Here is a 111,219-nt window from a genome sequence, read left to right on the forward strand (position 1 = left end):
AACTTGAGCGGATCGGGCGTGACGTCAGGCAGCGCGACGTCGTACCAGGTCTCATTGTCGAAAATCGACTTCAGACGCGCCACCGCATTCATGCGCATATGATAGTTCGAGCCGGGGATGACGAACTGGTTGGCCTCGACGTCCTTGTAGAACACGAGCTGTCCGGAATCCGGGCACTTGATCCACAGATTCTCCGGCGTCTCCCGCCGCAGCATGTTGCGGATCTTCGGCCGGACCACATTGGTAAGCCAGTTCATGGTTTGCTCCGATGTGCGATCCCGCCTGGGGACCACCTGAAGGGATATATGGCGGCCGGGACCCGGCCCGGCAAGCCGCCGTATCGTCCGCCTTGCTCGTCGGACTTGGCAGCGGAATTAAGGCCTATTCCGCCGCCTGTTGCGCGCCCTTGACGCCCTGGGCCAGTGCCGCCGTCAGCTCGGCGACGGCGTTGACGGTTTTGGCCGTCGCGCGCCCTTCCGCATCGAGGCTGTTCTTGAGCGCATCGACCAGCGCGGTGCCGACTACCGAGCCATTGGCCTTTTCGGCAATGGCGCGCGCCGCCTCCGGCGTGCGGATGCCGAAACCGACGCATATCGGGAGCTTGGTATGCCGCTTGATGCGCGCGACCGCGTCGCCAACGGCATTGGCGTCCGCCGCCGCTGCGCCGGTGATGCCGGCGATAGAGACATAGTAGACAAAGCCTGACGTGTTCGCGAGCACCGCGGGCAGGCGCTTGTCGTCGGTGGTCGGGGTCGCCAGGCGAATGAAGTTCAGGCCCGCCTTCAGCGCGGGAATGCAGAGCTCCTCGTCTTCCTCGGGTGGCAGATCGACGATGATCAGGCCGTCGACCCCGGCCGTCTTGGCATCAACCAAAAACTTGTCGACGCCGTAGATGTAGATCGGATTGTAATAGCCCATCAGCACCAGCGGCGTGACGTTGTCGTCCTTGCGGAAATCACGCACCAGTTCCAGCGTCTTCTTCAACGTCATGCCGTTCTTGAGCGCGCGCAGACCGGCAGCCTGAATCGAGGGACCATCCGCCATCGGATCGGTGAAGGGAATACCGAGTTCGATCACGTCGGCGCCTGCCTTGGGCAACGCCTTGACGATATTGAGCGACGTCGTGAGATCGGGATCGCCGGCCATCACATAAGTCACGAAGGCCGAGCGGCCGGCTTTCTTCAGCTCGGCGAAACGGGTGTCGATACGCGTGGTCACTTGCTCTTGCCCCTCAGGATGTCGCCGACCTGCGGGACGTCCTTGTCGCCGCGGCCGGAGAGGTTGACGACCATCAGGTGATCTTTGGTCCGCTTCGGCGCGAGCTCCATCACTTTGGCGATGGCATGTGCCGGCTCGAGCGCGGGGATGATGCCTTCCAGCTTTGACAGCAACTGGAACGCTGCGAGGGCCTCGTCGTCGGTCGCGGAGAGATAGTTCACGCGGCCGATCTCGTGCAGCCAGGAGTGCTCGGGGCCGATGCCGGGATAGTCGAGCCCGGCGGAGATCGAATGCGCGTCCTGGATCTGGCCGTCGGCGTCCATCAGGAGATAGGTGCGGTTGCCGTGCAGCACGCCGGGACGACCGCCCGCGATCGACGCCGCATGCAGTTGCGTCAGCCCGTGGCCCGCAGCTTCGACGCCGAAGATCTCGACGGTGGAATCGTCGAGGAACGGATGAAACAGGCCCATCGCGTTGGAGCCGCCGCCGATACAGGCGACCAGCGAATCCGGCAGGCGGCCTTCGATCTCCTGCATCTGCACCTTGGTCTCGTTGCCGATGATCGACTGGAAGTCGCGGACCAGCGTCGGATAGGGATGCGGACCCGCGACCGTGCCGATGCAGTAGAAGGTGTTGTGCACGTTGGTGACCCAGTCGCGCAGCGCCTCGTTCATGGCATCCTTCAGCGTGCGCGTGCCCGACTGCACTGGAATGACCGTTGCGCCCAACATCTCCATGCGGATGACGTTGGGCTGCTGCCGCTCGACGTCGACGGCGCCCATATAGACGATGCATTCCAGGCCGAAGCGCGCACACAGCGTCGCGGTGGCGACACCGTGCTGGCCGGCGCCGGTCTCGGCGATGATGCGCTTCTTGCCCATGCGTCGCGCCAGCATGATCTGGCCGAGCACGTTGTTCACCTTGTGCGAGCCGGTGTGGTTGAGCTCTTCGCGCTTGAGGTAGATCTTGGCGCCGCCCAGATGCTCGGTCAGACGCTCGGCGAAATAGAGCGGCGAGGGCCGGCCGACATAATTCTTGAGATAGCCGTTCATCTCGATCTGGAAGGCCGGGTCGACCTTGGCCTCGGTGTAGGCTTTCTCCAGATCGAGGATCAGCGGCATCAGGGTTTCGGCAACGAAGCGTCCGCCGAAAATGCCGAAATGGCCGCGCTCGTCGGGGCCGCTGCGATAGGAATTGGGTTTTGCAACATTCATCGGACGCTCAACTCTTGACTTGCATCTTGGCTTGCGCGCGCGGCGCGAATGAAGGCCTTGATCATCTCGGGGTCCTTCACGCCCGGGGCGCTCTCGACACCGGAGGAGACGTCGACGCCACCGGCCCGGGTGACGCGAACGGCTTCGGCGACGTTGTCGGCGCTGAGGCCGCCCGAGACCATATACGGCAACGCGAGCTCCAGGTTTCCGAGCAGATGCCAATCGAATGGTGCGCCGAGGCCGCCTGGCCGCGTTGCGTCCTTCGGTGCGCGCGCATCGAACAGGATGCGTTCGGCTATCTCGGCGTAACCGGGCAGCACGGCGAGATCCGCTGACGTTGCGACCGGCACGACCTTCATCACCGGACGACCGACCCGTTGCCTGATGTCGCGCAGCCGGGCCACGCTCTCCGTGCCATGAAGCTGGAAAATGTCCGGCGACAGCGCGTCCATGATGTTGTCGAGCGTGGCATCGTCGGCATCGACGGTGAGCGCGACCTTGAGCGCGCGCCGCTTCACCTGCCGGCCGAGCTCCCGGCCGGCTTCCAGCGACAAATGCCGCGGCGACGGCGGGAAGAACACAAAGCCCACCATGTCGGCACCCGCCTCGAGCGCCGTTTCGAGCGTCTCGGGCGTGGACAGGCCGCAGATTTTGACGAGCAAGGACATGTTCTCGACGGATATGGGCTCAAAGCAAATGGAGGGCCGCGGGTCCGCGGCCGGAAAACGGGCTTTTCGGTTGCGGCCGCTTCTACAACGTCGCGCGCTGCTTGTCTCGCCCGACGGGCCCGTAAAGCCCCACACCGGAGGGAACGGGGAGGCGCTGGGACTCAGGCCTTGCTGCGGCAGACTGGGCCCGCAGATCAGCCAGCTCGCCTCGCGCGGCCCGGGCATCCGCGTCATGCCGGCGCGCCGCACGCCGCCAGTGCCGCTGGCCGAACCAGACGGCACACCCGCCCACGAGGACCCCGAGCGCAGCCACCACGATCAGGAGCAGGAACAGCGGCAGCGTTGCCGAGAATGACGGGTCGTTGGAAACGAAGGGATCGAACGAGACCGTGACGAAATGCCGGTTGGCGACGGCAAAGACCATCAGGACCAGGCCCAGCGGAATCACGACCAGCGCGCTCAGGAATTTTCGCATCTCGGCTCGCTCGCCTTGAATCAAGGTTGCGGCCGCATCACTGGCGACCGCGGGAAACCCTGAGGTGGACCTCAGTCTGGCGCGCCTGGATCCGGATGGTCGCGATTCAGCCGTTCGCGCATTTCCTTGCCGGTCTTGAAGAACGGAACGCTCTTCTGATCGACAGGCACATGGGCGCCGGTGCGCGGATTGCGCCCTGCGCGCGCAGGGCGATGCTTGACCGAGAAGGCACCGAAGCCGCGCAACTCGACGCGATCACCGCGCGCGAGAGCCGCTACGATCTCTTCGAGAATCGCATTCACAATGTTCTCGACATCCCGCTGGTACAGATGCGGGTTGTGCTCGGCGATACGCTGAACAAGTTCGGATTTGATCATCGAGAGATAGGACCCGGGAGCGTGCGGACGACCATTTCCGTGAAAATACCGTGATCTGTCAAGACGCTAAATGAGGGTTGAGCGTCGTGAAAACACGTGACAAATGCCGAAAAAGCGGGCTGGACCTACACGCGCCGAACGGGAAAAACCTCTGTGGCTCGCCCGGTTCCGGTCAGTTCGACGCCGCCGGCTGCCACAAGGCGAGCATTCCATCCATTCCGAGCCGATCGACCGCCTGTGCGACGCCGGTTTGTCCGATTTGATGCGCAATCGAGCCTAAACCCAGTGCTTCCAGCGTTACTGCGGCCGCCGTCTTGAGGAACGGCAGATCGCTGAAGCGCGGCTGCAGCTTGTAATCGCGCACGGAGAGCCCCTTCTTGACGCCCTTCTGCTCGACCAGCCAGGTCACGGCGGTCTTCTCGTCGCCGATCTGATCGATCAGCTTGAGATCGATGGCCTGGCGTCCGGTGAAGACACGGCCATCAACCACTTTCTCGAGCTGCGTGTCATCCATGCCACGCCGTTCCTTCACCAATCCCTTGAACCAGGCATAGGAATCCTTCACCAACGCATCGAGCGCCGCCCGTGCCTCAGGGCTGGTTGGCTCGAAACCGTTGGGCGCGGCCTTCAGCGGCGTGGACTTTACCTCCTCGACCTTGACGCCGACGGTCTTCAACAGCTCCGAGACGTTCGGAAACTGGAACAGCACGCCGATCGAGCCGACCAGCGAGCTCTGCTGGGCGATGATGTGATCGCTGGCGATCGCGGTGATGTAGCCGCCGGAGGCGGCGAGGCCTTCGACGACGACAACGAGCGGCTTCTTTGCCTTCAACCGTACAAGCGAATCATAGAGCTGCTCGGAGCCGGCGGTGGTGCCGCCCGGCGAATTGATGTGAACGATGACGGCGGCGGCCTGCGAATTCTCCAGCCGCTCGAGCGCCTGGGTGCGATCGGAATCGCTGCGGATCAGGCCCTCGATCTGGACCCGCGCGATCGAGCCGGCGGACGCGAACGTGCCGCGCGCACCAGGCGTCGCGACCAGCGCGAAGCCTGCGATCGCCGCGATCGCGATCAGCGCGGCCAATACGCGCCAGAACGTCAGCTTGCGGCGGATCCTGCGGCGATCGACGATGATGTCCGAATCGAGTGACATCTCAATATCTCCAAATGAAAGGCCAGGCGCGTTGTGCCGTCGCAGCGTCGCCATTGGCTTATCTGGATACATCAATTGCGGCGCAATTAGAAGAAAACAAGGCCGGCTGCCGCGTAGCCCGGATGGAGCGCAAGCGTAATCCGGGGTTCTCGCCTCACGGAGAGGCTTTCCCGGATTTCACTTCGCCCCATCCGGGCGACGACCTCACTACAAAAAAGCCCCGGCTCGCGCCGGGGCTTTGATGCAGTGAAACCTGCGTTTCGCTTACTTGGTGTCGCGGTTCTTGAGCGCGGTGCCGAGGATGTCGCCGAGCGTTGCTCCCGAATCGGAAGAGCCGTACTGCGCGATGGCTTCCTTCTCTTCGGCGACTTCGAGCGCCTTGATCGACACCTGGACCTTGCGGGCCTTCTTGTCGAACTGGATCACGCGGGCATCGACCTTCTCGCCGACGGCGAAGCGTTCGGCGCGCTGATCGTTGCGGTCACGAGCGAGCTCCGAGCGCTTCACGAACGTGGTGAAGTCGGTACCGGTGATCTTCACCTCGATGCCGCTCTCCTTCACTTCGATCACTTCGCAGGTCACGACCGCGCCCTTCTTGACATCGCCCGGCTCGGCGAAGGGGTCGCCTTCAAGCTGTTTGATTCCAAGAGAAATGCGCTCCTTCTCGACGTCCACATCGAGCACCAGGGCCTTCACCATGTCGCCCTTCTTGTAGTTGTCGATCACCTGCTCGCCCGGCTGCTTCCAGTCGAGGTCGGAGAGATGGACCATGCCGTCGACGTCGCCCTCGAGGCCCAGGAACAAACCGAATTCGGTCTTGTTCTTGACCTCGCCCTCGACCGTCGAACCGGTCGGGTGACCTTCGACGAAGACCTCCCACGGGTTGCGCATGGTCTGCTTGAGGCCGAGCGAGATGCGGCGCTTGACGGAATCGACTTCCAGCACCTGCACTTCGACTTCCTGCGAGGTCGAAACGATCTTGCCGGGGTGCATGTTCTTCTTGGTCCACGACATCTCGGAGACGTGGATCAGGCCTTCGATGCCCGGCTCGAGCTCGACGAACGCGCCGTAGTCGGTGATGTTGGTGACGCGACCGGTGAAGCGGGCACCCAGCGGGTACTTGGCTTCGATGCCCTGCCACGGATCGTCCAACAGCTGCTTCATGCCCAGCGAGATGCGGTGCGTCTCGTGGTTGATCTTGATGATCTTGACCTTCACGGTCTGGCCGATCGAGAGCACCTCGGTCGGGTGGTTGACGCGGCGCCACGCGATGTCGGTGACGTGCAGCAGACCGTCGATGCCGCCGAGATCAACGAACGCACCGTAATCGGTGATGTTCTTGACCACGCCGTCGATGACCTGACCCTCTTCGAGGTTCTGCACCAGCTCCTGACGCTGCTCGGCGCGGGTCTCTTCGAGAACCGTGCGGCGGGACACGACGATGTTGCCGCGGCGGCGGTCCATCTTGAGGATCTGGAACGGCTGCGAGTTGTTCATCAGCGGCGCAACGTCGCGGATCGGACGGATGTCGACCTGCGAACGCGGCAGGAAGGCCACGGCACCGTCGAGGTCGACGGTGAAGCCGCCCTTGACCTGGTTGAAGATGACGCCGTTGACCTTCTCGTTGTTCTGGAAGGCCTTCTCGAGCTTGCCCCAGCTCTCTTCGCGGCGCGCCTTGTCACGCGACAGCACGGCTTCGCCGAGGGCGTTCTCGATCCGATCGAGGAACACTTCCACCTCGTCGCCGACCTTGAGCTCGCTGTCACGGCCGGGGCCGGAAAATTCGCGCAGGGCAACGCGGCCCTCCGTCTTCAGGCCGACGTCGATGACGGCCATGTCCTTTTCGATTGCAACAACCTTGCCCTTGATGACTGAGCTTTCCTGCAGGTTGCCGCCTGCGAAGGACTCGTCGAGCATCGCGGCGAAATCGTCGCGCGACGGGCTATAGGTATCAGCAGAAGTCGAAGCCATTTGTTCTCCAGTTGCGGATGTCATGCCGGCCGTTGGGTTCTTGGGCGCACCGTACGCGCAGTGTCGGAAGGTCCGCAGAACCTTCGAGCGACCGCTCGCTGCTCCGACCTGGAGGGCGGAACAGCGGAAGCGGGCCGGCTGAGGCCCGCGCGTTCGATACGTGGAAATCTTTTGTCCGGAACCTGGATCGCGTCGGCCCCGAGCAGGGACCGAGAGTATCGACCTCAAAGAGCGGGAGCGGGCGCTTCCTCCAATGACGGCAGCGGCTTAACCCCGCGACCGGCCCGCTCGGACGGCCTCGATAATGTCGATGGCGGCCCGGACGCCGCCTTCTATATCCAGTTGGGAGTTATCTAGCAAGTAAGCATCCGGAGCCGGCTTCAGGGGGGCGATCGCCCGGTTCTTGTCGCGCTCGTCGCGCTGGATGATATCGGCGAGCACGGCCGCCTCGTCCGCCTCCTCGCCCCGCGCCTTGGCCTCCATGGTCCGGCGGCGGGCACGGACCTTGGGGTCGGCGACGACGAAGATCTTCACGTCGGCATGGGGGCAGATCACGGTTCCAATATCGCGCCCATCGAGCACGGCGCCGGGCGGATCGGCGGCGAATTGCCGCTGAAAGTTGATGAGGGCCTCGCGCACCTTGGGGATCGCCGAGACGATCGAGGCGCCCTCGCCGGCCTTCTGGGTCTTCAGGGCGGGATTGCCGAACTTTTCGGGATCGAGTTCCAGCGCCGCAGCGACCGCCGCCGCCTCGTCCCGGAGATCATGACCGGACTGCATCAGGGAATAGGCCACCGCGCGATAGATTACGCCGGTATCAAGGTGACGGTAGCCGTAATGGTGGGCAAGGCGCTTGCCGAGGGTGCCCTTGCCCGACGCCGCGGGCCCGTCGATGGCAATGATCATGAAAAATCGGCCCCAAGCGAACGCATCATCGGGATGAAATCCGGAAAACTGGTGGCGATGAAGGCGGTGTCATCGACGGTTACCGGCTGATCGGAGGCGCAGCCCATCACCAGCGCGGACATCGCGATGCGATGATCCATGTGGGTGGCCGCCACGCCGCCGCCGGGAACGTGGCCGCGGCCTTCGACGATCAAATCGTCGCCGCAGACCTCGACCTTGACACCGTTGACGCGGAGCATGGCGGCGGTGGCCTCCAAACGGTCGGATTCCTTCACGCGCAGCTCCTGGAGGCCGCGCATGATGGTCGTGCCCTCGGCAAAGGCGGCCGCCACCGCCAGCACCAGATATTCGTCGATCATCGACGGTGCACGCTCCGGCGGCACCTCGACACCGCGCAATTTCGAGGCGCGTACCCGCAGCTTTGCCATCGGCTCGCCAGCGTCGCCACGAACTTCGCTTTCCTCGATCGAGGCACCCATTTCGCGCAGCGTGGTGAAAAGACCGGTGCGCAGCGGATTGGTCATGACGTCGGACAGGACGATTTCGGAGCCTTCGACGATCAGCGCAGCAACGATAGGGAACGCCGCCGACGAGGGATCGGCGGGCACGACGACATTGGCGCCATGCAGCTCCGGCTGCCCCACGAGCGTGATACGGCGGCCGTGCTGACCTTCTTGCACTGAGGTGATCTCGGCGCCGAAATGCTTGAGCATCAGTTCGGTGTGGTCGCGACTGGCCTCGGTCTCGATGACGGTCGTGGCGCCCGGCGCGGCCAGGCCCGCGAGCAGCACGGCGGATTTGATCTGGGCCGAGGCCACAGGCGTCTTGTAGGTGATCGGCAGCGGATCGCGCGCACCCTGGACGGTCAGCGGCAGACGGCCGCCCGCGCCGCCGGAGACGACCTTCGCGCCCATCTTTTCCAGGGGATCCAGGATCCGGCGCATGGGCCGGCTGCGCAGTGAGGCATCGCCGTCGAAAACCGCGGAGATCGGACAGCCGGCGACGGCGCCCATGACGAGCCGGCAGCCGGTGCCGGAGTTGCCGAAATCCAGCGGCGCTTTGGGCTCCGCGAAGCCTGCGACACCCACGCCGTTCACCTTCCAGGCGAAATCTCCGGTACGCTCGACCCCGGCGCCGAGCGCCTGCATGGATTTGGCGGTGTTAAGGACGTCCTCGCCCTCCAGGAGGCCCGAAATCCGCGTCTCTCCGACCGCGAGCGCGCCGAGGATGAGGGCACGGTGGGAGATCGACTTGTCTCCGGGCACCCTTACTTTCCCGGTCAGGGGACCGCTGGCGCGCGACTGGAGCGGCGTCGGCTTGTCGGAATCGGTCAAGTTTGTGTCCTTGGGTAGGCCCGAAACGTCCCTGTGGGACTCGCGGGGCAGGTACCACATGGTCTCCCCGCCGTCACGGGCATGTCGTTCTCCCGCAATGCGCTATTGACAGCGGGCCGCCAACTAGCCAAGTGAAGCACCGCTTTTCAGACATTTCCAGGATTCCTCTGCCGTGGCCAAGTCCGAACTCGGAACTAAACGTATTTGCCCGACCACGGGCAAAAAGTTCTATGACCTCAACAAGAATCCGGTGATCTCGCCCTATACCGGTGAAGTCGTGCCGATCGCGCCCATCGCGCCGGCTCGCGCACCCCGCGGTGCCGAAGCCCGTCACGCAGCCGCTGCCGCCGACGCCACGCCAGAGCCGGCGGAGGTCGAGGAGGTCTCGCTCGAGGAGGCCGATGCCGAGGAGAACACCGGCAAGGTCAAGGCCGTCGTGCCCGAATCCGAGGACGACATCGAAGTCGATGAAACTATCGAGGACGATGACGACGATGATTCGACCTTTATCGCCGACGACGAAGAAGGCGATGAGGACGTCACCGACATCATTGGTGATGTCGGCGGTGACGAAGAGACTTGAGATAATTCCAGAACTGTGGTTCTGGGTCTTTCCCGACGCGTCGCCCAAGGCGCGTCGGACGGTTAAGGGGCCATAGCTCAGCTGGGAGAGCGCTTGCATGGCATGCAAGAGGTCGGCGGTTCGATCCCGCCTGGCTCCACCACGCTTCGCCCTTCGGGCTACGCGTGGCGCAGCCGCGCGGAGCTCGAAGGGCGAAGCGTGGTGTCCGGCGAAGCCCGAAGGGCGAAGACGGACTGGTGAGACTCCCACGCAGCGGCTGCCCGGGCGATAATCGTCAATGTGGTACGTCTACATCCTCCGCAGCATCGAATTTCCCGAGCAGGAATACGTTGGGGCTACGGAAGATCTGAAGCGCCGGTTTCCAGAGCACAATGCTGGCAAATCCACCCACACTGCCAAGTTCAAGCCTTGGAAGCTGATCTGGTACTGCGCCTTCCCTGACAAGCACAAAGCGCTCGCTTTTGAAGCCTACCTGAAGTCTCACTCCGGCCGAGCCTTCACAAAGAAGCGGCTGTCCTAAGAGCGCACCTCTAACCCTACTCCCCGATCACCGCATTCAACCGATCGCGCAACGCCACAATCTCGTCCTTCATCGCGACAAGCTCCGAGACCGAGCAGTCCGATGCCGCCAGAATCGATTGCGGCACGGCCCGCGCCTTGTCCTTCAAGGCCTGGCCCTGCGGCGTCAACGCGATCAGCACCTGACGCTCGTCCTCGCTCGAGCGCGTGCGCTTGACGAGGTGGGCCGCCTCGAGCCGCTTGAGCAGCGGTGTCAGCGTGCCCGAATCCAGGTGCAGCTTTTCGCCGATGCTCTTGACCGGCACGTCGTCGCGCTCCCACAGCACCAGCATCACCAGATATTGCGGATAGGTCAGGCCGAGCCGGTCCAGCAGCGGCTTGTAGACGCGGTTGAACGCATGCGCGGCGGAATAGACCGCGAAGCAGATCTGGTTGTCGAGGCGCAGCGGCGCGTCCGCTGCCGAATGTTTCCGGGGCATCGAGAATCTCACAGGACTTGCTCCATTCTGGGGCCGGCCGTCGCTACATTCAATTGCGAACAATTAAATGTGAGACGCTATAATTTCAATTGCGCGCAATCTAATTGCCTGCGATAAAGATGGCGCCCCCACCCCGAAAACACAGGGAGACAAAAATGTCAGTGAACGTCCTCTACAAGACCAGCGCAAAGGCCACCGGCGGCCGCGACGGCCATGCCGCGACCCTCGACGGCGCGCTCGACGTCAAGCTCACCACGCCGAAGGAGCTCGGCGGCGGAGGCGGCGCCGGCAACAATCCCGAGCAGCTGTTTGCTGCGGGCTATGCCGCCTGCTTCATCGGCGCGATGAAGTTCGTGTCCTCGCAGGGCGGCCCCAAGGTTCCGGCCGACGCCTCCGTGACCTCGACCGTCGGCATCGGCCCGCGCGCGGCCGGCGGCTTCGGTCTCGACATCGACCTTGCCGTCTCGCTGCCGGGCCTCGCCCGCGCGGAAGCCGAGGCGCTGGTCGAGAAGGCGCACCAGGTGTGCCCGTATTCCAACGCGACGCGCGGCAATGTCGACGTCCGTCTGACGGTCGTCTGATCGGTTAGCTGAAGCGGCTGGCCCGAGATACCCCTCGGGCCGGCCGCCTCCCTTGATTTGCCATCCCGCGGGATTGCGGCGAGCGGCCTGCATGACGCCCTACGCGCGAAGCCATTGCCGGCTCGGACGAACCTCGTTAGGCCTGTGATCAATACCGACACAGGGGACGCGAAGGCATGACTGAAGCCGCCAGTTCTGGAGCTGCCATGGGTGCAATGAGCGGCCTGCGCGTCATCGATCTGACGCGCGTGCTCGGCGGCCCCTATTGCACCCAGATCCTCGCCGACCATGGCGCCGACGTGATCAAGGTCGAGCCGCCCGCAGGCGACGAGGTACGCGACTGGGGCCCTCCCTTCCACGAGGAAGACGCGGCCTATTTCATCGGCATCAACCGCAACAAGCGCTCGATCGGCCTCGACCTCGCCTCCGAGGGCGGCCGGACCGTGCTGCTCAAGATGCTGGAGAGCGCCGACGTCCTGATCGAGAACTTCAAGCCGGGCACGCTGGAGAAATGGGGCATCGGCAACGAGGTGTTACGCGAGAAATTTCCGCGCCTCGTGCATTGCCGGATCTGCGGCTTCGGCGCCGACGGCCCGCGCGGCGGCAATCCCGGCTATGACGCCATCATCCAGGCCATGACCGGCATGATCGCGGCGACCGGCTCGCCCGAGAGCGGACCGATGCGGATCGGCGTGCCGCTGGTCGACATCGGCACCGGCCTCTATGCGGCGATCGGCATCTTGATGGCGCTGTCGGAGCGGCAGCGCTCGGGCCAGGGCCAGTTCCTGGAGACCACGCTGTACGAGACCGGTCTCGCCATCATGCATCCGCACACCGCGAATTATTTCATGCATGGCAAGCCGCCGTCGCTCACCGGCAACGAGCATCCCAACCTCGTGCCCTATGCGATCTTCCCGACCAAGACCGACGACATCTTCATCGGCGTCGGCAATGACGGCACCTTCCGCAAGCTCGCCAAGGAGATCGGCAAGCCCGAGCTCGGCACCGATCCGCGCTTTGCGCGCAACAAGGATCGCATCGGCAATCGCGAGGCGCTGCGGGCCGAGCTTGCCGCCGTGTTCAGCCAGCACGAGGCCGAGCCGCTGTGCAATCGCCTGCTCGCCGCGGGCCTGCCCGCCGGCCCCGTGCAGAAGATCGACCAGGCATTGACCAACCCGCACACGATCGCGCGCGGCGATATTATCGAGAAGGATTGGTACAAGGGCGTGGCGTCGCCGATCCGGCTCGACCGCAGCAAGCCGAGCCTGCGGCGCCTGCCGCCGAAATTCAGCGAGCACGCCGCCGAGGTCCTGGGCGAATTCGGCTACTCCAGGTCCGAGATCGACGCGATGGTCGAGCAGGGCACTGTCTGCGGCCCCGAGCGCAAGCGCTAGCGCCCTCGCCTTCCACATCCCACGGCAATGCCGCAGTGCGGTGCGGGCGCTCTGTGCACCGCGAACGGAGGACGCTGCGCGCGCGGCATTCGCCTATTTGACGGCTTCCCTTTTCCAGCGCTTGCCGCTTTCGTTTCGGCCGCTTACACAGTCATGTGAACGTCATATGGCGCTGCTAGCGCAAGCGATCATTTTTGACGGCCCAAGGGAGGTTTACTTGATGGCTCTTCGACATTTTGGAGCGGCTGCCGCTATTGCACTCACGGTTGGACTATCGGCCTCGCCGGCCTTGGCCGTGACCGAAATCCAGTGGTGGCACGCGATGACCGGCGCCAACAACGACGTCATCGTCAAGCTCGCCACCGACTTCAACGCGTCGCAGAGCGACTACAAGGTGATCCCGACCTACAAGGGCAACTATCCCGATACGATGAACGCCGGCATCGCGGCGTTCCGCGCCGGCAACGCCCCGCACATCATGCAGGTGTTCGAAGTCGGCACCGCGACCATGATGGCCGCGACCGGCGCCGTGAAGCCCGTCTACAAGCTGATGGCCGACGCCGGCGAGAAGTTCGACCCCAAGATCTACCTGCCCGCCATCACCGGTTATTATTCGACGTCGAAGGGCGAGATGCTGTCCTTCCCTTTCAACTCGTCCTCGACCGTGATGTGGGTGAACCTCGACGAGCTGAAGAAGGCGAACGTAGAGATCCCGAAGACCTGGCCCGAAACGTTCGAGGCCGCCAAGAAGCTGAAGGCTGCCGGTCATGACACCTGCGGCTTCTCGGGCTCCTGGATCACCTGGGTCAATCTCGAGCAGCTCTCGGCGTGGCACAACGTGCCGCTCGCCAGCAAGGCCAACGGCCTCGACGGCTTCGACACCGTGCTCGAGTTCAACGGACCGCTTCAGGTCAAGCATCTCGAAACCCTGGTCGAGCTGCAGAAGACCAAGACCTATGACTACGCCGGCCGCACCAACACCGGCGAAGGCCGCTTCACTTCGGGCGAGTGCCCGATCTACCTGACCTCGTCGGCCTTCTTCGGCAACGTCAAGGCGCAGGCCAAGTTCAACTTCACCGCCGTGCCGATGCCGTATTATCCCGACGTCAAGGGCGCACCGCAGAACTCGATCATCGGCGGCGCTTCGCTGTGGGTGATGGGCGGCAAGTCGGCCGAGGAATACAAGGGCGTCGCGAAATTCCTGACCTTCCTCTCCGACACCGATCGCCAGGTCTACATCCACAAGGCCTCCGGCTACCTGCCGATCACCAAGGCGGCCTACGCCAAGGCGAAGGAAGAAGGCTTCTACAAGGATCAGCCCTATCTCGAGACCCCGCTGCTCGAGCTGACCAACAAGGAGCCGACCGAGAATTCGCGCGGTCTGCGCCTCGGCAACATGGTGCAGCTGCGTGACGTCTGGTCGGAAGAGATTGAGCAAGCGCTGGCCGGCAAGAAGACCGCCAAGCAGGCGCTCGATGCCGCCGTCGAGCGCGGCAACACGATGCTGCGGCAGTTCGAAAAGACCGCCGTCAAGTGAGGCAATGAGCGGCAGGCCGCGACCCGGCCTGCCGCTCTGCTGGCATCATGCAAAAGCAAGCCATCTTCCAGTCAAGACTGTTACCGTACGCGCTGGTTGCGCCGCAGCTCGCGATCGTCCTGATTTTCTTCTATTGGCCGGCCCTGCAGGCGGTGATCCAGTCCTTCCTGCTCCAGGATGCGTTCGGTCTGTCGACCACCTTTGTCTGGTTCGAGAATTACGTCGAGCTGTTCAAGGACGCAGCCTATTTCGAGGCGATCGTCCGGACCTTCTTGTTCTCGTTCGCCATCGCCGTCTCGTCGCTGTCCTTTGCGCTGCTGCTCGCCGTGATGGCGGACAAGCCGCTGCGTGGCTCGATGCTCTACCGCACGCTCCTGATCTGGCCCTATGCGGTGGCACCGCCCGTGGTCGGCGTGCTCTGGATCTTCATGCTGCATCCCTCGCTCGGCGTGCTCTCGCGCTATCTGCGCAATATGGGCGTCGACTGGAATCCGCTGCTCGACGGCGACCAGGCCGCGGCGCTGATCATCCTCGCCGCCGCGTGGAAGCAGATCTCCTATAATTTCCTGTTCTTCCTCGCCGGCCTGCAAGCGATCCCAAAGAGCGTGTTCGAGGCCGCCGCGATCGACGGCGCCCGTCCGATGCGGCGGTTCTGGACCGTGACCTTCCCGTTGCTGTCGCCGACCATCTTCTTCCTGCTGGTGGTCAACATCGTCTACGCCTTCTTCGACACGTTCGGCATCATCGACACGATGACCCGCGGCGGCCCCGGAACGTCGACGGTCACGCTGGTCTACAAGGTCTATTCCGACGGCCTGCTCGGCGGCAATCTCGGCAGCTCGGCGGCGCAGTCGGTGATCCTGATGGTCATGGTCATCGTGCTCACCGGAATCCAGTTCCGGTTCGTCGAACGCAAGGTGACCTACTGATGGTCGAGGAAGAGGGCTTCCGGCGCAACATCGCCCACATCATCCTCTGGATCGGGATCGCGGTCGTCGCCTTCCCCGTCTACATCGCGTTCGTCGCCTCGACCCAGGACAACGCGCTGATCGCCAACGGGCAAATGTCGCTGCTGCCGGGCGGCCATTTCTTCGAGGTCTACTACCAGACCATTTTCGTCGGCACGAGCGGATCGACCCGCGAGCCCGTCGGCAACATGATGCTGAACTCGCTGGTGATGGCGCTGCTGATCGCGGTCGGCAAGATCGCGATCTCGATCATCTCGGCCTACGCGATCGTCTATTTCCGCTTTCCCTTCCGGATGCCGATCTTCTGGATCATCTTCATCACGCTGATGCTGCCGGTCGAGGTGCGCATCTATCCGACCTACAAGATCGTCGCCGATCTGCACATGCTCGACAGCTATGCGGGCCTGTCACTGCCGCTGATCGCCTCCGCCACCGCGACGCTGCTGTTTCGCCAGTTCTTCATGACGGTGCCGGACGAGCTGCTGGAGGCCTCGCGCATCGACGGCGCCGGTCCCCTGCGCTTCTTCTGGGATACGCTGCTGCCGCTGTCGCGCACCAACATGGCGGCGCTGTTCGTGATCCTCTTCATCCTCGGCTGGAATCAATATCTCTGGCCGCTGCTGATCACCACCCGCGACGACATGCAGACCATCCAGGTCGGCATCCGCAAGATGATCACCACCACCGACGCGCTGACCGAATGGCCGATCGTGATGGCGACGGCCGTGCTCGCGATGCTGCCGCCGGTGTTCGTCGTCGTCGTGATGCAGAAACTGTTCGTGCGCGGACTCGTGGAGACGGAAAAGTAAATCCCATGGCTAACGTCACCCTGCGCAACGTCCGCAAAACCTATCCCGGCGGCTTCGAGGCCATCAAGGGCGTCAACGTCGATGTCGGCGACGGCCAGTTCTGCGTGCTGGTCGGGCCCTCCGGCTGCGGCAAGTCGACATTGCTGCGCATGGTCGCAGGCCTCGAAACCGTCACCGGCGGCGAGATCGACATCGGCGGCCGCATCGTCAACCAGATCGAGCCCGCCGACCGCGACATCGCGATGGTGTTCCAGAACTACGCGCTCTATCCGCATATGAGCGTGTTCAACAACATGGCTTACGGCCTGCGCAACCGCGGCATGAAGGAGGCCGAGGTCAAGACCCGCGTCGACGAAGCCGCCCGCGTGCTCGAGCTCACCTCGATGCTGGAGCGCAAGCCGCGCCAGCTCTCCGGCGGCCAGCGCCAGCGCGTCGCCATGGGCCGCGCCATCGTGCGCCAGCCGAAGGTGTTTCTGTTCGACGAGCCGCTCTCCAATCTTGACGCCAAACTCCGCATCGCGATGCGGGTCGAGATCCGCAAATTGCAGCGCCGGCTCAACACCACGTCGATCTACGTCACCCACGACCAGCTCGAGGCGATGACGCTCGCCGACATTCTCGTGGTGATGAATGGCGGCCAGGTCGAGCAGGTCGGCAATCCCTTGGCGATCTACGAGAAGCCGGCGACGACTTTCGTCGCCTCCTTCATCGGCGCGCCACCGATGAATCTGATGTCGATTCGCGCCGACGAGATCAAGTCGCAGCTCGGCAGCACCGACGCCGGCATCCTCGGCATTCGCCCGGAGGATTTCGTCATCACCGACCAGAGCCCGGCCGGCGGCGTCGCCCTTCCGCTCACCGTGGAAGCGATCGAGCGCGTCGGCGCCGAAACCTTCGTTTACGGCACGCGGGCCCAGGACGAGCAGCGCATCGCCGCCAACCCCGGCGAACTGCCGCCCGGCGAGGTCATCGTCCGCATTCCCGGCTCAGAGGCGCCTCCGATCGGCGAGAAGATCCGCGTCGCAGCAATGCGCCAAAAGCTGCATCTGTTCAGCGGCGATGGGCGGACGCGGATCGAGGCCTGATCGGGTTCCGCTGGGCCGTCGATTAAAAAACGCGAAAACAACCCCATGCACAGTAGAAGGGGGTTTGTTTTTGTTGAGAAAAATCACACCGCAATTTCGTCGGGCCGGCTTGTGGCAGGCGTTTCGCGCCATGGCGACAAGTCAGCTTTTGCGGGTGAGCTGCCAGTCCACAGCCCCGGCTACGTCCTTGAACCCACACGCGGATATGCCCATATTGCTGATCAAGGGGTGCCTGTACGGGCCCTGATGCACCAAAGTCGCTTCGAGAGGACTTTGTAAACTATGTCTCGTGTTCCCATGCTTTCCAGTCCCTTCCTTCTGGGCTTCGACGAGATCGAGCGCGTGCTCGATCGGGTCGTCAAAGGCGCCGACGGTTACCCTCCCTACAATATCGAGAGGTGCGACCGGTCGGAGGGCCAGCCCGAGCGTCTGCGGATCACGCTGGCGGTCGCCGGATTCACCCGCGACCAACTCGATGTAACCATTGAGGAAAACCAGCTCGTCATTCGCGGGCGGCAGCAGGACGACAAGACCCGGCAATACATCCATCGCGGCATCGCCGCGCGCCACTTCCAGCGCACTTTCGTGCTGGCGGAGGGGATGCTGGTGCTGGGTGCGGATCTGAAGAACGGATTGCTGGCGATCGATCTTGCCCGGCCGGAACCGGAGAGGATCGTTAAGACAATCGCTATCAATGAGCACGAATAATGGAACGAGTAGCGGACTCGACCGCTTAGTTTCGAGAGAGGAGTCGAGACCATGAGTGAAGGTCACGTTGCGTTCGAATACGAAGCCAAGAACGTCTCGCCGGAAACGCTGGCAACCCTCGGCGAAGGCCATATCGCCTATGTGAAGCAGATCCGCTCTGAGGATGTGCCGGGCCTGTTTCCCGAAGCGCCGAAGATCGCGCCGGGCCTCAAGCTCTTCGCGCTCCACGCCGCCGACGGCACGCCGATCATGCTGACCGACAGCCGCGAAGCCGCAATCGCCAACGCCTGGAGCAACGAGCTGCAAGCGGTGAGCGTGCACTGAGCACGCGCGCGTCGCACGAATAGGGTTTCAAGCGGGCATGCCTTCGCAGGAAGGCGTGCCCGTTTGCTTTGGGGGATCCAGAATCTTTCCGTGGCAAGATTTTGGATTGCTTCGCTCGCTCGCAATGAGGCAGTGTGCGGCGATGGCTCGCGTCCCGGATGCACCTCAACGCCCGGCCGGAAGCAGTGCCCGCAGGATGTCCGGCTTCCAGGCTTGACGCGCGCTGTCGAAGGCCGCGAAATCATGATCGAACTGCCAATAGGCCCAAGCCCAGCCAAGCCGCTCTGCGCTCCGCGCCACGAATGACAGATATCTGGTCCGTGCTTCGGCTGGAGCGGCCTCGTACACGCCGAACTCGCCGAGATAGATCGGGCGCTTTTCTCTTTGGGACCAGGACCGAATCTTCTCGAAATCGGCGCGGGCCTTCTGTTTATCCTCCGGGGTACCCCAGTCGAGCGGGCCGATTCGCGAGAATGTGGGCGACCACGGTGCGCCCTGATGGGTGAAACGGATCGGCGCGTAATAGTGAAACGTGACGATCAGATTCCGGTCATCCGACGGCAGGACCAGGTCCTCGACCGGCATCTCGTCGACGTTGAGAACCGAAGCGATGACCGTCCGCCGGGGATTGGTGGCGCGGATGATGCTGAGGCACTCGTTCAGAAGGCCGTTCCAGCCGGTGGACGACATCTGCCCGCCCGGCTCGTTGAGGACCTCGAAGACAAGTGCTGGATATTTCCCGGCGTAGCGCGCGGCGATTTGGGTCCAGAACGATTTCAGCTTGTCTGTGCACTCGGAGATGTCGCGCTGACAAACATGGGTATCGTGCTCGTCCAGGATGGGGATGAGATTTCGGGCGAGCACTTCCTCGATGACGCCATCGAGCCGCCTCAAGACGACTTCATCCATTACCTTCTCCGGATTCATGAATCTAAAGCCGAAGAAATTTATCCGAACGTGCGAGAACCCGGCGCGTCTGATCGCAGTGAGGTTGTCCAGACGAAATGGCGCGTTTCGGCCTCCCTCCCAGACGCCGTCGTAGCCGAGGATGTTGATGCCGCGCCCCAATTTTGGAGCAGGGGGCGTGTTGGCCTGTCCGGCTGCCTCGGTCCGGAAGCAGATCGGAAGCACGGATAGTGCCAAGACAAGACGAAAGGCTATCGTCCAGCGGACGCGGATGGCATTCATCCTGTTTGCCCCGTCATTGCTGCAGGCCCCTGCTGGGGCACCGGCCTGCACACTGCGAAGAAGAATGCGACGAGCAGCACCGACGTGAACATTGTCGAGCGAAGAAACATCGTCTCCGTGAAGTTCGATTGAAAGCTCAGGACGACGAAGCCGATGATCAGCGCGCAGTGATACCGATCGATCGACCGGGTGGCGATCAAATAGAGGACCTTTTCCGAGAACAGATAAACGCTCGTGACGAACAGCAAATATCCCAGAAATCCAGTTTCAATCGCGACCGCGATGTAACCGCTATGATAATTGTCGAGCACCCAGCCATGATTCTGGTTGAAATAGTCGTAGATCGCGGGGCGCGTCCAGAATCCGTTGATGCCGAAGCCCAGCAGCGGCGCATCGTTGAAATGGCCGATGGCGTACTGCCAAATGAAGGTCCGCTCGGTCAAATCGACGGTCGCCTCGCCGAGATGGATGGAATCGTACCCCGTCACGTAAAAATACAGCATCAGCAGAGCGGCCAGGATGCACATGATGAATGGCAACACCGCATAGATTTTCATGCAGCGGATCGACCACATGGAAGTCACGAGCAGCCCGCCCGCCGCGAATGCGACAGCGCCGGCACCACGCGACTCCGAGGCGATGACGCAGGTCGATGCCAGAACAAGCGACACGAGGAATGCAATCCATCCCTGCCCCGTGATCTTCTGATAACAGGCAAAGAACATCAGATATGCGCTGATAAAGCCGAGCGTCTGCTTCGATTCGTAGATTCCTTGCCACTGGCCGTTGTGCATCCAGCTCTGGTCGACGCCGATCTCGGGCACGAAGACGGCGCACAACGCCGAGGCGGCGACCAGAACGAACAGCCCAAGCGCCGTGGATCCGACGATCTCGTCGATGTCGATACGCGTGATGAGGCAATACGCACCGAAAGTCGTCACCACAAGTGCAACGCTCTTCATGATCGCTGCGATGGAAAGCGTGGTCCAGAGAACGGAAACGGCCGCGAGGGCATAAAATGTGACCAACGCGATGAGATCTGGATTGGGCTGGATCCGGACCCGCGGCCGTACGAAGACACTGGCATAGATCGAGACGATCCACATCAGCAGCGCGACCGCCTGCTGCACATAGCTCCACTCTGAAGGTAGTAATGCGGGGTGAAGAACACCCATTGATGCGACCACGTTGAGGGTGATCGAGCTGCGGATCACGTTTCTGGCCAGCCGTTCCACGCCGGCGCTTGGCGCTTTCCAGATCGCGCTTTCATATGCATCGGAGTCCGCTGCGGTATGCAGTCCGGCGCCAAGCTGACCACCCTGAAGCACGGCCGCGGGCCGCTCTTCCGCCCCGGCACCGATGTGCAGCGGCGCCCTTCCATTCCCAGTCACGTGCACTCAGTCCATAACGGCGAACGGCCCTTAACGATGTGAGGGCCGCTATGCCCTACGTCTCAAACGGGAAGATATTCGCGTCTTCTACCTTCGAGATCAAGATGAGCATGACGAGATTGCTGCGCGCCGCGCAATCCAGGTGCCAGAATCGATCGGGCCTTATCCTGCAAGAAGGAGGGGAGTTACGCCGCGGTCGCCGGCGGCAGCGCGAGCACCGAATAGATCGCCTGGGCATCGCGCGAGGCGCGGAGCTTCTTGGCGATGTCCTGGTCGCGGAGCAGGCGGGCGATGCGGGCCAGCGCCTTGAGGTGATCGGCACCGGCGCCTTCGGGGGCGAGCAGCAGGAAGACGAGATCGACCGGCTGGCCGTCCATCGATTCGAAATCGATCGGGCGATCGAGGCGGGCGAACATGCCGAAGATCTTTTCCAGCTTGGGCAGCTTGCCGTGGGGAATGGCGACGCCGTAGCCGACCGCAGTGGTGCCGAGCTTCTCGCGTTGCAGGAGTACCTCGAACACGGAACGCTCGTTCTGCCCGGTCAACTCGGCGGCCTTGGCCGCGAGTTCCTGAAGCGCCTGCTTCTTGCTGTTGACCTTCAATGCCGGGAGAATCGCCTCGGGCGCGACCAGATCGGTAATCGGCATGGAAGTTTTCCGAGGTGAATGAAAACGTCAGGTTCCGAATTGGCCAGCCTGGACAAAGAACCTGGGCGGGCCGACGTCAAGAAGATGAAGCAGGAGGCGGACTTAGCTCGCCCCCGATGTGGGGGGCTTCTACTCCAACGCAATCCCGGTGCCAACTCCCGCGTGCAGCTTTGCCCCGGTCATTGTTAAGGCGGAAAGGGGCCCCGGCGCGGGGCCCCCAGAGCGTCGCCCGACGGCCTCACGCCTTGCCACCCACCTTGCCGTCCGTCTTGACCCCCGGGGGGTCTATCCAGCCGACATTGCCGTCGGCCCGGCGGTAAATGATGTTCACCCGGCCGGAGGAGCCGTGCTGAAACACCAGGCAGGGCGCCCCGCTGAGGTCGAGTTCCATGACCGCTTCGCTCACGGACAGCGGCTTCAGCGAGGTGGTGGCCTCGGCGATGATGACGGGGCTGTAGCCGGTGATCTCGTCCTCATCCTCACCCTCGCCCGGTGCCTCCAGCACGTAGCTGGTGGCATCCATCGCGGCCAGCGCCGCGGAGGCGACATGGGCCTTGCGGGCGGAGCGATCCTTGAGCCGGCTCTTGTAGCGCTTGAGCCGCTTCTCGATCATCACCAGCGCCTGGTCGGCACTGGCATAGGCGTCCGGTGCGTTGGAATCGGCCTCGAGCGTGATTCCCGAATCAAGATGCAGCGCACAGTCGGTGCGGAAGCCGAAGCCGTCCTTGCTCAGCGTGATGTGACCAGAGTAATTGCCGTCGAAATATTTGCGCAGGACCTCTTCAGTCCGGTCGTTGACGCGGCCGCGCAGGGCCTCGCCGACGTTGACGCTCTTTCCCGAGATGCGGAGAGTCATGTGAACCTCACTTGGTTCGTGCCTGGCCTGGATTTGGGCCCGATAGCAGATCGAGAGTAGCGCGATTTCGCGCCGGCGCAATCAGGCCGGTTCGGGATTGCGGGAGCGATCGGCCATGGCGGTGGAGACGACGTTACCAAGAGCGCTCTGCTTGTCGCGACGGCGTTGCACCGAGGAAGGAATGCGCATGGCTTCGCGGTACTTCGCGACCGTGCGGCGGGCGATATCAATGCCCGAGCCGCGCAAGCGTTCCACGATGGTGTCGTCGGACAGGATCGAGGAGGGCGCCTCCGCATCGATCAGCTGCTTGATGTGGTGGCGCACGGCTTCGGCCGAATGAGCCTCGCCGCCATCGGCCGATGCAATCGAGGCCGTGAAGAAATATTTCAGCTCAAACGTGCCGCGATTGGTCGCCATGTATTTGTTGGCGGTGACGCGCGACACCGTGGATTCATGCATCTGAATGGCGTCGGCGACGCCCTTCAGATTCAGCGGTCGCAGATGCGCCACACCATGGATGAAGAAGCCGTCCTGCTGGCGCACGATTTCGGTTGCGACTTTCAGGATGGTGCGGGCGCGCTGGTCGAGCGCACGCACCAGCCAGGTCGCGTTCTGAAGCGCATCGGTGAAATACGATTTGTCGCCGTCCTTGCCGATCTTCTTCGAGAGCTGCGAATAGTAGGTCTGGTTGACCAGCACGCGCGGCAAGGTGTCGCTGTTGAGCTCGACATGCCAGCCGCCATCGGGTCCCGGGCGGACATAGACATCGGGCACCATGGTCTGGAGCCGGGCCGTGCCGAACTTCATGCCGGGCTTGGGATTGAGCCGGCGGATCTCGCCGATCATGTCGGCGATGTCCTCATCGTCGACGCCGCAAACCTTGCGCAAGGCTCCGATGTCGCGCTTGGCGAGGAGGTCGAGATGCTCGACCAGGGCCTGCATCGCGGGATCGTAACGGTCGAGCTCGCGGAGCTGGATCGCCAGGCATTCGCTCAAATTGCGCGCGCAGACGCCGGGCGGATCGAATTTCTGCAGTACGGCAAGAACGTTCTCGACGTCCTGTTGCGATGCGCCCAGCCGTTCGGCGGCCTGCCCGAGATCCGGCGGCAGGTAGCCGGCTTCGTCGACGAGGTCGATCAGATACTGGCCGATCATGCGCTGCGCGGCCCCGGTGAAGGCAACCGAGAGCTGCTCGGCGAGATGGTCGCCGAGCGTGGTCTCCGCGGCGACAAAGGCTTCGAGATTGTAGTCCTCGTCACCGGAGGCGCCGCCGCCCCATTCGGTGTAGGTGGTCGGCGCCGCATCCTGGGCGTTGCGCGCGGCCGCCTCGGCCGGTTCCTCGGAGAAGACGTTGTCCAGCCCGGTGTCCATGGTCTGCTCGATCTCGGCGCGGGTGCCGAGATCCTTGCTCATCCACTCTTCCTGGCCGGGCTCGAAGGCTTCGCCCGGGCCGCCGCCCGGCTCGTCGTTGTGGCCGCCGTCGCTGTCATTGAACTGGCCGGTCTCGGCCGGGCCCTCGCCCGCGGGCGGCTCGTCATTGGCCCGTTCCAGCAGGGGATTACGCTCGAGTTCCTCTTCGACGAACGTCGTGAGATCGAGATTGGACAATTGCAGCAGCTTGATCGCCTGCATCAACTGCGGCGTCATGACCAGCGACTGCGATTGCCGGAACTCTAATCTCTGCGAAAGCGCCATGAAGCAAGAACCGATCCCAAAAGTTGGTCCGATTTTTGCTTATCCTAGTCCAAGCCCGATGTACACGTCTTGACGAATTGGAAAAACGGGCTAGAGGCGGAATTCCTCGCCAAGGTAAAGGCGGCGCACGTCCGGATCGGCGACGATCTCATCCGGGCTCCCCTCGGTCAGGATCTCACCGGCATAGACGATGTAGGCGCGATCGGTGAGGCCGAGCGTCTCGCGCACATTGTGGTCGGTGATCAGCACGCCGATGCCGCGGTTGGTGAGATGGCGGACGAGGTCCTGGATGTCGCCGACCGCGATCGGATCGATGCCGGCAAAGGGCTCGTCGAGCAGCATGTAGTTCGGACGCGTCGCCAGTGCGCGCGCGATCTCGACGCGGCGCCGCTCACCGCCGGACAACGCAATCGACGGCGATTTCCTTAGGCGCGTGATGTTGAATTCGTCGAGCAGCGAGTCGAGCTGCTGCTCGCGCTTCTTGCGCGACGGCTCGACCACTTCGAGCACGGCGCGGATGTTCTGCTCGACGGTGAGACCGCGGAAGATCGAGGCCTCCTGCGGCAGATAGCCGATCCCGAGCCGCGCGCGCTGATACATCGGCAGCTTGGTGACGTCGTGGCCGTCGAGCTCGATCGCGCCGCGATCGGCCTTGATCAGGCCGGTGATCATGTAGAACACGGTGGTCTTGCCGGCGCCGTTGGGGCCGAGCAGGCCGACCGCTTCGCCACGGCGCACATAGATGCTGACGCCGCGCACGACCTGGCGGCTGCCAAAACTCTTTTCCACGCTATGCACAGCCAGGAAGCCCGGCCGCTTCAAGAGCTGAGGCCCGCCGGAACCGTTGGGCCTGCCGGCAGCCCTCACGGGATGAACCGCCTGGGCCCGGGGCTGCTCGGCTTGATAGTCCCCTTGGAACTGATCGGGTGCGTGCATCGGCTGGTTACGGGCGATCGGCGGCGCGTCCCTGACAGGGCTGGCCACGAGGCCGCCGACGCTGTCAGCGAGCGCGGTGATGTCCTGGCGCGCAAATCCTGGCCGGCCGCGTTTGGCGGGGCGCCGACGGAACATGCTGAAGAGATCGACCATCCCCGCCTTCTAGCCTTTCGCGACGATCCTGCGCGGTCTTCGCGCGATCTGCCACGCCGGCTTCAGGATTCGCCGACGCAGCATGAATGAAGGGATGTCTCATGCCCAGTGAAACACGCCCGAAAAGCGGCGAACCCCGCTTCGAAAGCCCTTCGCGCTAGATACAGTCTCGGCGCGCAAGCTTCAACCTCGGATCGGCGATGATCGACCCAAGCGTCTGAAATCATTCTTCAAATTTACTTTGACGGGCTTGGGTCTACGCTGACTTATTTGGGTTTAGTTGCGCCAGGCAATTGCAGAGGTCCCGCGCCGGGCTTGCCCGCGCCTCCGGATCCGCAATCATTGCCGCCGCCCTGCGGCAGCAGCGCCTGCACCCGGCCGCTATCGGATTCCACACGCGACACGCCCGTGGTCATGTCGACCGCCAGCCGGTCGCCGCGCAGCACGTTCTTGCACTGCGTCAAGACGACGCCCCCGAGCATGGTGATGAGGTTGGTGCGGGTGTCGAACACGGCGGTCTCGCCCGTGACCACCTGGTCCTTCTGGGTGACGACGACATTGCCGCGCGCCTCCAGTCGCTTGATCGAGGAGTTGCCGCCCGGTCCCGGCGTCGCCGACTGCATCGGCGCCCCCTTGGTCGCCTTTGCCGCAGGCTGTGGCGCGGCCGGCTTGTCGCCGCCCGAATCGTAAAACACCACCAGCGTCTTCGAGGTCATGGTGGTGTCGCCCTGAATGACCTTCACATTGCCGGAAAACGTCGCTTCCTTCTTCTTGTCGCGCATCTCGAGCGAGGCGGCCTCGATCTGGATCGGCTGATCGCGGTTCTGCGAGAAGCCCTGCATCGCGTTGGGCACGCCTTGCATCGTGCTCTGCGCGATCGCCGCACCCGTTGCGACCAGTGCGATGCCGACGGCGAGCGCGGCCGCACCCGGGATGACGCGCCGCTTGCCGTCGTTGCGCGGAAAAAACCTGATCATGAAAATCACTTTGAATTGGCGGACTTGTTCTGGGGCGTACGTGTCTTCGCAGCCGGCGCGGGTTCAGTCGGCGCGGGCTGAGTGGCGGCAGGATCGTCCAGCTTGTCGAGGTGCATCACCACATTCCCTTCGAAGCGGATGACGTCGCCGCCTTCCGTGATCCGCAGCCGATCGGCCGTCAGCGTTCCGTTGGTCAGCTTGACGTCGACATGCTCGTCCGAGGAGACCGTGCCCTTGCCCATGTCGACGAAGGCCGAGTTCAGCCGCGCCTCGTAGCCGGTCGAGGTGCGCAGGAAGATGTCCTTGTGCAGGTCGAGCTGCTGCTGCTTGTTGTCGAACCGTCCAGTGCGGGCATCGAGGAACAGGGTCGATTGGTCTTCCATCAGCACCTTCGCGCGCAAATCATGGAGATCGACATGATCGGGATCGGTGATGTCCTGGGTCGCGGTCTTGGCCCAGAGCTCGTAGGGCCGCTGGTCCGGCGTGAAGCCGGACATGTGCGGCGATTCCATCGTGATCTTCGTGCCAGTGACCACGAGATTTCCGGAGTCGAGCTTCACGGGGATCTGGAACGGGTTGAAAATGGTCGAGATGAGGACGAGCAGACCCATGGCCGCGGCCACTGTCGTCGGCACCGCGATGCGCAGAATCCGCACCAGGCGGCTGTGGCGCGCCGCGCTGGCGAACTTCGCCGCGAGCGCGGCGTCGTAGGTGACATTGTGGGCCGAATTCACCTGGGCTCCTGAGGTGTCGCTCGCCTTGTCCGGCTGGCGGGCGCCCCATTGTAGCCGGCAACGCCAAAATATGCAGCCCGCGACAGGCCGTTACGAAAGTGTCTGAAACGGGGCGACCGCCCAGCTTGGCCGCCGCGCTAAACTCTAGGAATGCGCGAAAATGTCCTCTTCGGCCCAGCCCTGGAGATCGAGCAAAGCGCGGGTCGGCAGGAAGTCGAAACAGGCTTTGGCCAGCGCCGTGCGGCCTTCCCGCGCCAGCATGGCATCGAGCCGCTCGCGCAAGCCGTGCAGATGCAGCACGTCGGAGGCGGCGTAGGCGAGCTGCGGCTCGGTCAGGCTGTCGGAACCCCAATCGCTCGATTGCTGCTGCTTGGAGAGGTCGACATTGAGCACCTCGCGCACGAGGTCCTTGAGGCCATGGCGGTCGGTATAGGTGCGGATCAGGCGGGAGGCGATCTTGGTGCAGTAGATCGGCCCGGTCATGACACCAAACGTCTGGTACAGCACCGCGACGTCGAACCGCGCAAAGTGGAAGATTTTCGTGTTCGCGGGATTGGCCAAAAGCGCCTTCAAGTTCGGCGCGTCGGTATGACCTTTGGGGATCTGCACCACGTCCGCGCTGCCGTCGCCGGGTGAGAGCTGCACCACGCAGAGCCGGTCGCGATGCGGGTTCAGGCCCATGGTCTCGGTGTCGATCGCCACCGCTCCGGTATAGCGGGACAGATCGGGCAGGTCGCCGCGGTGCAGGCGTACGGTCATGGCGTTTCAAACCTCAATCGAATCGGTGCGCTTTGCAGGCTAATCCCCGGCACAGACGCTGGCGAGGGCCGGCCGCGATGTATCCGCTGGCAGCCGCCGGCGCAAGCATCAGGCGCGGCTGGTCATACAGAGCCGCGGCGCTGGTCGTCATTGTCTTTTGGCTTCGCCGGCGAAACCGGATTGCGGCCTGACGTAAACGGTCTCGTAAGCGCCGGTGTATTGCTCGCGCCAGCCTCGCCGCTCCACCAGAAATCGCCGCAGCTGTTCGTGCGCCTTGACCCACAGCACGGCGTCGATCCGGTATTTGTCGAGCACCATGTCCCACGCGGCTTCGTCGATCTCCCAGCTCACCAGCTTGAAATAGTCGCGCAGCAAATCGTCCGGATAGGCGGTCGCGGCGCGACCGTCGACGAATGGGGGGACGGTGCCGTGCGTCGCGAAGATCAGGTAGCCGCCGACGTTCCAATTGTTCAGGACCCGCCGACCTGCGAGATGCTTTCGCAGATAGCCGGCATCTTCACTCGACAGCATCGGCGGAAGTGCGAGCGCCGGTGCAACGTTCAAATAGGCCATCGGCAGGGTGCCGAGACCGACGATGCCGGCGGCCAGCAACGCTCCCCTCACGTCCCGACCGGTGAGACGCTCAGGCAGCAAGCGGCTGAGGTGAAGCGCCATCGGCGCGGTCGAGAAAATGAAGAAGAAAGCGATGTACCTGAACTGATACAGTCCCAGAATCAGAAACAGCCAGGACATCAATCTCGGCTCGAGCGGGATCGGTCTGGAGTTTCTGTAGCGAAGCTCGAGCGCGACGAAGGCCAGCATGTACAGGATGCCGGGAATGCTGCCCGGCATTTCCATGTTGTGATAGTAGGACAGCCATTCGCCGATATTGCCCTGGACGAAGTGCCCCATCGTCGCGGCGGCACCGGCATAGATATTCCAGCCGAGCGGATTGATGGAGGTCGCGGCAAGGCACCCGATCCCCGCGAGAGCAAGGATCCGGAGCTCGGCCCAGGCCCCTCTGAGCACGGCGCCGCCGCAGAAGACGCCGATCACGAAAAAGCCGAGCAGAAAACCGCCATGCAGATTGGCCCAGAGCACCATCAACACGGGAAGCACGAACCATCGCGTTCGTCGCAGGCATTCGCGATAGAAGACGACGCAGAACAACATCGTGCATGTATTCGGCGAGACCGCGAGATACATGTTCGGCGAAGCTTCGTAAGCGGGATAGAGCAGGCAGGCCAAGAAGACCGAGACGCAGACCGCGATCGCCGACGCGCCGTAGCCGAGAGAGATCGCGGTCAGGATGCCGACGATCGCTGCGCCGCAGGCCACCGTCAGCAGGACGAGGCTGCCAAAGCCTGCGTATTGAAACGTCGCACTGGCAAGCGCGTCCCAGAGCCAGGACAGATTGAGCCATGGCTTGTCGCCGTGGGTGAACGACCAGGGGTCGTGGAGCGGGATGGCGTTGCGCTCCCGGATGATATCTCCGGCCGCCAGATGCCAGCCCAGATCGTAATGGCCGAGCAGAAGCGGCGCGTTCAAGACGTAGAACAGGCAGATGAACGAGATCAGGAACAGATAAATTCCCGATCTCAGGAGAAACGGGCTGATCGCGTTCGCAGCCTTGTCGAATGCCGGCTCGTGCCAGACCTGATGCTGATCCACCGCTTCCCCCACGATAAAGCGAGCCCGATGGCTCCGCGCTCGCCGACGGCCGGATGCGAGCCTGCCCGCTGACTAAGAGCTAGTTTGTCTAAAGCGGGGTAAATTCGGACGATGCAACCGAGGGGGGATTGGCGGAATGAAATTCCGCTCAACGGCGGGCTTCCGAGGTCTCCCAAGCAGCTGTTTACACTTGGAAATCTTCGAAGCGGACCTGCATCGTCTCATCCCCGAGCTGTTATTAATGGCATTGCTGGAAAATGCCCGAAATCGCTTCAGCTACCGGTTTCGGCAGCGGCGGCGGCGCAGTCACCGGCTTCGGGGGCGGAGGTGGTCTCACCGGCGGGAGCGATTCAACGACCTGGGTTGGGTGTGGTGCCCAGGAAAAGACTCGATCGTCACCTTCAGTTGTCCAAATGGAGGCCCGCGAGACCGCGACCGCGCAGCGTGGAGATCGCCAGTGCGTGCCTTAAGCGGTCCCGCCGTCATTATTCGTCAGCGTAGCTCCTGTTCCACATTCAGGTGAACCAACGCTGGGCCTTCGATGACCAAAGTTGCATGTATCACCTATTGGTCGAAAATCCCGTAAGTCAGGTCAAGGCACATCAAAGGCATTGATTGGAGAGGGCGTAGCCGAAGCCGCATACCCCCTCGTTTTCCCTTCGCACTCGCCGTCCGGCCCTTCCGCCACATCCGCCGGTCTACCGTCTCGCTGAGCTTCATGCGCTCGCAGTGGTGTTCTGTTCCATATTTTCGATGCGTCGAACGGAGATCTCCAATGAAGCTCAAACTTGCCGTCGCGATGCTCGCCGCAAGCCTCCCGATCGCATCGATGGCTTTCGCCCAAGGCATCGCGCCAGCCGAACTTGCGGTGATCGATGGCTGCCTGAAGACCGCGGAGAAAACCGGCGGTTTCGGCGGCGCGTGCGTTGGGCTCGTCGCCGACCCCTGCATCAAAGCGGCAGAGGGCGCGAATGACGATGTCGCCAAATGGAAAGCCTGCGCGGCGCGCGAACTCGCCATTTGGACGCAGAAAACCAATGAGGCGCTAAAGAAGGTTCAGGCCGGCGGGTTCGCCGACGCGATCAAGGCGGTCAATGACTCGCAGAAAACTTTCGCCGCGTCGCGTGATGGCTTCTGCGCGGTCTTCGACAAGGTCGATCCCGGCATGTACCGGGGCAGCGCGAGCTACTGCCGCCTGCGCGAGACCGCGAACCGCTCGCTGAGCCTGATCAAGCTCGGCGCCGCGGTCAACGAGCATTGAGACCTCTTAGGCGCTTGGGGTCATCAGCTTTGCCGACCTTTTCCCACATAGCGATGACGGCTTCGGCCGCGAGCGCGGTGGACGTCGGCGCGTAGCGCTTGCCTGAACGACTGAAGCCAGCCTCCAGATCGCCTGCGATCGCCGTGCCTCGGTTTTGAGTACCGGTCAGCAACTCAAATTCCCTGCAAAAGCGATTTCAATCGCTTGAGTAGGAGATGGTGCCCAGGAAAGGACTCGAACCTTCACGGCCGTTAAGCCACTGGCACCTGAAGCCAGCGCGTCTACCAATTCCACCACCTGGGCATGCCGGTTAGGCACGGAGGCGGTTACTACGGTTCGGTGACGCGGTTGTCAATTCATGCTTGAACCCCGCTTCGGGATGCGGATTGCGCATCGCAAACCGGCCCGATACAAGCCTGACGAGACGCACTCTTCCCGCAGGATATGGACCCCAGGAATGGATCCCATGGCATCGAATCTGGACACGCTCGTCACGGTTTTCGGCGGATCGGGGTTTTTGGGCCGGAATGTCGTCCGCGCGCTGTGCCGGCGCGACTACCGGGTCCGGGTCGCGGTGCGGCGGCCGGAGCTGGCCGGGTACCTCCAGCCCTCCGGCAAGGTCGGGCAGGTCCACACCGTGCAGGCGAATGTCCGTTATCCGGCCTCGATTGAGGCGGCACTGCGTGATTCGCAGATCGTGATCAATCTGGTCGGCATCCTCGCCGAGGGTGGCGCGCAGAGTTTTGACGCCGTCCAGGCCAAGGGCGCCGAGACCATCGCCAAGGCGGCCGCGGCCGCGGGGGCACAGCTGATCCATGTCTCGGCGATCGGCGCCGACGCGGAATCGCCCTCGCGCTATGCCAGGGCCAAGGCGGCCGGAGAAGCCGCGGTCCTGGCCGCGGTGCCGTCGGCGACGATCTTCCGCCCCTCCGTGATGTTCGGCCCCGAGGACCAATTCACCAACCGCTTCGCGGCGCTGGCGCGGATGTCGCCGGTGCTGCCGCTGATCGGCGGCGACACGAAGATGCAGCCGGTCTATGTCGGCGACGTCGCCACCGCGGTCGCGGATGCCGTCGACGGCAAGGCCAAGGCGGGCGCGACCTACGAGCTCGGCGGCCCGGAAGTCCTGACCATGCGCGAGATCATCGAGGCCATTCTCGCGATTGCCGATCGCAAGCCGATGCTGATGCCGCTGCCGTTTGGCCTCGCCCGCTTCAAGGCCAACTTCCTGCAATTCGCGCCGGGCGCGCTGAAGCTGACGCCGGACCAGGTCACGCTGCTCGCGCGCGACAATGTCGTGTCGGACGCGGCGAAGGCCGCTGGGCTAACGCTGGAAGGCCTCGGCATCGCGCCCGACTCGCTTGAAGCGATCGCCCCGCAATATCTCTGGCGTTTCCGCGCCGCCGGGCAATTCCAGCGCAAGAGCGCGTAACCATCCCCGCAGTCAATTGTTTGAAGTTCGGGGTTACCGCCCCAGTGCCAGCGCGATCAGGCCGAGGGTGCCGACGATCACGCGCCACCAGGCGAACACCACGAAGCCGTGGCGGGTGACGTATTCCAGGAACGTCTTCACCACGATGATGGCGGTGACGAACGACACCACGAAGCCGATCGCGACGATGCCCATGTGGTCCATCGTCATCTCGGAGCGGTTCTTGTAGAAATCGTAGGCGAACGCGCCGATCATGGTGGGAATGGCGAGGAAGAACGAGAACTCCGCCGCCGCGCGCTTATCGGCCCCGAGCAGCATGGCGGAGACAATGGTTGCACCGGAGCGCGACACGCCCGGGATCATCGCCAGACACTGCGCGATACCGATGTAAAGATACATCAGCAGCGGAAACCGGGTGGCGTCATGCTCGCGCGCCTTGAGATCGAGCTTGTCGACCCAGAGCAGGATGGCGCCGCCGACGATCAGCGAGAAGCACACCACCCAGGGATTGAACAGCAGACTCTTGATGTATTTGCCGCCGACGAGACCGACGATGACGGCGGGAAGGAACGCCACCAGCACGCCGATCACGAAGCGGCGTGCATAGACGTCACCCGTGAACATCCCGATCGCGACGTCCCACAATTTCTTGAAGTACAACACGACGATCGCGAGGATCGCGCCGAGCTGGATCAGGACCGTAAACGAATCCCAGAACGCGCCTTCGCCGAGATGGAAAAAGCGCTCAGCAAGCAGCAAATGGCCGGTCGAGGACACGGGAAGGAACTCGGTCACACCCTCGATGATGCCGAGGATCACTGCCCGTATTGCATCTGACATATTTACGGTCCATTTCGGCTGGAAAAGCGGGGCTCTTCTCGCCCATCCGCTCCCTTGCTGCAATCGCAAAATGCGGCGTCGCGCCCTTGCTTCGCGGTTTTGAATGACTAGTGTGGCGCCGCACAAAACATTGATGGATTCTTAAGCACCATCACATAGTCAAAGGCTTCATGTTTACGCTGTTTCATCATCCGTTCTGTCCGCATTCGCGGTTCATCCGCCTGATCGCGGGAGAATACGGGCTTGAGCTGAAGCTGATCGAAGAGCGCAGCTGGGAGCGGCGCGAAGCATTTCTGCTGCTCAATGCGGCGGGCACGACGCCCGTCCTGGTGGACGACGAGCAGCCGCCGATCCCGGGCGCGGCGATCGTCGCCGAATATGTCGACGAGGCCTATGGCTCTGAGATGGGACTTAAGCGCCTGATGCCGGACACGATCGGCGAGCGCGTCGAGGTCCGCCGGCTGATGGCCTGGTTCAACGAAAAGTTTTTCGAGGAAGTCTCCCACCCGCTCGTCACCGAGCGCATCTACAAGCGCTTCATGAGCGAGGACAACGGCGGGGGCCCGCCCTCGGCCGACGTGATGCGCGCCGCCAAGGCAAACGTGCGCTATCATCTGGCCTATATCGGCTGGCTGGCGCAGACGCGTAATTTCCTCGCCGGCGACCGGCTCACCTACGCGGATCTCGCCGCCGCGGCGCACCTCTCGGCGATCGACTATCTGGGCGACGTGCCATGGAGCGAGGACGACGCGGCAAAGGCCTGGTACGCACGGGTGAAATCCCGCCCGTCGTTCCGTCCGCTGTTGAGCGAATGGCTGGCGGGCGTGCCGGCGTCGCGGACCTACGTGGACCTGGACTTCTGAACTCCGATCCGACCGAACTGAAGACGGCGCTGGCAAACGAAGCACGTGCGCTCGGCTTCGACTGCATCGGCATTACGGAGCCCGGCACGATCGAAAGCGCCGGAAAACACTTTCTCGAATTCATCGCATCCGGCGGCCATGGCGACATGGACTGGCTCGCCGCGCAGCCGGAGCGCCGGGTCGATCCCCGCGGGCTGTGGCAGGACGTGCGCAGCGTCATCATGCTCGGCGTCAATTACGGCCCCGACCAGGATCCGCTCGCGATCCTGCAACAGCGCACGCGCGCGGCGATCTCGGTCTATGCGCAGGGCGACGACTATCACGACCTCATCAAGAAGCGCCTGAAGGCACTGGCGCGATGGCTGGTCGCGACCGCAACTTGTGAGGTGAAGCCTTGTGAAGTGAAAGTATTCGTCGACACTGCGGCCGTGATGGAGAAACCGCTGGCGCAAGCCGCGCATCTGGGCTGGCAGGGCAAGCATACCAATCTGGTCTCGCGCGAATTCGGCTCATGGCTGTTTCTCGGCGCGATCTACACCACGCTGGAACTGCCGCGCGACGACGCCGAGATCGATCATTGCGGCTCGTGCCGGGCGTGCCTCGACATCTGCCCGACCGCGGCCTTTCCCGCGCCCTACAGGCTCGATGCGCGGCGCTGCATCTCGTATCTCACCATCGAGAACAAGGGCCCGATCCCGCGCGAATTTCGTAAAAGCATCGGCAACCGCATCTATGGTTGCGACGATTGCCTCGCCGCCTGTCCCTGGAACAAGTTCGCGCAGGAGGGCCGTGAGGCCAAGCTCGCCGCACGTGACGCTTTGCGCGCGCCAGGTCTTGCCGAGCTCGCACGGCTCGACGACGCTGCGTTTCGCGCGCTGTTCACCAAATCGCCGGTGAAACGCATCGGCCGCGACCGCTTTTTGCGCAACGTGCTGATCGCGATCGGCAACTCCGGTGATGCGGCACTGGCGGACGAGGCGCGGCGATTGCTGGAGGATGAGAGCGCGCTGGTACGCGGGGCTGCGGTATGGGCGCTGGGGCAGTTGGTGCCGCGGGATGAGTTCGAAACGATGAGAGCAACCGCCATAGCGCGCGAGCGTGATGACGGCGTGCGCGAGGAGTGGGAGCTCGCTTCCTAATCCTCGGTGTCATGCCCCGGCTTGACCGGGGCATCCAGTACGCCGCGGCCTATCGATTCAATCACGAGCGCCGCGGAGTACTGGATCGCCCGGTCAAGCCGGACGATGACACCGTTGTTGTGGTAAGAGCGCTTCGCGCCTCCTCACCACGAGGATTGAGCATCTTGATTTCCCCGCACGTTCCTCCAAGCTCGCGCGTCATGACAAACATGCCTTTCTTCACCCGCGACGGCGACACATTCCACCCGACGGAAGTCGCCAATGGGCCGTGGGATCCGACATCGCTGCACGGACGCGTCATCGTCGGCCTGCTCGGCTTCGCCATCGAGGAGCGCCATTCCGGTCCTGAATTCGTGCCGGCGCGGCTGACCGTCGATATGTTTCGGCTGCCCACCATCGACAAGCCGATCGAGGTGACGACACGGCTGGTGCGCGACGGGATGCGCATCCGCGTCGTGGAAGCAGAGTTCTTTTCCGGCGGCATCGGCATGGCGCGCGCCTCGTGCCAGCTGTTACGGCGAACGCAGAATCCCGACGGCAATGTCTGGTCGCCGCCGAACTGGGACGTGCCGAAGCCGGCCGACATTCCCAAGCCGACCGATCCCAGGCTCGGCATGAACGGCAAATGGACCACGCGACCGATCGTCGGTCACATGGGCTCGCTCGGGCCACGAAAGCTCTGGATGAGCGAGGTGCGCGAGCTGGTCGCGGGCGTGCCGATGACGCCGTTCGTCCATGTCGCCATCGGCGCGGACTTCGCCAGTCCGTTCGCGAACGCCGGCGACAAGGGGCTCGGCTACATCAACAGCGACGTCACGATCTATCTGCACCGCCTGCCGGTGACGAACTGGATCGGCTTCGAGGTGGTGAACCACCAGGCCACCGACGGTGTGGCGATCGGCGAATGCTGGCTCTATGACGAGCAGGGCCCGATCGGCACCGCCACTGTCGCGGCGCTGGCGCAGCGCAAGCCGATGGTAAATCCGTCGAAGCGGTAGGTGCGCAAGAACGACGGCTAACCCAAATGTCGCTTCATCTCCGGCCGCGCCTTGAGCTCCGCGCCCTGTCTGGCGACGATCTTCGCAATCCGTTCCGGCGCAAACTTCAAATCGACAAACGCCGGCGCGGTGTTGGCGACCTCGTGATAGCTGACGATCCTTCCGTCCCGGAGCGTCATGATCGCCACGCCCTCGAACATCGCCCGCGCGCCATCAGCCTCCGGCAAGATCGAGCGATAGCTGAACGTGTAGCGCGCATAGAGCGTGGTGCCGTTCGACACCGGGTCGTGCATGTCCCAGCGAAAGTCGGTCGCCGTGCGATAGAACCAGTCGTCGATCATCGCGGCGATCTTCTCGCGGCCGGCGAAGGCGCCATAGAACACGTCGTGATAGACGCCGTCCTCGGTGAAGAGATCCGCAAAGGCTTTTCCGTTGCGTTGTTCGACGGCGTCGCAGAAGGCGCGCAGCATGGCGGTGGTGGTCATCGGCGATTCTCCCCTCCCATTCTCAGTCATGCCCCGACCGGGGCATCCAGTACGCCGCGGCTTCTCGGCTTGAGCACGAGCGCCTCTGGAATACTGCATCGCCCGATCAAGTCGGGCGATGACACCGAGTGCTAGGTGACGATTTCACCCGATCTCGGCCACGGCGGCAAGAATGCGGGCGATGTCCTGCGGGCGCGAGAGGCGGTGATCGCCGTCCTGGATCATGGTCAGCACGACGTCGTCGGCCGGCAGGCGATGGGTCAGGGCGAACGCGTGCTGCCAGGGCACGTCAGGATCCTGCGCACCTTGCAGGATGCGGACGGGACAGCCGAGATCGATGGCGCTGCCGAGCAGGAGGTGGTTGCGTCCCTCCTCGATTAGATTCCGCGTGATCGGATAGGGCAAGCCGTCGCCATAGTTCGACGGTCTCAGCCAGACGCCTTTGGTCTCGATTTCTTTCTTCACCGCGGCCGGAAAATTCTTCCACATCAGCTCCTCGGTGAAATCGGGCGCCGGCGCGATCAGCACCAGGCCCGCCAGCGAGGCTTTGGCTTGCAGTTTCTTTTGCCGCTTTTTGATCTCGCGCGCGAGCAGCAGCGCCATCCAGCCGCCCATGGACGAGCCGATCAGGATTTGCGGGCCGTCGCAGAACCGCTCGAATACCGCGACGCTTTCCTCGAGCCAGCGCCCGATGGTTCCGTCGACGAAATCGCCACCGGATTCGCCGTGGCCGGAATAATCGAACCGGACCACGGCGCGGCCGTGATCCCGGGCCCATTCGTCCAGCGCCACGGCCTTGCTGCCCTGCATGTCCGACTTGAAACCGCCGAGCCAGACCAGCCCAGGTCCTTGACTTGATTCTTGGGCCGCGCGGCGGCGCACCGCGATCCGGCGTGTGGACGGGCCTTCGCCCACATCGATGAAGTCGAGCACGGCATCGGGAATTGGGTGATTCATGGAACGTTTACTCTGGCTGTGCGGTTTGAGCTGTCCGGACGTGCTCCGCAGCGCAGCCGGACGTCGGCATTGGCCCTTTGGGACGCTTGCGGAACAGAAGCAAGGTGTCTATGTCCCTCTGCGTGCCCCGCCGTGGCCAAAATGCCTCGCATTTGAGGCTTTTTCGACCGCCGCACGAGCGATTGCTTGCCGGCAACCGTATCTTCCTGCAAAATAGCCGCCTCTTTTCATAACTTTGGAGAACCACCCATTCGCCGTCCAAATAAAGCCCCGCCCACTGCCGCCAAAGACGGGCCGCGCATCAATGACGATATTCGCAATGCGCAGATCCAGCTGATCGATCAGACCGGTGACAACAAGGGCACCATCGAGACCGTCGCGGCTATCCGCTTGGCCCAGGAAGCCGGCATGGATTTGGTCGAGATCTCGCCGAACGTCAGCCCTCCCGTCTGCAAGATCATGGACTACGGGAAGTATAAGTATTCCGCGCAGAAAAAAGCCGCCGAAGCCCGCAAGCGGCAGAAGATCGTCGAGATCAAGGAGATCAAGCTCCGCCCGATGATCGACGACCACGATTACGAAGTGAAGATGCGCGCCATGCAGCGGTTCTTCGAAGAAGGCGACAAGGTCAAGATCACCCTGCGCTATCGTGGCCGCGAAATGGCGCACCAGGAGATCGGCACCAAGCTGCTCGACAAGATCAAGACCGACGTCGCCGAGCTCGCCAAGGTGGAGCAGGACGCGCGGTTCGAGGGCCGTCAGGTCGTCATGGTGCTGGCGCCGCGCTGACGCTGGTTCTTTAGGCTGAAGAATTCAACGGCCCGTCCGGATCTCCGGCGGGCCGTTTTGTTTTTTTGCCTCTCCCGCTTGCGCAAGAGAGAGCGCACCGTCCTCTGGAGGCGATAATTACGTCCTCGTCGCATGCCAGGTGCCGCTGCACTGATCGCCGGAGATGATACCCCTCCACGAACCGGCGCCGTTCACGCCAGCGAGGCGGCCGCCGCCGCTGGCATGGGAGGCCCCGACCGAGACCTGGACCGCGACGGTACCGCTGCGATTGACCCTGCCGGAGACCCGACCGCCGCCGGCGGACGACACTCGGCTGCCGGTGACGGTGAAGGGGACGCTGTAGCCCGAGCTGCAATTGCCGCGGGTGGTGGCGAAGGTGACGTTCCAGACGCCGTCATAGCCGCGGATGCGCGCATTGGCACTCGACGGAAACGCGGCCATGGCGAGCACGGCCAACAGCGCCAGGCAGCGCGGACGAGCGACATCAGTCAAGGACGACAGCGTTTGGGAAAAAGGGGGCATTCTGGTCCTGCTCCGGGTCACACGGCTCGGACATGAGGTTAGCAATTCCGGATAGTCGCCGGCTAGGTTCCACCGGTTCATCGTTGCCAATTCGCCCGTCCTCTGTCATAAGCCCAGCCTTCATTGCCCGGCTGATTAAGGGCTGCCGTGGCGGTGTCCGTGCGGGTTTCGCGCTTGTTCGTAAAACCTGAGCACAATCAACGCTCTAACGAGCATTTTGACGGCCAGCCGCCTTTGCGGGCGGATTTCTATGGCCATTAGGAGAGCCAAATGCCCAAGCTGAAGACCAAATCGGGCGCTAAAAAGCGCTTCAAGGTGACTGCCACCGGCAAAGTGATGTTCGCTCATCGCAGCAAGCGTCACGGCATGATCAAGCGGACGAAGAAGCAGATCCGGCAGCTGCGCGGCACCGCCGTGCTGTTCAAGACCGACGGCGACAACGTCAAGAAGTACTTCTTGCCGAACGCCTGATCGCGTCCACGATCATTGCCACCCGCGCCGCAGCTTTCGCGGCGATCCGAACATCAAGTCATCTTTCGAAGGATTTTTGTCATGGCTCGCGTCAAACGCGGTGTGACCGCCCACGCCAAGCACAAGAAAGTCTACAAGGCCGCCAAGGGTTTCCGCGGCCGCCGCAAGAACACGATCCGCACCGCCAAGCCGGCGGTCGAGAAGGCTCTCGTCTATGCCTTCCGTGATCGCAAGCGCAAGAAGCGGACGTTCCGCGCGCTCTGGATCCAGCGCATCAACGCCGCCGTGCGTCCGTTCGGCCTGACCTACAGCCGCTTTATCGATGGCATGGCCAAGTCCGGGATCACCGTGGACCGCAAGGTGCTGTCGGATCTCGCGATCAACGAGCCCGCGTCGTTCCAGGCGATCGCCGAGAAGGCCAAGGCCGCTCTGGCGGCCTGAGCTAGCGGCCGGCTCCGCCGGCCTTCAGCGCGCGTTGCGAGTAGCGCCGGGCGACCTCCGCCCGGCAGAATGCCGTGAACGACAGATACATGGTGCCGGATTTATTCCGGTACTTCCGGTCACACACGCGCATCTCGCGTTGGTAAGCCTGTTTCCGCGCCATGTTGAGGCCGGGCATGAAGTCCGCCTCGCATTTCTTCTCGACGGCGGCGCCGAGCTGGACATCGCCGCTCGCGGTCAATTGGCAATCCTGAAACACCTTGATCGCGCTTTCGCAGCCCTTCTGAGCAGCGATGGTGTCGACGACCTCGTCCAGCGTCATGGATTTCTCCATGCACACCATGGCGCGCGCCGGGTTGCCGGCGACCAAGAGAACGGCGGCGACAGCAGCCAGACCGGATCTTGAGAGCATCGCGAAAGCCTCCTCGTATCCCCCTTGGTGCCAGGCCCCCGCGCGAGGTTCAACCCAGCCGCTCGTCAGCCCGAAATGACCGGCTTTTCGCTTGACGTTACAGCCTTCGGGCGGCGACAACCCAGCCGAATTTGGCAGCAGGGATTTGACCGTGTCCGACCTCGCAATGCTCGAAACATCCATCCTCGACCACATCGCCGCAGCCGGCGATGAGGCCGCCCTCGAAGCGGTGCGCGTCGCAGCCCTCGGCAAGAAGGGTTCGATCTCGGCGCTTCTTGCCACGCTCGGAAAAATGTCCCCGGACGAGCGCAAGACGCAAGGCGCCGCGATCAACCAGGCCAAGGACAAGGTCACTGAGGCGCTCGCGGCGCGGCGCGACGTCTTGAAATCGGCGGCGCTCGACGCGCGGCTTGCGTCGGAAACCATCGACGTCACCCTGCCGCTGCGCGATGCGCCCGCCGAGGCCGGCCGCATCCATCCGCTGAGCCAGGTCTGGGACGAGCTGACCACGATCTTCGCCGACATGGGATTCTCGGTTGCCGAAGGCCCCGATATCGAAACCGACGACTACAACTTCACCAAGCTGAATTTTCCGGAAGGCCATCCCGCGCGCGAGATGCACGACACCTTCTTCTTCCACCCGAAGGAGGACGGCTCCCGCATGCTGTTGCGCACCCACACCTCGCCGGTGCAGGTGCGCACCATGCTGAGCCAGAAGCCGCCGATCCGCGTGATCTGCCCGGGCCGCACCTATCGCATCGATTCGGACGCGACCCACACGCCGCAATTCCACCAGGTCGAAGGCCTCGTCATCGACAAGCACTCCCATCTCGGCCATCTCAAATGGATCCTGCACGAGTTCTGCAAGGCGTTCTTCGAGGTGGACCACATCAACATGCGCTTTCGGCCCTCGTTCTTCCCGTTCACGGAGCCGTCGCTGGAAGTCGACATCCAGTGCCGCCGCGACAAGGGCGAGATCCGCTTCGGCGAGGGCGAGGACTGGCTCGAGATTCTCGGCTGCGGCATGGTGCATCCGAACGTGCTGCGCGCCTGCGGCATCGATCCCGACGAGTACCAGGGCTTTGCCTGGGGCATGGGCATCGACCGCATCGCCATGCTGAAATACGGCATCGCCGATTTGCGCCAGCTGTTCGACAGCGACGTCCGCTGGCTGTCCCATTACGGCTTCAAGCCGCTCGAAGTACCGACCCTCGCGGGAGGGCTGAGCTCGTGAAATTCACTCTCTCCTGGCTGAAGGAACATCTCGACACCGACGAGCCCTTGGACAAGCTCGCCGAGAAGCTCACCATGATCGGGCTCGAGGTCGAGAACATCGAGGACAAGGCGAAGGCGCTGAAGCCTTTCACCATCGCGAAGGTGATATCCGCCGAGCAGCATCCGAATGCGGATCGGCTGCGCGTCTGCATGGTCGACACCGGTGATGGCGGCGCACCCGTGCAGGTGGTGTGCGGCGCGCCGAATGCGCGTGCGGGTCTCGTCAGCGTGTTCTCCCCGCCCGGCACCTACATTCCCGGCAAGGACATCACGCTCGGTGTCGGCACCATCCGCGGCGTCGAGAGCCGCGGCATGCTGTGCTCGGCGGCTGAGTTGCAGATTTCCAACGACCATGACGGCATCATGGAATTGCCCGCGGATGCGCCGATCGGCGCTGCCTACGCCGCATGGGCCGGCCTCGGCGATCCCGTAGTCGAGATCAACCTGACGCCGAACCGGCAGGACTGCACCGGCGTGCACGGCATCGCGCGCGACCTTGCCGCCGCCGACATGGGCAAGTTCAAGGACCCCACAATCAAGCCGATCAAGGGCGAATTCCCCTGCCCGGTGAAGGTCACGGTCGAGGACGCGGCGCTGTGCCCAGGCTTCGCGCTGCGGCTCGTGCGTGGCGTGAAGAACGGGCCGTCGCCGGAATGGCTGCAGAAGCGACTGACCGCGATCGGGCTGCGCCCGATCAACGCGCTGGTCGACATCACCAACTTCATGACCTACGACCGCGCACGGCCATTGCACGTGTTCGACGCGAAGAAAGTGAAGGGCAATCTCGTGGTGCGCCGCGCCCGCGACGGCGAGACGCTGCTCGCGCTTGACGGCCGCAGCTACAATCTCGATCCCGCGATTTGCGTCATCGCGGACGAGCACGGCGTCGAATCGCTTGCCGGCATCATGGGCGGCGAGGCCTCGGGCTGCGACGAGACTACCACCGACGTGCTGATCGAATCGGCGCTGTGGAACGAGATCAACATCGCCCAGACCGGCCGCAAGCTCGGCATCAATTCGGACGCGCGCTACCGCTTCGAGCGCGGTGTCGATCCGGCTTTCATGGTGCCGGGGCTGGAGCTCGCGACAAAACTCGTGCTGGAGATGTGCGGCGGCACGCCGTCCGAGAACGTCGTGGTCGGCAAGAGCTTCGGCGACGACCGCGTGATCGATTTTCCGGTGACCGAGGTCAAGCGCCTCTCGGGCATCGAGGTGCCGATGCCGGAGATGAAGCGCATCCTGACTCATCTCGGCTTCATGATGGCGGGCCCGGGGCCCGTCGTGAAGGTCGCGGTGCCGTCATGGCGGACCGACGTGCACGGCAAGGCCGACATCGTCGAGGAAGTCGTCCGCATCTACGGCGTCGACAAGGTGCCGATGACGCCGTTCGAGCGCGGCGAGGACGCACGCAAATCCGTGCTGACCCCGCTCCAGCTCCGCACCCGCCGCGCCAGGCGCGCGCTGGCGAGCCGCGGCATCATCGAAGCGGTGACCTGGTCCTTCATCACCAAGTCAGCCGCAGAGCTGTTCGGCGGCGGCCAGCGCGAACTCGAGGTCGCCAACCCGATCGCGTCGGATTTGTCCGACATGCGCCCGACCCTGTTGGCCGGCCTGATCGCGGCGGCGCAGGCCAATGCCGATCGCGGCTTGAGCGATGTCGCGCTATTCGAGGTAGGGCAGGTGTTCAAGGGCGATCGCCCGCAGGATCAGTTCATGGCGGCAAGCGGCCTCCGCCGCGGCTTTGCGTCGTCGCAAGGTCTGGGACGACACTGGTCGGGTTCGGCGCAGGCTGACGTGTTCGATGCCAAGGCCGATGCGCTCGCGGTACTCGCCGCCGCCGGCGCACCAATGCAGGCCCTTCAGATCGTCGCGGGCGGCCCGTCCTGGCTGCATCCCGGGCGCTCCGGTACGATCCAGATCGGGCCGCAAAACGTGCTCGGCTATTTCGGCGAGATGAATCCGCGCGCGCTCGAGGCGCTCGGTGCCGGCGGCCCGCTGATGGTGTTCGAGGTGATCCTCGACCGCATCCCCGAGGCGAAGAAAAAGCCGACCCGTGCCAAGCCCGTGATCGAGCTGTCGGCATTCCAGCCTGTGTCGCGTGACTTCGCCTTTATCGTCGACCGCACCGTGAAGGGCGGCGACATCGTGCGCGCGGCTCAGAGCGTCGACAAGAAGCTGATCACCGCTGTGAACGTGTTCGACGTCTACGAAGGTAAGGGCATCGACGACGGCAAGAAGTCGATCGCGATCGCGGTGACGATTCAGCCGCGCGAAAAGACCCTGACCGACCAGGAGATCGAGGCCGTCGCCGCGAAAATCGTGGCGGAGGTGACGAAGAAGACCGGCGGCACTTTGAGAGCATGATCATGCTCGAGAATCATAGAGCATGAATCTCACTGACTTTCTTCCAAAGGACGTCAGCCTCACCATTGCGATGGCGCTCTGCGCCGTCGCTTTCGTTTCGGGCACCGCGCGCGGCTTCTCCGGCTTCGGCTCGGCGCTGATCTTCATGCCGTTGGCGAGCAGCATCGCGGCGCCGCGTCTGGTTGCCGCGCTGCTCCTCGTGATCGATTTCGTCGCGGCCGCGCCGCTGCTGCCTGACGCCTGGCGCAAGGCCGACCGCAAGGCCACCGCCGTGATCGTGCTGGGCGCGCTGGTCGGCGTGCCCGTCGGCACCTATTTCCTCAGCGTGCTCGAACCCGTTACGACGCGGTGGATCATCTCCTGCTTCGTCGCCGCGCTGTTGCTCTTGCTGCTGTCGGGCTGGCGCTATCGCGGCAAGGACCACGCGTGGCTCTCGGTCGGCATCGGCAGCCTCTCCGGCTTCTGTAGCGGCCTCGCCCAGACCGGCGGCCCGCCGATCGTCGGCTACTGGCTCGGCCGCCCGGTCGCATCGATCGTCGCGCGCGCCAACATCTTGCTGTTCTTCGGCGCGTCGGATTTCTTCTCGATGATCAGTTACGCGACCACAGGCCTGATCTCACGCGAATCGCTTGTGCTATCGCTCATCGTCGGGCCGGTCTATGCGATCGGCGTCGCCTTCGGTGCGTCGCTGTTCGGCCGTGCCAGCGAGAAAGTGTTTCGCGCCATCTGCTACGCGCTGATCGCGCTCGCGGTGATCGCGGGACTGCCGCTGCTGGACGGGGTGTTACGGTAAGTCTCTCCGCGAGTCGTCCTGGCGAAAGCCAGGAGGTGGATTCACACTCGAAGTGCAACAGTTGAGAGGAGAAGGCCTCTGCCGGGGTTCTGAAGTCAAGGCATTTGCGCGGGGTGTTGTTGTAGGCGGCAATGGACTGACGGAAGCGCTTGGTTGGGAGCTTTTCAAGGTCGGTCTTTCGGGGGATGAAGCGGCGCAAGCGGCCGATGGCGTTCTCGATGCCGCCCTTTTGCCACGGCGCGTGCGGGTCGCAGAAGAAGGTCTTCATCAAGAGGCGCTGCAAGGAAAGGTGGGCGGCGAACTCGGTGCCGTTGTCGAAGGTGACGGTACGGCGCAGTGCCTCCGGTACGGCTTTGAACAGGCGTACGAGATGGCTAGCGATACCGGCGGCGAACTTGCGTTCGATGGGAACGGCGAGCAGCAGGCGCGAGGTTCGCTCGTGGACGGCCAGGATGGCCTGCCGGTATTTGGAGAACATCATCAGATCGGCTTCCCAGTGGCCCGGGACTTTGCGATCGGCGACCTCGGCAGGCCGTTCTGCCAGCGAAACACGGCCTTCGATGAAGCTTGCGGGGCTCCCGCCTCGTTTGCCGCGGTGGCCTCGCTTGCTCTTGCCTCGAGGCAGATAGCGCCGCCAGGTGAAGTCCGTCGTGCGTGTGATCTGGGCGTAGATGAAGCGTAGATGCTCTCGCAGGAGATCACCCTACGGCCACGTTCCCGGGCCAGCCTGCCTGCGACCTGTTCGGGTGACCAACCGCGGCTCAAGCCTGCCAAGACCTCGCGGCGCAAGCTGGCGTCCCGCTCGAGGCGAGAGCCCTTCCAGCGCCGCGCCCGGGTCTGCTGCTGAGCATAGCTTGGCTTGTAGCCGACTTGCCTGCCACGGTTCCGCCTCAGCTCCCGAGAGATCGTTGATGGCGGCCGATCCAAAGCTGCCGCGATTTGCCCGACCGAGCCGCCATTGGCCGAAAGGCGGGCAATCTTGCATCGATCGTCAAGGGAGAGCTGTTTGTAAGTCCGCCCCATGGCAACACCTCCAGATGGAAGTGTTGCACTTCGTTTGTGAACTCAGGGGACCCATTACCCCAGCGTTTGTAGCGCGAGCTGGCCACCACAAGTCTTCGCCAAACGACTTCTGGGGTCATGGGTCCTGGATCTGCGCTGCGCTTGTCCAGGTCAATTGCCTATTGCCGCGGCGCTCGCCGCTTCTTCGTGGACTGCGTCGGGACGTCGGCCGGCTCGTCCTTGAGCGCGCCGATCTTGCGCAAGGCCGCGTCCGCGGCGCGCTCGCCGCTTTCCCAGGCGCCGTCGACGGTGCCCCAGAGCGTCTCGTGCGTGGCTTCGCCGGCGAGGAACATGTTGCCGATCGGCTCGGCGAGGATTCTTCGCGAGAACTGACCGCCGGGCGAGGCCGCCGACATCGCACCCATCACGAACGGCGAGGCGTTCCAGCGCGTCACGCTGGCTTTCTGCACGGCTGCGGCGACCTCGCTGCCGAACAGCTTCGTGATCCATTCTCTGGCGAAGGCCGTCATCGCCTTCTCGCCTTGCTGGGTGAGATCACGGCCGAACGAGCCGCCGACATCGATCGAGCACAGCGAGGAGCCGCCGATATTGGCGAACATCAGCGCCGTGCGCGTCGAGTTGCTCTGCTCGATCAGGATGTCGTCGCGCGACAGGCCGAGCGGATTGCCCGGTAGCTGCAGCACGATGTGATCGTAGCTCCCGAGCGTGAGCTTTGATGCGGCATCGAGCGTGCGCTTCGGAATGTCAGGCCCGAACTTGATCGCGCCCGAGGTCAGGACATTAGTCGAGACCGTAATGATGGCCGCGCGGGCGGCGATCCTGCCGGCCTGTGTCTCCACGCTGACGTCGCGATTGCTCCAGACGATCCGGCTCGCCGGTGTCGACAGTGCGACCGGCGCCTGCTCACCCAGTTTGGTGATCAGGGTCCCCAGGCCCTGGCGGCAGGCGATCGCGGCGTTGCGATCCTGTGCACGCGCCTTGTCGATCACAGACAGCTCCTTCAGGTCCTTGCCGGCGAAGCTCGCACCCAACATGAACTCGGCCGCCCCGGCCCAGTCGCCGAGATCCTTCGGCAGCACCGAGGCGCAGGCGGTATCGAGCTTGCCGCGCGCGGCCTCGTCGATGGCGCGGTTGGCCCGGACCAACGCCGCCAGGAACTCCTCGGTCTCGCCGGCCCGTGCGTTGCGGCGGCCGATGCGCATCTTCTGGCCTGAGGGCGCCGGCAGAACGTCGAGCCCGGCACTGCGCGCCAGCCGGATCATCGGATTGGTGTCGGGATTGTGCATCCAGCGCGCGCCGCGATCGAACGGCGTGTCGAAGGTGGTCGTATCCGTGATGCAGCGGCCGCCGATCTGCGACGCAGCCTCCACCACCACGACCTTGCGATTGGCCGCCATGATACGCCGCGCCGCGGCAATTCCCGCCGCGCCCGCGCCGATCACGACAATGTCAGCCTCGCGCGGCAGGGTCGCGGCGGTTGCGCGCAGGACCGGCATCGCGGCAAGGCCCGCCGACGCCGATAGGAAGCTGCGGCGCGTGATTGTCATGTCATGGTTTCCGGAGACTTGCGGCAAACGGGAACAGCTAGCGAACCTTGCCGTATCTGATGTTGCGCGGCAACCATCATGGTGAATCAATCGTGCTTGATGTCACAAATCGATGAACCGAATTGCAACACGTTCCGACCATGGTAGAGAAGAGAAAAAGACGGCCGGAAAAGGCCGTGGGGGAGTTTTGAAATGGGGACGGTCCTGGACTCAGTCGGCAAGCTGATTGCCGCGTACCTCTCGAAGGAGGTGCCGGGCTATGAGCCGTTCACGCCGAGCGACCCGGAGCATCTGCGCGGCGTCATCGAGCCCGGCGACGTGCTGCTGGTCGAGGGCAACAACCGCATCTCTGGCATCATCAAATATCTGACGCAGTCGACCTGGTCCCACGGCGCACTCTATGTCGGCCCGATCGAGGGTGCGGAAGAGCCCGACGGCGAGCCGCACGTGCTGATCGAGGCCAATATCGGCGAAGGCGTCACCTCCGCGCCGCTGTCGAAATATTTTCCCTATCACACCCGCGTCTGCCGCCCGGTCGGGCTGTCCTATGAGGACCGCACCACGGTCTGCCGCTATGCAATCAACCGCATCGGCTTCGGCTACGACACCAAGAACATCGTCGACCTGATGCGCTTTCTGTTTCCGCTGCCGATCCCGCAGCGCTGGCGGCGGCGCATGATCTCGATCGGCTCGGGCGATCCCACCAAGATCATCTGCTCGGCCCTGATCGCGCAAGCGTTCGACGCCGTGCGTTACCCGATCCTGCCCAAGATCACCAAGGCCGGCAGCCGTGCTGCCCGCCGCGAGATCCTGCACATCCGCGATTCCTCGCTCTACATGCCCCGCGACTTCGACATCTCGCCCTATTTCGAAGTCGTCAAACCCACCATCGTGCACGGCTTCGACTACACCGCCTTGCACTGGGCCGACAAGCAGAAGCCGCTCGAGGAGGTAGCCGGCACCTTCGGTGTGTTTCCAGAAACGTTCCGTGCGCCGCCGCTCGTTCCTGAAACGATTGACGAAGAGGCGCCGATTCCGGCTGAAGAAGTGAGCGCGCACCCAGCGGAGACGGTCGATCGCGTCACCGTCTCGGAGCGCTTCCGGCGGCTGAAGAAGCTGGCCATGGACCGCCCAAGGCGGCGCGGTCGGGCGCGCGAACGGGCGGCGTAGCCGTCGCTCCACTATCGTCATTGCGAGCGCAGCGAAGCAATCCAGGTCTCTGCCTGAGCAGTCTGGATTGCTTCGTCGCTACGCTCCTCACAATGACGGCGATCTACCGCTCCGCCCGCCCAATCACCGCCATCAGCTCCGCGATCTTCTCGCGCTGGTCCGCCTTGTCGCCGCTCGCGATCGCATGCTCGACGCAATGGGCGACGTGATCTTTCAGAACCTCTTCCTCGACCCGGCGCAGCGCGGCGCGCACCGCCGAGATCTGCGTGACGATGTCGATGCAATAGCGGTCTTCCTCGACCATTTTCGAGAGGCCGCGAACCTGCCCCTCGATCCGGCCGAGACGTTTTCCGACGGATGCCTTGATGTCCTTGCGCATGCGGACTATATACCCCCCTGGGGTATCACTTGCAAGGCCGGAGCGTGGCAATGAACGACGCCGAACACGAGCACCATCGCAAGCCGGAAACACATTCCGGCTGCGGCTGTTCCAGTAAGGCTGTCCCGGTCGAGAAGCCCGCGGCTGCCTCATGCTGCGGCGCGCACGGCTATCACGCGCATGACCACCGCGCCGCGGCAAAAGTCCGCGATCCCGTCTGCGGCATGACGGTCGATCCCGCGACGTCCAAGCACCGCTTCGATCATCACGGCGCGACCTTCCATTTCTGCTCGGCCGGCTGCCGCAGCAAATTCGCCGCCGACCCCGCAAAATATCTCGCCAAGGACAAGACACCCGAGCCCGAGATGCCCGCAGGCACGATCTACACCTGCCCGATGCATCCGCAGATCCGCCAGGCCGGACCCGGCACCTGCCCGATCTGCGGCATGGCGCTGGAGCCGGAAGTGGCGAGCCTGGAGACCGCTCCCAATCCCGAGCTTGCCGACATGACGCGGCGGTTCTGGATCGGCGGCGCGCTGGCGCTGCCGGCCGTCGTGCTGGAGATGGGCGGCCATCTCGCGGGCCCGCACAATTGGATCGATGCGACGCTGTCGAATCGGATCCAGCTCGTCTTTGCAACGCCAGTGGTGCTGTGGGCCGGCTGGCCGTTCTTCGTCCGCGGCTGGCAGTCGCTGCTGACGCGCAACCTCAACATGTTCACGCTGATCGCGATGGGCACGGGCGTCGCCTATGTCTACAGCCTGATCGGCACCATCACGCCGCAGATTTTCCCGGCCACCTTCCGCGGCCATGAAGGCGCGGTCGCGGTTTATTTCGAGGCCGCGGCGGTCATCACCGTGCTGGTGCTGCTCGGGCAGGTGCTGGAGCTGCGCGCACGCGACGCGACCTCAGGTGCGATCAAGGCGCTGCTGCAGCTCGCTCCGAAGACCGCGCGCCGCGTCGATGCCGACGGTAGCGAGCATGAGGTCGAAATCGACGCCCTTCATGCCGGTGACAGCCTGCGCGTGCGGCCGGGCGAAAAAGTGCCGGTCGACGGCGTCATTCTGGAAGGCCGCTCCTCGCTCGACGAGTCGCTGGTAACAGGCGAATCCATGCCGGTCACCAAGGAGACGGGCGCGAAGGTGATCGCCGGCACGCTCAACCAGTCCGGCAGCTTCATCATGCGCGCCGAGAAGGTCGGGCGTGAGACGCTGCTGTCGCAGATCGTGCAGATGGTCGCGGACGCGCAGCGCTCGCGCGCGCCGATCCAGCGTCTCGCCGACCAGGTCGCGGGCTGGTTCGTGCCGGCGGTGATCGCCGTTGCCGTCATCGCGTTCGCAGCCTGGGCCTGGTTCGGACCGGAGCCGCGGCTGGCCTTCGGCCTCGTCGCCGCCGTCAGCGTGCTGATCATCGCCTGCCCCTGCGCGCTTGGCCTGGCGACTCCGATGTCGATCATGGTCGGCGTCGGCCGCGGCGCGCAGGCAGGCGTGCTGATCAAGAACGCCGAGGCGTTGGAACGGATGGAGAAGATCGACACGCTGGTGGTCGACAAGACCGGCACGCTGACCGAGGGCAAGCCGAAGGTGGTCGCGATCGTGCCGGCGGCCGGCTTTGCGGAAGATGACATCCTCCGCTTGGCCGCCAGCGTGGAGCGCGCCAGCGAGCATCCTCTGGCCGACGCGATCATGCGCGCGGCGAAGGAGAAGCAGCTCGCGCTGGGCCAGGTCGAGCAATTCGATTCGCCGACAGGCAAGGGCGCCACCGGCAAGGTCGACGCCAAAACCATCGTGCTCGGCAATGCCAAATATCTGATGTCGATCGGCATCGACACCAAAACGCTCGATGGCGAGGCCGAACGGCTGCGCGGCGATGGCGCGACCGTGATCAACATGGCCGTCGACGGCCGGCTCGCCGGCCTGTTCGCGATCGCCGATCCGGTCAAGGCTTCCACGCCGGAGGCGCTGAAGGCACTCGCGGCCGAAGGCATCAAGGTCATCATGCTGACCGGCGACAACCGCACGACGGCGGAGGCTGTCGCGCGCAGGCTCGGCATCGCCGATGTCGAGGCCGAGGTGCTGCCGGATCAGAAGAGCGCGGTGGTGACAAAGCTGCAGAAGGCCGGCCGCAGCGTCGCGATGGCTGGCGACGGCGTCAACGACGCGCCAGCGCTGGCCGCAGCCGAAGTCGGCATCGCCATGGGCACCGGCACGGACGTGGCGATGGAGAGCGCCGGCGTCACCTTGCTGAAGGGCGATCTGACCGGCATCGTGCGTGCGCGAAAATTGTCGCAGGCGACGATGAGCAACATCCGGCAAAACCTGTTCTTTGCCTTCATCTACAACGCCGCAGGCATTCCGATCGCGGCCGGAATCCTTTATCCAACGTTCGGCGTGCTGCTGTCGCCGATCATCGCCGCGGCCGCGATGGCGCTGTCCTCGGTCAGCGTCGTTGGAAACGCGCTGCGGCTACGGGCAACGCGGCTGTGAGCGAGCGCCTTCTCTCTCGCACCGTTCACGAAACGCGGTAAGATGCGCGTAGCCTGGACGAAGCGGAGCCGACGAAGGCACGCCAGCACGCGCACCGGCATGAGTAGATTTGCCGCGCAGGCGGTGCGTTCCCCTCTCCCCTTGTGAGAAAGGGTGGCTCGCCGCGAAGCGGCGAGACGGGTGAGGGGTATGTCTCCGCGACTACTTTCCTTCGAGCTTGCGGAGAGAGACCCCTCATCCGGCGCTTCGCGCCACCTTCTCCCGCAAGGGGGAGAAGGGAAGGGCGTTCCGCTTGCGGATTTAAGCCGCCTTCGCCGCGCTCCCACCCGGCAATCCCGCCCGAGCGAGGCCGCCGTAGAGCTGCTCGTTCGGCATCTCCTCGCGCAGGATCCTGCGCACCGTGATCAGCTTCTCCAAATCGATGCCGGTCGCAAAGCCCTTGCTCTCGCACAGGAACACGAGATCCTCGAACACGACATTGCCGGTCGCACCGGGGGCGAAGGGGCAGCCACCGAGGCCGCCGAGCGAGCCGTCGAGGATCCGCGCGCCTTCGTCGAGCGCCGCGGCCGCGTTCGCGATGCCCATGCCGCGGGTATCGTGTAGATGGATGCAGATCGGCTTCGACCCTGCGAGCTTCACCGCGGCGCGCGTCAGCTCCGCCACCTGCTTCGGCCCGGCATAGCCCACGGTGTCGGCGATGCCGACGAAATCGACACCGGCTTCGAGGCATTTGTCGACCAGCCGCAGCACTTCTGCAGGGTCGACCGCCCCGGTGATCGAGCAGCCCAGCGCCATCGAGATCGCCGCGTTGACGAGCGGCTTGTGGCTGGTGGCATCGCGCATCTCGCACAGGCGTTTCAGATTGGCGATGGCGGACTCGCGCGAGCGGTGCGCATTGGCCTGGCTGTGCTCTTCCGTCGCAGAGACCACGGAGGCGATTTCGCCGACGCCGGATTCCAGCGCCTCGTTCACGCCGCGTTCGTTGAGCGCAAGCGCGATGCCATGCGCGCCGGACAATGAAGCGACGGTCGCGACGACATCACGAACATCGACGAATTGCGGAAAAGTCTTCGCCGGCAGGAACGAGCCGACCTCGAAATGCCGCACGCCAGCGGCATATTCCTCGCGCACCCAGCGTTGCTTGGCGTCGGTGGACGGAATTTTCTTCACGAGCTGGAGCCCGTCGCGCAGGCCGACTTCGCGCAGGCTGACGCGTTCTGCGGGGTAAATCTCCTGAATCCGGCTCATCCGCGCCTCCCTGTTGTTTTTGACGTGACATCTTCATTTTCATTGTCGATCTCGGCGCGAACGGCCGCAGTGTCGGCGCCGAGCGGCGCGACCCTCAGGCCTTCGCCGATATGGCTGCCGTTCCATTCGATCGGCAGCGCCGGCACCCGGAACGGCTTGCCGTCGGCGGTGACATTGTTGACGAGCCCGCCCGGCCGCAGCACATGCGGATCGGTGAAGAGATCCTCGGGCCGGTTGATCGGCGAAAAGCAGATGTTGAGCGCATCGAGCCTCTCGGACAGTCTTGCCACGTCCCACTGCCTGATGATCCCGGCCGCGCGCGGAATGATCCGGCCACGCGCCAGGATGCGATCGGTCGTGGTGCGCAAGGCGGGATCATCGAGGAATTCAGTCAGGCCGAACTCGCGGCAAAAGCTCTGCCAATGGCCTTCGGTGACGACGCCGATGAAGATGCGCTCGCCGCCGGCGGTCTCGAAGATGTCATAGATTGGCCAGGCATGCTCGCGCTCCGGCATCGAGCGCGGCTTGTTCCCGGTCATCTCGTATTCGACCATGTGCTGGGCAACCAGAAACAGGCAGTTCTCGAACAGGCCGATGCGGATGTCGGCGCCGTCGCGTTTTCCTCCGCGCTTCTGATAGAGCGCCGCGAGGATCGCGATCACACCGAACATGCCGCCCATGATGTCGTTGGCGGACGAGCCGACGCGCTGGGGCTTTTCGCTGGTGCCGGTCATGGCGGCAAGGCCCGCCATCATCTGCACCACCTCGTCGAGCGCGGGGCGGTGCTCGTAGGGACCGGAGAGGAATCCCTTGTGGCCGGCAATGATCAGACCCGGATGCCGGCGGCGCAATTCGTCCGCGCCAAGCCCCTGCTTACCGAGCTGGCCGTCGCGAAAATTCTCAAGGAACACGTCGGCGGTCGCCAGCAGCCGGTGCATGGTGTCGCGATCCTCAGTCTTCTCGAAATCCAGCACCACGCTGCGCTTGCCGCGGTTGAACAATGGGAAAAAGGCGGTCCCCATGCCCCCCAAGCTCCGGGTCTTGTCGCCCGCAGGCGGCTCGACCTTGATCACGTCGGCTCCGAGCTGCGCCAGGATCATGCCGCAGGTCGGGCCCATGACCATGTGGGTCATCTCGACCACGCGCACGCCTGCAAGCGGCAATCCGTCCGCCGATTCTTCCATCGCCATATGCGCCTGTTCCTTTGCCGCGCTGGTTCCGCTTGTTGTCAAGCGGGTTGGTGGAGCAACGGTCTTGCCGAATTCATCGTGGCTTCGTTGATGCCAGCGGTCAATCCGGCCATAAGCGGTGCCGCCGATCTCCCTTGCCGAAGTGGCCCGGGGTGTCTACCTCTCGCGGGTGATTTCGTGAGAGGAACTCCCATGCTGGATGCCGCCGTCAAGGCGCTGTCACAAATGATCTCGCCGCCGATGCGCTCGATCCTGTGGCGGTCGATCGGCGTCGCACTGGTGCTGATCATCGTGCTGGCGATCGGCTTGCAGCGGCTGCTGAGCTGGTTTGCGACCTATGGCGAGGCGTGGCTGGAAGGCCTGCTCGGTCCGGGTTGGCACTCATCGCTCGAGGTGTTGTCCTGGATCATTTCGATCGCCGCGGGCCTCGGCGTCGTGTTCGGGGCTGTGTTCCTGATGCCCGCGATCACCTCCCTGGTTGCGAGCGTGTTCGTCGACGACGTCGCCGACATCGTCGAGCGCGAGCACTATCCGGCGGAGCGGCCGGGGATCGCGCTGCCGTTCAGCCAGGCGATCTACGAGGGCGTCAAGACCGCGCTGCTGACGATCCTGGTCTATCTGGTCGCATTACCGCTGGTGCTTTTCGCCGGCGCCGGTTTCCTGGTCTTCTTCCTCGCCACGGCCTGGCTGCTCGGCCGCGAATATTTCGAGCTCGCGGCGATGCGGTTTCGCTCGCCGGAGGAAGCCAAGGCGATGCGGCGCGACAACGCCGCCACCATCTTCACCGCGGGCCTGTTCATCGCAGCCTTCGTCTCGATCCCGATCGTCAATCTGGCGACGCCGATCTTCGCCATGGCCTTCATGGTTCACATGCACAAGCGGCTGTCAGGTCCGCGGCCCGAGCTGATCGAGCCGGCGCGGCAGATGCGGTAGGTCAAGCGGACTTGGCGGCGCGCTCGTACGACGCCCCCTCGTAGAGGCGCTCTGCGTCCCGCTTGTCTTGATTTTGCTCTCCGCCGCCGTAAGGTACGCAGCATGATTTTCATGTCCACATTCTTCCCGCTGATCTGAGCGACCAAGTCGTTCCGGCGTATCGCGCCAATCAGATCAAGACGGCTGCGCTGACGCGGTGGCCGAACGGAGAAATGTGCAATGCCCAAAACCGAGCGCATCGGCGTGACCTCTCATCGGGTCCTAAACTTCATCGACGACGGTTTCATCAAGATCGAGAACGCCTTCAGCACGCACCTTGCGGAACAATGCAGGGACGAATTGTGGGCGGATATTGGTCTATCGCCACACGAGCCCGAAAGCTGGACCCAGCCGGTCATTCGGGTGGGATCCAAGACCTCGCCACCATTCATTGAAGCCGCCAACACGCCGATCCTGCACGAAGCCTATGACCAACTCGCGGGTGACCGCCGCTGGATCGCGCCCAATGCGCTCGGAACTTTTCCGGTCCGCTTTCCCTCACCGGAATCCCCTGGTGATGATGGCTGGCATGTGGACATGAGTTTCGGCTTCGATAATCCGGATTTCATGCAGTGGCGCGTCAATGTGAAGAGCAGCGGACGCGCATTGCTAATGCTCTTCCTGTTCTCGGGCGTAGGCCCTGAGGATGCGCCAACGAAGATACGGAAAGGTTCGCACGCCACCATCGCCCGGGAGCTGCTGCCCTATGGCGATGCAGGCGCAACGCTGGAGCAGATCTCTGCCAACGGTTACGCTTCTACGGAAGATTGCGACGTTGAACTGGCAATCGGTGCGGCAGGGACCGTTTATCTCTGCCATCCATTCCTGGTTCACGCCGCGCAACCTCACCGGGGGAAGCGCCCGCGTTTCATGGCACAGCCGCCGCTGCTGCCAACAGGCGAGTTCGACCCGGCGTTGCCACCCTCGCCGGTTCAGATCGCCATCCGTCGGGCTTGTGGTCTGACGTTATAGTCAGAGCCAACCCGGACCGTCGCTCGGCGCGTGGGTCGTCTGGATCCTGAACCTACGTCAGGGGCACTCCGCATCTGCGCAACAGCATCCTGGCGAAGCCGAACGGCGCCGGCGTGAACGGGCCGGGCGGGGCACGGGTGACTAGGGCGACGACGCCGAGCGCCGCCATCGCGACCCAGAAGCACAGCCAGAAGCCGTCGATATAGGCGAGCACATTGGCCTCGCGCTGGACGAGGCCGGCGAGCGTACCGACCGCGCGTGCCTGTGCCGAGCCGGCACCATGGGCCGCAAAATGGTCGGCGAGCTGTTTCAGCATGCGGACCACGTCGACGTCGCCGACACCGAGATTCTGGCCGAGATAGAAGGAATGGATCTGCTCGCGGACGCGCAGCCACGTCCCCATCAACGCGACGCCGATCTCGGCGCCACCGAGCCGCATGATCTGGATATAGGCGGCAAACGAGGTCGCACGGCTCGGATCGGAGTTGGACAGCAGCGTGATGATCAGCGGCAGCAAGGTCAGCGACTGCCCGATCGCCTGGAGCAGCACGATGCCCGCGAAATCCTCGCGCGCCCAATCATGGCTGAGCTGCGTGCCCCAGAGATTGGCGGCGGCGAAACAGGCAAATCCCACGACCACCACCGTGCGCGTATCGAAATGCCGCAGCAGCCAGATCGAGAGCGGCACCAGCACGAACATTGGCAAGGCGCCATAGGTGAGCAGCAGCAAGCCACTCTGCTCCGGCCTGAGCAGGGCGATGGTGGCGAGGAAATTCGGCACCAGCGACGCGTTGGAGAGGCTGGTCAGCGTGTAGAGCAGGATCAGGACCAGCCCCAGGCCGATATTGCGCGAGAACAAGACGTTCACATGCGCCCAGGGCTGCCGCACCAGGGACTCGTTGACGAGGAAGCCCGCGACCAGCACCGCGCCGGCAATGATCAACGCCATCACAGTCCCCGACCCCAGCCAGTCCAGACGGTTGCCCTGGTCGAGCCCGGCATAGATCATCGAGACGCCGGCGCCGAGCAGCAGCATGCCGCCCCAATCGGCGTCGCGCAGCAAAGCGCGATTCACCGGCTCGTTCGGCGTGCCCCAATAGACCATCAGGCCCATCAGCGGCGCGATCAGGACGCTCTGCCAGTACAGCCATTGCCAGCCGAGATGGTCGACATAGAAGCCGACCAGCGAGCTCGATGTATCGAGCGCGAAGCCGACGCGGATCGAATAGATCGAGATCGCCGGAAGCCACCAGCGGATCGGTAAATTGCGGAACACGATCATCAGCGTCGCCGGCACGAAGGTGCCGAGCAGGAGGCCATGCACGACGCTGAGCGCGAGCAATGTCGGATAGTCGTGCACGAACGGGATGATCAGCGAGACCGCGGCATAGACGAGGCTGGGGATACCCAGCACGCGACGCAGGCCGAATACGGTGGCAAGCCAGGCCACCGCGGGCGCGATGAAGATCTGCGAGCCGATGCCCGCCGTGGAGAGCCATGCGCCTTCGTCGAACGAGAGCGAGAACGCGCCGCGCAGGTCCGGCAGGCCAATCGTGGTCAGCCGGCTGTCAAAATTGGCGAGGAACGAGCCGAGCAGCACCGCCGCCACCGCAAACAGCGGCTGCGGGGCGACGCCGCCGCGCGAGAGCGGTCCGCGACTGGAATCGTCATTTTCCGCCATTGCCGGCCTTGGTGTCGATGCTGGTGACGACCGACATGCCCGGCACCAGCCGCGCCAGCAGCGGCTGGTTGTCGTCGAACTGGATGCGCACGGGAATGCGCTGCACGACTTTGGTGAAGTTGCCGGTTGCGTTGTCCGGTGGCAGCAGCGCGACCTGCGCGCCGGTCGCGGGCGCAATGCGCTCGACCCGGCCGCGCAGCTTCTCGCGCGGGAAACTGTCGACGGTGATCTCGACCGGCTGACCCGGTGCGACGTGGGTAAGCTGGGTCTCCTTGTAATTCGCGATCACATAGACCTTCGGCAACGGCACGACGTTGATGAGGTTGGTGCCGATGTTGACGTAGTCGCCGGGCTGGACCTGTCGCTCGCCGACGACGCCATCGAACGGCGCGGATATCTTGGTGTAGCCGAGCTTTAGCTTCGCGCTCGCCAGCGTCGCCTTGGTCGCTTCGAGATCGGCCGCGCGCTGCTTCCTGGTGCCTTGCAGGACTTCGAGCTGATGCTGCTGGGCCGCGATCACGGCGCGGCTCGCGCGCACGTCGGCCTGCGCCTTGGCATAGCCTGCGACCGCCTGTTCGAAGCGCTGCCGCGTACCGGATTCGGTCTGCGACAGCGACTGCTGACGCTCCTGCTCCTGCCGCGCCTCGACCTCCACGGCTTCGGCCGAGAGCCGCGCGGCTTGCGCCTGCGCGATCGTCGCATATTGCAGCTCGATCTGGTTCGCCAGATTGTCGAGCACGGCCTGCGCAGCGGCGACCGCCGCTTCGGCCTGCGCGACTTGCGTCTCATAGTCGGCAGGATCGATCTGGATCAGGAGATCGCCGGCCTTGACGCGCTGGAAGTCGGTGACCCCGACGGTCAGCACTTCGCCGGAGACGCGACTGGCGAGCCGCGTCAGCTCGGCGCGCACATAGGCGTCGTTGGTGGTCTGGACCACCGAATTGCCGACCCATTCGTCGAAGCGCTGCGTTGCAAGCGCGACGAAGCCGAGCGCGACGATCACCGCGAACAGCGGAATCGCGAGCCGGCTCCAGAGCGAACTCGCCGGTGGCTGCGTTGGCTTCGGTGGCGGCGGCGGTGTAGCAGGAGGTGGCGATGGCGAGATTTGTTCCTGCTGACTCACGCTAGACTCCAAACCACTTTCCCGAACGCTATTTTCAGACCGTCTTTTCCGGCCACCGGCAGAGATCGTTGATCAGGCAAACCTCGCAGCGCGGCTTGCGCGCGAGGCAAGTATAGCGGCCATGCAGGATCAGCCAATGATGGGCATGCAGCATGAACTCGGCCGGGATCACCTTTTCGAGACCGAGCTCGACCTCCAGCGGCGTCTTGCCGGGCGCAAGTCCGGTCCGGTTGCCGACGCGGAAGACATGCGTATCGACCGCCATGGTGTGCTCGCCGAAGGCCATGTTGAGCACGACATTGGCGGTCTTGCGCCCGGCGCCGGGCAACGACTCGATCCCGACGCGCGTGCGCGGCACCTCGCCGCCGAACTCGCTGAGCAGCTTCGCCGACAGCGCGATGACGTTTCTGGCCTTGGTACGATAGAGCCCGATGGTCTTGATGTACTCGCGCAGGCGTTCCTCGCCGAGGTCAAGCATCTTCTGGGGCGTGTCGGCGACCGCAAACAGCGCGCGCGTCGCCTTGTTGACGCCGGCGTCAGTCGCCTGTGCCGACAGCACCACGGCAACCAGCAGCGTGAACGGATTGACGTGCTCGAGCTCCCCCTTTGGCTCCGGGTTAGCCTTGCGGAAACGGCTGAAGGCCTCGCGGACTTCGGGCGGCGTCCAGGGTTTCATGGCTTTGAGAGATTTCTTGCCGGGGGCCTTGGGCTTCGCGGCGGCCACCTTCGCCTTTTTCTTCGGCACGGACGTTTTGCGGGGGGCCGGCGTGCGGGTGATTTTCGCCATGATCGGGATATACTGAGGGACGATGAGCACAGGCAATGAAATTGAGCGCGAACGATCTGCAAGCGAGGCTGAGCCTCAGATCTTTTCCGCGCGCCTGACGCCGCACCGCTCGCTGAACCGCACCGGCTTCCTCGCCGTGATGCTGTTCCTGAGCGCCGTCAGCTTCGTCACCGGCCTCGTCTTCCTGATGATGGGCGCCTGGCCGGTGTTCGGCTTTTTCGGCCTCGACGTGCTGGTGATCTGGTGGGCTTTCAAGGCCAATTTCCGTGCGGCGCGGGCCAGCGAGGAGATCGTGGTCACGCCATCTGAATTGCGCGTGCGGCGCGTCAGCCAGCATGGCCAGGTCGTCGAATGGACCTTCAATCCGCTCTGGGTTCGACTCGACATGGAAATCGACGAGGATTTTGGCATCGAGCACCTCTATCTGATCTCGCGAGGTCACCAGATCCAGATCGCCCGCTTCCTGGGGCCGGACGAAAAGGCAAGTTTCTACAAGGGTTTGGTTGAGGCCTTAAATGCCGCCAGGCGCGGTCCGACCTACAATCCGGTGACCTGATTTGCGGATCGGAAATCGGGTGGTTTCGTACCCCGCCCCCTCCTACATTTCCAGGCATGATGACACTCGCGATACATGACCAGCGCCTGGCCGGGCCGGGCTCCCAGAACGCCGCGATGCGCGACTATGATTCCGTGCGCCGGGCGATCGCCTTCATCTCCGAAAAATGGCGCACGCAGCCGACCATCGAGGCGATGGCGGATGCGGCCGGCGTCACCCCGGACGAGCTGCACCATCTGTTCCGCCGCTGGGCCTCGATCACGCCGAAGGCTTTTATGCAGGCGCTCACGCTCGATCACGCCAAGGGCTTGCTCAGGGATTCGGCGAGTATCCTCGACGCCGCGCTTGACTCCGGTTTGTCGGGTCCGGGCCGGCTGCACGATCTCTTCGTCACCCATGAGGCGATGTCGCCGGGCGAATGGAAGAACGGCGGCGCCGGCCTCACCTTGCGCTACGGCTTCCATCACTCACCGTTCGGCACCGCGATCGTGATCGCGACCGATCGCGGATTGTCGGGACTCGCTTTCGCCGATCCCGGTGAGGAACAGGTGGCGCTTGCCGATATGACGCGGCGATGGCGGAACGCAACTTACGTCGAGGATCACGAAGGTACCGCACCATTGGCGCAGCGCATCTTCGACACAAAACTCTGGCGGCCGGACCAGCCGCTGCGCGTGGTGATGATCGGTACCGATTTCGAGGTGCGGGTGTGGGAGACCTTGCTGAAGATCCCGATGGGCCGCGCGGTGTCCTATTCGGACATCGCCTGCAACATCAACAGCCCGAAAGCGTCACGCGCCGTCGGCGCCGCCGTCGGCAAGAACCCGGTGTCCTTCGTCGTGCCCTGCCACCGCGCGCTCGGCAAGAGCGGCACGCTCACCGGCTACCACTGGGGCATCACTCGCAAGCAGGCGATGCTGGGCTGGGAGGCCGGGCAGCTGGGGCTGCAGTAAGAGTTGCCACGCGTAAACTGCCCCACTTAGTCGTCCTGGCGAAAGCCAGGACGACACCGAGTGCTTGGCGGGACTCAGTCGCGCGCGAACGTCTTTATCCCGCCAGATCCAGCTTCGATGCCACCGTCGAATCCGCATTGAGCCGGTAGATGATCGGCACGCCGGTGGCGAGCTCGCGCTTCAAAATGCCTTCGGGCGAGAGCTTTTCCAGCACCATGATCAGCGCGCGCAGCGAATTGCCGTGAGCCGCGACCAATGTGCGCTTGCCGTTGAGCACGCCGGGCAGGATCTCCTGCACGTAATACGGCAGCGCGCGCGCCAGCGTGTCCTTCAGGCTTTCGCCACCGGGCGGCGGCACGTCGTAGGAGCGGCGCCAGATCAGCACCTGGTCCTCGCCCCATTTCTTGCGGGCGTCATCCTTGTTGAGACCGGAGAGATCGCCATAGTCGCGCTCGTTCAGCGCGAGGTTCTTCGTCGTCGACAGGCCCTTCTGGTCGAGCTCGCCGAGAATGAGATCGAGCGTGTGCTGTGCGCGCGTCAAGACCGAGGTGTATGCAACGTCGAACACGAGACCCTGCGCCTTCAGCTTGCGGCCGGCTTCCGAGGCTTCCTTGACGCCGAGCTCGGTGAGATCAGGATCCTTCCAGCCCGTGAAGAGGTTCTTCAGATTCCATTCGCTCTGGCCGTGCCGCACCAGCACGAGAAGACGTTCGCTCATCGACTGCTTTTCCGTTTCGTTCGTTGTTTAAGCATGATCTTGTCGGAAAACCGCTTCACACTTTTCCGGATCATGCTTCGTTCAGATGTCGGACAGGCCGAGTACGTCGGCCATGGAGTAGTGCCCCGGCTTCTTGCCATGCGCCCAGAGCGCGGCTTTCAGCGCGCCGTGGGCGAACAGCATGCGATCCTCCGCGTGATGCGACAGCGTCAGGCGCTCGAACGCGCCGAGGAAGCTCACGCTGTGATCGCCGGCCGCGGTGCCGCCGCGCAACGACGCAAAGCCGATGTCGCCGGGCTTGCGTGCGCCGGTGATGCCGTCGCGGCCGCGGTCTGCATGCTCGTCGAGCGCGATGCCGCGGCCGCTAGCTGCGGCCTGGCCCAGCATCAGTGCCGTGCCCGAGGGCGCGTCGATCTTCATGCGGTGATGGGTCTCGACGATCTCGATGTCGAAGCTCTCGTCGAGCGCCTTGGCGACTCGCTTGACCACAGCGGCAAGCAGATTGACACCCAGGCTCATATTGCCGGACTGCACCACGACGGCGCGGTTGGTGACGCTCTTGATCACGGCGTTGTCGGAGCCCGACAGGCCGGTCGTTCCGACCACGTGCACGAGGCCGCGCTCGGCGGCGATCGCGACATTGGCGAGGGTCGCCGCGGGCACGGTGAAATCCAGAATGCCGTCGGCGTCCTTCGACATCGCCCAGAGATCGCCGGAGAGTTTGATGCCATTGGCCGGCAGACCTGCCAGCACGCCGGCATCCTTGCCGAGCAGCTCCGAGCCCGGCGCCTCCAGCGCGCCGGCCAGCACCGCGCCTTTGGTCTCGGCAATCGCCCGCGTCAGCGCCCGGCCCATCCGGCCGCCGGCTCCAGCAACGATCAAGCGCATATCGGACATGGTGCGATCCTCTCACGGCCGTTGTAGCGGGGGGATGCAGTTCCGGCAACCGAGGGGGATTAGGGGCAGGTCGCCTGCGGCCATCCTTCGAGACGCCCGCCTGTGGCGGCCCTCAGGATGAGGTCGCGTCTTGCGGCAAGATATCAGACCCTCATGGTGAGGAGCCCGCAAGGCGGGCGTTCCGGACGATGCTCTGCATCGCCGGGCGAACCATGCAGGCCGAGCATTTCGGCAAGAGTAATAAGAGGAGTTCGCGCCTCAGCCGTCTGACGGTTGCGGGCCGTCATAGCCCTCGATGACGATGAGGTCGGCGACGGAGTGCGGCTGGCGCACCTTGATGTTGGCCTGGTATTCCGGCGAGTTGTAGCAGGCGATCGCGGTCTCGTAGTCCGGGAATTCGATCACGACATTGCGGGTGCGGCTGGCGCCTTCGACGGTGGTGAACTTGCCGGCGCGGACGACGAAGCGGCCACCCCATTTCTTGAAGATCGGACCATTGGCGACGGCATAGGGCTTGTAGCCCTCGTCACTGCTCACGTCGACGCGTCCGATCCAGTAGCCTTTTGCCATTGTTCTTCTCCCTGTGTTGGTAGTTAGCCGAGCGCTTGCGCGATCTCGGCCTGGATGGCCTCGGCGATCGCCCTGGAGTCCGTGGCTTCCACCACCGGCCGCCCGACCACGAGATAATCCGCGCCGGCCGCAATCGCGCGGCCCGGCGTCATGATGCGTTTCTGGTCGCCGCTCGCGGCGCCCGCCGGCCGGATGCCGGGGGTGACGAGGCTCATCTGGTGGCCGACGATCTTGCGCAAGGCTCCGACTTCCTCGGGCGACGATACCAGCCCGTCGATGCCGAGCACCTGCGCCTGCTGCGCGCGCGCTTCGACGAGCTCGGAGACGCCGAGCCGGAAGCCTGCCGCGTGCAGATCGTCCTCGTTGTAGGACGTCAGAACAGTGACGGCGAGGATCTTCAGGTTCGAGCTGCCGCGACCTTCGACGGCACCCTTCATGGTCTGCGGATAAGCGTGCACGGTGAGGAAGGTCGCGCCGAGCCTTGTGATGCTGTCGACGCCCTGCGCCACGGTGTTGCCGATGTCGTGCAGCTTGAGATCGAGAAAGACCTTCTTGCCCTGGTCGGCGAGCTTGCCGACCAGCGGCAAGCCGCCGGCATAAGCGAGCCGATAGCCGATCTTGTAGAAGGTGACGCTGTCGCCGAGCCGGTTGACCATAGCTTCCGCGGCATCAACGCTGGGCAGATCGAGCGCGACGATCAGGCGGTCTTTCGGGGCAATCTCGGCTGGCGTCATGTCACCTCACATCATGCGTTGGGAAACGTCGATCAACTGCCGCACCAGTTCCTTCAACGCGGCGATATCGCCCTCGTGCTTCAGCCTGTCCATATCGTCATAGGCCTGGTCGGCAAAGGCGAGCGTCAGCTGGCTGGCAATCACATTGGCGTGGCAGGAGGTCAGGATCAGCCGCAACGCCTGCAGCGCGCGAGCCGCGCCAAGCCGGCTCTGCGAGGCGCCGGCGAGCGCGAAGACGCGGTTGCGGAACACCTCGCCGCGCGGCTCGTGCAGCTCATGCACGCGGCTGACCCAGTCGATCGCGTTCTTCAGCAGCGGCGGCACCGAGGCGTTGTATTCGGGCGAGACGATCAACACGCCATGATGCGCGCCGATCATGCGCTTGAGATTGATCGCGTGCTTCGGCACACCGGATTTGGCCTGCAGGTCGCCGTCATAAATCGGCAGCGGAAAATCGGCGAGCGAGATCCGGGTGACGTCGACACCGGCCTGATCGAATGCATAGGCAGCGACCGCTGCCAGCTTCGCATTTTGCGAGCCGGTGCGCAGGGAGCCGGGAATGATCAGAATTTTCGGTGCGGACATCCGCTTCCATGCGTTCGGCGAAACGAGACCGCCACGCAAACAGGAATGCCGGCGGAATTAGTCCTTGCGATACACCCAGACGCGGGCCGGCGGAAGGTTCATCCAGATCCGTTCGGAGGCCTCTGTGGACACGCCGGGCAGCGATTTCGGAATCGGCGGCACCACCGCATAGGTGAACTGGACGAAGGGCGCACCGGGCGCCAGGGCCGTGAAGGCGTCGCGGATGAGCCGCAGCCGCGTCAGCATCGGTTTTGTGACCAGCGGCAGGCCGGAGACGACCGCGGAGGCCGGCGCGCTCAGCACGTTCCACAGGGTGTCGCGCAGACGATAGGCATCGCCCTGCACCACCTTGGCCTGCGGATAGCGGTCGCGCAGCAGGGCGCAGAAGCCCGGATTGTATTCGACGAGGACGAGACGTTTCTGATCGACGCCGCGCTCGACCAGGGCCGAGGTGATGGCGCCGGTGCCGGGCCCAAGCTCGACCACCGGTGCGTCCGAATTGACGTCGACGTAATGGGCCATGGTCCGGGCCAGCAGCTTGCCCGACGGCATCACCGCACCCATGTGCAGGGGCTTTTCGATCCATGACCGGAGAAAACGCACCTCGTCATCGAGACGGGGCTTCTTCAACGCACGCGCGGACGATGGCAATGGCATGTCGGGACCGGCCGGGACCGCGGGACCGCGGCGTGTCAGAAAATGGTCATAAAGACGTATAGGCCGAAAGCGGCACGGTCAAGACGCGTCAACTCGCCCGATTACCGAAGAAATCCTTGACCTTGGTGAAGAAACCCTCGGATTCCGGCTGGGTGTTGCCGGAGGAGAGTTTGTCGAACTCGGCCAGCAATTCCTGCTGCTTTTTGGTGAGATTTTGCGGGGTCTCGACCACGACCTGAACGTACATGTCGCCCATCTGGCGCGAGCGCAGCACCGGCATGCCTTTTGATGCGATGCGGAATCGACGGCTGGACTGGGTCCCCGCAGGGACCTTCACCTTGGTCTTGCCCTTCTCGATGGTCGGCACCTCGAACTCGCCGCCAAGCGCCGCCGTCACCATCGAGATCGGCACGCGGCAATGCAGATCGGCGCCGTCGCGCTGGAAGAACTGGTGCTGGGCCAGCGACAGGAAGATGTAGAGGTCGCCGGGCGGGCCGCCGCGGACCCCGGCCTCGCCCTCGCCGGCAAGCCTGATCCTGGTGCCGTCCTCGACTCCAGGGGGAATGTTGACCGACAGCGTCCGCTCGCGGGTGACGCGCCCCTGACCCGAGCAGGACGGGCAGGCGTCCTCGATCATCTGGCCGCGGCCCTGGCAGCCCGGACAGGTTCGCTCCAGCGTGAAGAAGCCCTGCGACTGCCGTACGCGTCCGGCGCCGCCGCAGGTCGAGCAGGTCTTCGGCTTGGTACCGGCCTTGGCTCCGATGCCCGAGCAGGCTTCGCAAGTGACCGAGACCGGGATCTCGATCTGCGCGGTCTTGCCGCCAAAAGCTTCCTCGAGCGTGATTTCCATGTTGTAGCGCAGGTCGGCGCCGCGCTCGCGGCCGCCACGGCCCCCGCGCTGTCCGGCCATGCCGAACAAATCTTCGAAAATGTCGGAAAAGGAGGAGGCGAAGCCCGCGCCGAAACCGGCGCCGCCACCGCCGCCCTGCTCGAAGGCGGCATGGCCGTAACGGTCATAGGCGGCGCGCTTGTCCTTGTCTTTCAGGACCTCGTAGGCCTCGTTGATTTCCTTGAACTTGACTTCGCTGGTGTTGTCCCCGGGATTACGGTCGGGGTGAAACTTCATCGCCAGCTTGCGGAACGACGATTTCAGCGCGGAATCGTCGGCATCGCGTTCGACTTCGAGGGTTTCGTAGTAGCAGCGCTTGGTGGACGTGGACATGATGAGCTCGGTCTATCCGATCGCGATTCAAGTCGGAGCGAAGCAACGTCGCCATGCAGCGATATAAGCACCCTTCCGCCTCGCGGCAGAGGATTGCACGGCAGTGTTCAGAATAACGGCTGGGAATTGATCGATCGTAACGGCCCCGATTTTATCAGTGCCGATTTTATCAGTGCCTTGGCTTGTCGAGCCCGACACGATGGCCTCCCCCGCGAGGGAGGAGGCCGTTGGCGTGTGGAGGGTCCAAGCCGTCCGCATCATCACCCTCGCGGGGTTCAGGCGGACTTCTTGTTGGTCTTGTCGTCGTCGACTTCGGTGAATTCCGCGTCGACGACGTCGTCCTTGGCCGCATCCTTCTTGGCGTCGGCCTCGGCCTGCTGCTTGTACATGGCCTCGCCGAGCTTCATCGAAGCCTGGGCCAGCGTTTGGGTCTTGGCCTTGATCGCTTCGGCATCGTCGCCCTTCAGCGCTTCCTTGAGGTCGCTGACGGCATCCTCGATGGCGCGGCGCTCGGTCTCGGCGACCTTCGAACCGTGCTCGGCCAGTGCCTTCTCAGTCGAATGCACCAGTCCATCCGCGTCGTTTTTGGCAGTCACGGCCTCGCGGCGCTTCTTGTCCGCCTCGGCATTGGCCTCGGCGTCCTTGACCATCTTCTCGATGTCGGCTTCCGACAGACCGCCGGAGGCCTGGATGCGGATCTGCTGCTCCTTGGACGTGGCCTTGTCCTTGGCCGAGACGTTGACGATACCGTTGGCGTCGATGTCGAAGGTCACCTCGATCTGCGGCATGCCGCGCGGGGCCGGCGGAATGCCCATCAGGTCGAACTGGCCGAGCATCTTGTTGTCGGCCGCCATTTCACGCTCGCCCTGGAAGACGCGGATGGTGACCGCGTTCTGGCTGTCCTCGGCGGTCGAGAACACCTGGCTCTTCTTGGTCGGGATCGTGGTGTTGCGGTCGATGATGCGGGTGAACACGCCGCCCAGAGTCTCGATGCCCAGCGACAGCGGGGTCACGTCGAGCAGCAGCACGTCCTTGACGTCGCCCTGAAGCACGCCGGCCTGGATCGCGGCGCCGATCGCCACGACTTCGTCTGGGTTGACGCCCTTGTGCGGCTCCTTGCCGAACAGCTGCTTCACGACTTCCTGGACCTTCGGCATGCGCGACATGCCGCCGACCAGCACCACTTCGCCGATCTCGGCGGCGGTGAGGCCGGCATCCTTCAGCGCCTTGCGGCAGGGCTCGACGGTCTTCTGAACGAGGTCATCGACCAGCGCCTCGAACTTGGCGCGGGTGAGCTTCATCGTCAGATGCTTCGGGCCGGTCTGGTCCGCGGTGATGAAGGGCAGGTTGATCTCGGTCTGCGTCGTCGACGACAGCTCGATCTTGGCCTTTTCGGCGGCTTCCTTTAGGCGCTGCAACGCGAGCTTGTCGTTGCGCAGGTTGATGCCCTGCTCCTTCTGGAATTCGTCGGCGAGATAGCCGACCAGGCGCATGTCGAAGTCTTCGCCGCCGAGGAAGGTGTCGCCGTTGGTCGACTTCACCTCGAACACGCCGTCGCCGATTTCGAGAATCGAGATATCGAACGTGCCGCCGCCGAGATCGTACACGGCGATCGTGCCGGCCTTGGTCTTGTCGAGGCCGTAGGCGAGCGCGGCCGCGGTCGGCTCGTTGATGATGCGCAGCACTTCAAGGCCCGCGATCTTGCCGGCGTCCTTGGTCGCCTGGCGCTGGGCGTCGTTGAAGTAGGCGGGCACGGTGATGACGGCCTGGTCGACCTTCTGGCCGAGATGGGCTTCCGCGGTCTCCTTCATCTTCTGCAGGATGAACGCCGAGACCTGCGAGGGCGAGTAGGTCTGGCCGTCGGCCTCGACCCAGGCGTCGCCGTTGGAAGCCTTCACGATCTTGTACGGAACGAGCTTCTTGTCCTTCTCGACCATCGGGTCGTCGTAGCGGCGGCCGATCAGGCGCTTCACTGCGAAGAACGTGCGCTCGGGATTGGTGACGGCCTGGCGCTTGGCCGGCTGGCCGACGAGGCGCTCACCGTCGTCCGTCACGGCGACGATCGAAGGCGTCGTGCGCATGCCTTCGGAATTCTCGATGACTTTGGCGTTCTTGCCATCCATTACGGCGACGCACGAATTCGTGGTGCCGAGGTCGATCCCGATGACCTTTCCCATGGTCCTGTATCCTTGTTTTTGCGGCAGGCTGGCTGGGCCCAGAAGGCACCCGAACCGAAACCCCCTAAGATCAAACATTCGCGATATTGCGATGGTTGGGGGTCATATAGGAGGGGGGGAGGTGCCTGCAAGGACCGAACGCAAGTTTCGGCCGTGAAAACATTGGGTTTTGGAAGAACATATCCGGGCTGCACCGCCCTTGCGGGTGAGGAATTATTAACAGGTCCGCGATTGGCCGGCATCCGCTACCGCATCCCGCCCCGCCCTGTTGCGGCCAGACCAAAACCGTTAAAAGGCGGGCAGCCGGCCGGGCTCGTCCTCGGGCTGCCTCGCGCGACAAAGCGGCCGGCTGGCCACCATCGAACGGCCTCAATGTGAACCAATCAGAGTGCCCATGAAGCTGATCCGCCCCCTCGCCGCGCTCGCCCTCCTCGTCGCCTCTACGCTTCCGGCTCTGGCCGCCGACGCCGTTTTCCCACCCGGCTTGCGCCTCGGCATGGTGCCATTGGTCGGCCTCAGCACGGCCAAGACCTTTCCCGGCTTCGAGAGCGAGGACGGCAACGTCAAGGTGCTGATCACGGAGCTGCCGCCGGCCGCCTATGGCGAGGTCGTGAGCGCCTTCAACTCCAACCCGGCCGGCACCAACGGCGTCAAGCAGGACAAGATCGAGACGCCCGCGGGCGTGGCCTATTTCACCACGGAGAGCGGCAAGGCGGGCGAGACGCCAGTGCGGCGCTATTCGATGATCGTGCCGGGCGCCGGCTTCTCCGGCTACGTCGCGGTGCAGATTCCGGAGAATGCGATCAAGATCTACACCGACGAGGCGGTGCGGCAGATGTTCGCGAGCGTCGTCACCCGGAAGCAGGTCTCGGCCGAAGAGCAGATCGCACTGATGCCGTTCAAGATCACCGATCTCGCCGACTTCAAGGACGTCCGCACGCTGGCGCCGGGCTCGAGTATCATCCTGGCCGACGGCGACGAGAGCTCCGGCTATGAATCGAAGCCGTTTATCATCCTCGGCGTGATTGGCGCCACACCGCAAGCCGCCGACGACCGCGCCCGCTTCGCCCAAGAGGCGGCGCTCCAGATTCCCGGCGTGCGCGAGTCGCGCGTCACCATGTCCGAGCCGATCCGCATCAGCGGCCAGCAGGGTTTCGAGACCCGGATCGACGGCGTCAGCGGCAAGGACAAGACGCCGGTGACCGTGGTGCAGTGGATCCGCTTCAGCAGCGGCGGCGCCTCGCTGCGCATCATCGCCAGCGCCCCGCGCGAGCAATGGCCGGCCGCCTTCACCCGCTTCCGCGCGGTCCGCGACGGCATCCAGCCGAAGGGCTAGCAGCATCCGCAAGCGGGAGAGGTGCACCGAACCCGCGGCTCAAGCCCAACCACTCACCAAAGCCGGCTGCATTTTCGGGCTTCTGTTCGTATACGAACGGAACTAGGCTCCCCCTCCGTTGAGTTCATCCTGGAGGGAGGCGAATGATGCTGGATCGGCGACAAGTCTTGGCGGCGCTCGGGACGAGCGCGCTCGTGGCGCTCGCGCCAACCGCAATTCTGGCAGCGGCATCGATCAAGCCGGACGATGCATCCGCGCTGCTCGTGATCGACGTGCAGAATTGCTTCCTGCCCGGCGGCAGCCTCGCCGTGAAGGAAGGCGAGCAGGTGGTGCCCGTCATCAACAAGATCTCGAAAGCATTTTCGAACGTGGTGATGACGCAGGACTGGCACACGCAAGGCCATATTTCCTTCGCGTCAGTCCACGCCGGCAAGAAGCCGTTCGAGACCGTCGATCTTCCCTACGGCAAGCAGGTGCTGTGGCCCGACCATTGCGTGCAGGGCACCGACGGCGCCGCGCTGTCGAAAGACCTTGCGATCCCGCACGCCGAGCTCATCATCCGCAAGGGTTTTCACAAGGACGTCGACAGCTATTCGGCCTTCCTCGAAGCCGACGGCAAGACCTCGACCGGTCTCGCCGGCTATCTGAAGGCGCGCAAGATCAAGCGCGTCTTCGTCGCGGGGCTGGCGACGGATTTCTGCGTCGCCTGGACCGCGCTCGACGCGCGCAAGGCGGGCTTCGAGGTCTATGTGGTGGAAGACGCCTGCCGCGGCATCGACAATCAGGGTTCGCTGGCAAAAGCCTGGGCCGACATGGCAAAGGCCGGCGTGAAGCGGATTCAGTCCGCGGATATCGCGGCGAGCGCGTAGGCCCGGTCAAAAAACTGCAAGACCCTCAGCCTGAGGAGCGCGCTTCTTCGCGCGCGTCTCGAAGGATGAAGGCCGCGCTGCAGCAGCGCGGCCTGCATGGTTCGAGACGGCGCTGACGCGCCTCCTCGCCATGAGGATCGACTTAGTTGGCCGCGCCGTTCGGCTCGTTGCTGTTGGCAGCGGGCGCAACCTTGGCGCCGCCCTTGGCGACACCGACCAAGGCGGGACGCAGCACGCGCTCGCCGATGGTGTAGCCGGCCTGCATGACCTGCACGACCGTGCCTGCGGGCACCGACGCATCGGGCACCTCGAACATCGCCTGCTGGAAGTTCGGGTCGAACTTCTGGCCCGAGGGGTCGAACTTCTTCACGCCGTGTTTTTCCAGCGCGCTGAGCAGCGAGCGCTCAGTCAGCTCGACGCCCTCGATCAGCGAGGCGAGGCCTGCATCGGCCGCCGCACGGGCTTCGGCCGGAACGGCATCGAGCGCGCGCTGCAGGTTGTCGGCGATGTCGAGCACGTCGCGGGCAAAGCCGGTGATGCCGTAGAGGCGGGCATCCGCGACCTCCTTGGTGGTCCGCTTGCGCAAATTCTCCATTTCGGCCAGCGTCCGCAGCATGCGGTCGCGCGCCTCGGCGACTTCCTTCTGCAGAAGCTCGACGGAGCCGGGCTCGGGATCGTCGGGCATGATGTAGGGTTTTGACACCACGGGCTCGCCGGCCGCAGCACTCGTGTCTTCGGGTTGCCGGTCTCGATCGGTCATCGGCTCTCTTTTCGCATTCGTCTCAGGGGGTTTCTGGCCCGGATATCGTGCTTCGGGCGGCGAAAATCAAGCGCCCGTGATCGGCCCGGCCGCCGGTCAGCCCCCCAAGAGCCGGCTGACGATGCGGGCAGCGTAGTCCACGGTGGGGATCACGCGGGCATAATTCAGCCGCGTCGGCCCGATCACGCCCAAAACGCCGACGATATGGCCGGCGGCGTCCCGATAGGGCGAGATGATGGTGGACGAACCCGACAGCGAGAACAGCTTGTTCTCACTGCCGATGAAGATCCGCACGCCTTCCGCGGTTTCGGCCCGGCCGAGCAGGTCGATCACGCCGCGCTTGGTCTCGAGATCGTCGAACAGCAGGCGAACGCGCTCGAGATCCTCCAGCGCATGCAAATCCTCGAGCAGATTGGCGTGGCCGCGGACGATGAGCTGACGATCCTCGTTCTCGCCGCCGGACCAGCTGGCGATGCCGGCCGAGATCACCTTGTGCGTCAGCTGATCGAGCTCGGTGCGCGCCTCTCCGAGCGCGGTCTCGAGCTCCAGCCGCGCCTCGGCCAGGGTCCGGCCCCGAATGCGGGCATTGAGGAAGTTGCCGGCTTCGGTCAACGCCGAGGATGGAACTCCCGGCGGCAGCGTCAACACGCGATTTTCGACCTGCCCGTCCTCGCCGACCAGGATCACCAATGCCTTTTCCGGTTCCAAGCGGACGAATTCGATATGTTTCAGCCGCGCATTGGATTTCGGCGTCAGCACGACGGCGGCGGCGCGGGTCAGGCCGGAGAGCCGCGTCAATGCCTCCTCGAGCGCAGCCTCCACCGATTGCGCGTGGCCGACGGAGGTCAACTGGCTCTGGATCGCCTGCCGTTCACTGTCATTGAGGTCGCCGACCTGCATCAGGGCATCGACGAAGAACCGCAGGCCAAGTTCCGTCGGCAATCGGCCGGCGGAGGTGTGCGGGGCGTAGATTAGGCCAAGCTGTTCCAGATCGGCCATGACGTTGCGGACCGAGGCCGGCGAAAGCGGCATGGCAATCAGGCGCGAAATATTGCGCGAGCCCACCGGCTCCCCGGTCGCGAGATAGCTTTCGACGATTTGACGAAAGATGTCGCGGGAACGCTCGTTGAGCTGGGCGAGGCCCGCGCGCGGCGCGATCAGATGGATCGGATCGTGATGGGCCACAGACGGTAACTCCTCTAAGACACAGGTAATTTGTCTATCCCGGATGCTTCTGACAAGCGTGGCGTTGGCGGATTGGAAATCGGGGGTGAAGAAGGCCTCGATCTTCCCCCTTGCCGCCCACCCTCACCCCCCCTACAAGCACCGCCAACAGCACTTTTTTGAGAGTTTTGGAGGATTTCCCATGCGGCCAAGCCGCCGTGCGCCCGACGAATTGCGCCCCGTGACGCTGGAGCGCGGCGTGGTCAAATATGCGGAAGGCTCGTGCCTGGTGAAATTCGGCGACACCCACGTGCTGGTCACCGCCACGCTGGAAGACCGCCTGCCGCCATGGCTGAAGGGCCAGGGCCGCGGCTGGGTCACCGCCGAATACGGCATGCTGCCGCGCGCGACCTCGGAACGCACCCGCCGCGAGGCCTCCGCCGGAAAGCAGAGCGGCCGCACCGTCGAAATCCAGCGCCTGATCGGCCGCTCGCTTCGCACCATCATCAATCTCGAAGCGCTCGGTGAGCGCCAGATCACGGTCGATTGCGACGTGCTCCAGGCCGACGGCGGCACCCGCACCGCCTCGATCACCGGTGCCTGGGTCGCGCTCGCCGATTGCGTCAGCTGGATGAAGGCGCGCAACATGGTCAAGGCCAATGTGTTGCGCGACAACGTCGCCGCGATCTCCTGCGGCATCTACAAGGGCACGCCCGTGCTCGACCTCGACTATGCCGAGGACTCCGAAGCCGACACCGACGCCAATTTCGTCATGACCGGCGATGGCCGCATCATCGAGGTCCAGGGCACCGCGGAACGCGAGCCATTCACGGAAGCCGAGTTCCTGGCGTTGATGGCGCTGGCGCGCAAGGGCGTCGCGCGTCTCGTGGACTTGCAGAAACTGGCGGTAGCGTAGTCAATAGCCCGATGCACCGCCGAATCACCGGAAAGCTGGTTATCGCGACCCATAATCCCGGCAAGCTCGCCGAGATGAAGGAGCTACTCGCGCCTTACGGCATCGAAGCAGTGTCGGCCGGCGAGCTCGGCCTTCCCGAGCCGGAAGAAACCGGAAACGATTTCCGCAGCAATGCCGCGATCAAGGCGATCGCGGCGGCGCAGGCAACGAAGCTGCCGTCTTTCGCCGATGATTCCGGCATCGTGGTCGACGCGCTCGACGGCGCGCCCGGCATCTACTCGGCGCGCTGGGCCGGCCCGAACAAGGATTTTGCCGCAGCGATGGCGCAGATCGAGCGTCTGTTGCAGGAGCGCGGCGCGACCACGCCGGCCAAACGCAAGGCGCACTTCGTTTCCGCGCTCTGCGTTGCATGGCCCGACGATCATCTCGAAGAGGTCGAGGGGCGCGTCGACGGCACGCTGGTGTGGCCGCCGCGCGGCACCGCCGGCTTCGGCTACGACCCGATGTTTTTGCCCGACGGCCATAGCCGCACCTTCGGCGAGATGGAGAGCATCGAGAAGCACGGCCTGCCGCCGCTCGGTCTCGGCCTGTCGCATCGTGCCCGCGCCTTCGTGAAACTGGCGGAGATCTGCCTTGAGCCGCGCTAAGGAAGCCTTCGGCGTCTACGTGCACTGGCCGTTCTGCCTGTCGAAGTGCCCCTATTGCGACTTCAACAGCCACGTTCGCCACGCCCCGATCGACGAGCCGCGGTTTGCGTCAGCATTCGCGCGCGAAATCGCTGCGACCGCCGAGCGCGCGCCCGGACGCGAAGTCACCTCGATCTTTCTCGGCGGCGGTACGCCCTCGCTCATGCAGCCTGCAACCGTCGGCGCTGTGCTCGACGCCATCGGCAAGCACTGGACCGTGGCGAAAGACGTCGAAGTCACGCTGGAGGCAAACCCGACCAGCGTCGAGGCTACGCGCTTCGCCGGCTATCGCGCCGCCGGCGTCAACCGCGTCTCGCTCGGCGTGCAGGCGCTCGACGATGCCTCGCTGAAAGCGCTCGGCCGCATGCACAGCGCGCGCGAGGCCCTCGATGCCGTCGCTATCGCGCGCCGCTCGTTCGATCGCTATTCGTTCGACCTGATCTACGCCCGTCCCGACCAGACGCCGGCGATGTGGGCCGATGAATTGCGTCTCGCGATCGGCGAGGCGGCCGAGCATCTGTCGCTCTATCAATTGACGATCGAAGAAGGCACGCCGTTCTTCGGCCTACATCAAGCCGGCAAGCTGAAGACGCCGGATGAAGCGGTCGCACGCGCGCTCTACGACGTCACGCAGGAGACCTGCGACAGGCTCGGCCTGCCCGCCTACGAGATTTCAAATCACGCGCGGCGCGGCGCCGAGTGCCGGCACAATCTGGTCTACTGGCGCGGCGAAGAATATGCCGGCATCGGCCCCGGCGCCCATGGCCGCCTCGACATCGACGGTATCAGGCACGCGACCGCCACCGAGAAGCGCCCCGAAGCCTGGCTGATGCGGGTCGAGACCAACGGCCACGGCGTCGTCACCGACGATCTCCTCAACAGCGAAGAGCGCGCCGACGAATTCCTGCTTATGGGATTGCGCCTCGCCGAGGGCATCGACCCCGAGCGTTACAAAGCGCTCTCCGGCCGCTCACTCGATCCCAAGCGCATCACGCTGCTGAGCGAAGAAGGTGCAATCACGGTGGATGCAACGGGACGGCTGCGCGTGACGAGCAGCGGTTTTCCGGTGCTGGACGCGGTGGTCGCGGATCTCGCGGCGTAAAGTCTCTCCATCGTCGTCCTGGCGAAAGCCAGGACGACGTCGAGGAAACAGCTACGCCCCAAAGCTCTTCGGCGAGCCCGCGACCGCAACGCCGCCGCCGGTCGTGACCTTCATCACCGCCAAGCCCCGCTCATTGGTGCCGTCGGCGCGAAAGCGGAACAGGCCGTCGATGCCGGCAAAGCCGGAGGGATTGGTGAGCACGTCCGACGAAAAGCGCGTCGTGCCCTGCGTACGCGCCAGCGCGGCCACCAGGGCGACCGCATCATAGGCAAGCGTGGCGGTGCGCACGGGCTCGGCGCCATATTTGGTGCGATAGCGGCCGGAGAAGGCGCGGAAGCCGGCCGGGTCCGGCGCGGCGTAGAGGCCGCCTTGCAAGTTGGAGCTGGCATAGACGCGCGGACTGTCCCACAGGCCGGTGCCGAGCAGCTGGATATTGCGCAGATTCGCACCCGCCGCGCTCATCGCATCGGCGACCGAGACGACGGCGTCGCCATCATCGGCGATGAACAGCGCATCGGCGCTGCCGAGCTGCTGCGCCACGGTCCGGGCCGGCGTGGCGCGATCGGCGCCGTATTTCTCGAACGCGACGATGCGCCCTCCGCGGCGCGGCACCGCCGCCTTCACCGCGGCCTCGACCACATTGCCATAGGCATTGTCGGGCACGAGCACGGCGACGGAGCGCTTCCCGATGCTGGCGGAATATTCGACGATGCGGTTGACGTCGGACTCCGGCAGGAAGCTCAGCAGATAGACACCGCGGCCGGCGATGCTGGAATCGGTCGAGAACGCCATCACCGGGATGCCGCGCGTGCGCGCGATCTGCGCCACCGCAGGCACCGACTGCGCGAATAGCGGCCCCAGGATGATCTCGGCGCCCTCATCGACCGCCTGCTGCGCACTGGCCTGCGCGCCCTGCGGGCTACCATTGTCGTCCTTGATCAGGAGCTGGATGTTGGGATTCTGGAACTCGGCCAGCGCCATCTCGGCGGCGTTGCGCATCGACTGCGCGGCAAGGCCGGCATTGCCAGATGCCGACAGCGGCAGGATCACGGCAACCTTCACCCCGCCGGTGCCGGCGGTCGTCGCCTGTTGCGGCGGGCCGGCCGGCTGGGCCGGAGGCGGGGAGGAACTGCTGAACGGATTGGAGAACTGGCTCAGGCTCTGCTGCACGCCGGCGCAGGCCGACAGCAGCGGCGCGCCGAGCAACAGACCGAGCGCGCTTCGCCGCGTCGCCCCTGACATCAGGGGCCCCTGAACGGGAGACTCCTCCGAAAAGGAGGATCTGGGATCACGTGGGCCCGTCATGACAGTTTCTCTTCCGACCGACCGTCGCCAGCCGGTCACGACATTCTTTCCACGACACCGGCCATGGATTCAGGCATATTGTCGGCAAATAGTTAACTCAAACAAAAGGATAATGCCCGCTTAACGCGGCTTCCTTTCAAGTTCTGGCTAGCTGTCCGCCGTCCGTCACCCAGCATCAAGGCGGCGTTTCCGCCGCGAATATGGCGCTGACGCTTCATTCCCTGGGGAATGTGATGCCGAATGGATCACATTCCAGTCCTGCCTCGCCCCTTGCCTCGCCCAGGCACGATCTTTTTCCGGGGACCGGTTCCCAGCCCCGGGGATCATACCTAAGTTCGTCTGATTATGCGCGCAAAGCCGTCCCCGACAAACACACCTGAGACGACGGAGGCCGCCTCGCGCGGTTTCTCCGTCGACGCCCATCGGCTTGTCGCGCCGAAGGCCGCGCCTGGCCTGCACCTGGTGGCGACCCCCATCGGCAATCTCGGTGACATCACGCTGCGGGCGCTGCAGACCCTCGCCGGGGTCGACGTCATCGCCTGCGAGGACACCCGCATCACGCGGCGTCTGACCGAGCGCTACGACATCTCTGCGCAGCTCAAGCAGTATCACGAGCACAACGCTGAAGCGGCCCGTCCGAAGATCCTGGAGCGGCTTTCGCAGGGCGGCTCGATCGCGCTGGTGTCGGATGCCGGCACGCCGTTGATCTCGGACCCCGGCTACAAGCTGGTGCGCGAGGTCTGCGCCGCCGGCCACGCGGTCTACGCGCTGCCCGGCCCGTCCTCGGTGCTGGCGGCGCTATCGGTCGCAGCGCTGCCGACCGACCGCTTCTTCTTCGAAGGCTTTCTGCCTTCGAAATCCGCCGCGCGAAAGTCGCGCGTGGCCGAGCTTGCGCGCATCGATGCGACGCTGGTGATGTTCGATTCCGGCAACCGCGTGCAGGACACGCTCGCCGAGCTCGCCGAGATCATGGGGACCCGGGAAGCCGCGATTTGCCGCGAGCTGACCAAACTGCACGAGCAGATTTCGCGCGCGACGCTGCGTGAGCTGGCGCGCGATGCCGACACGCTGGAGACGCGCGGCGAATTCGTGCTGGTGATCGCTCCGCCTGCGGCGGATGCCGAGATGCTGACATCGGATGCGCTCGACGACGTCCTGCGTGAGCAGCTTGCCGCGAACAGCGTCAAGGATGCGGTGGCGCATGCGGTCGCCCTCTCGGGCCGGCCGCGCCGCGAGGTCTATGCCCGCGCGCTTGAGCTTGCCAAAGATCTGCGGGGCGGCGATGGCGAAGACTGACGTCCCGTCGGAACCGAAAATCGCCTCGCCCGAGCGCGTCGCCGCGTTCCACACCGGCATCTCTGCGGAAAGCCGCGCTGCGGCTTATCTCATGGCCAAGGGCTACCGCATCCTCGCCAAACGTTACCGCACGCCGCATGGCGAGATCGACATCGTGGCGCGCCGCCGCAATTTGATCGCCTTCGTCGAGGTCAAGGCGCGCGCGACGCTGGACGACGCCGCCTTCGCCGTGACGCCGCGCCAGCAGCAGCGCATCATCGATGCCGCGCAAGGCTGGCTCGTCGCGCATCCCGAGCATGCGGAATTTGAAATGCGATTCGATGCCATGCTGATTGCGCCGAAACGACTTCCACGCCATGTGTTGGCGGCATTCGACGCCTCGACCTGAAAGGCAGACCATGAAACTGAACGTCGCCGTCCAGATGGACCCCATCGCCCGCATCAACATCAAGGGCGATTCCACCTTTGCGCTGCTCCTGGAGGCGCAGAAGCGCGGCCACGGCCTGTCCTATTACACGCCCGACAAGCTCTCGATGGTCGGCGAGGAAATCGTCGCTCCGGTTCAGCTGCTCACCGTGCGCGACGAGCCCGGCAATCATTTCACCCTGGGCGAACCCAGGCGCGAGGCGCTCAACAGCTTCGACGTGGTGTTGCTGCGCCAGGATCCGCCGTTCGACCTCGCCTACATCACCTCGACGCACCTTCTCGAACGCATCCATCCGAAGACACTCGTCGTCAATGACCCCGCATCGGTGCGCAACGCGCCGGAAAAGCTGTTCGTGATGAACTTCCCGCAGCTGATGCCGCCGACGCTGATCTCGCGCGATCTCGACGAGATCAACGCCTTTCGCGACAGGCATGGCGCCGTCGTCATGAAGCCGCTGCACGGCCATGGCGGCGCTGCGGTGTTCCGCGTGATGCCGCAGGACATGAATTTCGGCTCGCTGTTCGACATGTTCTCGGTGACATTCAAGGAAGCCTGGGTGATCCAGCAGTTCATCCCCGAGGTGAAGCACGGCGACAAGCGCATCATCCTGATCAACGGCGAGTTCGCGGGCGCGGTGAATCGTGTCCCGGCCGCCGACGACCTCCGCTCCAACATGGTGCGCGGCGGCGCTGCGCAGGAGACCGAGCTCACGCCGCGCGAGCGCGAGATCTGCGCTACCGTCGGCCCGGCGCTGCGCGAGCGCGGGCTGTTGTTCGTCGGCATCGACGTCATCAACGGCAACCTCACCGAGATCAACGTGACCTCGCCGACCGGCATCCGCGCCATCGCGCGGCTCGGCGGACCGGACGTTGCCGCAAAGCTCTGGGACGTGATCGAGCAAAAGCGCGCGAAGTAGCCGCCGGCCCGTAGCCCGGATGGAGCGCAGCGAAATCCGGGATGCCACATCATGTTCAGCGGCCCCGGATTGCGCTTCGCTCCATCCAGGCTACGTAATGCATGCGCGGCATCACCCCACACACCACTAACCACCCATTCACCATGACGCCGCGCGCATCATTCGAACGCAGTGGCCGCACTGCGTGAAACTACGGGGCCGGTGGCCGACCGGCTAACGCGACGTTCACCATCTGCCGAAAGACCACAGCGCGGCCGTCGATCACATTCGGCCTCGCAACACCGCTTATACTTTTGCTGCCTACTCATCGATGTCGGGGAGCCCGCCAGGTGCGGTTCGAGTGCCCCGCGTAGAGTAGAAGCGTATGAACACCGCACGCATTGTCGTTCTCGTCATCGCACTGGGCGCCGGCGGCGTCGCTGCGTATCTGGCGAGCGGCTATGACAACAAGCCCGCGCCCGTTCTCCCCGTCGCCGAGAAGCTGCCGACGGTCGAGGTCCTGGTCGCCAAGAACGACATCCAGCTCGGTCAAGCCGTGAAGCCCGAGGACCTGCAATGGCAGCTCTGGCCGGCGGCGACCGCGAGCAGCGCCTTCATCCGCCGCGACAACAGGCCCGAGGCGCAGATCCAGATTGCAGGCTCGATCGCACGCGTGCCGTTGATGCAGGGCGAGCCAATCCGCGAGCAGAAGCTGGTCAGGGCCGACGGCTCCGGCTTCATGGCCGCGATCCTGCCGTCGGGCATGCGCGCCGTCTCCACCGAGATTTCAGCCGAGACTGCCGCCGGCGGCTTCATCCTGCCGAATGACCGCGTCGACATCATGCTGACCCGCCGCCTGAAGAATCCTGACGGGGCCGCCGGTAACGACCTCATCCTATCCGAAGCGATCCTGACCAATATCCGCGTGCTCGCGATCGACCAGGCGCCGAAGGAAAAGGACGGCCAGAACGCCGTCGTCGGCAGGACCGTCACGCTCGAGCTTAAACCCGACCAGGTCGCCGCGCTATCGGCAGCGCGCCAGGGCGGCACGCTGACACTCGCGCTGCGCAGCATCGTCGATGCCAACTCGGTCGACAGCACGCCCGAGGACCAGGCGAGCAAGCGGTCCGGCGGGGTCAACGTGATCCGCTACGGCGTACAGGCGCGGCAACTGACGTCACAGAAGTGATGGGGACATGATGAACTACGGGGATGATCGGACGGGCATGCGCATTCGGGGGAATCGCGCGCGCTCGTTCTGGACGGGGACGATGCTGACCCTGGGGCTCCTCGCAGCCCCCGATGTCGTCAGCGCCGCAGATGCGCCGGTCGGCGACCAGGCGCCGATGCAGGCAGCCGATCTCGATGTTTCGCCGGTCGGGACGATCGCGCCGGCGAAGACGCGCTTCCTGTCGCTCGGCGTCGGCAAGTCCGCCGTCATCGACCTGCCGCGCGACGTCAAGGACGTGCTGGTCGCCGATCCCAAGATCGCCAATGCCGTGATCCGCTCGGCCCAACGCGCCTATATCATCGGCGGACAGGTCGGCCAGACCAACGTCGTGTTCTTCGCCGCAGACGGCCAGCAGGTCGCCGCCTACGATATCGCGGTGAAGCGCGATCTCAACGGCATGCGCACGGCGCTGCGCCAGTCGCTGCCGGGCGTGCAGATCGAAGGCGTCGGCGACAGCGTGATGCTGACAGGCTCGGTATCGAGCCCGGTCGAGGCCCAGCAGGCCGGCGACGTCGCCGCGAAACTGGTCGGCGGCTCCGACAAGGTGGTCAATAACATCATCGTGCGCGGCCGCGACCAGGTGATGCTCAAGGTCGTCGTCGGCGAAGTGCGCCGCGATATCGTCAAGCAGTTGGGCGTCGATCTCAGCGCCAGTCTGAACGCCGGCACCGCGGTGGTGAACTTCAACAATTCCAACCCGTTCTCGGTCAGCGGCGGACCGATCGTCAGCAACAACGGATTAGGTGTCGCCGGTCTCACCAAAGGCTTCGCGACCGTCAGCGCCACGATGCGCGCGATGGAAAGTGCCGGTGTCATGCGCACGCTCGCCGAGCCGAGCCTGACCGCGATCTCCGGCGAATCCGCCACCTTCATCGCCGGCGGCGAATTCCCCATTCCCTCGGGCTATGCCTGCGATCCCGTCACCCACGTTTGCACCACCCAGATCACCTACAAGAAGTTCGGCATCTCCCTGAACTTCACCCCGGTCGTGCTGAGCGAGGGACGGATCAGCCTGCGGGTGATGACCGAGGTGTCCGAGCTGTCGAACCAAAGCGCCATCACGGTGACCCAGGCGCTGTCGTCGAGCTCGACCAACTCGATCACCATCCCCTCGATCCAGACCCGCCGCGCCGAAACGACGCTGGAAATTCCCTCGGGCGGCTCGATGGCCATGGCCGGCCTGATCCAGCAGCAGACCAAACAGGCGATCAACGGCCTGCCCGGCGTCGACCAGGTGCCGATCATCGGCGCGCTGTTCCGCAGCCAGGACTTCGTCAACAACGAAACCGAGCTGATGGTGATCGTGACGCCCTATGTGGTGCGCGCGGTGGCTCAGAAGGAGCTGTCCCGCCCCGACGACGGCTTCGCCCCGGCGTCTGACGCCCAGACGGCGCTGCTCGGTCGCATGAACCGCCTCTATGGCGTCGCGCGCCGCGTCGATCCGATCGCGGGCACGCCCGGCGATTTCGGCTTCATCATCGACTGACGACGAACGGACAGGTTGGGGAACGGGGCAAGAGACGGGGCACGAGGGGATGAAGCGATGACGAAGACCATGGCCGATCGACGTCGCGGGTTGAGCGTCGCGCTGGCACTGACGGGGCTCTCCGTCATGCTGGGCGCCTGCAACACCACCGGCGAGATCGTCACCCAGACGGTGCCGACCGACTATCGCCAGCGTCACCCGATCGCGGTCGAGGAAGCCAAGAAGTCGATCGTGATCTTCGTCGGCAAGGCTCGCGGCGGCCTCTCGGCCGCGCAGCACGCGGACGTCGCCGGCATTGCCCGGGACTGGGTGCGCGAAGGCACCGGCTCGGTCGTGGTCGACGTCCCGGTCAACGCGGCGAATTCGCGCGCGGCGGCGGCGACCTATCACGAGATCCGTTCCGTGCTCGCATCCGTCGGCGTGCCATCGCGTGCCATCGTCCAGCATCCCTATCGGCCCGAGGATCCAGGGCTGCTGCCCACCATCCGCCTGAGCTATTCCCGGATCGCCGCGGTCGCCGGCCCCTGCGGGCTGTGGCCGGAAGATATCGGCCCCTCCATCCTCGACCCCGGCTACAACGAGAACCGGCCCTATTTCAATCTGGGCTGCGCCAGCCAGCGCAACCTCGCGGCCATGATCGACAATCCGGCCGACCTGGAGCAGCCGCGGTCCGAGACGCCGGTCTATAACGCACGGCGTGACATGGCCTTCGAGCGCTATCGCAAGGGCACGCCGATCGCGAGCAGCAATCCAGACGCCGACAAGGCCAAACTCAGCGATACAGGCAGATGACACGCGTCCACGACGAAGAAGCGGACGATCCGCAGCACCCCGAGGAACACATTGCGCCGGTTCCTCGCATCTCCGTGCAAGCCTTTTGCGAGACCGCGCAGACGCTCGCCGCGGTGACCGCGGCCGGGCAGGATCGCCGTCTCGCCAAGGCGCATCTCACGGCCAAGGACGGTGGCCTCGCGGCGGCAATCGAAGTCTATGAAACGATGCCGACGCCGAACGTCATCGTGATCGAATCCGACGGCACCCGCGACATCCTCGAGGGCCTCGACGACCTCGCCGGCGTCTGCGATCCCGGCACCCGTGTGGTCGTGATCGGCAATCCCAACGACACCGCGCCCTATCGCGAGTTGGTCCGCCGCGGCGTCAACGACTATGTGGTGGGACCGGTCGAAACGCTCGACGTCGTCCGCTCGATCTGCAGCCTGTTCTCGGCGTCCGAAACCATCATCACCGGCCGCGTCATCGCGGTGGTCGGGGCCAAGGGCGGTGTCGGTGCCTCCACCGTCGCGCACAATGTGGCCTGGACCATCGCCCGCGACCTCGCGCTCGATTCCGTCGTGATCGATCTCGACCTCGCCTTCGGCACCGCGGGTCTCGACTACAACCAGGACCCGGTGCAAGGCATCGCCAATGCGGTGCTGTCGCAGGATCGGCCGGACACGGCCCTGATAGAGCGTCTGCTCTCCAAATGCACCGAGCGTCTCAGCCTGCTTGCTGCGCCCGCCACCCTTGACCGCGTCTACGATTTCGGCGCGGAGGCCTTTGACGCGGTGTTCGACACGCTGCGCATGACCACGCCCTGCATCGTGCTCGATGTTCCCCATCAATGGTCGGGCTGGACCCGTCGCGCGCTGGTCAACGCGGACGACATCGTCATCGTGGCCGAGCCCGATCTTGCGAACCTGCGCAACACCAAGAACATGCTGAACGTCTTGAAGGCGGCGCGGCCGAACGACCGGCCGCCGCTCTACTGCATCAACCAGGTCGGCATGCCCAAGCGGGCGGAGATCGAGGTCAAGGCCTTCGCCAAGACCATGGAGAGCCAGCCGATCGCGGTGATCCCGTTCGATTCGAAGCTGTTCTCGACCGCGGCCAACAACGGCCAGATGATCGCGGAGGTCTCCAAGAGCCACCGCACCACCGAGCTGTTCCAGAACATGGCGAACCGCCTCGCCGGGCGGGGCGAAGTGAAGAAGCCGAAGCGCTCGCTGCTCGGGCCGCTGCTGAAGAAGCTGAAGGGCAGGTCGGGTCGCGGGTCAGCCCCGCATCGCAAGGCATCCTGAGCAAGGCGTTCTGAGCAAGGCGTTCGGACCAAGGCTTCCTGACACGGCATCCTGACGCGCGCGAGCGAGTTACTTCTCCGCCCGCTGCTGCTTCTTCACCAGCAACTGCCGCAGCGCCGTGACCTTGGCCGCCGCCTGATCCGGCGGCAGGTCCGCCTTCACGATGGCTTCGGCCTCGGCCTGCTTTCCTTCGAGTCCCAGCACGAGCGCGAGATTGGCGCGCACGCGGAAATCGGCGGGATTGCGCTCGTGCGCCCGGCGCATCGTTTCCTCAGCCCGCGGCAGATTGTTCTGCAGCATGTAGGACAGTCCGAGATTGGACAGCACCGACGGCTCGTCCGGCACGATCTTCAGCGCGGCGGCGTAATATTGCTGCGCCTCCTCGTTGCGACCGAGCTGATCGAGCGCGGCGCCTTGCGCCGACAGGATATGCCAGTCGGGATCCTCGGGCGAATGCGCGCGGCCGAGGACGTCGAACGCCTGCTGGAAACTGCCGCTGTCGGCGAGCGCACGGCCGTAGCCGGCGAGCAGCGCCTTGTTGCTGGAATGGGCGAGCACGGCCTGCTCCAGCACCGCGAGCGCCTGCGCGCGCTGGCCGGTCTGGCGCAACGCCTTGCCGTATTCGAGCGCGACGTTGGGATCGCCAGGCTTGGCGCGATAGCGCTCGCGCAGCGCATCCATGTCCGGCTTCACGTCCGGCTTGGCCTCGGCCCTGCCAGCCGTGTCCGACTTTCCGCCGAGCGCGCCGGTGATGTCCTCGATGCCGGTTGTCTGACAGCCGCCGAGGGCCAGGATCAGAAGCGCGGAAAACAGATATCTCGCCGGAAGAGAGGCGACGGACAAACGCTTGGACATACTCTGATCACTCGGCGACTGATCAGAGATGCTTACCGATTAACGCTAAAGTCCCGTTAAGGCGGGGCGCTTCCGAAAGCTCAGTCGGTGAATTCAGCGCCGAACTCGCAGCCGATGCGCCAGCGCAGGCGGCACTGCCGGGAATAGTCGGGCGCGAAGATGATGGTGAATTGCGGCGGCACTTCCAGAAATTCCGCCACGACTTTCACGCCGCCATCCGAAATATCCGTGATCGTGCAGTCCCGCGGCAGCGAACCCGCGCCAAAATGAATCTTGGCGAGCCGCGTGCACATCCGTCGTTCGCTTCTCCGGCGATTTGCAAGCATTTGAATTGTTCACCCGTTAGACCACGGCCCATCCCGCACCCCTAGGAGTAGCGGACATTCGTTGGAATGTGCTGAGCAGAGCAGCTTGCATTCGAGGCGTAGTGTCTTCGTCGTGTTTACGATTGGTTAGGACCTTCCGGCGCCCCTCGACCCGTTCCTGTATTGTTCTTGCAAGAATTGGCCCGCTCTGCTACCCCTAATTGTGCAAAAGGGCAGGCTGGTTCGGGCATGGTTCAGCGGGTTTCTACCGTCGCCTTTGAGGGGATCGAGGCCCGCGCGGTCGACGTGCAGGTGCAGGTCGCGCCCGGTCTGCCGGCCTTCGCAATAGTGAGGACTATTAATCCCCATCCCTCGGAGGAAGGAGGGACAATAAGCCCGTATCTGTGGCTATATACGGTGAATTTTCTATTGTCCCCTGTTGTGCGTGCTGTCCCCTTCCGGAATGCTTGCGCTTCGGCGCTGCCTCTTCGCGCTCCATCTCTTTGCGCTCCTTGACCGAGAGATATGAGCGGGTGAGACGCAACATTCGTTCAACCATATCCTGATCGAGCGAATAGTGGCGGACCTTGATCCCACAACGCTTTGTCGTGCCGGTCGGATCCAGGCTAAGGCCAACACGCGCAAGAAACCGATTAAGCTGGCGTACGGGCTTCCGCTCGAAATCAGATCGCATGGCCTCCGAGAAAATCTCCTCGATCATCGTACGGTTGTCTCGACATACACGAGTAAATTCAGCCAAGTCCGCCGTTGAGACCGAGAGTTCGGATTTGAACCCCGAACTCGTCGTCAGACCCGCGATGTGCGTCAGGGCGCCAAGCATCAAAGCGACGCTCATTTTCTGGAGGCGCCCCTCTTGTTGTGTGGTAGGTCTCACCAACGTTTCGATGAGGCCAAAATCAGGCTTATCCCAAACGGAAACGAGTTCGGAGAGCGTTACGATCCGCTCTTTGAGCCGACCGTCTACGTTTAACGCCACGATATCGGTGTCGAGTTTCACCCCGACGCTGTGCTCAAAACCATACTTCTCGTAGCTTGCTTGCTCGTCCTCGGTGAGCTTACCCCCGGCCCTCAGGCGCATATCTAGGTCTATGAAATCGGAATCACTCAATTTGGCGGCGCTTAGGAGCCTCTCCGCTCGCTCCTGCCGAAGCTCTTCACGGACCTCGTCGTAGGCGCTCTCCTTTACCTTCTCCCCGACACGCTGGATATTCCAACCGTTCGCCTCGCGTAGCTTGCAAAAAAGCTCGACCAATCGGTTCTTAGAGGCGCGTTCAAGTGCGACAACGTGGGCGCATATCATGAGCAACGGATCGTCGCGGTTATAGTCGACCATACCGTCGTCCCGCCTGCCTTTGACGGCGCGTTTAACCACATACGCCCGAGCCAAGTCATCCTTCACCACCTCTACGTTGCAGGTGTAATTGTAGGTCGCTCCGTCGATCCAGACATCGACGGCCCCCGGGTTACGAACGCGGCAGAGCTGCTGGTCGATATCGGTGTGCGCGTTGATCATCGAGTAGAAAAAGCCAAAGACGCGATCGACGTGACATTCCCCGTTCGGAAACGTGATATCCACGCCCGTCCCCATAGACGGCGTGACCAACACGACTTGCACCCTCAAAAATTCCGTCTTGATGTTCCTGACGAAATTAATGACAGAGTCCTCCTGAGAGTTGTCGCCCGTGACGACGCGCATGACGACATCTTCCCCGCACTCCTTGCGGATCATGCGTTCCATGACGTTCACGAAGTTCTTCGAGTTGCTGGTGATGAAGCAGCGCTGTCCCGATCGAATAGCATCGATGACTTCACGTTCGAGCCGCTTCCGATCCTTAAACAAGCGCATCGTCCTACGTGCCGCCGAAGCCACCGGTTCGTTGTAGATGATGCGGCACCGTGATTCCCAGTCTCGCGGCCGCCAGAGCCTCATGGCGTGTGCCGTGAGGAGCCCGAGGTCGGCATCAAGCACCACGACGGCCTTCGCGTGAGTCACTTCGTAAGCGAGCGCGTCGTAGCAACGCTCCAGCCCTGCCTTCTGCTCGATAGTGTCGCTCATGAGGTGCTTCAAGACCTGTTCGACTTCATCGATGATAACAAGGTCGAACGGCCCCCTTCGCCGCCAACCAGAGACTTTTCCCTCCGCGGCGAACGATTCACCGAACTTGGGCAAGCTGTCCAAGCACACTGCCAGTGTTAGGAGACGGTCGGGATCCCCGTTGTCCGGCTCCATGTAGCAGCGTAGCCCGAGCTTTTCGGCTGCTTCCCGTATCAGCGTGCGCCGGTGCCCGACGAGGAGTATCCTCTTCGGCCGAGCCGTTGCATCGGGCTCGACGACTTCTCTCGTGTTGTAAGTCGAAGCAAACTACCCTTGAATCTTTCGTCGAGGTTCTCAGGGAGTCCCTTACGCGCACCGATCCATAACGGTCCGTCCGTCATCTTACGCGGGACAAGTTTCAGTGGTCCGGACTCGACTCTTGTCCCGTTGATCCGCGCAATTGCCTCTTTTTCGATCTGCGACCACTTGGTCTCTCTCATGCGATCCTGAGCGTCAGCTCGGATGATCTGCTTCAAGGCGGTAGCGGACCCGTCCTTATCACCGATTCCGGCGATCAAAATACCGGCAAAAATTTTCCCGTCCTCAGACCCGGCGGTGATGTCGATTCCCGAACGATTTGGTCCCAATCCAAACCCACGTGTCCCGGCTGGGTCAGGAGATGGATACATCGCTCGATGTACATACCAAGTTCCTGATTCAAGTTGACGGGTTGCAGCCGTCTTAGGGAATCGTACCCCGTGCGCTGTTGGATCGGGCCATTCGGTGCCATGGTGGAGGTATAGCTCGACGGTTGTAACGGACCATCGATATCGACCGTTGCAGTAGTCGAGACAGTGACCGAGCAAGATCAATCGCGCCGCCTCAATGAAGCGGCTTCGAACGTCTGCGAAGCCCTTCACGCCCACAAAATTCGGTATGGGAGAAGTGATAGAAGACATTCTGGGCGAGTTCATGCACACATCGTAATCGAAGACTAAGGCCGGGGCGAGCATCGGGGCATCGCCGGATGAGAGATCAAGTTGCAGGCCGAACTGAACCTGCCCAAAAATCAACGCGTGGTTATCCGCGAGCTGTGGGATCAGATGCGCATGCACGATTTTCGCATCTTCGAGGCCGAGGGCGACTTGTCCGAATCGGAATGGCTGGACATGAGCCTCAGAGACACGCGGCGTCATTAGAGCTGCTGGACCACCCTTCTCTGCGCGTCAGCGTTTTCTTCGATATATCGTTGCGTGGTCCGCAGGTTAGAATGGCCAGCCAGAGCCTGCACATCCCTTAGTGATCCGCCAACGGTGGAAATCTTCCGCGCCGCTCCCGTGATGAAGGTCCTTCGGCCACTGTGGCTGGAGCAGCCGACGAAGCCCAGGTGCCGGTACCACCGCTGGAACATGTTCACGATGACCTGCGGTGACGTGGACGCCATTCGCTGGGTGGCGATCACGTACTCTCCGGGCGTTCTGGCCAGAGTCTGCCGGTATGCGATGAATGCGGTCCTCACCTCGGGGTGCATGGGGATCACCCGGCCAGACGTTCCCTTGCTCGCAGAGTTAGAGAGGTGGATGGCATCGGCGACTTGTCCTGCAGAGTCGCAAACCATACGCCATGTCAGCCGAGCAATCTCCTTGGCCCTAAGTCCAGCCTTGGTCGATAGCAGGAAGATCAGCCTGTTTCGTTCCGGGTATCTTGTAGTCGCGAGATAGGCGAGCGTTGCTTCGACTTGCCCCTTGCTCAACGTCTTCGCTTGCTTCCCTAAGCCCATCTCGTCCTCCAGATACCAAATCGACGGCAACAGGACGCTGGACTGTAATCAGTCCGGATTATTCGTACATGCCGATGGCGTAGGACCTGGGTCCGGGCAAACGTCTACGCTCGAAGCGTTAATCGTGAGCTGTGCTAGCATTTCCGGGGACCCAATTTTAGCTGCCCCCCTACTAACGGCCTCGGCCAGCTTTGCGCGAGGACCGATGTGCCTTGCCATGATCACTCCGAGATACACGGCGACGGCGCGGCGGCAGCACCGCTAGCAATATTTGAGAACAGGGCACCAACAAAACCACGGAGAGTTTCGCTAAAGTCACTGTGATGCCGAACTACAGATTTGTCTGTTCTAACAAGCCAGAACGGGGTGTCGCTGTATCGGTACTCCTTGCCAAGCCATTCGGTCTTGCTCGTCCGATCCACTAGGAGAGGTGAACGCGCCTTGTTCGAGCGTGGGCCGATGGGCCTCGCAGAGAGGTCGTGCGTCCGGAATTCGTCGATGTGACCGATGGTCTCGAGCATCAGCCGCCAATCGTTCCATGCGGGTACTGAGCGGTCCCACACGGTAAACAACCGTCCAGCGGGAAAAGCGTATCGTGTTGCCCAATCGGCGTCCGAAGTGATCACTAGGAGGTTAGGATACTTCGTGCGAGTACTTGGGTATTCACGTAGGAGACTTCTTAGACCCAGGAACGCTGATGCTTCGATGGCGGGATTTATCAAAACGACGAGGTCTCCGAACCCTCGAAATTTCTTCCCATCGCCTCGCGCCTCGGCCACGCCCTTGCTAAGCAATGGAAGTACCGCGCGAGAGGCAATAAGTCCGCCAAAGCTGTGGCCGATAGTAAGCATCCGAGTATCCGAACGCTTACCTCCTTCCCGGCATAGCTTTGATGCCTCAGTCCAGATTTCGTTGAGGGTAGCGAATACAGTCACAGCAGAATGGCCGATATCTTCGGCAACCGCTTTGCGAGACCAAAACGTTGGAATCCATAAGGGCGTCGATCCTATAGAACTGCCTCGCCAGCCGATGTAGACACCAATGACCTTCCGCGCCTTTTCTCCGCGATCCCTCGCCTCTAGCTGCGCAAGCTGTGCAAGGAGAGCTTCAAACTGAACAAGATTGTCGTCCCCGTCGGACGCATTATGGTTCCACCCATGAACAAAAGTTACGATGAGCGTGTCGGCCTCACTCGACTCTCTACCGATCCTCCTCATAATTTCTGTGACTGATACAACGTCGTGGAAGTCACCAGAGTCGGTAATTTCAAGAATAGCCAGCCAACGGTCTGCCCACTGCTTGATCATTGACCTCGAACAGTCGTTCGATGCCGCTTTGCATTCTGTAGGAATCACTCGATAGGGCTCGACTGGTTGTCGAGAGAAGATCATGACTACCACCAAGCCAGCAGTCAGGAGATATAACAACGACCGCCATCGGGATAGCCGCCTAGTCTTGTCAATGACGGTCATGGTCCAGTTCGCAGACGTTCAAAACAGAAGATGTTGGGCGTGAAAGTGTCGCCCTCCGCGCCGAAATGTGCCCCAGTCTTCCGGATCAGGAACGTGCCAGTTACGCGGCTACGCGCAGAACGTTTCTGTGCCTGATCGGCGAGGAGGGAAAGTGCTCTTGACGTTCTTCACTGACAAATAGGCGGGCTGGCCAGCCAGCTTCAACCATCTTCCTCGGCCTGCCGTTGGAGCGAAGAGACGGCCCCGGCTTCGGTGGGGCTTTACGGTTAGGCCAGGGCCCGCTTCGCCAGCTCGGCGGCGAGCCGGCGACAAATTCAAATACTCTCAAAGCGTCGTTGTGTAAGCTGTGCTCCCCTTTCAGGGGACCCAATTTCGGCTGCACCGGGCCTGGTGGGGCGAAGGGGCCGGCCGCTCCGATGGCGCCGCGCGTGGCTTCTTTTGCAAAATGCTGGAAAACGCCGGCAAGAGTACGTGGCATAGCGCCTTCGCGTTTGAGGGCCGCGGTATCCGTGCAGGACGACCCGCAAGAGGGTGTCTGCCGTTGTCAGTTCAATCCGAGGCACGCAATCAGGAGTTGACGACCTTCAAAGTCGGCGTATTATCATCTTCATTTTATAAATTAGGCTCGGCGAATGTTTTTCATTTTTCGCAAGCTGCTCAGGGCTTGTTGCGCAAGTTTTATATTTGTTTGCTCCTTGCTGCCTGCAAACGCAGATGACGTGACCTCAATACCTCAAATAATGGTGGACCTGATCCGGAAGGGAGCAAATCTCGATGCTGCCTCTCCTGCAAGTTATGTGAGAGGCCGCCATGTACTGCGGCTAGCAAAGCCAGTTATCGCGCCAAATGATTTTTATCACGACGAAGAATTCTCACGGACATTGGCGGCGTTCGATAACGTCCCTGCGGTCAAAGCCAATGAAGTCAGTGCCGGATCAAAATCTGTTTCTGAGGCCTTTTCCGGCTTGAAGGATGATCTCGTTCTCAGCACAACCGATCAGTCCGCTGCAAGCACTCCCTCTTTAGATCAAGCGCGCAAGCTACTGTTCAAACCTAACGGCCTCGCCACTGACGAATATGCCACCTATTTGCGATACGAGTCCGATCACAAACGAATCCTCGACAAGCTTAAGGTCGAGACGGATCCAGGTAGCCAGCAGCAGCAGCGCCTTGCGTTGGCTCAACTCGAGCGTGAGTGGGAGCTATTGGGGCGCCGTTCGGCTATCGCGATAGCGGTGTCTCAGTACGAGTCTGCGAGAAAGCAATCAGATCCTGTCCGAATACAAACCTGGGTATCTTCCATTAAACCCTTCCCTGTGTCGGACGCTCTATCGCAAGCTCTGACAAGCAGTCAGTGGTTGAGGTTCAGCTATTCCAATACATCGAGCGTTCCCATATCTGCGACAACTGCGACAGGCGCGGTTGTCAAGTTGGGTAAAGCGCAGCGCATCAGTTTCGACGCCGCCATTGTGTGGCTCGACCGGTCCTATTTGACCAACCCCTTCCTTACCGACCGGGGGTGGAAAACGAAATCTGGTCGCGTCGTTTCGAGCGGTGTTGACGGGGCGACCGACGATCTTGTTCCGGAAGTCATTTCGGGCCTGCTAGTAGCCAAGAACGTTGAACTGCAACTGGCCAGCGAATTCCCTGATACCGTAATGGATCTGCTCAAGAGCAAGCAGAACCTTAGTGTCGATGCGTTTCTTCTCACGGATGAACCGAAAATCTCTTTCGGTTTCCAAGCGCGCCAGTTGACACTCTCAGGACCGGTCGTTCTCGGCACGATTGTCGACCAGTTGCGTAAAATACCTGACCCAGCGCCAACCCGCCAATGGCCGAACTGAGAGCCGCATATTCTTCCGCAAGGAGAAACCAATGAAAACCAGCCTTCGACTTCTTTCATTTAGCGCCGTCGTCCTAAGCACCCAGGTGTGTGCACAGACTTCTTACAAGGTCGATGACGCGTACAAGCAAATGCGCGACGAGATTAGGAAGACGATTACGCCAACTCCAATACCAGGGAATTGGTTCAGCATTGCCGCGGTCGGAGCGGTGGCGGAGGCCGATGATCCACCTGCCATCAACGAGCTTGCAAATTTCTGCCCTGATCCTGCTGACGAGATCAGCCGGTTTGGTGGGATAAGACCTCTCGATCTTGTTTACGAAAAAGCGATCACTGGCATGGTCGCGCCGGTTTTCGCAGAGACAGATGCACTTAAAAAAGCAAAGACATATCTCAGAGGTCCTACAGGATCGTCCACATCTAACGAATATCAGGGATATCTAAAGTACCAGGAGAAAGCTGCTGAGCTCATCAAGAAGATGCAAAAGGCGAAAAGTGAATCGGAATCAAGTTTGCTTTTCGTGGACTACAACAATCTCGAGAAGGACTGGAAGGTTCAGGGTTTCAAGAATGAGGTCGAAGCTGCACTCTTTCAGATCGATCAAGCCGAGGGGACTTTTGGCCCAACTCATAATTTCCATAGAACTGAAGTCTTAGGCGCCTTCCGCTTTGCTGGGGATACCAAGCACTGGGCCGTTAATTCGTATCTCTCACCAGCATCGTCGGTAACACCGTTGGTGACCGCTTGGGAGAATCCCAGCGGCTGGTACAAAGTGGCTTTTGATAGCAAGACCTATCATAAGGAAAGCAGCACAACTTCCAAGTCGAGCTCATCGGGCGGGTTTCTGCATCTAGGCGGCTTGCTGATCGGAGGCACCAAAGGAGGCGGAAGCGACGACGGATGGAGAGTGAGTGATGTAAAGAATTACGGGTATTCCTTCGAAATAAAGAGGGTGCGAATCATTCGAGGCTGGCTTGATCCCCGCGTGTTCACAACGGCCGGTGGTTGGACGTGGAAGAAGACAAACGACTCAAAAGACTTTCCAATGATCTCTGCCGGGTACACCAATAAGAATGAGATCATCGCTCCCAAATTTTCCGTCTACGACAATCTTCCCGTCGATTGTCCGATGATTCCCTCGGAAATGCTGATCGCCCGCAACCGTTCAATAACGCTGACTACGTCTCGATCAGATTACAACCAAGTTTCGAGTTCGGGAAGTTCGGGTGGCGGCGGCATGCTCGGAGGTGTGCTAGGTGGTTCGACGCGCAGCAGTTGGACTACCACAAAGATTACCGAAAACGGCGAAGACGTCACTTATAGAATAGACGCGCCAGGCACCGCTGTGATCGGTTTGATGTCCCAGTTGGTGGGAGGGTTACCCGCACCCGACCCCAATAGGAATTGGCCCGATGATGCTTGGACTGGTGGCAGCAAGTGAGAGCGCTTTTCCTGCTCGTTTCTCTAGCTACCTTTGCGGCTCCCTCTGCGCATGCTCAATCAGATGCAAAAACGCAGATCCGATTTGCATCCGAGATGACGCAGACGTTGCTGGGTTCAAACAAACCGTTCCTAGATCTGGGCAACGGCTCAGGCCAGCGGGGCTTTCTGCTACCTCAGATTGGCAGCACCGTCGGGCCCATTGTGGAGGCTTACAGCGGCATTCAAGGTCAGTTATCGCAGTCTTTAGCTGAGATGGTTGTGTTCGACAAACCAGTGACGGCGTCTGTAGGGGTCGCGATACCGGGCAGTTCGAGATTGCCCGACGTATGGCAAGAGATTTTGGAGAATTCTCGCCCCGGATTCTCGATCATACGTGACAGGGCTCTTGACCAACAAACAATGCGATGGCTTTTCAGGAGGAACAATACCTCCAACCCCAAACAGCTCTACTCGCGCGAGCCCTCGACATACTACCGTCGATACAAGGAATTCCAATCCCGTTACGCGCTGTTGCTGGCCGCACGCGATAGCGACGTGTGGCGTTCACTCCCAGGGTTTCAAAAGTTTGCGACTTTCGAAACTGCTGAGCGCGATTTGCTGAAAAATTGGTTTAAGGCCGGCTACAAAGCTGAGATCGAATCAGCCATGTGGCGCTTCAATTCCGCTGTGCCATTTGCTGAGTGGGAGAAGTGGGCCGAGACAAACGCGCGATTTGAAGCCAACCTCATCCCGTACGCCGAACACATTCGTTTACCAATTACTCGTTTGTTTCCGCCGCCTGCTTCGTGGTCTACCGTCTCCATGTGGTTTCGGGGTACGAGCAGGGCCACCGATCCCTCAAGCGAGTATCGATTCCAATTTGCCCGCATCCAGATCGTGCGACCGTGGATGGACCTTGATGCGCTCCTCTCCGGTCGAATTCGGATCGCTCCGCCTGAAAAAGGCGCGCTGCCCGTGAGTGATGGTGCGCCAGCGACTGAGAATGCGGTGCCTAATGGAAAGCTTGGCGCATTCATCGAGGAATTGATCCTCGTTCGTGATATAACGAAGACGGGCGGCCAAAACAGCGTTCCAGACGGCCATCCACTCGGCAACTTCGCCTACCCGGATGCCATCAACGTCTTGGGCTATATCGTGCGCACCCTTCCAGCTATTCCTGCCGTTCCAGCGGGTCCGGTTGAGGCAGCCGCTCCCGCGCGCAGCTTGCAAGGCGCAGCGCGCGAATTCTAGTGCTCGATCTACGCGGCAGAAAAGCGACACCGGATCCGTCGCAAAAGGCTCGGCCGGCTGCGCTACACTTTTCAGGAACGACCTATTCTCCTTACTTAGAAGATCGACGAAGCTGTCCAACGCGAAAGTGACCAGCTCCTCAGACACATCGCTAAACTCCGGAGCAATGCAGAAGCATAATGAGTTTTCGCGGGAAGCTTGACCACTCGGCTTGAAAGTGCCCCCGGATCAGGGTCTTGAAAGGACTGATGATAGAAGGGTTATTCTAACATCAGTCGGAAATTCTCTATGTCCAGCCTTCCGGCTGCCCTGATGTAGCCAGGTCTTCCGGCATTTGAAGGAAGACCGCGCCGCGCTCACGAGCCTCTGGATGACTTAGCAAAAGACCAAGGGGGTGTCACCCCGGCGGTCAGCCGTACAACATCATCGCGGCGCTCTACTTTCGTACGAGTCTTGGTGCAGGGTAACCAATTGAACAATCAACCTAAACGAGATCGCGCGGAAGTCCTGACTTTCGTTCGGGTGAAGACGCGCCGGGTGTTGGGCCAGGCTGACGGCGAGACCATGGCCAACGCACGTGGCCACCGTGAGCGCGCGCTGCGGTAGTAGCCCACACAGTTCAGCCACGTTTCTGAGTACCGTATAGTTTGCCTTCCATGGACGGAATCAAAAAGCTCTGGCAATCATTCGCCGCTGAAATTAACAAATTCGAGCTTTCTGTTTGATGCGACATGAGCACTTTAGGGGTCCGCGATGAGCATACTTCAAATGTGGTAGCGACCTAAAATGCTTGCTTCAATAGGATGGAGCTTGATGCAGCAGTCTAAGTTAAATAGCTGGGAGAGCGTTGCTGCGCGAATGTGGCCGGTATTGACTGCGGCCGCGGCCGAAAAGGACACTTTGTCTTACAAAAAGCTCGGCCTGGAAATCGGTCTACATCATCGTACTGTAAAATTCGCTCTCGATGTCATCTACCGGTATTGCTCGAATTCGGGGCTACCAGCTCTGACTGGAATAGTCGTTCGACAAGACAGTGGATTGCCTGGGAGGGGGTTTACAGAATGGGACGATCTCGACACTGGACTTGCAAGAGTCTTCGCGGAGAACTGGTCGGCTAGGCCGAACCCATTCATGGGCTTCGGAAGCGAGGACACCTTGCGATCATTCGCTGATCGGATAGTACAAAATCCAGAGACCTCGGGCGACGTTTATCGACAAGTTCGCGACCGAGGCATCGCTCAGCAAATTTTCAGAGAAGGCCTTTTACGTGCTTACGAACATAAATGCGCGATGTGTGATCTTTCATTCGAAGAAGCGCTTGAAGCAGCGCATATCGTACCTTTCAACGAATGCTCAATTGACCAACGTATAAACGTGACAAACGGCCTGTTACTTTGCGCAACCCACCATCGTCTTTTTGACGCCGATTGTTTCTCTATACAGTCCGACTACAGCATTGTTTATTACGATCCAAAATTGGACGATGGCCCATACACCGTGTCAGATAAAGCAATGTCCTCCGATTTGCACGGGCGAAAGTTAAGAGTGCCAAAACTACAAAAGCACCGGCCTATATTCGATGATTAACAGCGCTTAGCAGCGAGTCGGCGACCCCAAAGCCGCCGCAAAAAATGGATTGTTCTGATGCCGGAAGGAACGCTCACGCCGGATGGCGAGGTCATTGCTGCCTATGGCTCCGCTATGGTCGCGGCATTCGAAGTGCTCATCAACTGTCTAGAGGAAAGCGACGCGCTTTTGCCGGGACAATTTCCGGAGGCGCTCGGCGTCTACATGGAAGTGGTGAAGAGCCGAAAGGGAGGCGTGAACGAAATGACGCTCGCGGTGTTGCACGACATACGGGCGGCTACACTAGATTAATTGGGATCGATAACGGGCCGGCTCAAAAGCCCGTCACACGCTCGGAAATCGGCTGGTTTATTTTGGTTCATCCACAATGTATTCGGAAGGTTCATTCTCGCAATGAGAGACATGGTGACCCTCGTCCTCCACACGGGGATGTCGCCTTTGAAGGCTGACACTCCGATGTCCTCAAGCTCGGCATCGCCGGCCAACTCCAGGCCTTGAGCAGCCGCATAGGTCCGGGATGCTTCAAGCTGTCGGCGGCGACTATCGCCCTTGAGTTGCGGGGCCGTGGACATACGGAGGTAAGAATAGGCACGGGGCATCGTCACCGGGGGGCTTCAGGGGACTGAGCCCCGACCCCACTGGCTACCAAGTTCGGGGTTTATTGTAAACACTATTGCGATCGTCGGTCTCCCGGACAAGGCGGTGTCGGAGGCGCGCGAGCGGGTCCGCTCGGCGCTGATCGCCTCGGGGCTGGCGCTGCCGGCGCGGCGGATCACCGTCAATCTCGCGCCCGCCGATTTGCCCAAGGAGGGCAGCCATTATGACCTGCCGATCGCGCTCGGCCTGATGGGGGCGATCGGCGCGATCCCTCCGGATGCGCTGTCCGGCTTCACCGTTCTGGGCGAGCTTGGCCTCGACGGATCGATCGCGCCGGTGGCCGGTGTTCTTCCCGCCGCGATCGGCGCCAATGTGCGCGAGGAGGGGCTGATTTGTCCGGCGGCTTGCGGCTCGGAAGCGGCATGGGCGAGCCCGGACATCCAGATCATCGCCGCAAGTTCGCTGATCCAGATAGCCAACCATTTCAAGGGAACGCAGGTGCTGTCGCGGCCTGTGCCGAAGGTGCATGAAGCAGCAAGCTCGCCGCTCGACCTGCGCGACATCAAGGGCCAGGAGAGCGCCAAGCGGGCGCTGGAGATCGCGGCCGCCGGCGGCCATCACCTGCTGATGATCGGCGCGCCCGGCGCCGGCAAATCGATGCTGGCGGCACGCCTGCCCTCGATCCTGCCGCCGCTGTCACCGGGCGAGTTGCTCGAGGTCTCGATGATCGCCTCTGTTGCCGGCGAGATCGAGGGCGGCGCACTGACGGCGCGGCGGCCGTTTCGCTCGCCGCATCATTCCGCCAGCATGGCTGCGCTCACCGGCGGCGGCATGCGCGCCCGGCCCGGCGAGATCTCGCTCGCGCATCAGGGCGTGCTGTTCCTCGACGAGCTCCCCGAATTCGATCCGCGCGTGCTGGATTCGCTGCGCCAGCCGCTGGAGAACGGCGAGGTCTCGGTGTCCCGCGCCAATCACCGCGTCACCTATCCCGCACGCTTCATGCTGGTCGCGGCGATGAATCCCTGCCGCTGCGGCAATGCGTTCGAGCCCGGCTATGCCTGCAAGCGCGGCCGCATCGATCGCTGCACGGGCGACTACCAGGCCCGCATCTCGGGGCCGCTGATGGACCGCATCGATTTGCGCATCGAGGTTCCCGCGGTGACCGCGGCCGATTTGATCCTGCCGCCGCCCGCAGAGGGCTCGGCCGAAGTCGCCGCGCGCGTGGCGGCGGCGCGGGATATCCAGCTCGCCCGCTACGCGGACGCCGGCCTGCCGAAGGTTCGCACCAATGCCGAAGCGCCGGCCTCGGTGCTGGAGGAGATTGCCAAACCGGATGCGCAAGGCCAGAAGCTGCTGCGCGACGCCGCCGAGACCATGCGGCTGTCGGCGCGCGGCTATCACCGCGTGTTGCGGGTGGCGCGCACGCTGGCCGATCTCGATCATGCGGACAGGATCGGCCGGCTGCATCTCGCCGAGGCCTTGTCCTACCGCGCACTCGCGGAGGATGTGCGCCAGATCGCCTGACCGATACGCCCGCGGCATCTTCCTGACGAACAGCACGTTCCCCGAGAGTGAAGCTATGACCGACGCCAATGCCTGCACCATCAGATTTGTTCGTGCGTCCCAATACGCTGATTGGCTGAGGTCATACGAGCTGTGGGTCAACGGGACCAGCGTTGGGAAGCTTGCGCGCAACGGCGTGTTGGAGATCACGCTGCCGGCCGGCGCCTGCACGATCGAGGCGACCATTGATTGGGGCAGGAGCCAGCCGCTCGTCGTTCGCACCACTCCCGGCCAAACCGTCGAGATCGAGGTCAGGAACAGGTGGGGTGCCTGGGCGGCGCTGTGGGCGATCAGCTTCGGCAAAAACAGCTATTTGGTTCTCACTGAAGTCGAGCGAAAAACGAACAGAAGCGCCTGACCGACTGAGATCCTCATCCCCGGATACCGGCATCAACCCGGCGGTAACGAGTTTCCTTTACGCTCTGCAAACCATAAGGCCCATCAGTTCCCCGTACCGGGCCCGGCGAGTAGCGCGTCATGTTGCGTTTCAAGATCCTGGCGTCGGTTGTTCCCCTGTTGGCGGCCGCGGTGTTTGCCCGAAGCGAGATCGGATCGGTCTCGCATCCCCGCATCGCCCTCGGCGACACCTCGGTCGAGCTGACGTCGCTGTTCTGGACCGCCGGCGTGCATGTCGCCTTCACCGATGATCCCGCGCGCGCCACGGTGCGGGTTCAGATCACCGAGGATGCGGACGCGGCCGACTTCGCCGTCGTCGACGACGGCCTCGGCTCGGAATCGGAGTCCTGCCAGGCCAACCCCTCGACTCGCCTGATCTCGATTGCCGCGCAGCCCGTCGACGGCGGTCAGGTGATCTATCTCTCCACCGAGGGGCCGGCGGATTACCGTGTCTATGTGCGCTCGAAAACCTTCTCGCAGCGCGAGGCGGCGGCGCTGATCGTCGGCGCCCGCGGCGGCCACCGCCGTCTCCAGGCCGCCTCGCTTTGAGCCGCGTCGCTTTGCGCCGTTAACGCCTCGTCAACCCTGTTTGGAGGCGGTCGCAGGGCCTCAAACTGTTCGCAAGGTCGGCGGCACATCGTCGTTTACAGCGAGCGTAGCGTTTTAAGAAAACAGTCGGGTCGGTGGCGATGGGTCGGACGTTCCGGATCAAGGTGCGCATGCGCCGCTTCAGGCGACAGCACCCCCGAATCGCCTTTGCGATCCGCTCCTTCATGATCTTCTCGGCGACCTTCGGCGGCGCCTATGGGTTTGTCTCCGGCAGCCGGTCCGAGACGTCCGGCTACGATCCCAATGCATTTGCGATCGGCGTCAGCTTCCTGTTCGCGCTCGCCTGCCTCGGCCTCGCCACGCTCAGCATGCGCCTGCGCTTCGTCAACAAGCGGATGCGGGCGCTGGCTGCCCACAACGAAACGCTGATCGACCGCAATTGGGAGCTGAAGGAAGCGGAAGAACGCGCCCGCAGCCTGTTCGAACAGCAGGGCGATCTGATCGTGCTGCGCGACACAAATGGCTGCATCACCTTCGCCAACGACGCCTATTGCGCGCTTGCCGGACAGGCGCGCGGCGCGCTGGTCGGCACGCGCTTTGATTTCGCCGTGCTGGAGCAGGGCGACAGCGCCCGCGAGAGCAACGGCACGCGCATTCACGACCAGAAGATCACAACCCCGCTCGGCGCGCGCTGGATCGCCTGGCGCGAAGGCTATGTTCGCCTCGACGCCGGCCAGCCCGCCGAATTGCAGAGCGTCGGACGCGACGTCACCGACCGCACCGAGACCGAGCGCGCGCTGTCCGACGCCCGCGATCAGGCCGACGCCGCCAACCGGGCCAAATCGCGCTTCCTGGCGATGGCGTCGCACGAGATCCGCACGCCGCTGAACGGCATCATCGGTATGGGCGGGCTGCTGCTCGACACCACGCTGACGCCTGAGCAGTCGACCTACGCCAAGGCCGTGAAGACCTCCGGCGAAGCGCTGATGGCGCTGATCGAGGAGTTGCTCGACTATTCCAAGATCGAAGCCGGCAAGCTCGATCTCGAGCAGCGTCCCTTTTCGCTCTCGGCCCTGATCGAGGACATCACCGAGCTGCTCGCGCCGCGCGCGCAGGCGAAGCAGCTCGAGATCGCCGCCTATGTCGACGAGCGGCTGCCGCTCGAAGTGGTCGGCGACGCCGCGCGGCTGCGCCAGGTGCTGCTCAACCTCGCCGGCAACGCCATCAAGTTCACTGCGAGCGGCGGCGTCGCGCTGATCGTCGAGCTCGGCATCTGGCCGAACGAGATCAGTTTTCTGGTGCGCGACACCGGCATCGGCATCGCAGCCGACGCGCAACAGCGCATCTTCCGCGAATTCGAGCAGGCCGACGAACGCGTCGCCCGCACCTATGGCGGCACCGGCCTCGGTCTCGCCATCAGCGAGCGCATCGTCAAGCGCATGGGCGGCCGCATCACGCTCACGAGCGAGCCGGGCAAGGGTTCGACCTTCGAGGTCGCGATTCCGCTCGCGCCAGCGCACGCTGGCGCAGAACAGACGGCGTTCCCCGTCCCCGATCTCACCGGCAAGTCGATCCTGCTGATCGCCGACGGCATCGAGGCCTCCTTGATCGCGCGCCGGCTGGAGCGCTGGGGCGGCCAGACCTGCATGGTGACGGACGTCGCGGTGGCGGAAGCGCTGCTGCCGGAACGCTCATGGCATTCGGTCCTGATCGATCGCGCGCTCGGCGCTGCCACCGCCGACCGCCTCGGCGAAGCCGCACGCAGTCATGCGACGCAACGCCTCGTGCTGCTGACGTCCGGCTCGCGCCACGAGAAACTTTCGCCGGCCTTCACGGGCTTCCTGGTGAAGCCGCTGCGCGCGGCCTCGCTCGCCGCACGCCTCACGCTACCCCCGGAGGTCGCCTCGCCCGATCTCGCGCCGGAGCCCTCGGCCCCATCCACCGCCGCGGTACCGGCGAAAGGCCTGTCGGTTCTCGTCGCCGAGGACAACGAGATCAACGCGCTGTTGATGCGCTCGCTGCTGACGAAACTCGGCCACCGCGTCGTCATCGCGATCAATGGCGAGGCCGCGCTGGAATCCTGGCTCGGCGCGGCATCGGCCGGCACGCCCTATGATCTCGTGCTGATGGACATCCAGATGCCGCAGCTTGACGGCATCGAAACGACAAAGCGAATCCGTGCGCATGAGGCAGCTAGAGGCGGCCATCACACGCCGATCCTCGCGCTCACCGCCAATACGCTGGTGGAAGATCGCTACGCCTGCTTTGAAGCGGGCATGAACGGGTTTCTGATCAAGCCGCTCGATCGCGAGAAGCTGGAAGAGGCGCTGGCCGGACTGGCGGCGGCGCGGCAGCTCGCGGTTTGATTCGGATTTCATAGGAACCTGATCTCGGCCGGTAATCGACAATTGAAATCGACCGCGTCGCACGTCACCATCCTCTGGGGCATTTAAACAGAGGATTTCGCATGAACGTGCTTTGCCGCCTCGCTTTCGTGATCCTTCTCTGTGGTTCCACTCAAGCCGCCGCGGCCGATAGCTCGCAACTGATCGCCTCGCTCAAGCAAGGCGGCTACGTGCTGGTGTTTCGCCACACCGCTACCGACGACAGCCAAAAGGATGTCTACCCTTTCAAATTCGACGACATGAGCGCCCAGCGTCAGCTCAGTGAAAAGGGCCGGGACATGGCGCGCCAGATCGGGACGGCCATCAAGGAACTCGCGATCCCGATCGGCGACGTCTACACCAGCCGGCTGAACCGCGCGATCGAGGCCGGCAGACTGATCTCCGGCCGCGAGATCAAGCCGGTCGACGCATTGACGGACAGCAGTAACGCGAGTGCGTCGGGCATGGCAAATCCGACCGGTGCAAATGCAAAGGCGGGCCAGGCCGTGCGGCAGTTCGTCGATGCGCCGCCCAAGGCCGGCACAAACACCTTCCTGGTCACCCACAAGACCAACATCGCCGATGCCTTCGGCAAGGAGGCCGGGGACGTGCAGGAAGGTGAAGCCTTCGTCTACAAGGCCGGCGGCTCGGGTCCCGCAACCTTTGCAGGACGCATCAAGCCTGCGGATTGGATCGCGAAGGCAGGCAAGTGAGCCACCTGCCGGCGACGCACGTCAGCTTGGGTGCGGAGCAGGCCGGGAGCCCGGCATCACTGCGCGCTCCGACGGGATGAACCGTTATGCGGCATAAGCCATAAACCGCGGCGCAGACAGCTTGTCATGCGGCGCCTGGCCTCCCCTGAACATGGTGTCTACCTGGGCGGCGCGCTTGCAATGCGGACACACGAAGAGATGCGCGATGATCGGGGTCGGCTCGTCCGCGAGCAGTTCGGAGCGGAACCACTTCATCTCGATATGGCAGTCCGGGCAGGTCGGTGCTTCGAGATGCTCGGCGGCGCTTCTGAGACGATCAACCATGGGGCCCGTTTGCGTTTCCGAAAGCCATAACCAAATACCCCTCGCCGGTCTGCAACAAAAGATACTCAGCCCGAAATTTGACAAAGGGCGCCGTCCATCAAGGCTGCTACAGCCGCCTGAGCGCCACGCTCGCCACCGTGTGATCGGCGCCCTTCTTCAGGATCAGGGTCGCGCGGGGACGAGTCGGCAGGATGTTGTCCTCGAGATTTGCGAGGTTGGTGCGTTCCCAGATCGCGATCGCGGTGGCGGTGGCTTCCTCGTCCGACAACAGCGCGTAGCGATTGAAGTAGGATTTTGGATTGGTGAACGCGGTGTCGCGCAGCGACAGGAAGCGCCTGATGTACCACTGCCGCAGCGCCGCCTCGTCCGCGTCGATATAGACCGAGAAATCGAAGAAGTCGGACACCACGGGCACGGCCTTGCCGTCACGCGGCAGCTTGCCGGTCTGCAGCACGTTGACGCCCTCGACGATCAGGATGTCGGGCTGGTCGATCTCGGCCCACTGGTTCGGCACGATGTCGTAGGTCAAATGCGAATAGACCGGCGCGCGCACATGGCGGCGGCCGGCCTTGATGTCGGAGAGGAAGCTGAGCAGCAGCGGCAGGTCGTAGCTCTCCGGAAAGCCCTTCTTCTGCATGATGCCCTGCCGCTCCAGCACGGCGTTGGGATACAGAAATCCGTCGGTGGTGATCAGCTCGACCTTGGGACGCGGCGACCAGCGCGCCAGCAGCGCCTGAAGCACGCGGGCCGTGGTGGATTTTCCAACCGCGACCGAACCGGCGACGCCGATGATGTAGGGCATCTTGCGGTCGCGGATGTTGAGGAACTGGCGCTCCGCGTAATAAAGCCGCTGCATCGCATCGACATAAATCGACAGCAGGCGCGACAGCGGCAGGTAGATGTCCTCGACCTCCTGCAAATCGAGGCGGTCGTGCAGCGAGCGTAGCCGGTCGAACTCGCCCGGCTCCAGCGTCATCGGCGTGTCGTCGCGCAGTCGCGACCACTCCTCGCGCGTATAGACGCGGTACGGATTATACTGCTGCTCGGGTGCGCGGATATCCATGACGCGACTCTCCACCTCGGCTAGCTGCCGCCCTTACGCGACGCCTTTTCTTCCAACCCTGACATATTGGTCCGCTTGTCCAATGCGGCCTCGACCTCTTCCAGCTTTACGCCGCGGGCCTTGAGCAGCACAAGGAAATGATAGAGCAGGTCGGCGCCTTCGGCGATCAGATGCGCGCGATCGTTTTCGACTGCTGCGATTACGGTTTCGACTGCCTCCTCACCGAACTTTTTGGCGCAATGTTCGGCGCCCTTGTCGAGGAGCTTGCGGGTATAGGACGCCTCGCCACCCGCTGCCGCGCGGGCGTCGATGGTCTCGGCCAGATCGTGGATGGTGAAACGCGGCATACAAATACTCGGAAAACGCGCCTTGGCCGATGATTGGCCGGTTTCTGACGGGATAAGCCGGTTCCCGCCGATGACTTAGCATTTTTAGGAACGGGAGTCGTCAGGCATCGAGGCGCATGGGCAGCCCGCGCCGGGACATGTGCTCCTTGGCTTCGCGGATGGTGAATTCCCCGAAATGGAAGATCGAGGCGGCCAGCACGGCGGTGGCGTGGCCGTCGCGAATACCGTCGACGAGGTGATCGAGATTGCCGACGCCGCCCGAGGCGATCACAGGAACGGGAATGCTGTCGGCGATCGCCCGGGTCAGCGGGATGTCAAAACCCTGCCGCGTGCCGTCGCGGTCCATCGAGGTGAGCAGGATTTCACCGGCACCGAGCCAGACCACTTCCTGGGCATATTCGATGGCATCGATGCCGGTCGAGTTGCGGCCGCCATGCGTGAATATCTCCCAGCGCTCTCCGCCACCGGCGCGCTTGACCCGCTTGGCGTCGATCGCGACCACCACGCACTGCCCGCCGAATTTCTCGGCGGCTTCCTTGACGAACTCGCGCCGCGACACCGCGGCGCTGTTGATCGAGACCTTGTCCGCACCGGCGCGCAGCAGGGTCTTGATGTCGTTCACCTCACGCACGCCGCCGCCGACGGTGAGGGGCATGAAGCAGGCTTCCGCGGTGCGCTGGACCACGTCCAGCATGATGCCGCGATTCTCATGGGTCGCGGTGATGTCGAGAAACGTAAGTTCGTCCGCGCCGGCGGCGTCATAGGCGATCGCCGCTTCGACGGGGTCACCGGCATCGCGCAAATCGACGAAGTTGACGCCCTTGACGACCCGGCCGTCCTTGACGTCGAGGCAGGGGATCACGCGCACCTTGAACATCGGAGGTCTCCTAGGCAGCGCCTGCGTTACGGATCAGGGCGAGGGCGGACGCAGGATCGAGCCGGCCGTCATAGAGCGCGCGGCCGGCGATCGCGCCGGCGAGTTTTTTCGCGCGCGGCGTCAGCATCGCCTTGACGTCCTCGATCGAGGCGAGGCCGCCGGAGGCGATCACGGGAATCGAGATCGCATCCGCCAGCGCAATGGTCGCATCGAGATTCAAGCCTTTGAGCAGGCCGTCGCGCGCGATGTCGGTGAAGATGATGGCGGCAACGCCGGCATCCTCGAAACGCCGTGCGATCTCCAGCACCGTCACCTGCGAGGTCTCGGCCCAGCCTTCGACCGCGACCTTGCCGCCACGTGCATCGAGCCCGACCGCGACGCGGCCGGGGAATTTCCTGGCGGCAGCCTTCACCAATTCGGGGTCGCGCACCGCGGCGGTGCCGATGATGACGCGGGTGATGCCCTTTTCGAGCCAGGCTTCGACAGTCGCGAGATCGCGAATGCCGCCACCGAGCTGCACCGGAATCGTGATCGTCTTCAGCATCGCCTCGACGGCCTGCGCGTTCACAGGCTTCCCGGCAAACGCGCCGTCGAGGTCGACGACGTGGAGATACTCAAAGCCTTGCGCGACGAAGCTCGCCGCCTGCGCAGCGGGATTGAGGTTGAACACGGTCGCGCGCGCCATGTCGCCCTGTTCGAGGCGCACGCATTGGCCGTTCTTGAGGTCGATCGCGGGAAAGAGAATCACGGTTTCCATCGCAAAAAATTCGAGATCAGGGCGAGGCCGAAGCGCTGGCTCTTCTCGGGGTGAAACTGCGTCCCGATCGCGGTGTCCTTGCCGACGATCGCGGTGACGGGCCCGCCGTAATCGGCGCGCGCGAGCACGTCCGCCTCGTTGGTGGCGTTGAGGTGGTAGGAGTGCACGAAATAAGCGTGCTGGCCCTTGGGGCCGAGCGGCAGCCTGTCCAGCACCGGATGCTCGCGCAGCACATCGAGCGTATTCCATCCCATGTGCGGGATCTTCAGCCTCTCGTCGTTCGGCGTGATCTTCTCGACGTCGCCGCCGATCCAGTTCAGCCCTTGCGTGATCACATGCTCCTTGCCGCGGGTGGCGAACAGCTGCATGCCGACGCAGATGCCGAACATCGGCCGCGCCTTGACGCGCACCGCTTCGGTGATCGCCTCGACCATGCCGTTGACGGCATCGAGCCCGCGCCGGCAATCAGCGAAGGCACCGACGCCCGGCAGTACCAGACGGTCGGCGCTGTAGGCCTGGTCTGGATCGCTGGTGACGAACACCTTTTGCGGGTTGTCCATGCCGCGCGCGGCGCGCTCGAACGCCTTGGCGGCCGAATGCAGATTGCCGGAACCGTAATCGATGATGGCGACGCTCATCTTGACCCTCCCGGTTCTGGAAACAAACCAATGATGCCACCTGCCGGCATTGGCGGCGGGTTGGAGAATTGCTGACCCGGCACGTTGCGGGTCGGCGGCGGGCCACCGCGATCGACGGCCCATTGATCGTTGACGATGCCGCGCTGCTTCTGGCTCCAGCGCTCGAAGAAGCGGCGCTCGGCGGTGTCCTCGTCGTCGGAAATCACCACGTCGAGCTGTCGCCATTTACCGCGCGAGAGCGTCCAGCGGCGCAGGCTGGAGGCCTCGAATCCCATCAGCAGCGCGACGATGATGTCGGCGAAAAAGATCGACGAACGGCCGACACCGAGGCTGGACAGCCCGACGTTGAAGGCGGCAACGAAGATCACCCAGCCGATCAGCGCCAGCCACAGCCGATTCCACAGCAGCCAGAGCGGTCCGAAGATCATCGCCCAGAAATGGAAGCCGTCGCGCACGAAGACGAACTTGTCGGTCGCGCGCAGATCGGATCCTGCGGGGGAGGGAGCATGAACTGTGTAGACGGACATGGCGATGCCCCGTTCCCTAGGAATTCAGTGATACCGCAAACGGCGCGGGCCGCGGGCCGAAAGATGTCAGCCGCCGAGCGAGCCCTTGGTGGACGGGATTTCGCCCACCGCCTTCGGATCGATCGCGACGGCGGTGCGCAGCGCCCGTGCCAGACCCTTGAAGCAGGACTCGGCGATATGGTGGCTGTTATCGCCATATAGGGTCTCGACGTGAAGAGTCACGCCGGCGTTCATGGCGAAGGCCTGGAACCACTCGCGCACCAATTCGGTGTCGAACTCGCCGATCTTGTCGCGGGGGAAGTCGACCTTGAACACCAGGACCGGGCGGCCCGAGATGTCGATGACCACGCGTGACAGCGTCTCGTCCATGGGCATGTGCACGCCGGCATAGCGGGTGATGCCCGCCATGTTGCCGAGCGCCTGCTTGACGGCCTGGCCGAGCGCGATGCCGGTGTCTTCGGTGGTATGGTGATGATCGATGTGCAAATCGCCGACCGCCTTGACCGTGAGGTCAATGCGGGAATGGCGGGCGAGGAGATCGAGCATATGGTCGAAAAAGCCGATGCCGGTCGCGATATTGGACACGCCGGAGCCATCGAGGTTCACGGTGACCTCGATGTCGGTTTCCTTGGTCTTGCGCTTGATCGTCGCGGTGCGCATCAAAACACGCTTCCATCCTAGTTCGGGCCGAAAACGCCGGTCTTTTAACAGCCAAATGACGCCTTCGCTACTGCGGCAACGGCTGGCCGGGCCTCTACTTCTGCCTATGGTGAGCAAATTGGGCCCGGAGCGGCCCGTTGTGCCCCCGCTCCCGACCGCCTAAATCAGCCCGGTCAACGAGGATCATTCATGCAGGACTCCCCAAACAGCTCGCCGGGCTGGCACGGCACCACGATTTTGACGGTCCGCAAGGGCGGCAAGGTGGTGGTCGGCGGCGACGGCCAGGTCTCGATCGGCCAGACCGTGATCAAGCACAACGCCAGGAAGGTCCGGAAACTCGGCAAGGGCGACGTCATCGGCGGCTTTGCCGGCGCCACCGCCGACGCCTTCACGCTGTTCGAGCGTCTGGAAGCCAAACTCGAGCAATATCCGGGGCAATTGACCCGGGCCGCCGTCGAGCTCGCCAAGGACTGGCGCACCGACCGTTATTTGCGGCGGCTGGAGGCCATGATGATCGTCGCCGACAAGGACGTCTCCCTGGTGCTGACAGGCACCGGCGACGTGTTGGAGCCCGAAGCCGGCGTCATGGCGATCGGCTCCGGCGGGAATTACGCGCTGGCGGCCGCCCGCGCCCTACTCGACACCGACAAGGACGCCGAGACCATCGTCCGCCGCTCCCTCGACATCGCCGCCGATATCTGCGTCTACACCAACCGCAATGTGACCATCGAAGCGCTGTCGGCCGGGTAGGCCATGGCCCTCGCCTACACCTTCCGCCCGATGACCGCGGCCGTTCTGCCGCTGATTCGGCGATGGCTGGGCGAAGCGCATGTGCGGGAATGGTGGGGCGATCCGGACGAGCAGTTCGCGCTCGTGAGCGGCGATCTCGGCGAGCCGGCAATGGACCAGTTCATCGTGTTGGCCGAAGGCAAGCCGTTCGGCTATCTTCAATGCTACCGCCTGACCGCCTGGAATACGGGTGTTGGGCCGCAACCGGAGGCCACCCGTGGCATCGATCAGTTCATCGGCGAAAGCGACATGATCGCGCGCGGGCACGGTTCGGCATTCATCCGGCAATTCGCCGACGCGCAGTTGCGGCAGGGCCTGCCGCGCATCGTCACTGATCCTGATCCGCTCAACGCGCGCGCCGTGCGCGCCTATGAGAAGGCCGGCTTTGTCCGCGACCGCATGGTCGAGACGCCCGACGGGCCCGCACTCCTGATGGTGCGCGAGCCATGACGCTGGCAACCACGCATGAGAGCAAGGCCGCGTTTCCGCCGCTCGCCTGGGTCGGCATCGCGCTGCTGCTGCTGGCGATGCAGGCCTCGATCCTGCTTGCGATGGGCCGGGTGCCGATCTGCACCTGCGGCTATGTCAAGCTGTGGCATGGCGTGGTGAACAGCTCGGAGAATTCGCAGCACATCGCCGACTGGTACACCTTCTCGCACATCCTGCACGGCTTCCTGTTTTACGGGCTGACCTGGCTGCTGTTCGCGCGGCTGCCGTTCGTGTCTCTGTCCTGGCCCGCCCGCCTGATCATCGCCATTCTGATCGAAGGTGCCTGGGAGATCGTCGAGAACTCGCCCTTCATCATCGAACGCTACCGCGCCGGCACGATCTCGCTGGATTATTTCGGCGACAGCATCGTCAATTCGATCTCTGACAATTTGTCCATGATGCTGGGCTTCCTCGTAGCGCGCCTGCTGCCTGTATCAGTGACCATCCTGCTTGGGCTCGCCTTCGAAATCATGCTGGCGCTGCATATTCGCGACAATCTGACGCTCAATATCCTGATGCTGATCCATCCGATCGAGGCCGTGAAACTATGGCAATCGGGTCCGCCGATCATCTGACGGCCAAAAAAAGCGGCTTGTCCCGCCCCGCATCTGATCCTAGCTAAGGTCCCATGACAGACTTCTCCCCCCGCGAAATCGTTTCCGAACTCGACCGTTTCATCGTCGGCCAGGCCGATGCCAAGCGCGCCGTCTCGATCGCGCTGCGCAACCGCTGGCGGCGGCAGCAGCTCGAAGGCTCCTTGCGCGAAGAGGTGCTGCCGAAGAACATCCTGATGATCGGCCCGACCGGGGTCGGCAAGACCGAGATCGCGCGGCGGCTCGCCAAGCTTGCCAACGCGCCGTTCCTGAAGGTCGAGGCGACGAAATTCACCGAGGTCGGCTATGTCGGCCGCGACGTCGAGCAGATCGTGCGCGATCTCGTCGAGGTCGCGATTTCTCAGGTCCGCGAGCGCAAGCGCAAAGACGTGCAGGCACGTGCGCAGCTCGCCGCTGAGGAGCGCGTACTTGATGCCCTGGTCGGCGCCAATTCCAGCGCCGCGACGCGGGACTCCTTCCGCAAGAAGCTGCGCGCGGGCGAGCTCAACGACAAGGAAATCGAGATCGAGACGCAAGGCGGCGGCAGCGGCTTTCCGATGTTCGAGATCCCGGGCATGCCTGGCGCGCAGATGGGCGCGGTTTCGATCGGCGACATCTTCGGCAAGCTCGGCGGACGCAGCAAGACGCGGCGGCTGACGGTGGAGAGCTCGCACGAGATCCTCATCAACGAGGAATCCGACAAGCTGCTCGACAGCGATCAGTTGACGATGGAGGCGATCAGTGCGGTCGAGAACAACGGCATCGTGTTCCTGGACGAGATCGACAAGATCTGCGCCCGCGAAGGCCGCGCCGGCGGCGACGTCTCGCGCGAGGGCGTGCAGCGCGACCTGCTGCCGCTGATCGAGGGCACCACCGTCTCGACCAAGCACGGCGCGGTGAAGACCGACCACATCCTGTTCATTGCCTCAGGCGCCTTCCACGTCGCAAAACCGTCCGATTTGCTGCCGGAATTGCAGGGCCGCCTGCCGATCCGCGTCGAGCTGCAGGCGCTGACCCGTGACGACATGCGCCGCATCCTGACCGAGCCGGAGGCTTCGCTGATCAAGCAATATGTCGCGCTGATGCAGACCGAAGGCGTCACGCTCGACATCACCGACAACGCCATCGACGCGCTTGCGGACGTCGCGGTGGCCGTGAATTCCACCGTCGAGAACATCGGCGCGCGGCGGCTGCAGACCGTGATGGAGCGGGTGCTGGACGAGATCTCCTTCACCGCCCCAGATCGCAGCGGCGAGACCGTCAGGGTCGACGCCGATTTCGTGCAGAAGCACGTCGGCGACCTCGCCAAGAACGCGGATTTGAGCCGGTTCATTTTGTAATTCCGGACGGTCGCGCTATGGATGCGGCGTGACCGCACGCTTCCTGCAAAACCCCTGGCGCCTGCTGCTCGCGATCAACGCGGCAATCATCGTTGGCGTCTTCGTTCACAAGATCCAGCTGCCGCCTTACGTCCCCTACATCCACCTCCTCGTCGATTACCATTTTGGCTTCATCAAGCGCGCGCTGATCGGGACGATCGTCGCGCTGTTCACCGACAAGGTGCCGCTATGGCTGGTGTTCGCGCTCGGCGGCGCTACATGGCTGGTGACGCTCGGGCTGTACGCAAGACTATTCCAGACAACGTTCGGCTTCACCGCGAAGACATTGCCGACGTTCGTCTTCATCGCGGGCTCGCCGTTCTTCCTCAAGAACTTCATGCACACGCTCGGCCATTTCGACATCTATGGCTGCGCGCTGGCGATCGTCCTGCTGCTGGTGCCGGCCGGCTCGCTGCTGTTCGTGGCGCTGGCTGCGCTGTTCTCGATCGTTC

Annotated in this window: 111 protein-coding genes, 2 tRNA genes and 5 pseudogenes (2 of these 118 running past the window's edge); 56 read left to right on the top strand and 62 right to left on the bottom strand. The window is 63.3% G+C overall.

Going from position 1 to position 111,219, the window contains the following annotated elements; all coding sequences use genetic code 11:
• The 10 genes from accD to aroA all read right to left on the bottom strand — a co-directional run.
• On the bottom strand, positions 1–257 hold the 5' portion of the coding sequence (gene accD / locus IVA93_RS36675; RefSeq protein WP_018455765.1) for an acetyl-CoA carboxylase, carboxyltransferase subunit beta. The gene continues 685 nt to the left of window position 1, outside the view; the window shows 257 of its 942 coding nt (coding positions 1–257); it begins with the start codon at positions 255–257; its stop codon lies beyond the left edge, outside the window.
• 124 nt (positions 258–381) lie between these two features.
• Positions 382–1,218: a tryptophan synthase subunit alpha gene (trpA, locus tag IVA93_RS36680; RefSeq protein WP_018455764.1), complete on the bottom strand. Its 837-nt coding sequence runs from the start codon at positions 1,216–1,218 to the stop codon at positions 382–384.
• On the bottom strand, positions 1,215–2,432 hold the full coding sequence (gene trpB, locus IVA93_RS36685) for a tryptophan synthase subunit beta (protein WP_018455763.1): 1,218 nt from the start codon (positions 2,430–2,432) through the stop codon (positions 1,215–1,217). Before trpB ends, trpA begins: the two co-directional genes overlap by 4 nt.
• Complete coding sequence (locus tag IVA93_RS36690) at positions 2,429–3,100, bottom strand: phosphoribosylanthranilate isomerase (RefSeq protein WP_018455762.1); 672 nt, start codon at positions 3,098–3,100, stop codon at positions 2,429–2,431. Before IVA93_RS36690 ends, trpB begins: the two co-directional genes overlap by 4 nt.
• 82 nt (positions 3,101–3,182) lie before the next feature.
• A complete protein-coding gene (locus IVA93_RS36695; RefSeq protein ID WP_204513028.1) occupies positions 3,183–3,575 on the bottom strand; it encodes a lipopolysaccharide assembly protein LapA domain-containing protein in 393 nt (130 codons plus the stop codon).
• Between the two features lie 71 nt (positions 3,576–3,646).
• Positions 3,647–3,952, bottom strand: a complete 306-nt coding sequence (locus IVA93_RS36700) for an integration host factor subunit beta (protein ID WP_007598410.1) — start codon at positions 3,950–3,952, stop codon at positions 3,647–3,649.
• A gap of 172 nt (positions 3,953–4,124) precedes the next feature.
• Positions 4,125–5,105: a signal peptide peptidase SppA gene (gene sppA / locus IVA93_RS36705; protein WP_018455760.1), complete on the bottom strand. Its 981-nt coding sequence runs from the start codon at positions 5,103–5,105 to the stop codon at positions 4,125–4,127.
• Positions 5,106–5,369: 264 nt separating this feature from the next.
• Complete coding sequence (gene rpsA / locus IVA93_RS36710; RefSeq protein ID WP_018455759.1) at positions 5,370–7,076, bottom strand: 30S ribosomal protein S1; 1,707 nt, start codon at positions 7,074–7,076, stop codon at positions 5,370–5,372.
• Between the two features lie 267 nt (positions 7,077–7,343).
• Positions 7,344–7,982 carry a (d)CMP kinase gene (gene cmk, locus IVA93_RS36715; protein ID WP_018455758.1) on the bottom strand — a complete coding sequence of 213 codons (639 nt, stop codon included), beginning with the start codon at positions 7,980–7,982 and terminating at the stop codon, positions 7,344–7,346.
• Positions 7,979–9,376 (bottom strand): 3-phosphoshikimate 1-carboxyvinyltransferase, encoded by a 1,398-nt coding sequence (gene aroA / locus IVA93_RS36720; RefSeq protein ID WP_524536854.1) that lies wholly within the window; start codon positions 9,374–9,376, stop codon positions 7,979–7,981. The genes cmk and aroA overlap by 4 nt, the downstream gene beginning before the upstream one ends.
• Positions 9,377–9,488: 112 nt before the next feature.
• On the opposite strand from aroA, the gene IVA93_RS36725 reads away from it, so the two are divergent.
• The 3 genes from IVA93_RS36725 (at position 9,489) to IVA93_RS36735 (ending at position 10,419) form a co-directional block, all read left to right on the top strand.
• Entirely contained in the window at positions 9,489–9,899 is a 411-nt protein-coding gene (locus IVA93_RS36725; protein WP_007598417.1) for a TIGR02300 family protein, read from the top strand.
• Between the two features lie 66 nt (positions 9,900–9,965).
• A tRNA-Ala gene (locus IVA93_RS36730) sits at positions 9,966–10,041 on the top strand.
• A gap of 135 nt (positions 10,042–10,176) precedes the next feature.
• A complete protein-coding gene (locus tag IVA93_RS36735) occupies positions 10,177–10,419 on the top strand; it encodes a GIY-YIG nuclease family protein (RefSeq protein ID WP_018455755.1) in 243 nt (80 codons plus the stop codon).
• 16 nt (positions 10,420–10,435) lie between these two features.
• On the opposite strand, the gene IVA93_RS36740 is transcribed toward IVA93_RS36735, so the two are convergent.
• Complete coding sequence (locus IVA93_RS36740) at positions 10,436–10,897, bottom strand: MarR family winged helix-turn-helix transcriptional regulator (protein ID WP_018455754.1); 462 nt, start codon at positions 10,895–10,897, stop codon at positions 10,436–10,438.
• A 155-nt stretch (positions 10,898–11,052) separates the two neighbouring features.
• Here IVA93_RS36740 and IVA93_RS36745 point away from each other — a divergent pair, with 155 nt between their 5' ends.
• From IVA93_RS36745 to IVA93_RS36780, 8 genes are all read left to right on the top strand, one after another.
• Entirely contained in the window at positions 11,053–11,478 is a 426-nt protein-coding gene (locus IVA93_RS36745) for an organic hydroperoxide resistance protein (protein WP_007598424.1), read from the top strand.
• A gap of 176 nt (positions 11,479–11,654) precedes the next feature.
• Positions 11,655–12,872 (top strand): CaiB/BaiF CoA transferase family protein, encoded by a 1,218-nt coding sequence (locus IVA93_RS36750; RefSeq protein WP_026233020.1) that lies wholly within the window; start codon positions 11,655–11,657, stop codon positions 12,870–12,872.
• 220 nt (positions 12,873–13,092) lie between these two features.
• Positions 13,093–14,409 (top strand): sn-glycerol-3-phosphate ABC transporter substrate-binding protein UgpB, encoded by a 1,317-nt coding sequence (gene ugpB / locus IVA93_RS36755; RefSeq protein WP_026233019.1) that lies wholly within the window; start codon positions 13,093–13,095, stop codon positions 14,407–14,409.
• A gap of 47 nt (positions 14,410–14,456) precedes the next feature.
• Positions 14,457–15,338, top strand: coding sequence for a sn-glycerol-3-phosphate ABC transporter permease UgpA (gene ugpA, locus IVA93_RS36760; protein WP_018455751.1), 882 nt, complete (start codon positions 14,457–14,459; stop codon positions 15,336–15,338).
• Positions 15,338–16,186 (top strand): sn-glycerol-3-phosphate ABC transporter permease UgpE, encoded by an 849-nt coding sequence (gene ugpE / locus IVA93_RS36765; RefSeq protein ID WP_018455750.1) that lies wholly within the window; start codon positions 15,338–15,340, stop codon positions 16,184–16,186. The genes ugpA and ugpE overlap by 1 nt, the downstream gene beginning before the upstream one ends.
• 5 nt (positions 16,187–16,191) lie before the next feature.
• Positions 16,192–17,271, top strand: coding sequence for a sn-glycerol-3-phosphate import ATP-binding protein UgpC (locus IVA93_RS36770; protein WP_018455749.1), 1,080 nt, complete (start codon positions 16,192–16,194; stop codon positions 17,269–17,271).
• Positions 17,272–17,553: 282 nt separating this feature from the next.
• Positions 17,554–17,979 (top strand): Hsp20 family protein, encoded by a 426-nt coding sequence (locus IVA93_RS36775; protein WP_026233018.1) that lies wholly within the window; start codon positions 17,554–17,556, stop codon positions 17,977–17,979.
• A 51-nt stretch (positions 17,980–18,030) separates the two neighbouring features.
• Positions 18,031–18,303, top strand: coding sequence for a BQ00720 family protein (locus tag IVA93_RS36780; protein ID WP_007598581.1), 273 nt, complete (start codon positions 18,031–18,033; stop codon positions 18,301–18,303).
• A 165-nt stretch (positions 18,304–18,468) separates the two neighbouring features.
• On the opposite strand, the gene IVA93_RS36785 is transcribed toward IVA93_RS36780, so the two are convergent.
• The 10 genes from IVA93_RS36785 to IVA93_RS36830 all read right to left on the bottom strand — a co-directional run bounded on the left by IVA93_RS36785 (position 18,469) and on the right by IVA93_RS36830 (position 29,310).
• On the bottom strand, positions 18,469–19,491 hold the full coding sequence (locus IVA93_RS36785) for a glycoside hydrolase family 5 protein (protein ID WP_247295991.1): 1,023 nt from the start codon (positions 19,489–19,491) through the stop codon (positions 18,469–18,471).
• Positions 19,488–20,621 (bottom strand): O-antigen ligase family protein, encoded by a 1,134-nt coding sequence (locus IVA93_RS36790; RefSeq protein ID WP_018455746.1) that lies wholly within the window; start codon positions 20,619–20,621, stop codon positions 19,488–19,490. The genes IVA93_RS36785 and IVA93_RS36790 overlap by 4 nt, the downstream gene beginning before the upstream one ends.
• A gap of 446 nt (positions 20,622–21,067) precedes the next feature.
• Positions 21,068–21,529, bottom strand: coding sequence for a PTS IIA-like nitrogen regulatory protein PtsN (gene ptsN / locus IVA93_RS36795; protein ID WP_018455745.1), 462 nt, complete (start codon positions 21,527–21,529; stop codon positions 21,068–21,070).
• 238 nt (positions 21,530–21,767) lie between these two features.
• Positions 21,768–22,385: a ribosome hibernation-promoting factor, HPF/YfiA family gene (gene hpf, locus IVA93_RS36800; protein WP_026233016.1), complete on the bottom strand. Its 618-nt coding sequence runs from the start codon at positions 22,383–22,385 to the stop codon at positions 21,768–21,770.
• A gap of 81 nt (positions 22,386–22,466) precedes the next feature.
• Positions 22,467–24,080: an RNA polymerase factor sigma-54 gene (gene rpoN / locus IVA93_RS36805; RefSeq protein ID WP_026233015.1), complete on the bottom strand. Its 1,614-nt coding sequence runs from the start codon at positions 24,078–24,080 to the stop codon at positions 22,467–22,469.
• Between the two features lie 90 nt (positions 24,081–24,170).
• Positions 24,171–25,169 (bottom strand): LPS export ABC transporter ATP-binding protein, encoded by a 999-nt coding sequence (gene lptB, locus IVA93_RS36810; RefSeq protein WP_018455742.1) that lies wholly within the window; start codon positions 25,167–25,169, stop codon positions 24,171–24,173.
• 266 nt (positions 25,170–25,435) lie between these two features.
• Positions 25,436–26,146, bottom strand: a complete 711-nt coding sequence (locus IVA93_RS36815) for an LptA/OstA family protein (RefSeq protein ID WP_026233014.1) — start codon at positions 26,144–26,146, stop codon at positions 25,436–25,438.
• 5 nt (positions 26,147–26,151) lie between these two features.
• Entirely contained in the window at positions 26,152–26,880 is a 729-nt protein-coding gene (lptC, locus tag IVA93_RS36820) for an LPS export ABC transporter periplasmic protein LptC (RefSeq protein ID WP_018455740.1), read from the bottom strand.
• Positions 26,881–27,024: 144 nt separating this feature from the next.
• Positions 27,025–27,639: a ribonuclease D gene (locus IVA93_RS36825; protein ID WP_007598566.1), complete on the bottom strand. Its 615-nt coding sequence runs from the start codon at positions 27,637–27,639 to the stop codon at positions 27,025–27,027.
• A 147-nt stretch (positions 27,640–27,786) separates the two neighbouring features.
• Positions 27,787–29,310, bottom strand: a complete 1,524-nt coding sequence (locus tag IVA93_RS36830) for a hypothetical protein (protein ID WP_018455739.1) — start codon at positions 29,308–29,310, stop codon at positions 27,787–27,789.
• 775 nt (positions 29,311–30,085) lie between these two features.
• Here IVA93_RS36830 and IVA93_RS36835 point away from each other — a divergent pair.
• On the top strand, positions 30,086–30,571 hold the full coding sequence (locus tag IVA93_RS36835; protein ID WP_018455738.1) for a lysozyme inhibitor LprI family protein: 486 nt from the start codon (positions 30,086–30,088) through the stop codon (positions 30,569–30,571).
• On the opposite strand, the gene IVA93_RS36840 is transcribed toward IVA93_RS36835, so the two are convergent.
• Together IVA93_RS36840 and IVA93_RS36845 are read right to left on the bottom strand one after the other, a co-directional pair.
• Positions 30,558–30,743 carry a hypothetical protein gene (locus tag IVA93_RS36840; protein WP_157642950.1) on the bottom strand — a complete coding sequence of 62 codons (186 nt, stop codon included), beginning with the start codon at positions 30,741–30,743 and terminating at the stop codon, positions 30,558–30,560. The two genes, IVA93_RS36835 and IVA93_RS36840, sit on opposite strands and share 14 nt — an antisense overlap.
• A gap of 44 nt (positions 30,744–30,787) precedes the next feature.
• A tRNA-Leu gene (locus IVA93_RS36845) sits at positions 30,788–30,874 on the bottom strand.
• 163 nt (positions 30,875–31,037) lie between these two features.
• On the opposite strand from IVA93_RS36845, the gene IVA93_RS36850 reads away from it, so the two are divergent.
• On the top strand, positions 31,038–32,003 hold the full coding sequence (locus tag IVA93_RS36850) for a complex I NDUFA9 subunit family protein (RefSeq protein WP_018455737.1): 966 nt from the start codon (positions 31,038–31,040) through the stop codon (positions 32,001–32,003).
• A 33-nt stretch (positions 32,004–32,036) separates the two neighbouring features.
• On the opposite strand, the gene IVA93_RS36855 is transcribed toward IVA93_RS36850, so the two are convergent.
• Complete coding sequence (locus tag IVA93_RS36855; protein ID WP_026233013.1) at positions 32,037–32,843, bottom strand: undecaprenyl-diphosphate phosphatase; 807 nt, start codon at positions 32,841–32,843, stop codon at positions 32,037–32,039.
• Between the two features lie 170 nt (positions 32,844–33,013).
• Between IVA93_RS36855 and IVA93_RS36860 the strand changes: the two genes are divergently transcribed.
• From IVA93_RS36860 to IVA93_RS36870, 3 genes are all read left to right on the top strand, one after another.
• Entirely contained in the window at positions 33,014–33,706 is a 693-nt protein-coding gene (locus IVA93_RS36860) for a glutathione S-transferase family protein (protein WP_018455735.1), read from the top strand.
• Positions 33,655–34,845, top strand: coding sequence for a tRNA epoxyqueuosine(34) reductase QueG (queG, locus tag IVA93_RS36865; RefSeq protein WP_018455734.1), 1,191 nt, complete (start codon positions 33,655–33,657; stop codon positions 34,843–34,845). The genes IVA93_RS36860 and queG overlap by 52 nt, the downstream gene beginning before the upstream one ends.
• Positions 34,846–35,045: 200 nt before the next feature.
• Positions 35,046–35,843 carry an acyl-CoA thioesterase domain-containing protein gene (locus tag IVA93_RS36870; RefSeq protein ID WP_018455733.1) on the top strand — a complete coding sequence of 266 codons (798 nt, stop codon included), beginning with the start codon at positions 35,046–35,048 and terminating at the stop codon, positions 35,841–35,843.
• 17 nt (positions 35,844–35,860) lie between these two features.
• On the opposite strand, the gene IVA93_RS36875 is transcribed toward IVA93_RS36870, so the two are convergent.
• Both IVA93_RS36875 and IVA93_RS36880 read right to left on the bottom strand, forming a co-directional pair.
• Positions 35,861–36,328 carry a nuclear transport factor 2 family protein gene (locus tag IVA93_RS36875; protein WP_018455732.1) on the bottom strand — a complete coding sequence of 156 codons (468 nt, stop codon included), beginning with the start codon at positions 36,326–36,328 and terminating at the stop codon, positions 35,861–35,863.
• 144 nt (positions 36,329–36,472) lie between these two features.
• Positions 36,473–37,285: an alpha/beta hydrolase gene (locus IVA93_RS36880; protein WP_018455731.1), complete on the bottom strand. Its 813-nt coding sequence runs from the start codon at positions 37,283–37,285 to the stop codon at positions 36,473–36,475.
• Between the two features lie 249 nt (positions 37,286–37,534).
• Here IVA93_RS36880 and infC point away from each other — a divergent pair, with 249 nt between their 5' ends.
• Positions 37,535–38,074, top strand: a complete 540-nt coding sequence (gene infC / locus IVA93_RS36885) for a translation initiation factor IF-3 (protein ID WP_085349942.1) — start codon at positions 37,535–37,537, stop codon at positions 38,072–38,074.
• A 117-nt stretch (positions 38,075–38,191) separates the two neighbouring features.
• Here the strand turns inward: infC and IVA93_RS36890 are convergent, their stop codons facing one another.
• On the bottom strand, positions 38,192–38,596 hold the full coding sequence (locus IVA93_RS36890) for a hypothetical protein (RefSeq protein ID WP_026233012.1): 405 nt from the start codon (positions 38,594–38,596) through the stop codon (positions 38,192–38,194).
• Positions 38,597–38,866: 270 nt separating this feature from the next.
• Here IVA93_RS36890 and rpmI point away from each other — a divergent pair, with 270 nt between their 5' ends.
• Together rpmI and rplT are read left to right on the top strand one after the other, a co-directional pair.
• Positions 38,867–39,067: a 50S ribosomal protein L35 gene (rpmI, locus tag IVA93_RS36895; RefSeq protein WP_007598540.1), complete on the top strand. Its 201-nt coding sequence runs from the start codon at positions 38,867–38,869 to the stop codon at positions 39,065–39,067.
• A gap of 81 nt (positions 39,068–39,148) precedes the next feature.
• Positions 39,149–39,508, top strand: coding sequence for a 50S ribosomal protein L20 (rplT, locus tag IVA93_RS36900; protein ID WP_007598538.1), 360 nt, complete (start codon positions 39,149–39,151; stop codon positions 39,506–39,508).
• A gap of 1 nt (position 39,509) precedes the next feature.
• Here the strand turns inward: rplT and IVA93_RS36905 are convergent, their stop codons facing one another.
• Positions 39,510–39,920, bottom strand: a complete 411-nt coding sequence (locus IVA93_RS36905) for a hypothetical protein (RefSeq protein WP_026233011.1) — start codon at positions 39,918–39,920, stop codon at positions 39,510–39,512.
• 151 nt (positions 39,921–40,071) lie between these two features.
• On the opposite strand from IVA93_RS36905, the gene pheS reads away from it, so the two are divergent.
• From pheS to IVA93_RS36920, 3 genes are read left to right on the top strand one after another with little or no spacing between them, the layout of a single operon-like run.
• Positions 40,072–41,154 carry a phenylalanine--tRNA ligase subunit alpha gene (gene pheS, locus IVA93_RS36910; protein WP_026233010.1) on the top strand — a complete coding sequence of 361 codons (1,083 nt, stop codon included), beginning with the start codon at positions 40,072–40,074 and terminating at the stop codon, positions 41,152–41,154.
• The gene (pheT, locus tag IVA93_RS36915) at positions 41,151–43,559 is read left to right on the top strand and encodes a phenylalanine--tRNA ligase subunit beta (RefSeq protein WP_018455727.1); all 2,409 of its coding nucleotides are present in this window, start codon (positions 41,151–41,153) and stop codon (positions 43,557–43,559) included. Before pheS ends, pheT begins: the two co-directional genes overlap by 4 nt.
• Before the next feature lie 22 nt (positions 43,560–43,581).
• Positions 43,582–44,352: a sulfite exporter TauE/SafE family protein gene (locus tag IVA93_RS36920; protein ID WP_018455726.1), complete on the top strand. Its 771-nt coding sequence runs from the start codon at positions 43,582–43,584 to the stop codon at positions 44,350–44,352.
• Between the two features lie 34 nt (positions 44,353–44,386).
• On the opposite strand, the pseudogene IVA93_RS41390 reads toward IVA93_RS36920, so the two are convergent.
• Positions 44,387–45,375 (bottom strand): annotated as a pseudogene (locus tag IVA93_RS41390) (IS30 family transposase); the annotation flags it as partial.
• 158 nt (positions 45,376–45,533) lie between these two features.
• Positions 45,534–46,922 (bottom strand): flavin monoamine oxidase family protein, encoded by a 1,389-nt coding sequence (locus IVA93_RS36930; RefSeq protein WP_247295839.1) that lies wholly within the window; start codon positions 46,920–46,922, stop codon positions 45,534–45,536.
• A 192-nt stretch (positions 46,923–47,114) separates the two neighbouring features.
• Here IVA93_RS36930 and IVA93_RS36935 point away from each other — a divergent pair, with 192 nt between their 5' ends.
• Positions 47,115–48,092, top strand: coding sequence for a YiiX/YebB-like N1pC/P60 family cysteine hydrolase (locus IVA93_RS36935; protein ID WP_018459587.1), 978 nt, complete (start codon positions 47,115–47,117; stop codon positions 48,090–48,092).
• Between the two features lie 103 nt (positions 48,093–48,195).
• On the opposite strand, the gene IVA93_RS36940 is transcribed toward IVA93_RS36935, so the two are convergent.
• Positions 48,196–48,471 (bottom strand): metal-sensitive transcriptional regulator, encoded by a 276-nt coding sequence (locus IVA93_RS36940; protein ID WP_007598521.1) that lies wholly within the window; start codon positions 48,469–48,471, stop codon positions 48,196–48,198.
• Between the two features lie 50 nt (positions 48,472–48,521).
• On the opposite strand from IVA93_RS36940, the gene IVA93_RS36945 reads away from it, so the two are divergent.
• Positions 48,522–50,957 (top strand): heavy metal translocating P-type ATPase, encoded by a 2,436-nt coding sequence (locus IVA93_RS36945; protein ID WP_018459588.1) that lies wholly within the window; start codon positions 48,522–48,524, stop codon positions 50,955–50,957.
• A gap of 300 nt (positions 50,958–51,257) precedes the next feature.
• Here IVA93_RS36945 and IVA93_RS36950 read toward each other — a convergent pair whose 3' ends face one another.
• Complete coding sequence (locus tag IVA93_RS36950; RefSeq protein ID WP_018459589.1) at positions 51,258–52,205, bottom strand: hydroxymethylglutaryl-CoA lyase; 948 nt, start codon at positions 52,203–52,205, stop codon at positions 51,258–51,260.
• Entirely contained in the window at positions 52,202–53,395 is a 1,194-nt protein-coding gene (locus IVA93_RS36955; protein WP_018459590.1) for a CaiB/BaiF CoA transferase family protein, read from the bottom strand. Before IVA93_RS36955 ends, IVA93_RS36950 begins: the two co-directional genes overlap by 4 nt.
• A gap of 192 nt (positions 53,396–53,587) precedes the next feature.
• On the opposite strand from IVA93_RS36955, the gene IVA93_RS36960 reads away from it, so the two are divergent.
• Together IVA93_RS36960 and IVA93_RS36965 are read left to right on the top strand one after the other, a co-directional pair.
• On the top strand, positions 53,588–54,328 hold the full coding sequence (locus IVA93_RS36960) for a sulfate transporter family protein (RefSeq protein ID WP_018459591.1): 741 nt from the start codon (positions 53,588–53,590) through the stop codon (positions 54,326–54,328).
• A 219-nt stretch (positions 54,329–54,547) separates the two neighbouring features.
• A complete protein-coding gene (locus IVA93_RS36965) occupies positions 54,548–55,339 on the top strand; it encodes a phytanoyl-CoA dioxygenase family protein (RefSeq protein ID WP_018459592.1) in 792 nt (263 codons plus the stop codon).
• A 52-nt stretch (positions 55,340–55,391) separates the two neighbouring features.
• Here the strand turns inward: IVA93_RS36965 and IVA93_RS36970 are convergent, their stop codons facing one another.
• Genes IVA93_RS36970 through nth form a run of 3 tightly spaced genes read right to left on the bottom strand, consistent with a single transcriptional unit; the run spans position 55,392 to position 58,930 of the window.
• A complete protein-coding gene (locus IVA93_RS36970; protein WP_018459593.1) occupies positions 55,392–57,020 on the bottom strand; it encodes an MFS transporter in 1,629 nt (542 codons plus the stop codon).
• Positions 57,007–58,143 carry an HlyD family secretion protein gene (locus IVA93_RS36975; protein WP_026233848.1) on the bottom strand — a complete coding sequence of 379 codons (1,137 nt, stop codon included), beginning with the start codon at positions 58,141–58,143 and terminating at the stop codon, positions 57,007–57,009. The genes IVA93_RS36970 and IVA93_RS36975 overlap by 14 nt, the downstream gene beginning before the upstream one ends.
• Positions 58,144–58,177: 34 nt before the next feature.
• Positions 58,178–58,930, bottom strand: coding sequence for an endonuclease III (nth, locus tag IVA93_RS36980; protein WP_026233849.1), 753 nt, complete (start codon positions 58,928–58,930; stop codon positions 58,178–58,180).
• Positions 58,931–58,952: 22 nt separating this feature from the next.
• Here nth and IVA93_RS36985 point away from each other — a divergent pair, with 22 nt between their 5' ends.
• On the top strand, positions 58,953–59,486 hold the full coding sequence (locus IVA93_RS36985; RefSeq protein WP_018459597.1) for a DUF2244 domain-containing protein: 534 nt from the start codon (positions 58,953–58,955) through the stop codon (positions 59,484–59,486).
• Positions 59,487–59,542: 56 nt separating this feature from the next.
• Positions 59,543–60,439, top strand: a complete 897-nt coding sequence (locus IVA93_RS36990) for a methylated-DNA--[protein]-cysteine S-methyltransferase (protein ID WP_018459598.1) — start codon at positions 59,543–59,545, stop codon at positions 60,437–60,439.
• Positions 60,440–60,533: 94 nt separating this feature from the next.
• Here the strand turns inward: IVA93_RS36990 and IVA93_RS36995 are convergent, their stop codons facing one another.
• From IVA93_RS36995 to dnaK, 8 genes are all read right to left on the bottom strand, one after another.
• On the bottom strand, positions 60,534–61,157 hold the full coding sequence (locus IVA93_RS36995; RefSeq protein ID WP_018459599.1) for a 2,3-bisphosphoglycerate-dependent phosphoglycerate mutase: 624 nt from the start codon (positions 61,155–61,157) through the stop codon (positions 60,534–60,536).
• Between the two features lie 81 nt (positions 61,158–61,238).
• Positions 61,239–62,054 (bottom strand): 4-hydroxy-tetrahydrodipicolinate reductase, encoded by an 816-nt coding sequence (gene dapB, locus IVA93_RS37000; protein ID WP_018459600.1) that lies wholly within the window; start codon positions 62,052–62,054, stop codon positions 61,239–61,241.
• Positions 62,055–62,312: 258 nt separating this feature from the next.
• Entirely contained in the window at positions 62,313–62,624 is a 312-nt protein-coding gene (locus IVA93_RS37005) for a DUF1330 domain-containing protein (RefSeq protein ID WP_018459601.1), read from the bottom strand.
• Between the two features lie 23 nt (positions 62,625–62,647).
• Complete coding sequence (gene pyrF, locus IVA93_RS37010; RefSeq protein ID WP_018459602.1) at positions 62,648–63,358, bottom strand: orotidine-5'-phosphate decarboxylase; 711 nt, start codon at positions 63,356–63,358, stop codon at positions 62,648–62,650.
• Between the two features lie 6 nt (positions 63,359–63,364).
• The gene (locus tag IVA93_RS37015; protein ID WP_026233850.1) at positions 63,365–63,943 is read right to left on the bottom strand and encodes an NADPH-dependent FMN reductase; all 579 of its coding nucleotides are present in this window, start codon (positions 63,941–63,943) and stop codon (positions 63,365–63,367) included.
• Between the two features lie 57 nt (positions 63,944–64,000).
• The gene (locus IVA93_RS37020) at positions 64,001–64,600 is read right to left on the bottom strand and encodes a class I SAM-dependent methyltransferase (protein ID WP_007598495.1); all 600 of its coding nucleotides are present in this window, start codon (positions 64,598–64,600) and stop codon (positions 64,001–64,003) included.
• A gap of 88 nt (positions 64,601–64,688) precedes the next feature.
• Positions 64,689–65,822: a molecular chaperone DnaJ gene (gene dnaJ / locus IVA93_RS37025; protein WP_018459605.1), complete on the bottom strand. Its 1,134-nt coding sequence runs from the start codon at positions 65,820–65,822 to the stop codon at positions 64,689–64,691.
• Positions 65,823–66,097: 275 nt separating this feature from the next.
• Complete coding sequence (gene dnaK / locus IVA93_RS37030; RefSeq protein WP_007598490.1) at positions 66,098–67,999, bottom strand: molecular chaperone DnaK; 1,902 nt, start codon at positions 67,997–67,999, stop codon at positions 66,098–66,100.
• 394 nt (positions 68,000–68,393) lie between these two features.
• Here dnaK and IVA93_RS37035 point away from each other — a divergent pair, with 394 nt between their 5' ends.
• Positions 68,394–69,335: a hypothetical protein gene (locus IVA93_RS37035; RefSeq protein WP_018459606.1), complete on the top strand. Its 942-nt coding sequence runs from the start codon at positions 68,394–68,396 to the stop codon at positions 69,333–69,335.
• 146 nt (positions 69,336–69,481) lie between these two features.
• Entirely contained in the window at positions 69,482–70,204 is a 723-nt protein-coding gene (gene pncA, locus IVA93_RS37040; RefSeq protein ID WP_026233851.1) for a bifunctional nicotinamidase/pyrazinamidase, read from the top strand.
• A 142-nt stretch (positions 70,205–70,346) separates the two neighbouring features.
• Here pncA and grpE read toward each other — a convergent pair whose 3' ends face one another.
• Positions 70,347–70,964 carry a nucleotide exchange factor GrpE gene (grpE, locus tag IVA93_RS37045; protein ID WP_018459608.1) on the bottom strand — a complete coding sequence of 206 codons (618 nt, stop codon included), beginning with the start codon at positions 70,962–70,964 and terminating at the stop codon, positions 70,347–70,349.
• 96 nt (positions 70,965–71,060) lie between these two features.
• Positions 71,061–72,149 carry a heat-inducible transcriptional repressor HrcA gene (hrcA, locus tag IVA93_RS37050; protein ID WP_007598483.1) on the bottom strand — a complete coding sequence of 363 codons (1,089 nt, stop codon included), beginning with the start codon at positions 72,147–72,149 and terminating at the stop codon, positions 71,061–71,063.
• 181 nt (positions 72,150–72,330) lie between these two features.
• Here hrcA and rph point away from each other — a divergent pair, with 181 nt between their 5' ends.
• From rph to hemW, 3 genes are read left to right on the top strand one after another with little or no spacing between them, the layout of a single operon-like run.
• Complete coding sequence (gene rph / locus IVA93_RS37055) at positions 72,331–73,044, top strand: ribonuclease PH (RefSeq protein WP_007598482.1); 714 nt, start codon at positions 72,331–72,333, stop codon at positions 73,042–73,044.
• Between the two features lie 11 nt (positions 73,045–73,055).
• Positions 73,056–73,691, top strand: a complete 636-nt coding sequence (rdgB, locus tag IVA93_RS37060) for an RdgB/HAM1 family non-canonical purine NTP pyrophosphatase (protein ID WP_018459609.1) — start codon at positions 73,056–73,058, stop codon at positions 73,689–73,691.
• Positions 73,678–74,832 carry a radical SAM family heme chaperone HemW gene (hemW, locus tag IVA93_RS37065; RefSeq protein WP_018459610.1) on the top strand — a complete coding sequence of 385 codons (1,155 nt, stop codon included), beginning with the start codon at positions 73,678–73,680 and terminating at the stop codon, positions 74,830–74,832. The genes rdgB and hemW overlap by 14 nt, the downstream gene beginning before the upstream one ends.
• Positions 74,833–74,883: 51 nt before the next feature.
• On the opposite strand, the gene IVA93_RS37070 is transcribed toward hemW, so the two are convergent.
• Positions 74,884–76,137, bottom strand: a complete 1,254-nt coding sequence (locus IVA93_RS37070) for a penicillin-binding protein activator (protein WP_026233852.1) — start codon at positions 76,135–76,137, stop codon at positions 74,884–74,886.
• A gap of 345 nt (positions 76,138–76,482) precedes the next feature.
• Here IVA93_RS37070 and rsmI point away from each other — a divergent pair, with 345 nt between their 5' ends.
• The 7 genes from rsmI (at position 76,483) to IVA93_RS37105 (ending at position 83,550) form a co-directional block, all read left to right on the top strand.
• Positions 76,483–77,433: a 16S rRNA (cytidine(1402)-2'-O)-methyltransferase gene (gene rsmI, locus IVA93_RS37075; protein WP_018459612.1), complete on the top strand. Its 951-nt coding sequence runs from the start codon at positions 76,483–76,485 to the stop codon at positions 77,431–77,433.
• Positions 77,420–77,821 (top strand): YraN family protein, encoded by a 402-nt coding sequence (locus IVA93_RS37080; RefSeq protein ID WP_018459613.1) that lies wholly within the window; start codon positions 77,420–77,422, stop codon positions 77,819–77,821. Before rsmI ends, IVA93_RS37080 begins: the two co-directional genes overlap by 14 nt.
• A 10-nt stretch (positions 77,822–77,831) precedes the next feature.
• Positions 77,832–78,776, top strand: a complete 945-nt coding sequence (gshB, locus tag IVA93_RS37085) for a glutathione synthase (protein WP_018459614.1) — start codon at positions 77,832–77,834, stop codon at positions 78,774–78,776.
• A 364-nt stretch (positions 78,777–79,140) separates the two neighbouring features.
• A complete protein-coding gene (gene cpaB / locus IVA93_RS37090) occupies positions 79,141–79,944 on the top strand; it encodes a Flp pilus assembly protein CpaB (RefSeq protein ID WP_018459615.1) in 804 nt (267 codons plus the stop codon).
• A 10-nt stretch (positions 79,945–79,954) separates the two neighbouring features.
• Positions 79,955–81,472, top strand: coding sequence for a type II and III secretion system protein family protein (locus tag IVA93_RS37095; RefSeq protein ID WP_026233853.1), 1,518 nt, complete (start codon positions 79,955–79,957; stop codon positions 81,470–81,472).
• Between the two features lie 57 nt (positions 81,473–81,529).
• On the top strand, positions 81,530–82,264 hold the full coding sequence (locus IVA93_RS37100) for a CpaD family pilus assembly protein (protein ID WP_018459617.1): 735 nt from the start codon (positions 81,530–81,532) through the stop codon (positions 82,262–82,264).
• A complete protein-coding gene (locus tag IVA93_RS37105) occupies positions 82,261–83,550 on the top strand; it encodes a CpaE/TadZ family protein (protein WP_018459618.1) in 1,290 nt (429 codons plus the stop codon). Before IVA93_RS37100 ends, IVA93_RS37105 begins: the two co-directional genes overlap by 4 nt.
• A gap of 69 nt (positions 83,551–83,619) precedes the next feature.
• Here the strand turns inward: IVA93_RS37105 and IVA93_RS37110 are convergent, their stop codons facing one another.
• Positions 83,620–84,405, bottom strand: a complete 786-nt coding sequence (locus IVA93_RS37110) for a tetratricopeptide repeat protein (RefSeq protein WP_018459619.1) — start codon at positions 84,403–84,405, stop codon at positions 83,620–83,622.
• A gap of 80 nt (positions 84,406–84,485) precedes the next feature.
• Positions 84,486–84,731: a PilZ domain-containing protein gene (locus tag IVA93_RS37115; protein WP_007598461.1), complete on the bottom strand. Its 246-nt coding sequence runs from the start codon at positions 84,729–84,731 to the stop codon at positions 84,486–84,488.
• Between the two features lie 228 nt (positions 84,732–84,959).
• On the opposite strand from IVA93_RS37115, the pseudogene IVA93_RS41395 reads away from it, so the two are divergent.
• Positions 84,960–85,061 (top strand): annotated as a pseudogene (locus IVA93_RS41395) (ATP-binding protein); the annotation flags it as partial.
• A gap of 14 nt (positions 85,062–85,075) precedes the next feature.
• On the opposite strand, the pseudogene IVA93_RS41400 reads toward IVA93_RS41395, so the two are convergent.
• The 5 genes and pseudogenes from IVA93_RS41400 to IVA93_RS37135 form a co-directional block, all read right to left on the bottom strand.
• Positions 85,076–85,237, bottom strand: a pseudogene (locus IVA93_RS41400) (hypothetical protein); the annotation flags it as partial.
• A gap of 155 nt (positions 85,238–85,392) precedes the next feature.
• Positions 85,393–87,030: pseudogene (locus tag IVA93_RS37120) on the bottom strand (plasmid replication protein, CyRepA1 family); the annotation flags it as partial.
• The gene (locus IVA93_RS37125) at positions 87,000–87,962 is read right to left on the bottom strand and encodes a hypothetical protein (RefSeq protein WP_247789596.1); all 963 of its coding nucleotides are present in this window, start codon (positions 87,960–87,962) and stop codon (positions 87,000–87,002) included. The gene IVA93_RS37125 and the pseudogene IVA93_RS37120, both read right to left, overlap by 31 nt.
• On the bottom strand, positions 87,962–88,546 hold the full coding sequence (locus IVA93_RS37130) for a tyrosine-type recombinase/integrase (RefSeq protein ID WP_247789597.1): 585 nt from the start codon (positions 88,544–88,546) through the stop codon (positions 87,962–87,964). The genes IVA93_RS37125 and IVA93_RS37130 overlap by 1 nt, the downstream gene beginning before the upstream one ends.
• 221 nt (positions 88,547–88,767) lie before the next feature.
• Positions 88,768–89,853 carry a hypothetical protein gene (locus tag IVA93_RS37135; protein WP_247541470.1) on the bottom strand — a complete coding sequence of 362 codons (1,086 nt, stop codon included), beginning with the start codon at positions 89,851–89,853 and terminating at the stop codon, positions 88,768–88,770.
• A 797-nt stretch (positions 89,854–90,650) separates the two neighbouring features.
• On the opposite strand from IVA93_RS37135, the gene IVA93_RS37140 reads away from it, so the two are divergent.
• The 10 genes and pseudogenes from IVA93_RS37140 to IVA93_RS37190 all read left to right on the top strand — a co-directional run bounded on the left by IVA93_RS37140 (position 90,651) and on the right by IVA93_RS37190 (position 102,324).
• Complete coding sequence (locus IVA93_RS37140) at positions 90,651–91,862, top strand: hypothetical protein (protein ID WP_247541469.1); 1,212 nt, start codon at positions 90,651–90,653, stop codon at positions 91,860–91,862.
• A gap of 31 nt (positions 91,863–91,893) precedes the next feature.
• Positions 91,894–93,303, top strand: a complete 1,410-nt coding sequence (locus IVA93_RS37145; protein ID WP_247541468.1) for a hypothetical protein — start codon at positions 91,894–91,896, stop codon at positions 93,301–93,303.
• A 95-nt stretch (positions 93,304–93,398) separates the two neighbouring features.
• Complete coding sequence (locus IVA93_RS37150; RefSeq protein ID WP_247541467.1) at positions 93,399–94,535, top strand: hypothetical protein; 1,137 nt, start codon at positions 93,399–93,401, stop codon at positions 94,533–94,535.
• A gap of 813 nt (positions 94,536–95,348) precedes the next feature.
• Positions 95,349–96,122: an HNH endonuclease gene (locus tag IVA93_RS37155; RefSeq protein WP_247541466.1), complete on the top strand. Its 774-nt coding sequence runs from the start codon at positions 95,349–95,351 to the stop codon at positions 96,120–96,122.
• Between the two features lie 57 nt (positions 96,123–96,179).
• The gene (locus IVA93_RS37160) at positions 96,180–96,413 is read left to right on the top strand and encodes a hypothetical protein (protein WP_247541465.1); all 234 of its coding nucleotides are present in this window, start codon (positions 96,180–96,182) and stop codon (positions 96,411–96,413) included.
• Between the two features lie 384 nt (positions 96,414–96,797).
• A pseudogene (locus IVA93_RS37170) lies at positions 96,798–98,243 on the top strand (YifB family Mg chelatase-like AAA ATPase); the annotation flags it as partial.
• A gap of 55 nt (positions 98,244–98,298) precedes the next feature.
• The gene (locus IVA93_RS37175) at positions 98,299–98,640 is read left to right on the top strand and encodes a hypothetical protein (protein ID WP_018459621.1); all 342 of its coding nucleotides are present in this window, start codon (positions 98,299–98,301) and stop codon (positions 98,638–98,640) included.
• 119 nt (positions 98,641–98,759) lie between these two features.
• Positions 98,760–99,227: a hypothetical protein gene (locus tag IVA93_RS37180; RefSeq protein WP_039800999.1), complete on the top strand. Its 468-nt coding sequence runs from the start codon at positions 98,760–98,762 to the stop codon at positions 99,225–99,227.
• 140 nt (positions 99,228–99,367) lie between these two features.
• Positions 99,368–101,593 carry an ATP-binding protein gene (locus IVA93_RS37185; protein ID WP_018459623.1) on the top strand — a complete coding sequence of 742 codons (2,226 nt, stop codon included), beginning with the start codon at positions 99,368–99,370 and terminating at the stop codon, positions 101,591–101,593.
• 101 nt (positions 101,594–101,694) lie between these two features.
• Entirely contained in the window at positions 101,695–102,324 is a 630-nt protein-coding gene (locus tag IVA93_RS37190; RefSeq protein ID WP_018459624.1) for a histidine phosphatase family protein, read from the top strand.
• An 84-nt stretch (positions 102,325–102,408) separates the two neighbouring features.
• Here the strand turns inward: IVA93_RS37190 and IVA93_RS37195 are convergent, their stop codons facing one another.
• The 8 genes from IVA93_RS37195 to hisB all read right to left on the bottom strand — a co-directional run bounded on the left by IVA93_RS37195 (position 102,409) and on the right by hisB (position 107,517).
• Complete coding sequence (locus tag IVA93_RS37195) at positions 102,409–102,648, bottom strand: hypothetical protein (protein ID WP_018459625.1); 240 nt, start codon at positions 102,646–102,648, stop codon at positions 102,409–102,411.
• A 106-nt stretch (positions 102,649–102,754) separates the two neighbouring features.
• Positions 102,755–103,711, bottom strand: a complete 957-nt coding sequence (coaA, locus tag IVA93_RS37200; RefSeq protein ID WP_007598451.1) for a type I pantothenate kinase — start codon at positions 103,709–103,711, stop codon at positions 102,755–102,757.
• A gap of 20 nt (positions 103,712–103,731) precedes the next feature.
• The gene (locus tag IVA93_RS37205; RefSeq protein WP_007598445.1) at positions 103,732–104,058 is read right to left on the bottom strand and encodes a phosphoribosyl-ATP diphosphatase; all 327 of its coding nucleotides are present in this window, start codon (positions 104,056–104,058) and stop codon (positions 103,732–103,734) included.
• 100 nt (positions 104,059–104,158) lie between these two features.
• The gene (gene hisF, locus IVA93_RS37210) at positions 104,159–104,935 is read right to left on the bottom strand and encodes an imidazole glycerol phosphate synthase subunit HisF (RefSeq protein ID WP_247789600.1); all 777 of its coding nucleotides are present in this window, start codon (positions 104,933–104,935) and stop codon (positions 104,159–104,161) included.
• Positions 104,936–104,945: 10 nt separating this feature from the next.
• Entirely contained in the window at positions 104,946–105,692 is a 747-nt protein-coding gene (hisA, locus tag IVA93_RS37215; RefSeq protein ID WP_018459627.1) for a 1-(5-phosphoribosyl)-5-[(5-phosphoribosylamino)methylideneamino]imidazole-4-carboxamide isomerase, read from the bottom strand.
• Entirely contained in the window at positions 105,680–106,330 is a 651-nt protein-coding gene (hisH, locus tag IVA93_RS37220) for an imidazole glycerol phosphate synthase subunit HisH (protein WP_018459628.1), read from the bottom strand. The genes hisA and hisH overlap by 13 nt, the downstream gene beginning before the upstream one ends.
• Positions 106,327–106,857, bottom strand: coding sequence for a DUF2628 domain-containing protein (locus tag IVA93_RS37225; RefSeq protein WP_018459629.1), 531 nt, complete (start codon positions 106,855–106,857; stop codon positions 106,327–106,329). Before IVA93_RS37225 ends, hisH begins: the two co-directional genes overlap by 4 nt.
• A 66-nt stretch (positions 106,858–106,923) precedes the next feature.
• Positions 106,924–107,517, bottom strand: a complete 594-nt coding sequence (gene hisB / locus IVA93_RS37230) for an imidazoleglycerol-phosphate dehydratase HisB (protein ID WP_007604059.1) — start codon at positions 107,515–107,517, stop codon at positions 106,924–106,926.
• Between the two features lie 189 nt (positions 107,518–107,706).
• On the opposite strand from hisB, the gene hslV reads away from it, so the two are divergent.
• The 5 genes in view from hslV to IVA93_RS37255 are tightly spaced (at most 53 nt apart) and all read left to right on the top strand, a layout consistent with a single transcriptional unit that may run on beyond the window.
• Positions 107,707–108,267 carry an ATP-dependent protease subunit HslV gene (gene hslV, locus IVA93_RS37235; RefSeq protein WP_018459630.1) on the top strand — a complete coding sequence of 187 codons (561 nt, stop codon included), beginning with the start codon at positions 107,707–107,709 and terminating at the stop codon, positions 108,265–108,267.
• Positions 108,268–108,270: 3 nt separating this feature from the next.
• A complete protein-coding gene (locus IVA93_RS37240) occupies positions 108,271–108,756 on the top strand; it encodes a GNAT family N-acetyltransferase (RefSeq protein ID WP_018459631.1) in 486 nt (161 codons plus the stop codon).
• On the top strand, positions 108,753–109,370 hold the full coding sequence (locus tag IVA93_RS37245) for a DUF2585 domain-containing protein (protein ID WP_018459632.1): 618 nt from the start codon (positions 108,753–108,755) through the stop codon (positions 109,368–109,370). Before IVA93_RS37240 ends, IVA93_RS37245 begins: the two co-directional genes overlap by 4 nt.
• Positions 109,371–109,423: 53 nt before the next feature.
• On the top strand, positions 109,424–110,728 hold the full coding sequence (gene hslU, locus IVA93_RS37250; RefSeq protein ID WP_018459633.1) for an ATP-dependent protease ATPase subunit HslU: 1,305 nt from the start codon (positions 109,424–109,426) through the stop codon (positions 110,726–110,728).
• Positions 110,729–110,756: 28 nt separating this feature from the next.
• A protein-coding gene (locus IVA93_RS37255; RefSeq protein ID WP_018459634.1) for a hypothetical protein crosses the window boundary here: on the top strand, positions 110,757–111,219 show its beginning. The gene runs 662 nt beyond the window's last position; the window shows 463 of its 1,125 coding nt (coding positions 1–463); the start codon lies at positions 110,757–110,759; its stop codon lies off the right edge, out of view.

This window comes from Bradyrhizobium sp. 155 (assembly GCF_023101105.1).
GTDB lineage: Bacteria > Pseudomonadota > Alphaproteobacteria > Rhizobiales > Xanthobacteraceae > Bradyrhizobium > Bradyrhizobium canariense_D.

Bases quoted from the DNA above. Each gene is read 5' to 3' on its own strand.
- trpB (WP_018455763.1), bottom strand. From the start codon at position 2,432: ATGAATGTTGCAAAACCCAATTCCTATCGCAGCGGCCCCGACGAGCGC.
- IVA93_RS36690 (WP_018455762.1), bottom strand. From the start codon at position 3,100: ATGTCCTTGCTCGTCAAAATCTGCGGCCTGTCCACGCCCGAGACGCTC.
- IVA93_RS36695 (WP_204513028.1), bottom strand. From the start codon at position 3,575: ATGCGAAAATTCCTGAGCGCGCTGGTCGTGATTCCGCTGGGCCTGGTC.
- IVA93_RS36700 (WP_007598410.1), bottom strand. From the start codon at position 3,952: ATGATCAAATCCGAACTTGTTCAGCGTATCGCCGAGCACAACCCGCAT.
- sppA (WP_018455760.1), bottom strand. From the start codon at position 5,105: ATGTCACTCGATTCGGACATCATCGTCGATCGCCGCAGGATCCGCCGC.
- rpsA (WP_018455759.1), bottom strand. From the start codon at position 7,076: ATGGCTTCGACTTCTGCTGATACCTATAGCCCGTCGCGCGACGATTTC.
- cmk (WP_018455758.1), bottom strand. From the start codon at position 7,982: ATGATCATTGCCATCGACGGGCCCGCGGCGTCGGGCAAGGGCACCCTC.
- aroA (WP_524536854.1), bottom strand. From the start codon at position 9,376: ATGTGGTACCTGCCCCGCGAGTCCCACAGGGACGTTTCGGGCCTACCC.
- IVA93_RS36735 (WP_018455755.1), top strand. From the start codon at position 10,177: ATGTGGTACGTCTACATCCTCCGCAGCATCGAATTTCCCGAGCAGGAA.
- IVA93_RS36740 (WP_018455754.1), bottom strand. From the start codon at position 10,897: ATGCCCCGGAAACATTCGGCAGCGGACGCGCCGCTGCGCCTCGACAAC.
- IVA93_RS36745 (WP_007598424.1), top strand. From the start codon at position 11,053: ATGTCAGTGAACGTCCTCTACAAGACCAGCGCAAAGGCCACCGGCGGC.
- IVA93_RS36750 (WP_026233020.1), top strand. From the start codon at position 11,655: ATGACTGAAGCCGCCAGTTCTGGAGCTGCCATGGGTGCAATGAGCGGC.
- ugpB (WP_026233019.1), top strand. From the start codon at position 13,093: ATGGCTCTTCGACATTTTGGAGCGGCTGCCGCTATTGCACTCACGGTT.
- ugpA (WP_018455751.1), top strand. From the start codon at position 14,457: ATGCAAAAGCAAGCCATCTTCCAGTCAAGACTGTTACCGTACGCGCTG.
- ugpE (WP_018455750.1), top strand. From the start codon at position 15,338: ATGGTCGAGGAAGAGGGCTTCCGGCGCAACATCGCCCACATCATCCTC.
- IVA93_RS36770 (WP_018455749.1), top strand. From the start codon at position 16,192: ATGGCTAACGTCACCCTGCGCAACGTCCGCAAAACCTATCCCGGCGGC.
- IVA93_RS36775 (WP_026233018.1), top strand. From the start codon at position 17,554: ATGTCTCGTGTTCCCATGCTTTCCAGTCCCTTCCTTCTGGGCTTCGAC.
- IVA93_RS36780 (WP_007598581.1), top strand. From the start codon at position 18,031: ATGAGTGAAGGTCACGTTGCGTTCGAATACGAAGCCAAGAACGTCTCG.
- IVA93_RS36785 (WP_247295991.1), bottom strand. From the start codon at position 19,491: ATGAATGCCATCCGCGTCCGCTGGACGATAGCCTTTCGTCTTGTCTTG.
- ptsN (WP_018455745.1), bottom strand. From the start codon at position 21,529: ATGCCGATTACCGATCTGGTCGCGCCCGAGGCGATTCTCCCGGCATTG.
- hpf (WP_026233016.1), bottom strand. From the start codon at position 22,385: ATGACTCTCCGCATCTCGGGAAAGAGCGTCAACGTCGGCGAGGCCCTG.
- rpoN (WP_026233015.1), bottom strand. From the start codon at position 24,080: ATGGCGCTTTCGCAGAGATTAGAGTTCCGGCAATCGCAGTCGCTGGTC.
- lptB (WP_018455742.1), bottom strand. From the start codon at position 25,169: ATGGTCGATCTCTTCAGCATGTTCCGTCGGCGCCCCGCCAAACGCGGC.
- IVA93_RS36815 (WP_026233014.1), bottom strand. From the start codon at position 26,146: ATGATCAGGTTTTTTCCGCGCAACGACGGCAAGCGGCGCGTCATCCCG.
- IVA93_RS36825 (WP_007598566.1), bottom strand. From the start codon at position 27,639: ATGACCGTACGCCTGCACCGCGGCGACCTGCCCGATCTGTCCCGCTAT.
- IVA93_RS36835 (WP_018455738.1), top strand. From the start codon at position 30,086: ATGAAGCTCAAACTTGCCGTCGCGATGCTCGCCGCAAGCCTCCCGATC.
- IVA93_RS36850 (WP_018455737.1), top strand. From the start codon at position 31,038: ATGGCATCGAATCTGGACACGCTCGTCACGGTTTTCGGCGGATCGGGG.
- IVA93_RS36855 (WP_026233013.1), bottom strand. From the start codon at position 32,843: ATGTCAGATGCAATACGGGCAGTGATCCTCGGCATCATCGAGGGTGTG.
- IVA93_RS36860 (WP_018455735.1), top strand. From the start codon at position 33,014: ATGTTTACGCTGTTTCATCATCCGTTCTGTCCGCATTCGCGGTTCATC.
- queG (WP_018455734.1), top strand. From the start codon at position 33,655: ATGGCTGGCGGGCGTGCCGGCGTCGCGGACCTACGTGGACCTGGACTT.
- IVA93_RS36870 (WP_018455733.1), top strand. From the start codon at position 35,046: ATGACAAACATGCCTTTCTTCACCCGCGACGGCGACACATTCCACCCG.
- IVA93_RS36875 (WP_018455732.1), bottom strand. From the start codon at position 36,328: ATGACCACCACCGCCATGCTGCGCGCCTTCTGCGACGCCGTCGAACAA.
- IVA93_RS36880 (WP_018455731.1), bottom strand. From the start codon at position 37,285: ATGAATCACCCAATTCCCGATGCCGTGCTCGACTTCATCGATGTGGGC.
- IVA93_RS36890 (WP_026233012.1), bottom strand. From the start codon at position 38,596: ATGCCCCCTTTTTCCCAAACGCTGTCGTCCTTGACTGATGTCGCTCGT.
- rpmI (WP_007598540.1), top strand. From the start codon at position 38,867: ATGCCCAAGCTGAAGACCAAATCGGGCGCTAAAAAGCGCTTCAAGGTG.
- rplT (WP_007598538.1), top strand. From the start codon at position 39,149: ATGGCTCGCGTCAAACGCGGTGTGACCGCCCACGCCAAGCACAAGAAA.
- IVA93_RS36905 (WP_026233011.1), bottom strand. From the start codon at position 39,920: ATGCTCTCAAGATCCGGTCTGGCTGCTGTCGCCGCCGTTCTCTTGGTC.
- IVA93_RS36920 (WP_018455726.1), top strand. From the start codon at position 43,582: ATGAATCTCACTGACTTTCTTCCAAAGGACGTCAGCCTCACCATTGCG.
- IVA93_RS36930 (WP_247295839.1), bottom strand. From the start codon at position 46,922: ATGACAATCACGCGCCGCAGCTTCCTATCGGCGTCGGCGGGCCTTGCC.
- IVA93_RS36935 (WP_018459587.1), top strand. From the start codon at position 47,115: ATGGGGACGGTCCTGGACTCAGTCGGCAAGCTGATTGCCGCGTACCTC.
- IVA93_RS36940 (WP_007598521.1), bottom strand. From the start codon at position 48,471: ATGCGCAAGGACATCAAGGCATCCGTCGGAAAACGTCTCGGCCGGATC.
- IVA93_RS36945 (WP_018459588.1), top strand. From the start codon at position 48,522: ATGAACGACGCCGAACACGAGCACCATCGCAAGCCGGAAACACATTCC.
- IVA93_RS36950 (WP_018459589.1), bottom strand. From the start codon at position 52,205: ATGAGCCGGATTCAGGAGATTTACCCCGCAGAACGCGTCAGCCTGCGC.
- IVA93_RS36955 (WP_018459590.1), bottom strand. From the start codon at position 53,395: ATGGCGATGGAAGAATCGGCGGACGGATTGCCGCTTGCAGGCGTGCGC.
- IVA93_RS36960 (WP_018459591.1), top strand. From the start codon at position 53,588: ATGCTGGATGCCGCCGTCAAGGCGCTGTCACAAATGATCTCGCCGCCG.
- IVA93_RS36965 (WP_018459592.1), top strand. From the start codon at position 54,548: ATGCCCAAAACCGAGCGCATCGGCGTGACCTCTCATCGGGTCCTAAAC.
- IVA93_RS36970 (WP_018459593.1), bottom strand. From the start codon at position 57,020: ATGGCGGAAAATGACGATTCCAGTCGCGGACCGCTCTCGCGCGGCGGC.
- nth (WP_026233849.1), bottom strand. From the start codon at position 58,930: ATGGCGAAAATCACCCGCACGCCGGCCCCCCGCAAAACGTCCGTGCCG.
- IVA93_RS36985 (WP_018459597.1), top strand. From the start codon at position 58,953: ATGAGCACAGGCAATGAAATTGAGCGCGAACGATCTGCAAGCGAGGCT.
- IVA93_RS36990 (WP_018459598.1), top strand. From the start codon at position 59,543: ATGATGACACTCGCGATACATGACCAGCGCCTGGCCGGGCCGGGCTCC.
- IVA93_RS36995 (WP_018459599.1), bottom strand. From the start codon at position 61,157: ATGAGCGAACGTCTTCTCGTGCTGGTGCGGCACGGCCAGAGCGAATGG.
- dapB (WP_018459600.1), bottom strand. From the start codon at position 62,054: ATGTCCGATATGCGCTTGATCGTTGCTGGAGCCGGCGGCCGGATGGGC.
- IVA93_RS37005 (WP_018459601.1), bottom strand. From the start codon at position 62,624: ATGGCAAAAGGCTACTGGATCGGACGCGTCGACGTGAGCAGTGACGAG.
- pyrF (WP_018459602.1), bottom strand. From the start codon at position 63,358: ATGACGCCAGCCGAGATTGCCCCGAAAGACCGCCTGATCGTCGCGCTC.
- IVA93_RS37015 (WP_026233850.1), bottom strand. From the start codon at position 63,943: ATGTCCGCACCGAAAATTCTGATCATTCCCGGCTCCCTGCGCACCGGC.
- IVA93_RS37020 (WP_007598495.1), bottom strand. From the start codon at position 64,600: ATGCCATTGCCATCGTCCGCGCGTGCGTTGAAGAAGCCCCGTCTCGAT.
- dnaJ (WP_018459605.1), bottom strand. From the start codon at position 65,822: ATGTCCACGTCCACCAAGCGCTGCTACTACGAAACCCTCGAAGTCGAA.
- dnaK (WP_007598490.1), bottom strand. From the start codon at position 67,999: ATGGGAAAGGTCATCGGGATCGACCTCGGCACCACGAATTCGTGCGTC.
- IVA93_RS37035 (WP_018459606.1), top strand. From the start codon at position 68,394: ATGAAGCTGATCCGCCCCCTCGCCGCGCTCGCCCTCCTCGTCGCCTCT.
- pncA (WP_026233851.1), top strand. From the start codon at position 69,482: ATGCTGGATCGGCGACAAGTCTTGGCGGCGCTCGGGACGAGCGCGCTC.
- grpE (WP_018459608.1), bottom strand. From the start codon at position 70,964: ATGACCGATCGAGACCGGCAACCCGAAGACACGAGTGCTGCGGCCGGC.
- rph (WP_007598482.1), top strand. From the start codon at position 72,331: ATGCGGCCAAGCCGCCGTGCGCCCGACGAATTGCGCCCCGTGACGCTG.
- rdgB (WP_018459609.1), top strand. From the start codon at position 73,056: ATGCACCGCCGAATCACCGGAAAGCTGGTTATCGCGACCCATAATCCC.
- IVA93_RS37070 (WP_026233852.1), bottom strand. From the start codon at position 76,137: ATGACGGGCCCACGTGATCCCAGATCCTCCTTTTCGGAGGAGTCTCCC.
- rsmI (WP_018459612.1), top strand. From the start codon at position 76,483: ATGCGCGCAAAGCCGTCCCCGACAAACACACCTGAGACGACGGAGGCC.
- IVA93_RS37080 (WP_018459613.1), top strand. From the start codon at position 77,420: ATGGCGAAGACTGACGTCCCGTCGGAACCGAAAATCGCCTCGCCCGAG.
- gshB (WP_018459614.1), top strand. From the start codon at position 77,832: ATGAAACTGAACGTCGCCGTCCAGATGGACCCCATCGCCCGCATCAAC.
- cpaB (WP_018459615.1), top strand. From the start codon at position 79,141: ATGAACACCGCACGCATTGTCGTTCTCGTCATCGCACTGGGCGCCGGC.
- IVA93_RS37095 (WP_026233853.1), top strand. From the start codon at position 79,955: ATGAACTACGGGGATGATCGGACGGGCATGCGCATTCGGGGGAATCGC.
- IVA93_RS37100 (WP_018459617.1), top strand. From the start codon at position 81,530: ATGACGAAGACCATGGCCGATCGACGTCGCGGGTTGAGCGTCGCGCTG.
- IVA93_RS37105 (WP_018459618.1), top strand. From the start codon at position 82,261: ATGACACGCGTCCACGACGAAGAAGCGGACGATCCGCAGCACCCCGAG.
- IVA93_RS37110 (WP_018459619.1), bottom strand. From the start codon at position 84,405: ATGTCCAAGCGTTTGTCCGTCGCCTCTCTTCCGGCGAGATATCTGTTT.
- IVA93_RS37115 (WP_007598461.1), bottom strand. From the start codon at position 84,731: ATGCTTGCAAATCGCCGGAGAAGCGAACGACGGATGTGCACGCGGCTC.
- IVA93_RS37125 (WP_247789596.1), bottom strand. From the start codon at position 87,962: ATGACGCCGCGTGTCTCTGAGGCTCATGTCCAGCCATTCCGATTCGGA.
- IVA93_RS37130 (WP_247789597.1), bottom strand. From the start codon at position 88,546: ATGGGCTTAGGGAAGCAAGCGAAGACGTTGAGCAAGGGGCAAGTCGAA.
- IVA93_RS37135 (WP_247541470.1), bottom strand. From the start codon at position 89,853: ATGATCAAGCAGTGGGCAGACCGTTGGCTGGCTATTCTTGAAATTACC.
- IVA93_RS37140 (WP_247541469.1), top strand. From the start codon at position 90,651: ATGTTTTTCATTTTTCGCAAGCTGCTCAGGGCTTGTTGCGCAAGTTTT.
- IVA93_RS37145 (WP_247541468.1), top strand. From the start codon at position 91,894: ATGAAAACCAGCCTTCGACTTCTTTCATTTAGCGCCGTCGTCCTAAGC.
- IVA93_RS37150 (WP_247541467.1), top strand. From the start codon at position 93,399: ATGACGCAGACGTTGCTGGGTTCAAACAAACCGTTCCTAGATCTGGGC.
- IVA93_RS37155 (WP_247541466.1), top strand. From the start codon at position 95,349: ATGCAGCAGTCTAAGTTAAATAGCTGGGAGAGCGTTGCTGCGCGAATG.
- IVA93_RS37160 (WP_247541465.1), top strand. From the start codon at position 96,180: ATGCCGGAAGGAACGCTCACGCCGGATGGCGAGGTCATTGCTGCCTAT.
- IVA93_RS37175 (WP_018459621.1), top strand. From the start codon at position 98,299: ATGACCGACGCCAATGCCTGCACCATCAGATTTGTTCGTGCGTCCCAA.
- IVA93_RS37180 (WP_039800999.1), top strand. From the start codon at position 98,760: ATGTTGCGTTTCAAGATCCTGGCGTCGGTTGTTCCCCTGTTGGCGGCC.
- IVA93_RS37185 (WP_018459623.1), top strand. From the start codon at position 99,368: ATGGGTCGGACGTTCCGGATCAAGGTGCGCATGCGCCGCTTCAGGCGA.
- IVA93_RS37190 (WP_018459624.1), top strand. From the start codon at position 101,695: ATGAACGTGCTTTGCCGCCTCGCTTTCGTGATCCTTCTCTGTGGTTCC.
- IVA93_RS37195 (WP_018459625.1), bottom strand. From the start codon at position 102,648: ATGGTTGATCGTCTCAGAAGCGCCGCCGAGCATCTCGAAGCACCGACC.
- coaA (WP_007598451.1), bottom strand. From the start codon at position 103,711: ATGGATATCCGCGCACCCGAGCAGCAGTATAATCCGTACCGCGTCTAT.
- IVA93_RS37205 (WP_007598445.1), bottom strand. From the start codon at position 104,058: ATGCCGCGTTTCACCATCCACGATCTGGCCGAGACCATCGACGCCCGC.
- hisF (WP_247789600.1), bottom strand. From the start codon at position 104,935: ATGTTCAAGGTGCGCGTGATCCCCTGCCTCGACGTCAAGGACGGCCGG.
- hisA (WP_018459627.1), bottom strand. From the start codon at position 105,692: ATGGAAACCGTGATTCTCTTTCCCGCGATCGACCTCAAGAACGGCCAA.
- hisH (WP_018459628.1), bottom strand. From the start codon at position 106,330: ATGAGCGTCGCCATCATCGATTACGGTTCCGGCAATCTGCATTCGGCC.
- IVA93_RS37225 (WP_018459629.1), bottom strand. From the start codon at position 106,857: ATGTCCGTCTACACAGTTCATGCTCCCTCCCCCGCAGGATCCGATCTG.
- hisB (WP_007604059.1), bottom strand. From the start codon at position 107,517: ATGCGCACCGCGACGATCAAGCGCAAGACCAAGGAAACCGACATCGAG.
- hslV (WP_018459630.1), top strand. From the start codon at position 107,707: ATGCAGGACTCCCCAAACAGCTCGCCGGGCTGGCACGGCACCACGATT.
- IVA93_RS37240 (WP_018459631.1), top strand. From the start codon at position 108,271: ATGGCCCTCGCCTACACCTTCCGCCCGATGACCGCGGCCGTTCTGCCG.
- IVA93_RS37245 (WP_018459632.1), top strand. From the start codon at position 108,753: ATGACGCTGGCAACCACGCATGAGAGCAAGGCCGCGTTTCCGCCGCTC.
- hslU (WP_018459633.1), top strand. From the start codon at position 109,424: ATGACAGACTTCTCCCCCCGCGAAATCGTTTCCGAACTCGACCGTTTC.